The sequence below is a fragment of the uncultured Polaribacter sp. genome, assembly GCF_947497695.1.
Classification (GTDB): domain Bacteria; phylum Bacteroidota; class Bacteroidia; order Flavobacteriales; family Flavobacteriaceae; genus Polaribacter.
This window is the reverse complement of the sequence record NZ_CANMHM010000006.1, coordinates 1-115,343: the sequence shown is the minus strand read 5'-3', so window position 1 is coordinate 115,343 and position 115,343 is coordinate 1. Positions and strand designations below refer to the sequence as shown.

103 protein-coding genes and 1 tRNA gene (1 of these 104 running past the window's edge) are annotated in these 115,343 nt (G+C 29.2%); 51 read left to right on the top strand and 53 right to left on the bottom strand.

Features of this window, described 5'->3' with window-relative positions; genetic code table 11:
* The 4 genes from alaS to Q0731_RS08530 form a co-directional block, all read left to right on the top strand.
* On the top strand, positions 1-107 hold the 3' portion of the coding sequence (gene alaS / locus Q0731_RS08545) for an alanine--tRNA ligase (protein ID WP_299062672.1). 2,512 nt of this gene lie to the left of the window's left edge; the window shows 107 of its 2,619 coding nt (coding positions 2,513-2,619); its start codon lies beyond the left edge, outside the window; its stop codon occupies positions 105-107.
* 121 nt (positions 108-228) lie between these two features.
* Positions 229-1,857 carry a DUF1800 family protein gene (locus Q0731_RS08540; protein WP_299062669.1) on the top strand — a complete coding sequence of 543 codons (1,629 nt, stop codon included), beginning with the start codon at positions 229-231 and terminating at the stop codon, positions 1,855-1,857.
* Between the two features lie 2 nt (positions 1,858-1,859).
* Positions 1,860-3,446 (top strand): DUF1501 domain-containing protein, encoded by a 1,587-nt coding sequence (locus Q0731_RS08535; RefSeq protein WP_299062666.1) that lies wholly within the window; start codon positions 1,860-1,862, stop codon positions 3,444-3,446.
* Complete coding sequence (locus Q0731_RS08530; protein ID WP_299062663.1) at positions 3,446-4,396, top strand: GSCFA domain-containing protein; 951 nt, start codon at positions 3,446-3,448, stop codon at positions 4,394-4,396. Before Q0731_RS08535 ends, Q0731_RS08530 begins: the two co-directional genes overlap by 1 nt.
* On the opposite strand, the gene Q0731_RS08525 is transcribed toward Q0731_RS08530, so the two are convergent.
* A complete protein-coding gene (locus Q0731_RS08525; RefSeq protein WP_299062660.1) occupies positions 4,393-4,839 on the bottom strand; it encodes a hypothetical protein in 447 nt (148 codons plus the stop codon). The genes Q0731_RS08530 and Q0731_RS08525 overlap by 4 nt on opposite strands.
* 250 nt (positions 4,840-5,089) lie before the next feature.
* On the opposite strand from Q0731_RS08525, the gene Q0731_RS08520 reads away from it, so the two are divergent.
* Both Q0731_RS08520 and Q0731_RS08515 read left to right on the top strand, forming a co-directional pair.
* Positions 5,090-6,160 (top strand): hypothetical protein, encoded by a 1,071-nt coding sequence (locus Q0731_RS08520; RefSeq protein WP_299062657.1) that lies wholly within the window; start codon positions 5,090-5,092, stop codon positions 6,158-6,160.
* Between the two features lie 217 nt (positions 6,161-6,377).
* On the top strand, positions 6,378-6,773 hold the full coding sequence (locus Q0731_RS08515) for a hypothetical protein (protein WP_299062654.1): 396 nt from the start codon (positions 6,378-6,380) through the stop codon (positions 6,771-6,773).
* Here the strand turns inward: Q0731_RS08515 and Q0731_RS08510 are convergent.
* Entirely contained in the window at positions 6,770-7,048 is a 279-nt protein-coding gene (locus tag Q0731_RS08510) for a rhodanese-like domain-containing protein (RefSeq protein ID WP_299062651.1), read from the bottom strand. The two genes, Q0731_RS08515 and Q0731_RS08510, sit on opposite strands and share 4 nt — an antisense overlap.
* A 309-nt stretch (positions 7,049-7,357) precedes the next feature.
* On the opposite strand from Q0731_RS08510, the gene gpmI reads away from it, so the two are divergent.
* The 6 genes from gpmI to Q0731_RS08480 are packed head-to-tail and all read left to right on the top strand — an operon-like array spanning position 7,358 to position 11,903.
* Positions 7,358-8,875 (top strand): 2,3-bisphosphoglycerate-independent phosphoglycerate mutase, encoded by a 1,518-nt coding sequence (gene gpmI / locus Q0731_RS08505; RefSeq protein ID WP_299062648.1) that lies wholly within the window; start codon positions 7,358-7,360, stop codon positions 8,873-8,875.
* An 11-nt stretch (positions 8,876-8,886) separates the two neighbouring features.
* Positions 8,887-9,411 carry a thioredoxin family protein gene (locus tag Q0731_RS08500; RefSeq protein ID WP_299062645.1) on the top strand — a complete coding sequence of 175 codons (525 nt, stop codon included), beginning with the start codon at positions 8,887-8,889 and terminating at the stop codon, positions 9,409-9,411.
* Positions 9,411-9,812, top strand: coding sequence for a BT0820 family HAD-type phosphatase (locus Q0731_RS08495; protein ID WP_299062744.1), 402 nt, complete (start codon positions 9,411-9,413; stop codon positions 9,810-9,812). Before Q0731_RS08500 ends, Q0731_RS08495 begins: the two co-directional genes overlap by 1 nt.
* Before the next feature lie 57 nt (positions 9,813-9,869).
* On the top strand, positions 9,870-10,673 hold the full coding sequence (gene map, locus Q0731_RS08490) for a type I methionyl aminopeptidase (protein ID WP_299062641.1): 804 nt from the start codon (positions 9,870-9,872) through the stop codon (positions 10,671-10,673).
* A gap of 51 nt (positions 10,674-10,724) precedes the next feature.
* A complete protein-coding gene (locus Q0731_RS08485) occupies positions 10,725-11,099 on the top strand; it encodes a GxxExxY protein (protein ID WP_299062638.1) in 375 nt (124 codons plus the stop codon).
* Between the two features lie 27 nt (positions 11,100-11,126).
* The gene (locus Q0731_RS08480) at positions 11,127-11,903 is read left to right on the top strand and encodes a class I SAM-dependent methyltransferase (protein WP_299062636.1); all 777 of its coding nucleotides are present in this window, start codon (positions 11,127-11,129) and stop codon (positions 11,901-11,903) included.
* Positions 11,904-11,907: 4 nt separating this feature from the next.
* On the opposite strand, the gene Q0731_RS08475 is transcribed toward Q0731_RS08480, so the two are convergent.
* Positions 11,908-12,888, bottom strand: coding sequence for an FAD:protein FMN transferase (locus Q0731_RS08475; RefSeq protein ID WP_299062633.1), 981 nt, complete (start codon positions 12,886-12,888; stop codon positions 11,908-11,910).
* 125 nt (positions 12,889-13,013) lie between these two features.
* Between Q0731_RS08475 and Q0731_RS08470 the strand changes: the two genes are divergently transcribed.
* Positions 13,014-13,862 carry an OmpA family protein gene (locus Q0731_RS08470; protein WP_299062630.1) on the top strand — a complete coding sequence of 283 codons (849 nt, stop codon included), beginning with the start codon at positions 13,014-13,016 and terminating at the stop codon, positions 13,860-13,862.
* Between the two features lie 396 nt (positions 13,863-14,258).
* Positions 14,259-15,056, top strand: a complete 798-nt coding sequence (locus tag Q0731_RS08465; protein ID WP_299062627.1) for a hypothetical protein — start codon at positions 14,259-14,261, stop codon at positions 15,054-15,056.
* 273 nt (positions 15,057-15,329) lie between these two features.
* Here the strand turns inward: Q0731_RS08465 and Q0731_RS08460 are convergent, their stop codons facing one another.
* The 3 genes from Q0731_RS08460 to Q0731_RS08450 form a co-directional block, all read right to left on the bottom strand.
* Positions 15,330-15,785, bottom strand: a complete 456-nt coding sequence (locus Q0731_RS08460) for an SMI1/KNR4 family protein (protein WP_299062623.1) — start codon at positions 15,783-15,785, stop codon at positions 15,330-15,332.
* 198 nt (positions 15,786-15,983) lie between these two features.
* Positions 15,984-16,349: a Na(+)-translocating NADH-quinone reductase subunit F gene (locus tag Q0731_RS08455; protein ID WP_299062619.1), complete on the bottom strand. Its 366-nt coding sequence runs from the start codon at positions 16,347-16,349 to the stop codon at positions 15,984-15,986.
* Positions 16,350-16,433: 84 nt separating this feature from the next.
* Entirely contained in the window at positions 16,434-17,792 is a 1,359-nt protein-coding gene (locus tag Q0731_RS08450) for a DEAD/DEAH box helicase (protein WP_299062616.1), read from the bottom strand.
* A 325-nt stretch (positions 17,793-18,117) separates the two neighbouring features.
* On the opposite strand from Q0731_RS08450, the gene Q0731_RS08445 reads away from it, so the two are divergent.
* The 6 genes from Q0731_RS08445 (at position 18,118) to Q0731_RS08420 (ending at position 24,695) form a co-directional block, all read left to right on the top strand.
* The gene (locus Q0731_RS08445) at positions 18,118-18,882 is read left to right on the top strand and encodes a TatD family hydrolase (RefSeq protein ID WP_299062613.1); all 765 of its coding nucleotides are present in this window, start codon (positions 18,118-18,120) and stop codon (positions 18,880-18,882) included.
* On the top strand, positions 18,882-19,376 hold the full coding sequence (locus Q0731_RS08440; RefSeq protein WP_299062609.1) for a methylated-DNA--[protein]-cysteine S-methyltransferase: 495 nt from the start codon (positions 18,882-18,884) through the stop codon (positions 19,374-19,376). Before Q0731_RS08445 ends, Q0731_RS08440 begins: the two co-directional genes overlap by 1 nt.
* A gap of 138 nt (positions 19,377-19,514) precedes the next feature.
* Entirely contained in the window at positions 19,515-22,811 is a 3,297-nt protein-coding gene (locus Q0731_RS08435) for a hypothetical protein (protein WP_299062606.1), read from the top strand.
* 104 nt (positions 22,812-22,915) lie between these two features.
* A complete protein-coding gene (locus Q0731_RS08430; protein ID WP_299062603.1) occupies positions 22,916-23,473 on the top strand; it encodes a DUF3575 domain-containing protein in 558 nt (185 codons plus the stop codon).
* 66 nt (positions 23,474-23,539) lie between these two features.
* Positions 23,540-24,037 carry a hypothetical protein gene (locus Q0731_RS08425; protein ID WP_299062600.1) on the top strand — a complete coding sequence of 166 codons (498 nt, stop codon included), beginning with the start codon at positions 23,540-23,542 and terminating at the stop codon, positions 24,035-24,037.
* A 307-nt stretch (positions 24,038-24,344) separates the two neighbouring features.
* Positions 24,345-24,695 carry a nicotinic acid mononucleotide adenyltransferase gene (locus tag Q0731_RS08420; RefSeq protein ID WP_299062598.1) on the top strand — a complete coding sequence of 117 codons (351 nt, stop codon included), beginning with the start codon at positions 24,345-24,347 and terminating at the stop codon, positions 24,693-24,695.
* A gap of 79 nt (positions 24,696-24,774) precedes the next feature.
* Here the strand turns inward: Q0731_RS08420 and Q0731_RS08415 are convergent, their stop codons facing one another.
* Positions 24,775-26,721: a hypothetical protein gene (locus Q0731_RS08415; protein ID WP_299062593.1), complete on the bottom strand. Its 1,947-nt coding sequence runs from the start codon at positions 26,719-26,721 to the stop codon at positions 24,775-24,777.
* 257 nt (positions 26,722-26,978) lie between these two features.
* Positions 26,979-29,717, bottom strand: a complete 2,739-nt coding sequence (locus tag Q0731_RS08410; protein ID WP_299062590.1) for a TonB-dependent receptor — start codon at positions 29,715-29,717, stop codon at positions 26,979-26,981.
* A gap of 260 nt (positions 29,718-29,977) precedes the next feature.
* On the opposite strand from Q0731_RS08410, the gene Q0731_RS08405 reads away from it, so the two are divergent.
* Positions 29,978-32,233, top strand: coding sequence for an inorganic phosphate transporter (locus tag Q0731_RS08405; RefSeq protein WP_299062587.1), 2,256 nt, complete (start codon positions 29,978-29,980; stop codon positions 32,231-32,233).
* 181 nt (positions 32,234-32,414) lie between these two features.
* Here the strand turns inward: Q0731_RS08405 and Q0731_RS08400 are convergent, their stop codons facing one another.
* The 7 genes from Q0731_RS08400 to ileS form a co-directional block, all read right to left on the bottom strand.
* Positions 32,415-34,610: a patatin-like phospholipase family protein gene (locus Q0731_RS08400; RefSeq protein ID WP_299062584.1), complete on the bottom strand. Its 2,196-nt coding sequence runs from the start codon at positions 34,608-34,610 to the stop codon at positions 32,415-32,417.
* Entirely contained in the window at positions 34,607-36,403 is a 1,797-nt protein-coding gene (gene uvrC, locus Q0731_RS08395; RefSeq protein ID WP_299062581.1) for an excinuclease ABC subunit UvrC, read from the bottom strand. Before uvrC ends, Q0731_RS08400 begins: the two co-directional genes overlap by 4 nt.
* 40 nt (positions 36,404-36,443) lie before the next feature.
* Complete coding sequence (locus Q0731_RS08390) at positions 36,444-37,040, bottom strand: DUF4230 domain-containing protein (protein ID WP_299062578.1); 597 nt, start codon at positions 37,038-37,040, stop codon at positions 36,444-36,446.
* A gap of 73 nt (positions 37,041-37,113) precedes the next feature.
* Complete coding sequence (locus Q0731_RS08385; RefSeq protein WP_299062575.1) at positions 37,114-37,725, bottom strand: lipoprotein signal peptidase; 612 nt, start codon at positions 37,723-37,725, stop codon at positions 37,114-37,116.
* A 94-nt stretch (positions 37,726-37,819) separates the two neighbouring features.
* Positions 37,820-41,842, bottom strand: coding sequence for a T9SS type A sorting domain-containing protein (locus Q0731_RS08380; RefSeq protein WP_299062572.1), 4,023 nt, complete (start codon positions 41,840-41,842; stop codon positions 37,820-37,822).
* A gap of 121 nt (positions 41,843-41,963) precedes the next feature.
* A complete protein-coding gene (locus Q0731_RS08375) occupies positions 41,964-42,341 on the bottom strand; it encodes a TraR/DksA C4-type zinc finger protein (protein WP_299062569.1) in 378 nt (125 codons plus the stop codon).
* 4 nt (positions 42,342-42,345) lie between these two features.
* The gene (gene ileS, locus Q0731_RS08370) at positions 42,346-45,822 is read right to left on the bottom strand and encodes an isoleucine--tRNA ligase (protein WP_299062566.1); all 3,477 of its coding nucleotides are present in this window, start codon (positions 45,820-45,822) and stop codon (positions 42,346-42,348) included.
* Between the two features lie 348 nt (positions 45,823-46,170).
* On the opposite strand from ileS, the gene Q0731_RS08365 reads away from it, so the two are divergent.
* Positions 46,171-46,767, top strand: a complete 597-nt coding sequence (locus Q0731_RS08365) for a chemotaxis protein (protein ID WP_299062563.1) — start codon at positions 46,171-46,173, stop codon at positions 46,765-46,767.
* A 195-nt stretch (positions 46,768-46,962) separates the two neighbouring features.
* Here the strand turns inward: Q0731_RS08365 and Q0731_RS08360 are convergent, their stop codons facing one another.
* The gene (locus tag Q0731_RS08360) at positions 46,963-47,715 is read right to left on the bottom strand and encodes a TerB family tellurite resistance protein (protein WP_299062561.1); all 753 of its coding nucleotides are present in this window, start codon (positions 47,713-47,715) and stop codon (positions 46,963-46,965) included.
* 349 nt (positions 47,716-48,064) lie between these two features.
* Between Q0731_RS08360 and Q0731_RS08355 the strand changes: the two genes are divergently transcribed.
* The 3 genes from Q0731_RS08355 (at position 48,065) to Q0731_RS08345 (ending at position 49,477) form a co-directional block, all read left to right on the top strand.
* Positions 48,065-48,475, top strand: a complete 411-nt coding sequence (locus tag Q0731_RS08355; RefSeq protein ID WP_299062558.1) for a BrxA/BrxB family bacilliredoxin — start codon at positions 48,065-48,067, stop codon at positions 48,473-48,475.
* Between the two features lie 101 nt (positions 48,476-48,576).
* The gene (locus Q0731_RS08350; RefSeq protein WP_299062555.1) at positions 48,577-48,816 is read left to right on the top strand and encodes a hypothetical protein; all 240 of its coding nucleotides are present in this window, start codon (positions 48,577-48,579) and stop codon (positions 48,814-48,816) included.
* A gap of 1 nt (position 48,817) precedes the next feature.
* On the top strand, positions 48,818-49,477 hold the full coding sequence (locus Q0731_RS08345; RefSeq protein ID WP_299062552.1) for an HD domain-containing protein: 660 nt from the start codon (positions 48,818-48,820) through the stop codon (positions 49,475-49,477).
* Here the strand turns inward: Q0731_RS08345 and Q0731_RS08340 are convergent, their stop codons facing one another.
* Together Q0731_RS08340 and Q0731_RS08335 are read right to left on the bottom strand one after the other, a co-directional pair.
* Positions 49,478-49,651, bottom strand: coding sequence for a hypothetical protein (locus Q0731_RS08340; protein ID WP_299062550.1), 174 nt, complete (start codon positions 49,649-49,651; stop codon positions 49,478-49,480). It abuts the gene before it with no gap.
* Positions 49,652-49,659: 8 nt separating this feature from the next.
* Positions 49,660-50,532 (bottom strand): AraC family transcriptional regulator, encoded by an 873-nt coding sequence (locus Q0731_RS08335; protein WP_299062547.1) that lies wholly within the window; start codon positions 50,530-50,532, stop codon positions 49,660-49,662.
* A gap of 202 nt (positions 50,533-50,734) precedes the next feature.
* On the opposite strand from Q0731_RS08335, the gene Q0731_RS08330 reads away from it, so the two are divergent.
* Positions 50,735-51,313: a hypothetical protein gene (locus Q0731_RS08330; RefSeq protein WP_299062544.1), complete on the top strand. Its 579-nt coding sequence runs from the start codon at positions 50,735-50,737 to the stop codon at positions 51,311-51,313.
* 72 nt (positions 51,314-51,385) lie between these two features.
* Here the strand turns inward: Q0731_RS08330 and Q0731_RS08325 are convergent, their stop codons facing one another.
* The 12 genes from Q0731_RS08325 to Q0731_RS08270 all read right to left on the bottom strand — a co-directional run bounded on the left by Q0731_RS08325 (position 51,386) and on the right by Q0731_RS08270 (position 62,302).
* The gene (locus Q0731_RS08325; RefSeq protein ID WP_299062541.1) at positions 51,386-52,171 is read right to left on the bottom strand and encodes an enoyl-CoA hydratase-related protein; all 786 of its coding nucleotides are present in this window, start codon (positions 52,169-52,171) and stop codon (positions 51,386-51,388) included.
* Positions 52,172-52,220: 49 nt separating this feature from the next.
* Positions 52,221-53,630, bottom strand: a complete 1,410-nt coding sequence (locus Q0731_RS08320; protein WP_299062741.1) for an ATP-binding protein — start codon at positions 53,628-53,630, stop codon at positions 52,221-52,223.
* A gap of 152 nt (positions 53,631-53,782) precedes the next feature.
* Complete coding sequence (locus tag Q0731_RS08315; protein ID WP_299062538.1) at positions 53,783-54,892, bottom strand: NTP transferase domain-containing protein; 1,110 nt, start codon at positions 54,890-54,892, stop codon at positions 53,783-53,785.
* Positions 54,893-55,027: 135 nt separating this feature from the next.
* Positions 55,028-55,507 carry a cyclic pyranopterin monophosphate synthase MoaC gene (moaC, locus tag Q0731_RS08310; RefSeq protein ID WP_299062535.1) on the bottom strand — a complete coding sequence of 160 codons (480 nt, stop codon included), beginning with the start codon at positions 55,505-55,507 and terminating at the stop codon, positions 55,028-55,030.
* Positions 55,507-56,739 (bottom strand): molybdopterin molybdotransferase MoeA, encoded by a 1,233-nt coding sequence (locus Q0731_RS08305; RefSeq protein ID WP_299062532.1) that lies wholly within the window; start codon positions 56,737-56,739, stop codon positions 55,507-55,509. The genes moaC and Q0731_RS08305 overlap by 1 nt, the downstream gene beginning before the upstream one ends.
* A 75-nt stretch (positions 56,740-56,814) precedes the next feature.
* Positions 56,815-57,807 carry a GTP 3',8-cyclase MoaA gene (gene moaA, locus Q0731_RS08300; protein WP_299062529.1) on the bottom strand — a complete coding sequence of 331 codons (993 nt, stop codon included), beginning with the start codon at positions 57,805-57,807 and terminating at the stop codon, positions 56,815-56,817.
* Positions 57,808-58,221 carry a YeeE/YedE thiosulfate transporter family protein gene (locus Q0731_RS08295; protein ID WP_299062526.1) on the bottom strand — a complete coding sequence of 138 codons (414 nt, stop codon included), beginning with the start codon at positions 58,219-58,221 and terminating at the stop codon, positions 57,808-57,810.
* A gap of 157 nt (positions 58,222-58,378) precedes the next feature.
* The gene (locus Q0731_RS08290) at positions 58,379-58,939 is read right to left on the bottom strand and encodes a YeeE/YedE thiosulfate transporter family protein (RefSeq protein WP_299062524.1); all 561 of its coding nucleotides are present in this window, start codon (positions 58,937-58,939) and stop codon (positions 58,379-58,381) included.
* A gap of 53 nt (positions 58,940-58,992) precedes the next feature.
* A complete protein-coding gene (locus Q0731_RS08285; RefSeq protein WP_299062521.1) occupies positions 58,993-60,225 on the bottom strand; it encodes a glycosyltransferase N-terminal domain-containing protein in 1,233 nt (410 codons plus the stop codon).
* Positions 60,226-60,316: 91 nt separating this feature from the next.
* On the bottom strand, positions 60,317-60,577 hold the full coding sequence (rpmA, locus tag Q0731_RS08280; RefSeq protein WP_299062518.1) for a 50S ribosomal protein L27: 261 nt from the start codon (positions 60,575-60,577) through the stop codon (positions 60,317-60,319).
* A gap of 38 nt (positions 60,578-60,615) precedes the next feature.
* Positions 60,616-61,284, bottom strand: coding sequence for a 50S ribosomal protein L21 (rplU, locus tag Q0731_RS08275; RefSeq protein ID WP_299062515.1), 669 nt, complete (start codon positions 61,282-61,284; stop codon positions 60,616-60,618).
* Positions 61,285-61,429: 145 nt separating this feature from the next.
* Positions 61,430-62,302 (bottom strand): DMT family transporter, encoded by an 873-nt coding sequence (locus Q0731_RS08270; protein WP_299062512.1) that lies wholly within the window; start codon positions 62,300-62,302, stop codon positions 61,430-61,432.
* 93 nt (positions 62,303-62,395) lie between these two features.
* On the opposite strand from Q0731_RS08270, the gene Q0731_RS08265 reads away from it, so the two are divergent.
* Entirely contained in the window at positions 62,396-62,881 is a 486-nt protein-coding gene (locus tag Q0731_RS08265) for a cation transporter (protein WP_299062509.1), read from the top strand.
* A gap of 73 nt (positions 62,882-62,954) precedes the next feature.
* On the opposite strand, the gene Q0731_RS08260 is transcribed toward Q0731_RS08265, so the two are convergent.
* Positions 62,955-64,496 carry a glycine--tRNA ligase gene (locus Q0731_RS08260; protein WP_299062506.1) on the bottom strand — a complete coding sequence of 514 codons (1,542 nt, stop codon included), beginning with the start codon at positions 64,494-64,496 and terminating at the stop codon, positions 62,955-62,957.
* A gap of 128 nt (positions 64,497-64,624) precedes the next feature.
* On the opposite strand from Q0731_RS08260, the gene Q0731_RS08255 reads away from it, so the two are divergent.
* Genes Q0731_RS08255 through Q0731_RS08245 form a run of 3 tightly spaced genes read left to right on the top strand, consistent with a single transcriptional unit; the run spans position 64,625 to position 67,802 of the window.
* The gene (locus Q0731_RS08255; RefSeq protein WP_299062503.1) at positions 64,625-65,311 is read left to right on the top strand and encodes a phosphoribosyltransferase family protein; all 687 of its coding nucleotides are present in this window, start codon (positions 64,625-64,627) and stop codon (positions 65,309-65,311) included.
* 59 nt (positions 65,312-65,370) lie between these two features.
* Positions 65,371-66,975 carry an Ig-like domain-containing protein gene (locus Q0731_RS08250; RefSeq protein WP_299062500.1) on the top strand — a complete coding sequence of 535 codons (1,605 nt, stop codon included), beginning with the start codon at positions 65,371-65,373 and terminating at the stop codon, positions 66,973-66,975.
* Positions 66,976-67,022: 47 nt separating this feature from the next.
* Positions 67,023-67,802, top strand: coding sequence for a hypothetical protein (locus tag Q0731_RS08245; RefSeq protein WP_299062497.1), 780 nt, complete (start codon positions 67,023-67,025; stop codon positions 67,800-67,802).
* Positions 67,803-67,894: 92 nt separating this feature from the next.
* Here Q0731_RS08245 and Q0731_RS08240 read toward each other — a convergent pair whose 3' ends face one another.
* Positions 67,895-68,350, bottom strand: a complete 456-nt coding sequence (locus tag Q0731_RS08240) for a DinB family protein (protein ID WP_299062493.1) — start codon at positions 68,348-68,350, stop codon at positions 67,895-67,897.
* Positions 68,351-68,463: 113 nt separating this feature from the next.
* Here Q0731_RS08240 and Q0731_RS08235 point away from each other — a divergent pair, with 113 nt between their 5' ends.
* The 3 genes from Q0731_RS08235 (at position 68,464) to Q0731_RS08225 (ending at position 70,503) form a co-directional block, all read left to right on the top strand.
* Positions 68,464-68,811 carry an ArsC/Spx/MgsR family protein gene (locus Q0731_RS08235; protein WP_299062490.1) on the top strand — a complete coding sequence of 116 codons (348 nt, stop codon included), beginning with the start codon at positions 68,464-68,466 and terminating at the stop codon, positions 68,809-68,811.
* Positions 68,812-68,877: 66 nt separating this feature from the next.
* Positions 68,878-69,489, top strand: coding sequence for a DUF4254 domain-containing protein (locus tag Q0731_RS08230; RefSeq protein WP_299062487.1), 612 nt, complete (start codon positions 68,878-68,880; stop codon positions 69,487-69,489).
* Positions 69,490-69,492: 3 nt separating this feature from the next.
* Positions 69,493-70,503, top strand: a complete 1,011-nt coding sequence (locus Q0731_RS08225) for a glycosyltransferase family 9 protein (protein WP_366915405.1) — start codon at positions 69,493-69,495, stop codon at positions 70,501-70,503.
* Here the strand turns inward: Q0731_RS08225 and Q0731_RS08220 are convergent.
* Entirely contained in the window at positions 70,500-71,312 is an 813-nt protein-coding gene (locus tag Q0731_RS08220) for a hypothetical protein (RefSeq protein ID WP_299062484.1), read from the bottom strand. The two genes, Q0731_RS08225 and Q0731_RS08220, sit on opposite strands and share 4 nt — an antisense overlap.
* A gap of 121 nt (positions 71,313-71,433) precedes the next feature.
* Between Q0731_RS08220 and Q0731_RS08215 the strand changes: the two genes are divergently transcribed.
* Genes Q0731_RS08215 through mscL form a run of 3 tightly spaced genes read left to right on the top strand, consistent with a single transcriptional unit; the run spans position 71,434 to position 73,601 of the window.
* Positions 71,434-72,030 carry a thymidine kinase gene (locus tag Q0731_RS08215; protein WP_299062481.1) on the top strand — a complete coding sequence of 199 codons (597 nt, stop codon included), beginning with the start codon at positions 71,434-71,436 and terminating at the stop codon, positions 72,028-72,030.
* Between the two features lie 9 nt (positions 72,031-72,039).
* On the top strand, positions 72,040-73,140 hold the full coding sequence (gene alr, locus Q0731_RS08210) for an alanine racemase (protein ID WP_299062479.1): 1,101 nt from the start codon (positions 72,040-72,042) through the stop codon (positions 73,138-73,140).
* A 50-nt stretch (positions 73,141-73,190) separates the two neighbouring features.
* Positions 73,191-73,601: a large conductance mechanosensitive channel protein MscL gene (mscL, locus tag Q0731_RS08205; RefSeq protein WP_299062475.1), complete on the top strand. Its 411-nt coding sequence runs from the start codon at positions 73,191-73,193 to the stop codon at positions 73,599-73,601.
* Between the two features lie 114 nt (positions 73,602-73,715).
* Here the strand turns inward: mscL and Q0731_RS08200 are convergent, their stop codons facing one another.
* Genes Q0731_RS08200 through Q0731_RS08180 form a run of 5 tightly spaced genes read right to left on the bottom strand, consistent with a single transcriptional unit; the run spans position 73,716 to position 78,031 of the window.
* On the bottom strand, positions 73,716-74,570 hold the full coding sequence (locus tag Q0731_RS08200; protein ID WP_299062472.1) for a pseudouridine synthase: 855 nt from the start codon (positions 74,568-74,570) through the stop codon (positions 73,716-73,718).
* Between the two features lie 36 nt (positions 74,571-74,606).
* Positions 74,607-75,527, bottom strand: a complete 921-nt coding sequence (locus Q0731_RS08195) for a geranylgeranylglycerol-phosphate geranylgeranyltransferase (protein ID WP_299062470.1) — start codon at positions 75,525-75,527, stop codon at positions 74,607-74,609.
* A gap of 4 nt (positions 75,528-75,531) precedes the next feature.
* On the bottom strand, positions 75,532-76,458 hold the full coding sequence (locus Q0731_RS08190; RefSeq protein ID WP_299062467.1) for a mevalonate kinase: 927 nt from the start codon (positions 76,456-76,458) through the stop codon (positions 75,532-75,534).
* A 53-nt stretch (positions 76,459-76,511) separates the two neighbouring features.
* Positions 76,512-76,907 (bottom strand): hypothetical protein, encoded by a 396-nt coding sequence (locus Q0731_RS08185; RefSeq protein WP_299062464.1) that lies wholly within the window; start codon positions 76,905-76,907, stop codon positions 76,512-76,514.
* Between the two features lie 26 nt (positions 76,908-76,933).
* Positions 76,934-78,031, bottom strand: coding sequence for a diphosphomevalonate decarboxylase (locus Q0731_RS08180; RefSeq protein WP_299062462.1), 1,098 nt, complete (start codon positions 78,029-78,031; stop codon positions 76,934-76,936).
* A gap of 76 nt (positions 78,032-78,107) precedes the next feature.
* On the opposite strand from Q0731_RS08180, the gene Q0731_RS08175 reads away from it, so the two are divergent.
* Genes Q0731_RS08175 through Q0731_RS08165 form a run of 3 tightly spaced genes read left to right on the top strand, consistent with a single transcriptional unit; the run spans position 78,108 to position 79,379 of the window.
* Positions 78,108-78,713, top strand: a complete 606-nt coding sequence (locus tag Q0731_RS08175) for a thiamine diphosphokinase (RefSeq protein ID WP_299062459.1) — start codon at positions 78,108-78,110, stop codon at positions 78,711-78,713.
* Between the two features lie 12 nt (positions 78,714-78,725).
* Positions 78,726-78,959 carry a hypothetical protein gene (locus tag Q0731_RS08170; RefSeq protein WP_299062456.1) on the top strand — a complete coding sequence of 78 codons (234 nt, stop codon included), beginning with the start codon at positions 78,726-78,728 and terminating at the stop codon, positions 78,957-78,959.
* Positions 78,960-78,992: 33 nt separating this feature from the next.
* Positions 78,993-79,379, top strand: a complete 387-nt coding sequence (locus Q0731_RS08165) for a VOC family protein (RefSeq protein ID WP_299062452.1) — start codon at positions 78,993-78,995, stop codon at positions 79,377-79,379.
* A 3-nt stretch (positions 79,380-79,382) separates the two neighbouring features.
* On the opposite strand, the gene Q0731_RS08160 is transcribed toward Q0731_RS08165, so the two are convergent.
* The 4 genes from Q0731_RS08160 to Q0731_RS08145 form a co-directional block, all read right to left on the bottom strand.
* Positions 79,383-79,937 (bottom strand): thioredoxin family protein, encoded by a 555-nt coding sequence (locus tag Q0731_RS08160; protein ID WP_299062449.1) that lies wholly within the window; start codon positions 79,935-79,937, stop codon positions 79,383-79,385.
* A gap of 89 nt (positions 79,938-80,026) precedes the next feature.
* Positions 80,027-81,235 carry an NAD(P)/FAD-dependent oxidoreductase gene (locus Q0731_RS08155; RefSeq protein WP_299062447.1) on the bottom strand — a complete coding sequence of 403 codons (1,209 nt, stop codon included), beginning with the start codon at positions 81,233-81,235 and terminating at the stop codon, positions 80,027-80,029.
* Positions 81,232-82,161 (bottom strand): GYDIA family GHMP kinase, encoded by a 930-nt coding sequence (locus Q0731_RS08150; protein WP_299062444.1) that lies wholly within the window; start codon positions 82,159-82,161, stop codon positions 81,232-81,234. Before Q0731_RS08150 ends, Q0731_RS08155 begins: the two co-directional genes overlap by 4 nt.
* A gap of 133 nt (positions 82,162-82,294) precedes the next feature.
* Positions 82,295-84,022 carry a hydroxymethylglutaryl-CoA reductase, degradative gene (locus tag Q0731_RS08145; protein WP_299062441.1) on the bottom strand — a complete coding sequence of 576 codons (1,728 nt, stop codon included), beginning with the start codon at positions 84,020-84,022 and terminating at the stop codon, positions 82,295-82,297.
* Between the two features lie 288 nt (positions 84,023-84,310).
* Here Q0731_RS08145 and Q0731_RS08140 point away from each other — a divergent pair, with 288 nt between their 5' ends.
* The 6 genes from Q0731_RS08140 (at position 84,311) to Q0731_RS08115 (ending at position 91,814) form a co-directional block, all read left to right on the top strand.
* Positions 84,311-85,093 carry a prohibitin family protein gene (locus Q0731_RS08140; RefSeq protein WP_299062438.1) on the top strand — a complete coding sequence of 261 codons (783 nt, stop codon included), beginning with the start codon at positions 84,311-84,313 and terminating at the stop codon, positions 85,091-85,093.
* Between the two features lie 168 nt (positions 85,094-85,261).
* Positions 85,262-87,463, top strand: coding sequence for a S9 family peptidase (locus Q0731_RS08135; RefSeq protein ID WP_299062435.1), 2,202 nt, complete (start codon positions 85,262-85,264; stop codon positions 87,461-87,463).
* Positions 87,464-87,473: 10 nt separating this feature from the next.
* Positions 87,474-89,003 carry a peptide MFS transporter gene (locus Q0731_RS08130; protein WP_299062432.1) on the top strand — a complete coding sequence of 510 codons (1,530 nt, stop codon included), beginning with the start codon at positions 87,474-87,476 and terminating at the stop codon, positions 89,001-89,003.
* A gap of 50 nt (positions 89,004-89,053) precedes the next feature.
* Positions 89,054-90,625, top strand: a complete 1,572-nt coding sequence (locus tag Q0731_RS08125) for a peptide MFS transporter (RefSeq protein WP_299062429.1) — start codon at positions 89,054-89,056, stop codon at positions 90,623-90,625.
* 86 nt (positions 90,626-90,711) lie between these two features.
* A complete protein-coding gene (locus Q0731_RS08120; protein ID WP_299062424.1) occupies positions 90,712-91,230 on the top strand; it encodes a DUF255 domain-containing protein in 519 nt (172 codons plus the stop codon).
* Positions 91,231-91,259: 29 nt separating this feature from the next.
* Positions 91,260-91,814, top strand: coding sequence for a thioredoxin fold domain-containing protein (locus tag Q0731_RS08115; RefSeq protein ID WP_299062415.1), 555 nt, complete (start codon positions 91,260-91,262; stop codon positions 91,812-91,814).
* Here Q0731_RS08115 and Q0731_RS08110 read toward each other — a convergent pair.
* The 5 genes from Q0731_RS08110 to surE form a co-directional block, all read right to left on the bottom strand.
* Entirely contained in the window at positions 91,811-93,829 is a 2,019-nt protein-coding gene (locus Q0731_RS08110; protein WP_299062412.1) for a ComEC/Rec2 family competence protein, read from the bottom strand. The genes Q0731_RS08115 and Q0731_RS08110 overlap by 4 nt on opposite strands.
* A gap of 423 nt (positions 93,830-94,252) precedes the next feature.
* Positions 94,253-94,732, bottom strand: coding sequence for a C40 family peptidase (locus tag Q0731_RS08105; RefSeq protein WP_299062409.1), 480 nt, complete (start codon positions 94,730-94,732; stop codon positions 94,253-94,255).
* A 1-nt stretch (position 94,733) separates the two neighbouring features.
* Complete coding sequence (gene lpxB / locus Q0731_RS08100; protein ID WP_299062407.1) at positions 94,734-95,849, bottom strand: lipid-A-disaccharide synthase; 1,116 nt, start codon at positions 95,847-95,849, stop codon at positions 94,734-94,736.
* 9 nt (positions 95,850-95,858) lie between these two features.
* Positions 95,859-96,146, bottom strand: coding sequence for a hypothetical protein (locus tag Q0731_RS08095; protein WP_299062404.1), 288 nt, complete (start codon positions 96,144-96,146; stop codon positions 95,859-95,861).
* The gene (gene surE / locus Q0731_RS08090; RefSeq protein WP_299062401.1) at positions 96,134-96,904 is read right to left on the bottom strand and encodes a 5'/3'-nucleotidase SurE; all 771 of its coding nucleotides are present in this window, start codon (positions 96,902-96,904) and stop codon (positions 96,134-96,136) included. The genes Q0731_RS08095 and surE overlap by 13 nt, the downstream gene beginning before the upstream one ends.
* A gap of 301 nt (positions 96,905-97,205) precedes the next feature.
* On the opposite strand from surE, the gene Q0731_RS08085 reads away from it, so the two are divergent.
* The 4 genes from Q0731_RS08085 to Q0731_RS08070 all read left to right on the top strand — a co-directional run bounded on the left by Q0731_RS08085 (position 97,206) and on the right by Q0731_RS08070 (position 102,963).
* Positions 97,206-99,335, top strand: coding sequence for a carboxy terminal-processing peptidase (locus Q0731_RS08085; RefSeq protein WP_299062398.1), 2,130 nt, complete (start codon positions 97,206-97,208; stop codon positions 99,333-99,335).
* Positions 99,336-99,463: 128 nt separating this feature from the next.
* Complete coding sequence (locus Q0731_RS08080; RefSeq protein ID WP_299062395.1) at positions 99,464-101,575, top strand: cache domain-containing protein; 2,112 nt, start codon at positions 99,464-99,466, stop codon at positions 101,573-101,575.
* Between the two features lie 26 nt (positions 101,576-101,601).
* Positions 101,602-102,048 carry a thioesterase family protein gene (locus Q0731_RS08075; RefSeq protein ID WP_299062392.1) on the top strand — a complete coding sequence of 149 codons (447 nt, stop codon included), beginning with the start codon at positions 101,602-101,604 and terminating at the stop codon, positions 102,046-102,048.
* 24 nt (positions 102,049-102,072) lie between these two features.
* Entirely contained in the window at positions 102,073-102,963 is an 891-nt protein-coding gene (locus tag Q0731_RS08070; protein ID WP_299062389.1) for an aldose 1-epimerase, read from the top strand.
* 54 nt (positions 102,964-103,017) lie between these two features.
* Here the strand turns inward: Q0731_RS08070 and Q0731_RS08065 are convergent.
* Positions 103,018-103,099: transfer RNA gene (locus tag Q0731_RS08065), tRNA-Leu, on the bottom strand.
* A 104-nt stretch (positions 103,100-103,203) separates the two neighbouring features.
* Here Q0731_RS08065 and Q0731_RS08060 point away from each other — a divergent pair.
* Together Q0731_RS08060 and Q0731_RS08055 are read left to right on the top strand one after the other, a co-directional pair.
* Complete coding sequence (locus Q0731_RS08060) at positions 103,204-104,598, top strand: dipeptidase (protein WP_299062386.1); 1,395 nt, start codon at positions 103,204-103,206, stop codon at positions 104,596-104,598.
* Positions 104,598-106,244 (top strand): M1 family metallopeptidase, encoded by a 1,647-nt coding sequence (locus Q0731_RS08055; RefSeq protein WP_299062383.1) that lies wholly within the window; start codon positions 104,598-104,600, stop codon positions 106,242-106,244. The genes Q0731_RS08060 and Q0731_RS08055 overlap by 1 nt, the downstream gene beginning before the upstream one ends.
* A gap of 3 nt (positions 106,245-106,247) precedes the next feature.
* Here the strand turns inward: Q0731_RS08055 and Q0731_RS08050 are convergent, their stop codons facing one another.
* The 5 genes from Q0731_RS08050 to Q0731_RS08030 form a co-directional block, all read right to left on the bottom strand.
* On the bottom strand, positions 106,248-106,901 hold the full coding sequence (locus Q0731_RS08050; protein ID WP_299062380.1) for a DUF2490 domain-containing protein: 654 nt from the start codon (positions 106,899-106,901) through the stop codon (positions 106,248-106,250).
* Complete coding sequence (locus Q0731_RS08045) at positions 106,901-107,479, bottom strand: hypothetical protein (RefSeq protein ID WP_299062377.1); 579 nt, start codon at positions 107,477-107,479, stop codon at positions 106,901-106,903. Before Q0731_RS08045 ends, Q0731_RS08050 begins: the two co-directional genes overlap by 1 nt.
* Positions 107,480-107,578: 99 nt before the next feature.
* Positions 107,579-108,169 (bottom strand): alkylphosphonate utilization protein, encoded by a 591-nt coding sequence (locus Q0731_RS08040; protein WP_299062375.1) that lies wholly within the window; start codon positions 108,167-108,169, stop codon positions 107,579-107,581.
* A gap of 341 nt (positions 108,170-108,510) precedes the next feature.
* Complete coding sequence (gene ade, locus Q0731_RS08035; protein ID WP_299062374.1) at positions 108,511-110,133, bottom strand: adenine deaminase; 1,623 nt, start codon at positions 110,131-110,133, stop codon at positions 108,511-108,513.
* 213 nt (positions 110,134-110,346) lie between these two features.
* Positions 110,347-115,343: T9SS type A sorting domain-containing protein (locus Q0731_RS08030; RefSeq protein ID WP_299062372.1), on the bottom strand; the 4,997-nt coding region annotated here is incomplete at its 5' end.

The window sequence follows — 115,343 nt, the reverse complement described above, 5'->3', positions numbered from 1 at the left end:
TAATTCACGGTGGTGGAGGTGGACAAAATTTCTTTGCTACTGCTGGAGGTAAAAATCCTGCAGGAATTACAAAAGCTCTAGAAAGTGCTAAAGATTATTTGGTCTAAACTTTAAACCTTTTTAAATTATAAAGGTCTAACAACCACAAAATCAATATTTGTGGTTTCAAATAATTTAGATTAAATTTGAGACGATACAATATTGGTTTTCATCAATTTAAACTAAACTATGCCATATTTAGCACCTTATTCTGGTAATTTCTCTTCCAAAGAAGCAAGACACCTATTAAATAGAACTTCTTTCGGTGTAACACAAGATTTGGTTAAAACTTCTGTTTCATTAGGCTTAACAGCTACAATAAACAAACTTTTTGAAGAAAAACCTTTACCAAGTCCGCCTTTAAAATATCAATTTGATGGCACTAACAATAGAAATGATGAAATAAATGACCCTGGAGCAAATTACGGGGAGACTTGGGTAAATGCACCTGCATATCCAGAAATTTCTGCTGGTGAAAGTAGACCTAAAATTTATAGATCTAGAAATCGATCACTATATGCTTGGTCTTTTCTGCAAATGCAAGATGCAGAAATGTCTATTAGAGAAAAACTAACTCTTTTTTGGCACAATCATTTTGTGTCAGAAAACATAAACCCACACAGAGAATATTACTACATGAATGTTTTACGAGCCAACTCCTTAAAAAATTTTAAAGAGCTCGTAAAACAAATAACTGTAGACCCAAACATGCTCATTTATTTGAGTGGCAATCAAAATTCTGATGCTGCCCCAAATGAAAATTACTCTAGAGAATTATTAGAACTTTTTACGATTGGAAAAGGGATTGCTTTGGGTAATGGAGATTATACAAATTATACAGAAGATGATGTTCTAGCAATCTCTAAAGTACTAACTGGTTGGAGATCGAGAGGTTTAGCTCATACAGATACACTAAATGCCTATTTTACAAATAATAGACATACAAAAGGTGACAAAGTACTTTCTCATCGATTTAATAATGCTGTAATTTCTGAAAATGGCGAGAATGAGTACAAAGATTTAATTGATAAAATTTTTGAACAAGATGAATGCTCTAGATTTATAACTAGAAAACTTTATAAATGGTTTATCAGTGCAGAAATATCCACAGAAATTGAAACGAATGTTATTGAACCTTTGGCCGAAATAATTAGGAATAACAACTATGACATCGTTCCTGCTTTAAAAACATTACTTTCATCAGAACATTTCTTTGAAAACACGTTTTGTATGGTAAAAAGTCCTATTGATTTAATGTTTTCTGTTACAAAATCATTATTGGTTACAGCTCCAAAAATTTCAGTAAATTTAGAATATAGTTTTGCTTTGGTCTTGTATTTAGCGGCTACAGATTTAAACCAATCTATATTCCATCATCCAGATGTTGCTGGTTGGAAAGCCTATTACCAAGAACCTTTATTTTATAAAAGTTGGATAAATAGTTATTTATTACCTAAAAGATTAGACTATTGTAGAATAATTGTTACTGGAGGTGATTTAGTGATTGATGAAAAAAAATATACAGTACCTGCTTTAGTACCCGTTTTATTAATTGCTTCTAAAATTACAAATGCAGAAAATCCAAATGTTTTAATAACTGAGTTATCTAACCAATTATTTAATTACCCAATTGCACAACAACAGATAGACGCTCTAAAAGACATTTTAATTCCTGGTTTACCCGATTTTGAATGGACAGTAGAATACACAAATTTTTTAAGCAACCCAACTGATGAAGCGATGCGAATTTCTGTTGAAAATAAGTTAAGAAATTTAATTGCAGTTATGGTACAAATGTCTGAATTTCAAATAATGTAATCATGAAGAAGTCAACAAAATTAAATAGAAGAGATTTTATAAAATTAAGTACCCTTGCTACTGCTTCTTTGCCAATAACATTGAGTGGTTTCCCATTATTTGCTAGCGAAAAACCAGCTGAATATCAGTTATCTGAAGACAATGAAAACATATTAGTTTTAATACAATTACAAGGTGGTAATGATGGTTTGAATACCGTTTTTAACCTAAACCAATATGATAATTTACAAAGTGTTCGCTCTAACATTATTATACCAGAAGCCAATTTATTATCGTTAAATAATGACACAGCATTACACCCCTCCTTATCAGGAATAAAAGGTATTTGGGATCGAGAAAAATTATCTATCATACAAAATGTTGGATATCCAGATCAAAACAGATCCCATTTTAGATCTACAGATATCTGGAATTCTGCTTCTAGTTCAGATGAATATATTTCTTCTGGTTGGATTGGTCGATTTTTTAACGAAAACCATGCAGAATATCCAGAAAATTATCCAAATACAGAAAATTCAGATCCTTTTGCCATTACTTTAGGTAAAGTTGTTTCAGAAACTTGCCAAGGTCCTAATACTAATTTTTCAATGGCAGTATCAGATCCAGACAACCCAGGAACTGCATTGGTTTCTAATACAGGAGCTATACCTAATAATTGTTATGGAGATACATTAACTTTTATAAATGATACTATTGCACAAACAAATGCATATTCAGAGGTTATTGCAAATGCATCTAACAAAGGCAATAATTTATCTACTAAATATGAAAACAGTAATGACAATAAATTAGCCGGAAAGTTAAAAAATGTTGCAAAATTAATTTCTGGCGGATTAAAAACCAAAGTATATATTGTTCAATTAGGTGGTTTTGATACGCATGACAATCAAACAGAAGAAGGCAAACCAACAGAAGGAAGACATAGTGATTTATTAAACGAATTATCTGAAGCAATTGCAGCTTTTCAAGAAGATTTAGAATTGTTAAACATCGATGACAAAGTTATTGGAATGACGTATTCTGAATTTGGAAGAAGAATTCGTTCTAACGCTGGTTTAGGTACAGATCATGGTACAGCAGCTCCTTTATTTTTATTTGGTAATTGTGCTAAAACCCAAATTTTGGGCGATGCACCAGAAATTGATACTGAAGTAGATATAAAAGAAGGCGTGCAAATGCAATATGATTTTAGAAACATTTACAGTACTGTTTTAACAGATTGGTTGGGTGCAACAAAACAAGAATCTAATTCGGTTTTATTTGATGAATTTGATGCTTTACCTATTTTTAAAGAAAGCTGTACTGCTGCACTCTCTACAGATGATTTTCTTTTAGAAGAATTGAAAATTAATGTCTATCCAAATCCTGCAATAGATAGTATTAATATTGGGTTCTTAGGTAACAATAAAAATGTAAAAATTACATTGTATAATAGCATTGGTGCTACTGTAAAACAGATTACAAATAAAAAATACAGTGCTATACCACATACTCTAAAGGTTGATATACAGCAGTTACCACAAGGAAATTATTTTATACATTATCAATCTAAAGGTGTTTCTAAAACTAAAAAAGTATTGAAGTATTAATGAATCTTCAAACCAAAATAAAACTAAAAAAAGTATCTCAAAACCAAATAAGCTATAGTTCTAAAGTTTTGCTTTTAGGGTCTTGTTTTTCAGAAAATATTGGTAATAAATTCAATTATTTTAAATTTCGAGCGAACCAAAATCCCTTTGGTATTCTTTTTCATACAAAAGCAATTGAAAACCTAATTACAAATGCAATCCATAAAAAAGAATACAAAGAGGAAGATTTAGTTTTTCAAAATGAACGTTGGCATTGTTTTGATGCTCATTCTAGTTTTAGTTCTGTTGATAAAAATGCAATATTAGAGCGTCTAAATTCGAGAATTTTATCAACAAAAAAACAATTAGAAGAAGCGAATCATATCATCATAACATTAGGAACTTCTTGGGTATATCGTTTTGAAGAAACAGCTACAATCGTTGCAAATTGCCATAAAATTCCTCAAAAAAAATTCCTTAAAAAGTTGTTATCTGTTGATGAAATTGGCCATAGTTTAGAAATGATAACATCAGGTATCAGATCAATCAATAAAAATGTAACTATTATTTTTACAGTTTCTCCTGTTCGTCATTTAAAAGACGGTTTTGTAGAAAATAAGCTAAGTAAATCGCACTTAATTACTGCCATTCATCAACTTCTTAAGAATCAAAATGTATCCTATTTTCCATCTTATGAAATTATGATGGATGAATTAAGGGATTATCGCTTTTATGCAGAAGATATGATTCATCCAAACAATATTGCAATCAATTATATTTGGGAACAATTTATCATGACTTGGTTTTCAGAAAAAACAATATCAATAATGAAAGAAATTGAGATCATTCAAAAAGGAATTTCTCATAAACCATTTCATGAAAATTCTGAGCAACATCAATTTTTTTTAAAAAATTTAGAAGAAAAAATTATCAAAATAAAACAAGAAATTCCTTTTCTAAATTTTAATTAATAAGCTACATCTGTAAATTTCGCACTTACCACATAATTAAAAGCTTGACTATTGTTGTTACTTTCTGCATTAAAATCAAAATGACCAGACATTAATCTGTTCTGCTCATCTAGCTTTGTAATCAAAAAAAGACCAGAATTGACTTTATTTAGATTGTTAAACCAAATACTAACTTCTCCTTTAGCATATTGATAAGTAGTGTTCACTTTAATATCTTTTTCATTAATTAAAAGATCTAAACTTCCTGTTGAATAACCAAAACCAATTTCTAATCTACCTGCTTTTACCTTAGACTTTGCAAAAGAGCAATGTTCTTTATTATTTATTTTAATAGTTGAGTTTTTATCACATGAAAATGATGGCTCTTCTTCATCTAAAATATTGCAAGAACTAATTAGGAATAGTAAACTGAAAAGTAATAAAATGTTTTTTCTCTTTTTCATAACAATTGTTTTTATTTATATTTTACAAAGTTCAAAAAAAATATTTTTTTAAAAAATACGTCGTTTCCCGTATTTTAATTTTACAATCATTAAAATCATAATAGATCTTATTTATAGAAAATTAAAAAATAAGAAAGCCAAAAGTCTAAAACAATTCTTTATTTTATTTGATAAAAATATACGTGAATTACCCTATTGTTTTCAATTTATGTTTTTAGTAAATTTGAAACATAACCTTAAAACAAAAATTATGAAAAACTTACTTACTTTTTTAATTGCAATTGCAATAACAATTACAGGGAATGCGCAAGATTTGGGAGATGTAAAAATTACCAGTAAAAAATACGGATTAAGCAAAATGAAAAAAGCTTCTAAAAAAATCTACATCAATTCTTTTCACATAGATTTTGAAGTTTATAAAGAGGCCGTTGATTTTAAAGCTGGTGGAGATGGAGGAAGAATATCTGGTAATAAAAGCAGTGCAACTGCAAGAGCTGCTGTGGGCTTAGGTGGAGTTGATGCCAATAAAATACAAGAAAAAACAAACTTACTTTTTAACAATTATGTAAGTAGACTAAAAAAAGAAGGCTATGAAATTATATCTGGAGAAGAAGCTGGAAAAACTAAAACTTTAAGTGGTTGGGAAAAAGCAAGTGGTCCTTATTTAAAAGAAAGTAGAACAGGTATTATTACTTGTGCTCCAGAAAATTACACTTTTTATTATAAAAAAGCAGGTATTTTAGGTTTAGGCGGTTTAGGTGTTCAAGCTAAATTATCTAAAGAATTAGGCGATGTAATAATTGCTGATGTAAATATGCATGTTATGTTTTCTGAAAATGGTAGCGACTTTTTTAGTGCTGGGGGGGCAAAAGTAAAAATCTTAACCAATCTACGTTTAATAGATCAGTACACAGTTACCATACCAAAAAAGTTAAAAAAGAAAAATTCTACTATGGGCAAGTTATTTGGTTCTGTGCAACTAAAAGGTGCAGTAGAAAATTACCCAATAAACTCAATGGTTTCATTTGCTTATGGTAAAACAGGCTTAGGATCTACTGCTCAATTTACAGGAACTCTAAAAGATAATATAGAAATTGAAGGAGTTATGAAAAAAGAAAAAATTGTTGCTTACCAAAAACAGGGTTCTTTTGTACCAACTTCTTTAACAACTTTTTCTGATTATTCAAATGCTTTAGCAGATCGTTTTTCTAAAACTGCAAAATGGATAGAAGTTGATGCTGATAAATATGCTCAAGGGTTTTACAATGCCTGCAATACTTTTTTAAACAAACAATTAGACGAGTTTTTTAGCAAATTATAATTATTTAAAAAAACTTTAGGAAGTAGATACTGTTGGTTAATTTAACCTTAACAGTTATCTACTTTTATATTTTAATAAATAGGAAAAATAACAACAAGTAAATTTATCTAAAAGATAAATTATTAATAAAATTAAAGAAATAAAGAAACAGAAAAAAAGAAATTTAATCTATTTGAAAAAAAACATGTATTTTTATAGGATAAATCCCCCAAAATACATGTTACAAAAAATTGCAATTGGTATCCTTTTTGGAGTTTTAATAGGTATGTTTATAACATCTCTATTTGTTTCTAATGATACAATTCTTATTGAATTGTTTTTAACTAAAATTACTGCAACAAGTATTATTACAGGAGTTTTCTGTGGTGTTTATGCTTATATATCAAAATCTAAATTACAGATATTTTTGGTATCTATAATAATAGGAATCTTCGTTTTTTATGTAAAATACCTTGTTACAGGCCATCATTATGACCCTGTAACTATGGGTGCTTTTGTGGGTGCAATGCTTGGAGGAATCTTTGCAGTTCTCAAAAAAATAATACGTTCAATAAAAATTTATATCAAACTGCAAAGACACCGAAAAAAAGGTTTTAACAACTACGAGATTTAACCTACGTGTTCATCTACATTTTGCCAAGGACCACCATTTATAACATCTACACCATTTTTAGTTAAAAACTGAGTAGCTTGTCCGCTTCTTGCACCACTTCTACAAACAGCAATTACTGGTTTGTTCCAAGATTTTATTTTTTCTATCTCTAAAGGAATTGTTGTTAAAACAATATGTTCTGCTCCTTCAGTGTGCCCTTCATTCCACTCCTCTAGTGTTCTTACATCTAAAACCACTGCTCCTTTAGCTAAATATTCTTTAATTTCTACGCTCATATTTTTTCTTTTAAATATATCAAAAAAACCCATATTATATCTTTAATTTTCTACAAAACTAAACCTTCTTTAACTGGTATTGTGTAGCATTTGTTACACTGTAGTGCTTTTAAAGATGATAAACTTACAGGTTTAATACTATAATTGTCTGCAAATCTAATTGATAAATTATTAATAACAAAAATCAATCTTAAAGAAATACAGTTTTTATAGCAACTTTTAAAATACGTTATCGGTTTCGTGAAAAACTTATAAAATCAATAAAAAACGATAAAATATTGCTTAATTTTACTGCTCAATTTTAAGAAAATGGACAAGAAAGTTATACTGATGATTTTAGACGGATGGGGAATTACACAAGACCCAAAAGTATCCGCTATTTACAATGCAAAAACACCTTTTATTAATGGTTTATATGATAAATACCCTAATGCTCAACTAAGAACAGATGGAGAACATGTAGGTTTGCCAGAAGGACAAATGGGGAATTCTGAAGTTGGTCACATGAATTTGGGTGCTGGTAGAATTGTGTATCAAAATTTAGCAAGAATAAACAAAGCAGTTAAAGAAAATACCTTAGGTAAAGAAAAAGTGTTGTTAGATACTTTTAAATACGCTAAAGAAAATAACAAAGATGTTCATTTATTAGGCTTGGTTTCTAATGGAGGTATTCATGCACACATCAATCACTTAAAAGGCTTGTTAGATGTTGCTACAGAAAATAAAGTAGACAATGTGTATTTACACGCTTTTACAGATGGTAGAGATTGTGACCCTAAATCTGCTCCTTATTTTTTAAATGAGGTTCAAGAACACATGGACAAAAGTACGGGAGAAATTGCAACTGTAACAGGTCGTTATTATGCCATGGATAGAGATAACAGATGGGAACGTGTAAAAGAAGCTTATGATGGTCTTGTTAATGGAATTGGTACAAAAACTACAAATGTTATTGATGCTGTAAAAACGAATTACGAAGCAGGCATTACAGATGAATTTCACAAACCAATTATTGTTACTAATGATGATGGTTCTCCTAAAACCCAAATTAAAGAAGGAGATGTTGTGTTGTTTTTTAACTACAGAACAGATAGAGGAAGAGAATTGACAAGTGCCTTATCTCAAAATGATTTCCCAGAATTTGGGATGAAAAAATTAGACTTGTATTACACTACCATCACTTTATATGATGAAAGTTTTGAAGGAATAAACGTTATTTATAATACAGATAATATTAAAAATACGTTAGGTGAGGTTTTAGCTAACGCAGGTAAAAAACAAATAAGAATTGCCGAAACTGAAAAATATCCACACGTTACATTTTTCTTTTCTGGCGGACAAGAAGCTCCTTTTAAAGGCGAATCTCGTATTTTAAGAAACTCGCCTAAAGTAGCTACTTATGATTTAAAGCCAGAAATGTCTGCTTATGAATTAAAAGATGCTTTGTGTGAAGATTTAGAAAAAGGAGAGGCAGATTTTGTGTGTTTAAACTTTGCAAACGGAGACATGGTTGGCCATACAGGAATAATGGATGCTGCTATAAAAGCTTGTGAAGCTGTAGATATTTGTGCTAAAGAAGTGATAGAAACTGGTATAAAAAATGGGTACTCTATTCTTTTAATTGCAGATCATGGTAATTGTGAAACTATGATGAATCCTGATGGTTCTCCTCACACAGCACATACTACAAACCCTGTTCCTTTTGTTTTAATTGATAAAGAAATCAAAAAAATAAACAGTGGTGTTTTAGGTGATATTGCTCCTACCATTTTAGATTTAATGGGTGTAGCACAACCTAAAGAAATGACGCAACATTCTTTATTGTAACTGTTATAAAAATGAAGTCACTTTTTCTATTTTTACTTATAATTGGGGTATCATCTTGTAATGCCCCAAAAAAAGTGATTTCAGGAAAAAATAAAAAAGGACATTTAATAGGGCTTGCTGATAAACAATCCTTTCAGCAAGCTCCATTTAGGAGTTGGTTTGACACAAATTTTGAAACTTACCAACCTGATAGCTTAACAATCAATACTCTTAAAAAGGAATTAACAGAAATTAAAATTAAAGGTTTTATAGGAACTTGGTGTGGAGACAGCCAAAGAGAAACTCCGCATTTTTACAAAATTTTAGAACAAGCTGATTTTAACTTCAATAATTTAGAGTTGATAGCCGTTAATAAATCAAAAAAAACTCCTAATAACTTACAAAAAGGTTTCCGTATAAAAAGAGTACCTACTTTTATCTTTTTTAAGAATGATAAAGAAATTGGCAGATATGTAGAATTTGCTCGTGAGTCTTTAGAAAAAGATATGCTTAAAATTGTTTCAGGAAAAGTTTATAAACACTCATACCAAAAATGATGATCCCTAAAAACCCATTAATTATTGCTGTAGATTTTGATGGCACTATTGTAGAAGATGCCTATCCAAAAATAGGGAAACCCATGATTTTTGCTTTTGATACGCTAAAAAAACTACAATCTCAAGGACATCGTTTAATATTATGGACCTATAGATGTGGAAATAAATTAGACGAAGCAGTAGCTTTTTGCAAAGAAAACAATTTAGAGTTTTATGCGGTTAATAAAAACTTCCCAGAAGAAGAATATGATGAAAAATACAGCCGTAAAATTCATGCAGATTTATTTATAGACGATAGAAATGTTGGTGGCTTTTTAGGATGGACAGCCATCTATAAAATCCTATTTAATTATGAACCTCCTAAAAAAGAAAAGAAAGGCTTCTTCTCTTTTTTCAAGTAGTAAACTTCTTATTTAATCATCTAAAATGTAGTAACTTTGTTGCTCAATTTTTTTAAGATGATTAAAATAAAAACAAAAGAAGAAATAGAAATTATGCGCGAAAGTGCACTAATTGTTTCTAAAACGTTAGGCATGCTTGCAAAAGAGGTAAAACCTGGTGTTTCTACTTTATATTTAGATAAACTTGCAGAAGACTTTATACGATCTGAAGGTGCAATTCCTGGTTTTTTAGGTTTATATGACTTTCCCAACACACTTTGTATGAGTCCTAATACAGAAGTTGTACATGGTATTCCTAATAAAAAACCTTTAGTAGAAGGAGATATTATTTCTATAGATTGTGGTGCCTTAAAAAATGGTTTTTATGGCGATCATGCCTACACATTTGCTGTGGGAGAAATTGCTGCAGAAACTAAAAAACTTTTAGATGTAACTAGAGCCAGTCTTTATGTTGGTATTCGTGAATTTAAGGCAGGCAATAGAGTTGGTGATGTTGGGTATGCCATTCAGAAATTTACAGAAGATCATGGTTATGGAGTGGTTAGAGAACTGGTTGGTCATGGTTTAGGAAGAAAGATGCATGAAGACCCAGAAATGCCTAATTATGGAAAACGTGGAAGAGGAAAAAAGTTTGCAGAAGGAATGGTGGTTGCCATAGAACCAATGACCAATTTAGGAACACATAAAATTAGACAACATAGCGATGGTTGGACGATTACAACTTTAGACAACAAACCTTCTGCTCATTTTGAACATGATGTTGCAATTGTTAATGGAAAACCAGAGTTACTCTCCACTTTTAAATATGTGCATGATGCTTTGGGGATTGTTACTGATGAAGAGGATGAGTTTCGACAATAAAACATATAAAGACACAGATTTCACTGATTTTCACTGATAAAAACTTTAAAAATGACAGAATTTCTTTACAAAGAAGATACTTTCAAAATAATTGGAATATGTATGGAAGTTCATAATCAATTAGGAAAAGGATTTAGTGAAATTGTTTATGGTGATGCATTAGAAATTGAATTTATTAATAGTAATATTAAATATTCTAGAGAAAAAATGTTTAATATTAGTTACAAAGGAAATATACTTCCTCACAAGTATAAGGCAGACTTTATTATAAATGAAAAGATAATTTTAGAAATAAAAGCAATTCAATCTTTAACATCCTCTCATATAAAACAAACTTTAAATTATTTAGCTGTTTCAAAACTAAAAATAGGTCTACTAATTAATTTTGGCGAAGATAGCTTAAAATACAAACGAGTAATCTTATAGTCTTATCCGTGAAAATCTGTGAAATCTGTGTCCAATAAACTTTTTAAATCCATATTAAACACCATCCCAAGACCTTTATTAATTAAAGCCAGTTACTGGGTTCGTCCAATAATTGCTTGGTATTTAAAAGGCGATAGATTTACAGATCCAATAGATGGCAAAAGTTTTCGTAAATTTTTACCTTATGGTTATGGTAAACAAAGAGAAAATGCACTCTCTCCTTCTACCCTATCTTTAGAGAGACATCGATTAATGTGGCTCTTTTTAAAAGACGAAACTGATTTTTTTACAGCAACCAAAAAACTAAAAACATTACATATTGCACCAGAACAATGTTTTTTAGACCTTTTTAAAAAGCAAAAAAACTTAGATTATATTACATCAGATTTAGAGTCTCCTATTGCTGATGTAAAAGCAGATATTTGTGATTTACCTTTTGATGATAACTCCTTTGACGTTGTGTTTTGCAATCATGTTTTAGAGCATATTACAAATGATACAAAAGCAATGCAAGAGTTGTTTAGAATACTAAAAAAAGGCGGATTTGGTGTTTTTCAAATTCCACAAGACCTATCCAAAGAAAAAACTTTTGAAGATAATTCTATAACAGATCCTAAAGAACGTGCAAAGATATTCGGGCAATATGACCACGTTAGAGTTTATGGACGTGATTATTTTGACAAACTAAGATCTGTTGGCTTTAAAGTTGATGAAATTGATTATACAAAAAAAATATCAGCAGAAAAATTAGAAAGATATTGTTTGATGCCAGGTGAAATATTGCCTGTTTGCTATAAGGAGTAATTTATTATTTATAAGTAGTAAACTCTTCTAAATTCCCAGCATCATTTGTAAAAAGCAAAATTACTTGTAAATCTTTATGTTTTTCTAAAAAAGCTTTGGTTTTTTCTAAACCCATTGCCATAAAAGCTGTTGCAAAAGCATCTACATCTGCACAATCTTTCGCTGCAATTACTGAAGCACTTAACAAATTACTTTCTTTAGCCAAACCTGTTTTAGGGTTTATGGTATGTACAAATTTTTGTCCGTTTTCAGAAACTCTAAACTTTCTGTAATTGCCTGATGTTGCCATCGATTTATTAGATAAATTTATTTTTTTATAGCCATCAGAACCCTCTTTATCAATTGGATCTACTAATAGAATCGTCCAAGGAATATTGTTCTCTTTTACGCCTTTTGTTCTAATTTCTCCACCAATTTCAACCAAATAATTATGAATGTTTTTTTGTTCTAAAAAACGAGCAATCATATCAATTCCAAAACCTTTGGCAGTTGCATTAAAATCTAAATATATTTCAGGGTACTTCTTATCAACTTTATTATTTACAAGCGTTACCTTATCAAAACCAACGTATTGCATTTGATTCTGCACTTCAGAATTCGTTAAATTTTTCTTTTCTCTTTTAGGCCCAAAACCCCAAGCATTTACTAAATTGCCCACAGTTGGATCAAAATATCCATTGGTTTTTTTGTGTATTTTTTTTGATTTTTTAAAAACCTCTAAAAATAAATCATCCACTACTATTGTTGTATCTCCGTTGTTAATTTTTGAAATATCTGAGGTAGTTATATAGGTTGATAATGATTTGTTCATCAAATAAAACAAACTATCTACTGATTTTTGATAATTTTTAGACGTATTTAAATAAGTTATTTTGTAGGTAGTCCCAAATACAAATCCTTTTAAAGTATAATCTTCAACTTTATTGTTCTTTGAACAAGAAACAAAAGCAAACACAATTATGATTAAAAAACTGCTTTTTCTCAAAAAATTAAAATTACGACTCATTTCGCAAAAATAACCTATAAAGTTTTCATAAAATACCATTATACATACTTTTTATTGATACAATTCGTTAAATTTGTAATTGAACTAAATTTAATATTAAAACAATGAAAAAAATATCATTATTATTCTTAGCAACCATTTTAGTAAGTTCTTGTGTTTCTAAAAAAGAGATGATTGCTTTACAAGCAAAACATGACAAAACGAAATCTGAATTAGTAGATGCAAAAGCTAATTTACAAAAATGTTTGATTGAAAAAGAAAAAGATGGATATCAAGCAACTTCTTTAACCGAACAAATTAATGCTTTAAAAGAAGATAAAAAATCTGCGTTAAAACAAGTTGAAAACTTAACCGTTTTAACTCAATCTTCATCAGATAATATTAAAAATGTTATTTCTCAATTAAGTGAAAAAGACAAATATATTAATGGTATTAGAAAAGCAATGACTCAAAAAGACTCATTAAACTTAGCTATTAAATATCACTTAACTAAAAATTTAACAGACGGAATACAAGACAAAGATATTCAAGTAAATGTTGAAAAAACGGTTGTATTTATATCTATTTCTGATAAATTATTATTTAAAAGTGGAAGCTACAATGTAACTGAAAAGGCATACCCAGTTTTAGAAAAAATTGCAAAAGTAATTAACGGACAACCACAAATGGAAGTTATGGTGGAAGGACATACAGATATTAACCCTATTAAAACTGAATTTATACAAGACAACTGGGATTTATCTGCGATGAGAGCAACTTCAATTACAAGGATTTTACAATATAAATATACTGTAGAACCATCTAGATTAATTGCTGCTGGTAGAAGTCAATACGTACCTTTAGTTGCCAATGATTCTCCTGCAAATATGGCAGTAAACAGAAGAACTAAAATTATTATTATGCCTAAATTAAATCAGTTTTTTGATTTATTAGAGCAAGATGCTGCTAAATAATTTTTAAATACATATTTTTTAAAACCATCTCTTTTGAGATGGTTTTTTTGTTTTGTAGAAAGTTATGAAATTTTAATTTTAACGTAACTCTGCAAAATAGATTGCAAAAAATGCTTTAACAAAATTCAATAAAGATGGTTTAAGAATGTTTAATTATCCAAGAAAAAAAATATAGGAAAGTTGTTACTTAGAAAGAGCATCCTTTTTGAATTTGATACACAGTGTTTTATACCACTACAACAATTTACTTTCTCAAAAAAAACGTTAACTTCGTTTAACTTCTGATATAAAACACTTGTGCTGAACTTGATTCAGTATTTAAACTTCTATATCAATATAGTTACTTGAAAGCTGAAAAAACATTAATTAATTAAATTTAAAACTCAAAATTTCAATATGCCAAATTTTAAATTAAATGCAATCTTCTTAATTATAATATTATTCATTTCTTGTTCAAATAAAAATGAACCATCCAGTAATAATACTGAAATAGACGATACAATCAATCAAACAATAAATCCCCTTTTTCCAAATTCGATTGTTTCTACTGAAATAGATTTTATTAGAAAAATGGATGAGGATCTTTTCGAATCTCTTTCATTTATAGGTAGAGAAGACAAGGAAATGCCAGATAGCAGAACAGATATATTGTTTGATACAGACACGTTTATCTTTCAAGTTAATTTTACTGAGGGAAATCCAATTGAAATATGGGCTCATAGTAGTTTTATAACTCAAGAAGCTGCGAAAGAATTTGTTCAGAAAATAGTAAATCGTTTAGGTAAATTACCAGATTTAATAAGGAACAACATATCTCATATTGTATTGCATAAGGGTGATGCAACAGCTTTTGCAGAAGCTGAAGCTAATTTCTTTGTTGTCTATTCAGATAACATAGATGTAAGAATAAGTAATAATGATTTTGAAGAAACTGTTTTTCACGAAAGTGTTCACGCGACCTTAGATGCTATTTTTCTTCAGAATAGTGAATGGATTTTAGCACAACAAAATGATAATTCTTTTATTACTGAATACGCAAAAAATAATTCAACCAAAGAAGATTTAGCAGAAACAGCATTATTTGTATATACACTCAATAAATTTCCAGAGAGGCTTCCTGACAATGTTAGAGCTTGGATGAACTTAAATATATCTAACAGAATCGACTTTATATCAGCAAGTATTTTTAATTGAGCTATAGAAATATAATAAGAATACCATTACACTCAGAAAAGAGTTCAAATATTATATATACTAATTAAAAGCAATCAGAAATCGAATTTATAGTTATATGCTAATCGAAATAAATAAGGGACGATTTTAAAACAATAACGTTTTTATATGTGATTTGTTGCGTGAATTTAGCAACTAATTTACTAAATAATTACTGACCTAGAAAGTTCATGAGAACTTTTGCAAGTAAGCTAAAAAAAGCAATAAATTATATATGTTGTTGTACACAGGTTTTTAATATTCATCTTCCATAGTTTTGTCAATCCAATCTATGAAATTCTTCCATTTGTAATTTGGGTCAGATTCAATTCCGTTTGAGTTATGGTCGAAAATTACAACAGGAAATTCAGATTCAGAACTTCGATTGTCAAAACACCAAAAATCTCCATTATCTTGTCTAAAAGGTGTTAGATATTCAGGGAATTCTAATTCCTTATAATCTTTTAAAACTTCTTCCAAATTCATATAAGGTTCAAGTTCTTTATTGGCAAAACCAAATCCGTCAAAAGCGAAATCTCCAAGTGGAATTTCTCTACAATATTTAAGTTGAAATTCAATAAATGATTCAGGAAATTTACAATTATATTTTGCAATTAATTCATTCAAATCCTTTTCATTCGGTTCAGGACAATTCGTTGGAAATGCTTGTTCTCGTTCAGAATATTTTTCTTTTATATCTTCAAATGTCATTTTTTGGTAATTGTGTAAACTATCATATAATAGTAAAGTTCTTTTAAAAAACAGCCAGCAGGTAACAAAGTATATAAAAAGATCCGCCCATTTTTGGCTATATTTAGAAACTCATTAACCTTCATAAGACATTATCTTGGCTGAAAGGTTACCCCTATAAACACAAACGTACTTTTCATATAGAAGAATGTTAAAAACCTACTCCAAAACCTTCACAAAATCATCAAAAGCAACATAGTAAGGTTGGTCTTTAAAAACAGGGTTTTCTATACTTTGTGCATTAGCCAAACCAACACCAGCAAACCATACTTTGGCATTTTGTTTTTTAGCGTGGTTTTTAAAAGTTTCCATCCAAATAGCATCATATTCAGTTGGTGTTTGAATATTATTACTTGCCTTTACCAAAACAAAAATAGTAGGTTCTCCTTTTTTAAACAATACAAACTGAGGATGTCTTTTTAACTGGCTGTTGATTGCCTGAAACTCATAGCCCATTTTAGTTAGCTTTTTACCAACAATATTCATGGCTAAATTGTGTAATTCTTGTGGGGTTAAAATATGCATTCCTTCTTACTTTTAATATGTAATTGTCAAAGTTATCATTTTTGATTGTAACCTAAAAAATTAAAACTATCAGCTAAAAAAACTTTATTTTTTCTTTTTCTTATTGTGTTTATTGTAATTTTTATCGCCTCTAGTTTTGGGTTTCTTATACTTTGCAGCAATTTCTCTTCTATAAGAACCTCCTTGGTTGGTTTTACTGTTTTTTTCACTCTTTTCATGAAAAGCAGGTCCAGGTACATATTCTAAAGAAGTTCTATTTTTAGAAATCCCTTGATCTTCTCTTGGGCGTTCATCTTCCGTTAACAACTTCGATATTTCAACATCTTCTGGCAACTCTAAAACAGGCACTTTAAAATCCATTAAAGTTTCTATTTGTTCTTTTGCTTCTTGCTCTTTAGGCGTTGAAAAAAGAATTGTTTTTCCTGCTTTCTCTGCACGACCTGTTCTACCAATTCTGTGCATGTAATTTTCAGGAAATTCTGGGGTATCAAAATTAATAACATGACTCACATTATTAAAATCTAAACCACGAGCCATGACATCTGTCGCTAATAAAATTCGGTTTTTACCCTCATCAAATTGTTTGATAGAACGTATTCTATAATTCTGCGTTTTATTAGAGTGTATTACACACATTTCATCATTAAACACCTCTTGTAGATGTTTAAATAACAAATCTGCAGTTCTTTTAAAACCAACAAAAATTAATACTTTATGATAGGTTACTTTATCAGCTAAAAGCTGATGTAACAAATTCACTTTGGTAAAAAAGTTAGGTATGTTGTAAGAAACTTGCTCAATATTATCTAAAGGCGTTCCACTAACTGCAACAGAAATTTTAGTAGGATTTTTAAAAAAATCATATATTAATGCATTTACATCTTCTGTCATCGTAGCAGAAAAAAGTACGTTTTGTCTTCTTTCTGGTATTACATCAAAAATGTTCATCAACTGAAAACGAAACCCTAAATCTAACATCACATCTACTTCATCAATTACTAATTTCTGAATCGATTTTAGCTTTAAAGCATTGCTCAAAGCCAAATCGTATAAACGACCAGGAGTTGCAACAATAATATCTTGCCCTTGTAAAATGGCTTGTTTTTGTGTGTTGATATTTGTACCGCCATAAACACCTAAAACACGTGTATTTATGTATTTAGATAGTTTCTCAATCTCATCAACCACTTGTAAAACCAACTCACGAGTAGGCACTAAAACCAAAACTCTTGGGTGTTTTTGCTTCGAAAACTTTAATTCTTGCAAAATAGGCAACATATAGGCAAAGGTTTTTCCTGTTCCTGTTTGTGCAATACCAACAACATCTTTTCCAGATCTAACTACTGGAAATGCTTGTTCTTGAATTGGTGTTGCATTTACAAAACCCAAATCATCAATTGCATATTGCAATTGCTTAGAAATACCTAAATCTAAAAAAGTCATTCTTAATAATTTTCTGCAAAGATACCATTAATGTTTAGAGTATTGAGTTACTATATTAAGAGTTCAAAAAATGTGTATTTAAATCGAAACATCATCTAATTAACAGATCACAATTACACAAACCTTTTGTCAGTCTGAGCTTGTCGAAGACTTTTTTGTAAATCTTTAAACATCCTTCGACAAGCTCAGGAAAACATTTGTAATTTCCATTGTTATTCTACTTTATAAAATAACATTATTTGGAAAAATTTATATATTGATCGCCCTTCAATTTCTCCAAAAACAAACATATATTCCTTAGTTTTGCACTAGAAATTTAAGCTAAATGATTACAGATACCCATACACATTTATATTCTAGTCAATTTAATGAAGACCAAGCTGCAATGATACAGCGTGCAAAAGACGCTGGCGTTTCACGGTTTTTTATTCCTGCAATAGATGCTTCTTACACAAAAAAAATGATGCAACTTGAAAAAGACTACCCTAAAAATGTTTTTTTAATGATGGGCTTACACCCTACTTCTGTAAAAGAAAATTATTTAGAAGAATTAGCACATGTAAAAGAATGGATTGACAAAAAAGACTTTTATGCCATTGGAGAAATTGGCATGGATTTGTATTGGGACACAACTTTTTTATTTGAGCAGCAAAATGCTTTTAGAACTCAAATACAATGGGCAAAAGAAAAAAAACTACCTATTAATATTCATTGTAGAGATGCTTTTGATGAAATTTTTGAAGTTTTAGAATCTGAAAAAGGAACAGATTTAAGAGGCATTTTTCATTGTTTTACAGGAACTTTGGAGCAGGCTAAAAAAGCAATTTCTTACAATATGAAATTAGGAATTGGTGGTGTTGCTACTTTTAAAAATGGTAAAATTGATAAATTTCTAAATGAAATAGACATCAAACACATTGTTTTAGAAACAGATGCACCTTATTTAGCACCAACTCCTTATAGAGGAAAAAGAAATGAATCTTCTTATATTACTAATGTTATTGACAAATTGGTTGATATTTATGGGGTTTCTTTTAATGAAATTGCCAAAATTACAACTCAGAATTCTAAAGATGTTTTTGGTATTTAATGCAAGAATTACAAACAACATACCACAAAACTCCCATAGGAATTGCAAAAATTACAGGAGATAAAAACGGAATTCAGTCTCTTACTGTTTTAAAGGATGATGCTATTTCTGATGAATTATTAAAAGCATCTACGCCAATTTGCTTGCAAGAATGTGTTGTGCAATTAGAAGAATATTTTAACGGAAAAAGAGCCAGTTTTAATTTAACTGTCAACCCAAAAGGAACAGATTTTCAAATAAAAGTTTGGAAATCACTCTTAAAAATAAAATACGGCAAAACCACTACTTACTTAGCACAAAGTAAAACTTTGGGCGATGTAAAAGCCATTAGAGCAGTTGCTTCTGCCAATGGTAAAAACCCACTTTGGATTATTATTCCTTGCCATAGAGTAATTGGTTCTGATGGTTCTTTAACAGGTTATGCTGGTGGAATTTGGCGTAAAAAATGGTTATTAGTACATGAAAATCCTATGAAACAACAAACGTTGTTTTAATTTTTATGCTTCAAACATTAAAAAACATTTTTTTACGTTAAGATTGTATAGTTTTTTATGATTCAAAGAATTCTCTTTTTCTTTTTGCTTTTTATTGGATTGTCAGTCCAATCTCAAACAATATCTAAAGATTTTCGGGTGCAAAAAATACTGGTTAAAAAAGACACCATTCAATTAGATTCTGTGGCTTTAAATCCGCAGAAATTTAAAGTTTTAGATGCTTTATCTAAGAAAATTCCTAAAGAGGCATATACAATAGACTTTAACAAGGCAAAACTAATTATCAACTCAAAAAAACATACAGAAATTACTGTTACATATTTTAGACTTCCAGATTTTATTACAAAAATATACACCCCTTTTGATGAAAAATTTATACAACCCAACAATGTAAATACTGGTAAATTATACAGTTTAACGACTAATAAAAAAGCATCAGAAATAAAACTATTTGATGGCTTACAAACCAAAGGTTTTATTAGTAGAGGCATTACTTCTGGTAACAATCAAAATGCGGTAACAAACTCGGCTTTAGACTTAGAAATATCTGGTAAACTATCAAAAGACATTACCTTAAGAGCCAATATTTGGGACACCAATGTACCGATTCAACAAAATGGATATTCGCAAAATATTACAGATTTTGATCGGATTTTTATTGAAATGTTTACAGACAATTGGGGAGTTAGAGCTGGTGATATTTCTTTACAAAATAACCAAAGTTACTTTTTACCATTTACAAAGCAAGTATCTGGCTTGCAAGTAAAAGCAACCATTAATGATAACATAAAAGTTGCTGCTTCTGGGGCTGTTGTTAGAGGTAGATTTAGCACCTTTAATATTACAGGTGTTGAAGGAAACCAAGGACCTTATAAAATTTTAGGACCCAACAATGAAACTGCCATTTTAATTATAGAAGGTAGTGACCAAGTGTACATAAATGGTGTTCAAATTAAACGTGGAGAAAATAAAGATTATACTATTGATTATAATTTAGGCGAAATAAAATTCAATACCACATATCCTATTACAAATGATATGAGAATTTGGATTAATTTTCAGTATTCCGAAAGAAATTTTACCCGTTTTATTACCTATAATGAAGCTTCTTATAAGAGTGATAAATTTAGTGTTGCTGGGTATTTTTATTCTGAGAATGATGCAAAAAACCAACCCATACAACAAAACTTAACAACCGAACAAAAAATATTATTAGAAAACGCTGGTAACAATACCAACTTAATGGTGGCAGAAAGTGCTTTTATAGACACCTTTAATGAAAATAAAATTCTGTATAAAAAAGTAAATAATGGCAATGAAGAAATTTTTGAATTCTCTAACAACCCAACTGATGAATTATACACCGTAACTTTTACAAACGTTGGCTCTAATTTAGGCGATTATAATTTGTCTGAATCTACTGCAATAGGTAACATTTTTCAGTATGTAGGCAAAAATCAAGGAAATTATCAACCGATAATTCGTTTAAATCCTGCAACAAAATCGCAATTGTTTGTGGTACAATCTACATATAATCCCTCTAAAAAAACAGTTATTAATACTGAGGTTGCACTGAGTAATAACGATGCAAATTTATTTTCTACTATAGATGACAATCAAAACCAAGCTTTGGCAACAAAAATAGATTGGCAACAAACTTTAATTGATAAAAAATGGCAATTGAAAAGTACTGTTAGTCACGAATTTGTACAAGAGAATTTTAAAACAGTAGAACGTTGGGAATCTATAGAGTTTAATAGAGATTGGAATATATTGACAAACAATGCTACTAAAAGTTTACTGCAATCAGAATTTACACTACAAAACAAACAAAATGATTTTATTTTATATCGATTTAATAACTTAACCTACAAAGATGTTTTTTCTGGAAACAAACATGAGCTGCAATCTAAAATGAACTTTAAAAACACCTCGTTTTTTGTAGATGGTAGTTTTTTAGAAAACACCTCAACTACAGAAGACAACTCGTTTTTTGTTGCAAAAGCAAGAGCAGAACAAGACTTTAACAAAAAATGGTTGGGTGCATTTATCAATTTTGAAACCAATAGTCGAAAAAATAATACCAATCAAGAATTCATCAACACAAGTCATCGATTTAAAGAATATGAAACCTATTTTGGCATTGGAGATTCTACAAAGGTTTTTGCAAAATTCGGACTAAATTATAGAGATAACGATAGTATAAAATCGAATGCATTTACACAAATCAACAATAGAAAAACGTTTTACATTAACAGTAAAATTATACAAAACGAAAAAACGAATTTAAGTGTTTTTGCCAATTACAGACTTACAGAAAATAATTTTATAGATGATGAAAAGTCGTTAAACTCGCAAGTTGTTTTCAATCAAAAATTATTTAAAGATTTTGTTAATTTAGGCACTGTTTATGAAACATCTTCAGGAAATGTAGCCAGACAAGAGTATATTTATGTAAAAACAGAACCTGGTTTGGGTTTTTATACTTGGATAGATTATAACAATGATGGGGTTAAAGATTTTGATGAATTTGAAATTGCTGAATTTCAAGACCAAGCAGCATATTTACGTTTGCCAAAACCTAATATACAGTTTATAGCTACTCAAAGAGCTAAATTTACACAATCTATATCTTTAAACCCTAAAAGTTGGTCTGATCAAAAAGGCCTCAAAAAAATACTCTCTCATTTTTACAATCAAAGTTTTTTAAGTGTAGCAAATGAGCAGCAAAGAATAGGGAACTCGTTTAATTTTAATCCTTTTAATTTTGATGAAAATAAATTACTTGGGCTAAGTTTTAACCTTAGAAATAGTATTTATTACAACAAAAATCTTCAAAAAAACAGTATTACTTACACTTATGGAGAAAATAGGAATAAGCAACAATTTTTTATTGGTAGTCAAAAAAACAACATCAACTTACACCAAGTAGATTATGCTCATAAATTTAAAACGTTTTGGTTGTTTGAATTGATGGGAAAAATGGCTAAAAACGATTTGGATACAGAAAATTTTAACAGTAGAAACTATACTATCAATGCAAATGAAGTACAGCCCAAAATTAGCTTTTTGTATAATGAAAACAATCGCTTTACTGCTTTTTATCACTTTAAAAACAAAGAAAACACCTTGCAGGATTTTGAATTACTGAAACAGCAAAAATTTGGTTTTGAGTATTTTTACGTAAACAGTGAGAAAAATCAAATTTCTGCAAATGTAAATATGTTTTTAAATGATTTTACTGGTAATACAAATACACCTGTTGCTTACCAAATGTTAGAAGGTTTACAAGCAGGAAAAAATTATACTTGGACTCTTTTATTCAACAGAAAATTAAATGCCTTTTTAAATTTGAATTTAAATTATTTAGGCAGAAAAGCAGAGGGTTCTAGAGCAATTCATACAGGAAGTGTGCAATTAAGAGCTATTTTTTAATTGATACTTTTACTATCTAAAATAAATAATAATCATATAATATCATTTTTAATATTTATCACTATAATTGTTAACGCTAATAATACATTAAAAAAACAAATGCCATGAAAAAATGTACAATTCTATTTTTAGTCTTCTTTTCAACTTTGATGATTGCTCAAGAAAATCAAAAAGAAGAATACCCACAAGATTTTAATAAAAAACATGAAATTAAGTTAAATGCCTTTAGTTTAATTGTGTTTTCTTCTTTAGATGTTTCTTATGAAAAACTAATAAATAAAGATACTTCTTATGGTGTTTCTGTATTTTACAATTTTAATGATATTGACAATGATTTTTATTTCCCTAAAAAAATATCTATCACTCCATTTTACAGATGGTTTTTTTCTGAAACAAGGTTTGCAAGAGGTTTTTTTGTAGAAGGATTTGGAATGTTAAACCATTATGAAGAAAGAAATTATTCTTTTAGCTCTTCTAAAATAGAAAGTGAAACCGATTTTGCTTTGGGTGTTTCTGTTGGAGGTAAATTTATTATTAAATCTGGCTTTACAGCAGAAGTTTTGCTAGGTATTGGTAGAAACATGTTTAACAATGACGCGAATAGCTTTTTTGATAACAGCATCATATCTAGAGGAGGAATCTCTTTAGGGTATCGATTCTAAATACAATCTTATTTTTGTATGTTTGCAAGGTAAGTAACACAAATAACTAATCAAAAAAACAAAAAAATGAAAAAATTAATTTTAGCATTCGTACTGATGCTTGGCTCTATAAGCTATGCACAACATGAGATTAAGGTAGATATTGCAGATGCAATTATTATAAAAAATTTAGATTTTTCTTATGAAAGATATTTATCTGAAAGTTCTTCTTTTGGTATTTCTCTAGCTTTTAATATTGCAGATCAAGAGGATAGTTTTAGATATAATGAAAACATGATGATTACTCCTTATTTTAGAAATTATTTTTCTACAGGTGAAAAATGGAACTTTTTTGGAGAAGCTTTTATAGGAGTAAACTCTGGTAAAAAAGAAACAATAGAAGATTCTAACGATTTTAATATTAGTTACACAGATGCAGCTTTAGGTGTTGTTGTTGGAACAAAATTTGTATCTTCTGGTGGTTTTACTATAGATCTTTTTGGAGGTATTGGAAGAAATATGTTTAGCTCAGATTCTCCTACATTAGTACCTAGATTGGGATTAAATATAGGATGGAGATTATAGAAATTCTGTTTCTTAGTAAAAAGAAAACCCCTTAAAGTTAGATAGCTTTAAGGGGTTTTCTGTTTTAGAGGCCTAAAAATTATTTCTTAATTTTAATCAATTCTATTCTTTTGGAAATTCCATTTATTGTAATTATGTTAATATTGATATAAAATAAAAATAACAAAAAAACATAAACACCTAATTATCAGTATATTGTGTTTTTATCGGGTTTCCAATGTTAATTTAATGTTACCAAAATGTATTTTTATTGTAATTTTTTACTATATTTGTGTAAGTTTAGTGTTAACCATAAAAAATACATATTATGAAAAAAGCAATATTTATAGCAGTTTTACTTATATCAGCAATAGGATTCTCTCAAGAAATAGCACCTAAATACGAAAAATCAGGAGATTTAGTGAAAGCTACTTATTACTTTGATAATGGACAGGTAAAGGCAGAAGGTTTTTTTAAAGACAAAAAATTAACAGGTATCTGGAAAAGTTTTGACAAGCAAGGAAACAAAACTCAAATGGCTCAATATAAAGATGGTAAAAAAGTAGGTAAATGGTTTATTTGGGGAAAAGATTCTTTAAAGGAAATTACTTATAATGAGAACTCTATTGTTCGTGTTAATGATTGGAAGTCTGAATCTAGTCTTGCATTTAATGACTAATTATCATCAGAAATTTAAATAAAAAAAGCAGGCTAATAGCCTGCTTTTTTTTGTAGTATTAATTAAATTTAATCTGAAACTATAACTCAGCATTAGTCCAAGACCATCCTGAAACATTTACTTGTGTACCAGAATTATAAGTACCTGTTAGTATTGCTGCAACACCATCAATAATAACATTTGATAAAGGCCCATCATTAGCCATATCTATGTTAGTATCGTAACCACTTAAATAAAGATTCGTAATTGTTGCACCAGAATTCTTTTTAAATTGTAATGCAGTTCCACCAGTTGTTGAAATAGCTGTTACATTAGTAAACTTAGGGTTACCGTTTTCTTTATCTGCTTCAAAAGCTGTTGAAAAATTATCTATAGTATGAGAAATGTAAGTATTGGTTACTGTACCATTCCAGCCTTCTGTCCAATCTACAGCATCATCTTCATTGTTTTCTAAATAAATATTAGTTACAGATACAGTACCTCCAAAAAATTCAATACCATCATCTGCACCATTAATAATAGCTACATTTTCTATTGTAGTACCAGATCCAACTGCATATAATGAAATTCCATTGTATTCAGAATCTGCATTAATAGCTGCACCTGTACCTCTAATTACTAAGTTTTTAATAGAACCTGAACTATCATTATCTGTAGTACCACCATAAACAAAACCACCAACTTCTGCAGTTGAGTTTGCACCTGATGTAGTAGATGCTTTTCCACAAATAGTTAAACCTCCCCAATCACCAGGAGCACCAGCTGTAGAAGACATTACAACAGGGTTAGCTTCAGTACCTTTTACATCTATTTCACCACCAACTAAAACGGCTAAATAAACATCTACACCACCAGATCTAGCACTAATTTTTGTCCCTGCAGGAATAATTAATTTTCCTTCAGATTCTACAATATAAGATGAGCTTAATCTATATCTTTTAGAACTATCTAAAGTTAAAGTAGTGTTTAATCTACCACTTAAATCTACAACTTCTGTAAGTTCTGCATTAGCCCAATCAAAAATTGATACATCTACAGATTTAGCTGCATTATAACTTAATGAAGGATTTGCTGTTGCACCATTTAAAATAACATTAGCTAAAGGACCATCATTTGCCATATCTACAGTAACATCATACCCAACTAAAGACAACCCTGAAATTGTAGCACCAGATTGTTTTTTAAACTGTAAAGCAGTACCACCAACAGAAGAAACAGCAGTTAAATTGATTAATTTAGGGTTTCCATTTTCTTTATCAGCTTCTACAACTGTAGAAAAATCTGCTTTTGTATTAACGATGTAAGAGTTTGTAATTGTACCATTCCAACCCTCTGTCCAGTCAATAGCATCATCCTCATTGTTTTCTAAATAAAGATTTGTAACAGATACTGTTCCTCCAAAAAATTCAACACCATCATCAGCACCATCAATTACAGCTAAATTTTCTACAACTGTTCCAGAACCAACAGCGTAAAAAGAAACACCATTATATTCTGAGTCTGCATTAATAGCAGCACCAGTACCTTTAATTATTAGATTTCTAATAATACCTGAGCTATCACCATCTGTAGAACCTCCATAAACAAAACCACCAACTTCTGCTGTTGCATCTACTCCAGCAGTTGTAGTTGCTTTACCACATAAGGTTAAACCACCCCAATCTCCTGGGTTTCCATTTGTTGATGCCATAATTACTGGATTGTTAGCAGTACCATTAACATTAATTTTACCACCTTGTAAAACAGCTATATAAACATCTACTCCTTGAGCAACGGCGTTTATTTGAGTACCTGCAGGAACATTAAGAGTAACACCATCATCTACAAGAAAAGAGTTTGTTAACGTATAAGAAACAGACGCGTCTAAAGTGTAATTTTCTTCTAGTTTACCATCTAATATACCATTTTTAAGATTTTCTATCACAGGTGAATTTGCTGTAATAATTGGTTCTGGATCATCTCCACAACTTGTAAAAGCTAAACTTAAAATTGTAGCAAATAAAAATAAGAACTTAAAATTTTTCATTTTGTTAATTTGTTAATTTGTTAATTTGTTAATTTGTTAATTTGTTAATTTATTAAAACTGTTAATTTATTTTTGTTATACAAAAGTCACATTAATTGTTGTCTTTTTCTTTAACTAAATATTAAGTGATTGTTAATGTTAAAAGAAAAAAAAAGACATTTGTTAACTTATTGTTAGCAGAAAAAAAACCGATTGTTTACCATTAAAGTAAACAACCGGTTTATAACTATATTTAAAACAAATATTACTCTAATGTTTTAAAAAGTATATTTTAAATTTAATGATAATTGACTACCCTTTGTATATTGTTGAACAGTTTCTGCGGTTGTTATAGCAGTATTTAAATTTCTAATATTTTGTGTTTGCTTGATTGATGGGTTCAGTAAATTTCTACCAACAATACGTGCAGATAATTTTTCTGTAATTTCTTTACTTATCACTAAATCTAGGGTTACAAAACCTTTTTCAATAATTTCATCATTAAAAATTGTATCACTACTAGTAAAGCTCTCTGGATTACCTAATGCGAATATTTTATCTGATGAATAATTTCCTGTTAAAGTTGCTGTAAACTCTCTTTCCTTTTTGTTACTGTAAGATAAAGAAGTGTTAATAATAAAATCTGAAGCTCCTTGTAAAGAAGATGCTGTTTTATTGTTGTATTGAAAATTTTCTAATAAATCTTGTGTAAGCCACATTTGTGTAACATTACCTGTTAAGTTTAATAAATTCTCATCATCATCATTTTCTAAAAATCCTACTTTACCTTCTAATTCGATTCCATAAATATTAGCCTCTTCTCCTGTATTAAAAAATTGAAAAATACCAGCAGAACCTCTAGCTTGTGCTAAGTTAATTGGGTCTTCTATTTTTTTATAAAATGCAGTTACAGATATTAACTCTTCTCTAGATGGATAAAACTCCCACTTTAAATCTACATTATAAACATTAGATCTTTCTATATCTGGATTTCCTTTAGTTACCCTACCTGTTGGAGACACATATTCAAAAGGAGCAAATTCTTTAAATTCTGGTAATGTCTGAGAAATACTTGTTGCAAAACGAACAAAATTTCTATCATCCAATTCATATTTTAAATTAATACTAGGGTTTAAATTATTATAATCTTTATTTAAAGAGCCTGTTCTTCCTTGAAAGTTAGCTACATCCCACTCTACAAAAATCTCATCTCTCTCATACCTTACTCCAAAATTTCCACTAAATCTATTAAAGCTAAAATCTAAATCTAGAAAACCTGCAATAGCATCAAAAGTACCGTTATATCTATCTAATGGTCTTTCAACTAGTCTTAAACCATTATTAAATGCATTAGGTATAAAGGTTAATGAAAAATCGTCAACAGTTGGTACTTGAAAACCATCTGCATCTACCCCAATAAAAAGAGAGCTGAAACTTCTTTCTTTATTTCTATAATTTAATCCAAAATTAAATTTGTAAGGTAAATTATCATCTTTATCAACTTCACCAAAAGACCAGCTATCTTTTAAGTAAGCGTTGATCTCATTATCTTCTATTTTCTGACTTGATTTTCTTTGTTGAAAAGCACTATTATTAGAATATTGAACTGTAGTTGGATTTAATATATTTGCTTCATTCCTTATTCTATTTGGTTCTTCTGCCAAAATAAAATTTAGACCTAAGCCCCATTTCAAAGTATTATTTTCCGATAAATTATGACTTCCCAATACTTGATTTACAAGCATAATGGTTTGTTTAAAGTTTTGGTCTCTTATAAAAGCCCCTTCTTCTTGTGGTTCTTGCTCAAATACAAACCCATTTGCATTTCTTCCAGCTTCAAATAAATTATCAACACTTTGGACTACAAATAAAGAATTAAACTTTAATTTATTATTTTCATTCAATTTTAATCCAAGATTAGCATATCCAGTAGTATTTGTATTTGAACTAAATGTTTCTACATCTGAAAAAATAATATCAATATTATTTGCTCTAGCTAATTGAAATAAACCACTTTGATAATTGAAAGATTTAGAGTGAGAAGCTGATGCAAAAACAGCTAAATCTTTACCAAATATATCAAATTTTTTACCTCCAGATAATGACACACTAAAGTTCATTGGTGCAGTTTGACTTCTAGTATCCCAACCTTGTCTAGTAATTAAATCTTGAACTGCAAATTGTTTTTGATGAAAACCCGATGTTACATCATCTGTAATAATTGTTCTTCTAAAATCACTAAATTGATTCATTACATTTGTGTTAGAACCTCCAGAAACACTAATCGAAAACTCTTTTCTTTGATACCCTTTAGTTTCTACATTTACGTTACCTGAAGCTTGATCAAGATAATTTGATGTTGCGTAGGTTTTACTAATACCAACATTCTCTATAATACTTGTTGGAAATAAGCTTAAATTGATGTTTTTATTATCAACATTATCAGATGGTATTGGTAATCCATTCATTGTAGTTGACAAATATCTATCTCCTAAACCTCTAACATATATATCACCAGTACCTTCACTTTTTGTAACTCCAGAAATTTTTGTTGTTGCATTTGCTGCGTTTGAAACACCTGTTTTTGTTAAAGTTTGTGCCCCTATACTTTCTATAATAACTGTTGCTTTTTTTTGATCTAATAACAATGCAGATACAGACTCCTTACTATTAGATGATTTAATCACAATTTCATCTAAAGCAACTCCTTCTTCTGCAGACATTAGTTGGTTTACTGTAGTAGTTTGCCCTGCTTTAACTGTAACTGATTTTTCTATAGATTTGTATCCTAGAAAACTAAAAACTAAAATATGATTTCCTTCAGTTACCTGTAATACGTAATTTCCATCAAAATCTGTTGTAGTTCCAATAGTTGATCCTTTAATTTGAACATTTGCAAATGGCAATGGCTCGTTATTTGTTTCTTTATCGGTTAACAAACCTTTTACAGTTCCTTTACTTTGAGCCAATACTAACTGACTGATTGCTAAAAATGTAATTAATAAAAATTTCTTCATTATTATGTTTAATTTATTTTGCAAAAGTGAACTAGTTTTGTAAACTCTATGTTATCCTAAAATTAACCTTACATTATTGTAATATTAATTAAATGTTAAATCCTAAGTTAGGGTTGCTTTTTTTAAACATTAAATTGTATAATATATCGTTTTAAATATTACATAAAATAAGATTTAGTTGATAAAAAAAAATAACATAAACATAACATAAACTATGATTTATGTACATAGATTAGCAAAAAATAAACAAACAAGTAAAAATGGGAGACCCATATATTTTAATGTTAGTTGCATTGGCTATTTTAGCCATTGTAGACTTAGTTGTAGGAGTTAGTAATGATGCTGTTAACTTTTTAAATTCGGCCATCGGCTCAAAAGCAATATCTGTTAAAAATATTATGATTATTGCTAGTTTGGGTGTGTTCTTTGGGGCTGTAACTTCTAGTGGAATGATGGAAGTTGCACGTAAAGGTATTTTTAATCCTAATATGTTTATGTTTCAAGACATCATGATTATTTTTATGGCAGTAATGATTACCGATATCTTATTATTAGATATCTTTAATTCTTTAGGAATGCCAACTTCTACAACAGTTTCTATTGTTTTTGAATTATTAGGTGCTGCAGTTTGTATCTCTTTATTAAAAATCTCTGCAAATGACGCACAAAGCTTTAATGATCTTTGGAGTTATATCAACCACGAAACTGCTACCAAAATTATTTTTGGTATACTACTCTCTGTAGTCGTAGCATTTTCTGTTGGTGCTGTTGTGCAATTTGCCTCTAGAATGATTTATTCTTTTAATTTTGAAAAAAGAGCTATTTATATTAGTGCATTATTTGGTGGTTTTGCAATTACAGCAATTACTTACTTTATCATTATAAAAGGTATGAAAGGAACCCCTTTTTATAAAGATGTAAAACATTTAATAGAAGGGAATACTTTGTTAATTATAGCAGGTAGTTTTGTTGCTTGGTCTATTATTGCTCAACTTTTAATAGCAACTTTTAAAATAAATATTCTAAAACTAATTATTGGAATTGGTACCTTTTCTTTAGCCATGGCTTTTTCTGGTAATGATTTGGTAAACTTTATTGGTGTACCTATTGCTGCTTGGAATTCTTACCAAGCCTGGGAAACTTCTGGTATTGCTGCAGATTCCTTTTCTATGGGTATTTTAGCAGAAAAAGTTCCCTCTAATATTTGGTTGTTATTATTTGCAGGTGCTATTATGGTAATTACTTTATGGACTTCTAGCAAAGCACAAAATGTAATTAAAACAGGAATCGATTTATCGAGACAAGGTGATGGACATGAAAAATTTCAACCAAATCCATTATCTAGAGTTATTGTTAGAGCTGCAATGGGTCTTAATTTTGGGATTAGCAAAATATTCCCTGTAAAAGTATTAAATTTTGTTGATTCTAAATTTCAAAAACCTGTAATTGAATTACCAAAAGATAAAACATACGAATTACCTGCGTTTGACTTAATCAGAGCTTCTGTAAACTTAATTGTTGCTGGTATTTTAATTTCTATTGCAACTTCAATGAGGTTACCTTTATCTACTACCTATGTAACTTTTATGGTAGCAATGGGTACTTCATTAGCAGATAGAGCTTGGGGACGTGAAAGTGCTGTATATAGAGTTGCTGGTGTTTTAAATGTAATTGGTGGTTGGTTTTTAACAGCAATTACAGCATTTTTAGCAGCCGCTATTGTTGCTTATTTAATCAGTTGGGACATGATTATGATACCCCTTTTACTTATATTAGTTGCATTTTTAATTGGTAGAAACACTATAAGGCATAGAAAAAAATCTAAAGAAGTTAAAAAACAAGTGTATATTGAAAGAGCAGAATTAATTACTATTAATGGGGTAATTGAAGAAAGTGCAGATCATGTTTCTGAAGTAATAAACCGTGTAAACAAGTTATACACAAATGTGGTTAATGATTTAGCTAACCACGATTTAAATAAACTAAGAAAAACAGAAAAACATGTTGTAAAATTAAACGATGAAATAGATGGCTTAAAAGATGGCGTATTTTATTTTATCAAATCTTTAGATGAAACCTCTGTAGAAGCAAGTAGATTTTACATTATGGTTTTAGGTTATTTACAAGATGTAGCACAATCTATTAGTTACATTTCTAGAGCAAGTTACAAACACGTAAATAACAACCATAAAAATCTTAAAAAAGGACAAATAAAAGATTTAAAAACGATAGATGTTGCCTTATCTGCTTTATTAACCAAAGAAGCTCAAATTTTTGATAATAGAGATTTGGACAATTTAAATGGTCTTTTAATTGAAAAAAATGAGTTGTTAAAAGACGTTAGAGCATCTATTGAAAATCAAGTAGCTAGAATTAGAACTGATGAAACAAGTCCTAAAAACACAACATTATATTTTAGTGTTCTTTTAGAAACTCAAGATTTAATTAAAGCTTTAATGAGTTTATTAGAAACTTACGAAGAATTTCATTTAAGCACTAAATATGTGAAAAAATAAAAAATTGTAATTCAATAAAAAAGCCTGTAATATTTTAAAATATTACAGGCTTTTTTATTGAACCAAACCTTATAAGAAACATAAGGCCTTATGTAGCAAACTAAAAATATACTTTGTAAGGATACCCATTGTTTTGCTTTAAAATTTGTGTAAAACTGAATTTAAAAGCTATAAACTAAAACTAGAAACCTAAATTAAACAGCAAATAATGTTCTTTAGTATCTGGTGACCAACTGTGTTTTAATTCTACAGGTCCTATAAAAGTATCATAGCTATAGCCTATTGCATAGCCAGATTTAATATCTCTAAACAAATCAATGCTTTTTAAAACATTATTGTCTAATCGTCCATAATTTGCTATAAAAGATACATAATGCTTATCCTTTAAAAGGTATCTAAAATTAAATTCTGATTTTAAAAAAGTATTGTTAGATAACTCAGCGAAATCATATCCATAGAAAGAAACAAAAGTATTGATATAATTTTGATTGTAACCTCCTAGATAAAAATCAAAAACATCAGAATTTGAATCTGTTAGCGTAAAACCTGCTTCATTTGTCATTTGAAAAGTTATCTTATCCCAAAAAGTTTTTGCAAATCCTAAAGTTCCTTTTGTTTGTATAAAAGAGGTAAAATTATCATTGTAATCAGATGAATTCATATACCATTTAATATTTAAATCTGCAAAATACCCTTTAGTTACAAAATATTTTTTGTCATAAGTGTCTAACTTTAAATAACCAAAACTGTTTAAATAATGACTATTGTCAAAAGTTGTTGCTTGGTTCGTTAAAGAAGCTACTGTTTCTGTAGTAGCACTAATATATTTATGCTCAACACCTACACCTAATGCAAATTTTCTATGAAAAGTTGTTTGTAAAAAAAATTGATTGGTAATATCTGTGTATTCTAAATTGATACGACTAATAGTAGGATATTGAGAAATAATAGGGTTAAACTTAGAGTTTGATCTAAAATGATTGTATCGAGATCTAAAACCATAACTAATATAAAACCCATTATCTACAAAATAGTCTAAATTATATCTAATATTATCGCCTAAAATAAGGTCTAACGAAAACAAATCGTTTTGTACCAATAAGTGTTTCTGATTGTAATTTGCCAATACTGCAGATTTGTATAAATAATCATAATGAACCCCCAATTTTAAACTTGCGTTATCATTAGCTTCCTTTAAAGTGAATTTTAATTGATAAGTTTCATCTTCCTTTTTAGTTAAATTATACTCAATTTTTTCGTAGTTTTTTGTGGCTGATAAAAGGTAAATTCTTTTAGTAATCTCTTTTCTAGATAAAGAGTCTCCTTTTCTAATATTAAGTTTTCCTAAAACATAGGCTCTTGTATAATTTTTATCTCCTTTTAAGTCTATGCTTGATATTTGAAAGATGTTATCATCAATTGTAATTTTTTCTCGTACTTTTTTTTCAATTTGCTTTAGAGCAAGTTCTTTAAATACTGATGTAAACTTCTTTGCCTCTTCAATACCTTTTTTTAAAATTTCCTCTTTTTTATCAAAATCTACAACATTAAAATCAAAAATTTGTGGATGAATGTACACCTCTAAGTTTTCTTTTTCGTTATCACTTTTACGATACATCTGATAGCTAATAATCTGATTCATAATAGCCACTACAGAATTTAATTTTTCTTTTTGATACAATCTGCCTTCAACATCTACACCAATAACAATATCCATTCCTTTAGATTTCATAACACCAATAGGAAAATTATTAGCAACCCCTCCATCAATCAACAACTTATTATCTAAAACAACGGGGTTTAATAAGGTAGGAAAAGAACTACTAGCTCTTAAAGCCAAAGGCAAAGAACCATTTTCTAACAAAACCTCTCCTCCATTTTCTACATCTGTAGCAATACAAAAAAAAGGAATTGGTAATTTTTTAAAATCACTAATACCTTCTACTTTTGCTAACAACTCCATTAAAAAATTTAAAACGTTTTGTCCTTTAGAAACTCCTTTAGGCAAACCTATAGCTCCTTTCTTTACAGGTAAAGTAAGCACTGTATCTTCTCCATATTCTTTTTCAAAAAAGGTTTCAGAGCTTCTTGGCAATACATCTCTTAACATCGCAATAAAATTGGTTTCTAAAGCTATTTGTTCTATTTGTTCTCCAGAGTAACCAATTGCATACAAGCCACCAATAATTGCTCCCATGCTTGTACCACCAATATAATCTATCTGTAAACCAGCTTTGTCAATTTCTTTTAAAGTACCAATATGAGCAAAACCTTTTGCACCTCCACCACTTAAAACCAACCCAATTTTTGGTTGTTTTTCTTGACTAGTAATAACAATTGTTATTGCTAAAAAAAAAGTGGTTAGTAACTTTTTCATTTTTTTGGTGGATGAAAGTATTGGTGTACTTTGGTTGCTCTAGCATGACCTATTGCTACTTTTAAATCTTCTAAAGTAGCTTCTTTTACTCGTTTTGCTGATTTAAATTTACGCAATAAATTGGTAATGGTTTGTTTGCCAACATCTGGTATTAGCTCTAACTCACTTTTTATAGCACTTTTACTACGTTTATTTCTGTGAAATGTAATTCCAAATCTATGTGCCTCGTTTCTTAAATACTGGGTAATCTTTAACGTTTCAGACTTTTTATCTAAATACAAAGGAATAGGATCTCCAGGATAATAAATCTCTTCCAAACGTTTTGCAATACCAATAATAGCTATTTTACCTCTTAAACCTAAAGCTTCTAAAGCTTGCAAACCAGATGATAATTGTCCTTTTCCTCCATCAACAATAATTAATTGAGGTAAGGGTTGTTCTTCTGCCAGCAAGCGTTTGTATCTTCTATAAACAACCTCTTCCATAGAAGCAAAATCATCTGGACCTTCTACTGTTTTTATATTGTAATGCCTGTAATCTTTTTTACTTGGCTTGCCATCTTTAAAAACAACACAAGCAGCTACAGGGTTTGTTCCTTGAATGTTAGAATTATCAAAACATTCTATATGTCTTGGCTCAACATGCAAACGCAAATCTTTTTTCATTTGTGCCATAATACGTTTTACATGCCTATCTGGATCTACAATTTGTACTTGCTTAAATTGTTCTTGCCTGTAATATTTTGCATTTCTTTCAGACAATTCTACAATCCGTTTTTTATCGCCTAATTTTGGGATAGTTACTTTTACAATTTCGCCTAAATTTACTTTAAAAGGCACGTAAATTTCTGGAGATTGAGAATCGAAACGTTGTCTTATTTCAACAATAAACAATTCTAATAATTCTTTATCTGTTTCATCTAACTTTTTCTTTATTTCTGTGGTATGAGATTGAATAATAGAACCATTAGAAATCTTTAAAAAGTTTGCATATCCATGAGTTTCATCAGAAATAATAGAAAACACATCTACATTATTTATAGACGGATTTATAATGGTAGATTTTGCTTGATAATTGCCTAATAAATACAATTTATCTTTTATTTTCTGAGCCTCTTCAAACTCCATTTTTTCTGCATACACCAACATCATTTCTTGAAAACGCTCTAAACTTTCTTTAAAATTTCCTTTGATAATATTTCTAATTTCTACAATAGAATTGTTATAGTGGCTTTCTGTTTCTAATCCTTCACAAGCTCCTTTACAGTTTTTTAAATGATATTCTAAACATACTTTGTACTTACCTTCATTTACATTTTGATGACTTAAATCGTACTTGCAAGTTCTAAGTGGGTACAATTCTTTGATTAAATCTAATAAAATTCTGACTGTTTTTACAGAGGTATAAGGACCAAAATATTCTGAACCATCTTTTATAACTCTACGTGTCATAAAAACTCTAGGAAAACGTTCTTTTTTAATACAAATCCAAGGATAACTTTTATCATCTTTTAATAAAACGTTGTATCTTGGTTTGTGTTTTTTTATTAAATTATTTTCTAACAATAAAGCATCTGTTTCTGTATTTACAACAATGTGCTTTATACTCACAATGTTTTTTACTAAAACTCTTGTTTTACCATTTTCATGGGTTTTATTAAAATAGGATGCAACTCTTTTTTTTAAGTTTTTAGCTTTACCAACATAAATAATAACTTCGTTTTTATCAAAGTATTGATAAACTCCAGGTTCATTTGGTAAGGTTTTTACTTGAAGTTCTAAAGTTGTAGACATGCTACGAAAATACAAATTTTTGCATCAGAAAAAGAGAAATCTAATCTTTAAAATCTGCTAAAAAACTAGAATTGGTATTGTCTACAACTTGCCAGTTATAAATTACAGAAAGTTGGTATATTTTAGACAATTCTTCAAACAAGCTTTTTTTAGCTTTTGTTTGTAAGTGAGTAACTGCTATGGTTTCTTTAATTTTATCGATACTTTTTTTGTTGATTTTATTTAAATCTTCTTTAGAAAAAGTATTAAACTGACTTTGTTGTAAATCGAAATATTTTACATCTGGAAAGATAGAAAGCTCTTGATTTGGTATTTTATTGATGATGATTTTTTTATCAATAGAATCTATCTGAATTTCTAATTGAGACAAATCATAACCCACCTCTACAGTTGCATTTACTGTTACAATGGCTTTTTTATCAAAAGAAAGGTAATCGTAAAAATATTTTTTAGAATCGGTATAATTATAAACTTCAGAGAAAGTCCCTTTAGAAACTACTAGTTTACTTAAACTTTTAATGGATTTTACAACTACTTGTATTTCTTCTTGTTGCTGATTTTCAACCGTTTTTTCATACCAAAACTTAGCAATTAAAAATCCTAATAAAAAAACAGCAATGTATTTTAGAAAACGCATATTTTTTAGATTTTTAGATTTTTAGATTTTTAGATTAATTTAAAAAAACATCATATTACTCACAAATAAAAAACTATGCTGCTACTTCTTCTTGAGGAAAAGCTTGTCTACTAAAAATAAACAACAAAGCAACACCAATACTTATAAAAGCATCTGCAGGATTAAATATATATTGAAAAAAAGTGAACATTTCTCCACCAACAAACGGAATCCATTCTGGCAAAACACCTTGCCATAGAGGAAAATAAAACATATCTACTACTTTACCATGAAAAAAAGTACCCTCAGTAACTTCAGGAAAAAGAGTTGCTACTTTATGACTAGGATGATCAAATATAACTCCGTAAAAAACAGAATCTATAATATTACCAACTGCTCCAGAAAAAATAAGTGCAATTGCCACAATAACTGCATTGTGAACCTTGTTTTTTATATTTTGAATTAACCAATAGATAATTCCTACAACAGCAACCAACCTAAAGGAGGTTAAAAACAGTTTCCCTGCTTTACCACCAAACTCAAAACCCATTGCCATTCCGTTATTTTCTACAAAATGAATTCTAAACCAATCAAAAACAACCACCTCTTCTCCCAGAATAAAGTGTGTTTTTATATATATTTTGATAATTTGATCTAAAATAATTGCGAATAAAATAGTAGCAATTGCAAGATTCTTTTTTGACATTTTTTATGATTTGAAGTCACAAAAATAAGAATAATATTGTGTTTATTGGTTTGTTAAGAAAATATTAGCTTTTAAAGAATTTATAGTATCTTTTTTATTCAATAAGTATCTTTTTGCTGATGTTTCCTTTGTCTGATTTAACATCAATTATATAAATTCCATTTTGTAAGTTTTTTGCAGAAATTGATGTTGTATTTTCATCAATAGTTTCCTTTAAAACCTTTTTACCCAAAACATTATAAAGTGTCACTAAAGTTTTTCCTTTTGGTAATCTCGAAAATTTTATTTCTTTATTAGAACTGTACAATAAAATGTTTGATAGTGTTTCATTCTTTACATTTAAAATATTTTGGGAAGTTGTGTGTAAGAAAAATCTACCAATTTCATTTTCACCATTTAAAGCACTCGTTAAAACAACTCTATATTCGCTATCAACTTCATCTAATCGTGTAAAAACACCTGTAATTTTATCTTCTAAAAAAACTTTATAATTAGCTGGTAAATTATTTGCATCTATATTAAAAGTAACCTCTCCTTTTGCAGATTTTACCCCTAAAGGGATAATCATTTCTTCTAAATTTTCATCTGGCAAAGACTGAATTTGATACTTTTTGCCAACATTGTCTGAGAATAAATGAGAGTAAATAGTAAAATTATTAGAAACACCGCCAAACAATTCACTATCATAACCATTATCAAAACCTGCTGATGTTCCGTTTATATAAAATATTTTAGCAAACTTTGTATTGATTCCATTAGATAAATGCAACTTTATTTCTGGATTCGCCGTTTTTTGAAAAGTATCTGTAGTTTCATGAGTCTGACTCCCTTCTTCAAAAAGAATACTACTTCCTGCTGCTTTTTTCACAAAAAATCCTTGTGTAGGAGCTATTTTAATGGAACCCGTTAAATTTTCTGCATCATAACTATTGGTTACTTTGTTCCAAAGCCAAATAGTACCATCTATATTTGTGTTTGTAATACTGTTGGTTGTTAAAAAAGTATTGGCATCTACAAAAGATGTATAAGGATTCCCAACCAAATTAAAAGCATTCCCTGCTCCACTAGAAATAGTTCTAGTAACATTTTCTGTATTCATATTGCCTGTAAAAGAAATAGATCCAGTTGAGGCTAATTTTGTAGAAAAACCTTGTCCAGAAAGCATTTCATCAGTAGTATCATTTGCATTTAAATCGTCAAAATCTCCTACTGTGTAATAGTTCCATCTGGCATTTGCGTTTACTTTTGTGTTATCATAAGGTGCTAAACCTATATTTTGATTAACACCAGTAGTAGCAGTACTTCTTACCAAATCATGAGATTGTAAATAATCTATAACAGAAACTACATTACCAGTACCACTTACTGGTGATGCAATTAAATACCAATTATCTGTTGGTAAATTTCTAAGATAAGTTACTTTTCCTGTTACAGTTCCTGATGCTTTAAAAGAAGCACCAGATTGAATTGTAATAGAACTTACAGTGATATCATTTGCTGCTGTTGGAAAGTGAGGAACACCAGTAGGAATAACCACATTGTCTGTAGTTGAAGGAACTGAATTTGTTTCCCAATTAGAAGCTGTATCCCAATCTGAACTTGTGGCTCCAGTCCATTCAATTTTAAAATTACCTGTGTACATTCCTCTTCCATAGGTTGAGGCAAGTATTGTATGATCTATTGTTCTTAAATTTAAAGAAGTTACTGCTACATTAGACATTCCGTTATAAGATTGGTTCCAAACAGGAGATGTATCTTTAAAATTTGCTGTATTCCAAACACCCAATTCTGTACCAATAATAACTTCATCATTATTTAGTGGATTCATTAAAATACATCTTACATTAATGTCTGGAAAGTTACCTTCTTTGTTTGACCAATTTACTCCTCCATCATTGGTATACCAAATACTTTCTACACCAAAATTATAAAAAGTAACCATAATTTCATTTTCTGATGCACCAAATTCTACTGAAGAAATACTTCCTAAAAAAGAGGGGGAAGAAATATCTGTAATTGTTGGTATTGCTGTATCTGCATTTTCAACTTTTATTAACTTACCAGTTTTTGTACCTGCAAAAACTTTAGAAGAAGCCAATGTAAATGGCGATACTTTAATGGCTGTAATATCACTTAAAAGAGCGTCAGTAATATTTGTTCTTATAGGAGTACCTGTAGTTATATCAGTAAAACGAGCTAAATGATCTGACCCATTGGTATACAAAATATCTAAATGATCATCTAAAGCCATTGCATTTACAAAACTTCCTGTACTTCTGTCTGATGCTATAGTTACAGAACTTCCTGTGTATGGTAAATCAAAACGTAAAATTCTGTTATATAAATGCGTAACAATCATATAACCTCCATCTTTGTCTATAAAACATTGAGTTCCATCACCACCAAAAACTCCAGTTGTACTATTTATACCTTCAGTAGCATTATTAAAAAATTGAGTACCATTGTCTTGTGATCCTCCAATAAAATAATCTGGAGCTACACTTTGCCCAATTGCTCCGTTGTAAAACTGAGTAACATTATAATTTTTATTTCTTTCGCTAATTGCAGTTGTACTTGCAGCAGCAGTAGACAATGAAGTTGCATAATAAACACCTCCATCGTTTCCTAAAATAGCTTTATTTGCATCTGTTGGATGAAAAACCAATACATGTTGGTCTGCATGAACAACTGGAACAGGTAAATTTACATCTAAAAAATACGGTTGTGCTAAGCTCCCAGGATGCCATTTAGATATTTGATTCCAATTTGTACCACTATCAATACTTCTAAATAAATCGATTCCTCCAGCATAAGCAATTGCATCATTTGTAGGGTCTACTTCTATGACTAAATTATAAAAAGCTTGTCCACGAGCAAAATCATCTGCTGGAATATTAGTGTCTGCATCATTAGGTAAAGTTAAATCTGTAGGTAAGGTTGCAAACCCATCTGTAGTTTTTAAAAGTGATACATAAGGGGTAATAAAAGCAGTTTCAGCAACATTTAAAGTCCCTATTCTTGCTAAAACATACACTGTATTTGCATTTTGTTTAGAAACTGCTATTTCTGTTCTTCTACCATTTGCAATTGTGTGTTTTAAGGTAAAAGAATTACCATCTGTACTACTATAAATTTGCCCTCCTCCTTCTCCATAAATATTTCTAACTGTACTTAACCACAAAGTATTGTCAATACCTATCTCAAAATCATTTGCAGCAACATTTGTTCCCTCTATAGTAAGTGTAATTCTGTTAAAATTAGCACCTTCATCTGTAGATTTAAAAATACCATACTCATTTGTACTCACAAAAGTATTTATTGGATTGCTACTATAAAAAGCAGCACCAATACTTACAAAAACCTCAGAGTCGTTTGTGGTTAAAACACTTCCATCTGAATCTCTAACAACAATATCAGTTATATAATAGGTTCCTGGAACGCTGCCAGAAGTTGTTGTTCCTCTTAGTTTGTAAATATTATTCCAAGTTTTACCTCCATCTATAGATTTCCAAACACCATCACCTAAAGCTTGCTGTGGTGCATTTAACTCTCCAGTACCTATGTACATAATTTGCGAATCATTTGGATCTACTGCCATACAAGTAACTGCAAGGTTTTCATCAATACCCACTCTAATCCATGATGAATTTTCATTAGTAATATCATCATTAACCCAAAGCCCTCCACTTACTCCACCAGCAAAAACACGTTTGTGAGTAGCATCATTTGGGTCAAATAGCACCATCCTTGTTCTACCCCCAACATTATTAGGCCCTCTTTCTTCCCATTTGTTATCTATTGCATCACCAGGTGTTCTTCTTTTAAAGGCTCTTTTCTTAGCTAGTTCTTGTTGGGTATTGTAAATATTTTCTGGATGAGTTCTACCAGTATAGGGATTCATTTCTAATAAATACTTTTCTGCTAAATACGTATTAGGAGGCAAACCAAAAGCGAATCTTTCTGCTTTAGAAAGGCTTGGTTTTGTATTAAATAAGTGTTTTTTGATAGTTTTAGCATGAAGCTCTTGTACTTTTTCTACAGTACTTTTGTTTGCTAAATAATTAAAAATAAATAGCCCTATAATTAAAACTAGGGTTATGTAAAATATCTTTTTCATAAAACAAAAATAAGGTAATTATCTTATTTAAAAGCACATAAGATAATTTACAAAAATAAAATTCCGATTTCTAATACTAATTGTATTAAAAATCGGAATTTTACCTTAACTCTATAAATGGTTATTGCTTGCGTTTCGCTTCTATACTTAAAGTTGCATGAGGCACTAATCTTAAACGCTCTTTCTGAATTAATTTTCCTGTAACTCTACAAACACCATAGGTTCCGTTTTCTATTCTTAAAAGAGCATTTTTTAAGTCTCTAAGAAATTTTTCTTGTCTTATTGCTAACTGAACATTTGCTTCTTTGTTCATCACTTCAGAACCTTCATCAAAAGATTTAAAAGAAGCTGATGTGTCATTTGTTCCATTATCAGCATCATTTTTATAGGCAGCTTTTAACATTGCCAAATCTGATTCTGATCTTGTTATTTTTTTTTCTATAATTGCTTTAAACTCCTCTAAATCTTCCTTATTATATTTTGATTTTAAATCTGACATAGTCTTACATTTTTTCGATTAATATTTTACTTTTAATGGTATCAAATTCTATTTCTATACCATCGCTTAATGCATCTACAAAAACCAATTCTTCAGTTAATGTTTCACTCATAATGTAGTTTTTATTATCAGTAATTGATTTTTGTAGGTTTTCGAAATTTAAAACCGTTAATTTAATTTTATCAGTTACCTCTAAACCAGTGTCTTTACGTGCATTCTGAATTCTATTAACCAATTCTCTGGCAACACCTTCTTTTTGTAATTCTTCTGTTATTGTAACATCTAAAGCAACTGTTAACGCTCCTTCATTTGCAACCAACCAACCTTCAATATCTTTTGATGATATTTCTACATCGCTAATATTCAAATTTATATTTTTTCCATTAATTTCTAAAGAAATGTTTTTATCTTTTTCAATTTTGTTAATATCTTCTTGATTGAACTTTTGAACAGCAGCAGCAATAAAACGCATGTCTTTTCCAAACTTTGGCCCTAAGGTTTTAAAGTTAGGTTTTATTTGTTTGATTAAAATGTCTGATGCATCCTCTAAAATCTGAATTTCTTTGATATTTACTTCATTCTGAATTAAGTTGGCAACTGCTAAAATCTCTTCCTTTTGTTGCTCATTATCAACAGGAATCATAATTTTTTGTAGGGGTTGACGCACTTTTATTTTTTCTTTTGCTCTTAATGACAATACTAAAGAAGAAATTGTTTGAGCATTTTCCATTTTACGTTCTAAACTTTTATTTACAAAGCTTTCATCATATTGAGGGAAATCTGATAAATGAATACTTTCTGAAGATTCTTTGCCAGTTACAGCATTTAAATCTTGATACAATTTATCTGTAAAAAACGGAGCAATTGGTGCTGCTAATTTTGCAATCGTATTCATACACGTGTATAAAGTTTGATATGCAGAAATTTTGTCTGTTTGATAATCTCCTTTCCAAAAACGTCTTCTGCTTAAACGAACATACCAATTACTCAAATAATCTTGTGTAAAATCTGATATTGCTCTTGCAGCTCTTGTTGGTTCGTATTCAGCGTAGAACTTATCTACTTTATGAATTAATGTGTGTAATTCTGATAAAATCCAACGATCTATTTCTGGTCTTTCATTTAAAGGAACATCTGCTTCTTCATAAGAAAATCCATCAATATTTGTATATAAAGTAAAGAATGAATAAGTGTTGTAAAGTGTTCCAAAAAACTTACGTTTTACTTCTTCAATTCCTTCTAAATCGAACTTTAAATTGTCCCAAGGATTTGCGTTCGATATCATATACCAACGTGTTGCATCTGCTCCATAAGTTGATAATGTTGTAAAAGGATCTGTTGCATTGCCCAAACGTTTAGACATTTTATGTCCGTTTTTATCTAAAACCAATCCGTTAGAAACTACATTTTTATAGGCAACTGAATCAAAAACCATGGTTGCAATGGCATGTAATGTATAAAACCAACCTCTTGTTTGGTCTACTCCTTCTGCAATAAAATCTGCAGGAAAAGATTCGTTGCCATCAATTTTTTGTTTGTTTTCAAACGGATAATGCCATTGAGCATAAGGCATAGAACCAGAATCGAACCAAACATCAATTAAATCACTTTCACGATACATTTTTTGTCCTGTTGATGATACTAAGATAATTTCATCAACAATATTTTTATGTAAATCTATTTTTGCATAGTTTTCTTCGGAATTATTACCCACTTCAAAATCTTCAAAAATATCTTTTGCTAAAACGCCAGCTTTTACAGCTTTTGCCATTTCTTGTTTCAATTCTTTAACAGAGCCAATACAAATTTCTTCTTTACCATCTTCTGTTCTCCAGATTGGTAGTGGAATTCCCCAATAACGAGAACGTGATAAATTCCAATCATTTGCATTTGCCAACCAATTACCAAAACGTCCAGTTCCTGTAGATTCTGGTTTCCAGTTAATGGTTTTATTTAAGCTATGCATTCTCTCTTTTACATCAGTCACTTTAATAAACCAAGAATCTAATGGATAGTATAAAATTGGTTTATCAGTTCGCCAACAATTTGGGTAACTGTGCTTGTATTTTTCGACTTTAAAAGCCTTGTTTTCATTTTTTAATTTTAATCCTAAACGTTCATCAACAGACAAGTATTTATCTTGATTTTTAAGAACGTTAACCATTTTTTCTTGTTGATTTTTCAATTCAACTTCAAAATCAGCTTCGTTTAAATATTCAGATTTTACATATTCACTTGCAAAACCATAAATATCATCTTTAATCTCTTTTATAAACTTACCTTGTAAATCTACCAAAGGAACTAAATTATCATTCTCATCTTTTACCAATAATGGTGGGATTTCTGGGCTTGCTTGTTTTGCAACCAAAGCATCATCTGCTCCAAAAGTAGGTGCAGTGTGTACAATTCCTGTTCCATCTTCTGTAGTTACAAAATCTCCAGCAATTACTCTAAAAGCATTCTGTTTGTTTTCGAAATCTAAATTGAAATCTAAAATTTGCTCGTATTTTATGCCTACTAAATCTTTACCCATAAATTCTTTTACAACATAAAAAGGAATCTTTTTCTCTCCAGATTTATATGTTTTCAATTCTTCTGATGTTTCAACTTGAAACGCATTTTTCCCTCCAAATTGTTTTCCAACTAAATTTTTAGCCAAAATAACTTTTACAGGTTCATAAGTATATTGATTAAAGGTATCCACTAAAACATAGTCAATTTTTGGCCCAACAGTTAATGCTGTATTAGATGGTAAAGTCCAAGGAGTTGTTGTCCAAGCTATAAAATGAATGTCGCTTAAATTTTGTAAAAAATCTGGTAAAGTTTCATTTACAGCTTTAAACTGAGCAACAACAGTAGTATCTGTAACATCTTGATACGTTCCTGGTTGATTCAATTCGTGAGAACTTAAACCTGTACCTGCTTTTGGAGAATATGGCTGAATTGTATATCCTTTGTAAATCAGTTTTTTGTTGTAAATTTCTTTTAACAACCACCAAACAGATTCCATATATTTTGGTTCATAAGTAATATATGGATCTTCCATATCTACCCAATACCCCATTTTCTGAGTTAGATCATTCCAAACATCTGTATATTTCATCACTGCTTTTCTACAAGCAGCATTATAATCTTCTACAGATATTTTTTTACCAATATCTTCTTTGGTTATTCCTAATTCTTTTTCTACCCCTAATTCTATTGGCAAACCATGAGTATCCCAACCAGCTTTTCTTTTTACCTGAAAGCCTTTCATAGTTTTGTAACGTGGAAAAATATCTTTAATAGCACGTGCTAAAACATGGTGAACTCCAGGCAATCCGTTAGCAGAAGGTGGTCCTTCAAAAAACACAAAAGGAGTTGCATTTTCTCTTGAAGTTACACTTTTCTCAAAAATATTATTTTCTTCCCAATAGCTTAGAATTTCTTCTGCTACTTTTGGTAAGTCAAGACCTTTATACTCAGGAAATTTCGCTTTCATTTTGTGTATTTTCAAATAAGATTGCGAAAATAATGATTTTATTGCAATTCCTTTAGAATGATTGCTAAATCTATTAAAAAAAAGATTTTTTATTTTAAATAAAGCTAAATTTTTGACAAAGAGTAATAAATGCAGATATATTAGCATCTTAAATTATTAATTTTAATAGATGATTAACTATAAAATGATGCTCTAAATATTGCAGTAAATTAGATATTCTTATAAAATAATTAGTACAAATTATTGTTTTTAGCCAAAATATTTTACATTTTAAGTATATTTACTAACTTATCATATGAATTACAATTCATCGTTAAAAAAGCGATGTAAAAACAAAACAAATAAATTATGACATTTTCTAGTAAACTTAAATGGAGTCTTGGAATTTTAATGGTTTTTATTTTGATAATTGCAACTAATTTAATTGATAAAAATAATTTTACAAGAGTAAAAGATTCTGTTGTTTCTATTTATCAAGATAGACTTGTTGCAAAAGACTTGATTTTTAAGATTTCTAATTCTATTCGTGAAAAAGAAGTTGCACTTGCTGTTTCTGATTCTATTTTCTTTTTAGAGAGAAATAAAGTAATTATGAACGATATTCATGATTATATTTTGCAATTTGAACAAACAAAATTAACCGTTAAAGAAGGAAATATATTAGAAGATTTTAAAAAGAATTTAGCATCGCTATCTAATTCTGAAGATAACTTTAGCAATTCTCAAACTGAGGACAAAGCTACTTTATTTAAAAACATCTCTGAAGTTCAAAAAAATCTTTATGATTTAGCAAAAATACAGCTAAGTGAAGGAAAAAGGCAAGTATCTATCAGTGAAAAGGCAATTAGTTCTGTTGAACTTTTTACTCAGATAGAAATTTACATTTTAATATTACTTGCAATTATTATTCTTTTTATAATCATTTATAATCCTAAAAAAGAGTAATCATTTATCTTTTAAAGATTTAAAAAAATACCTTTAATCTTATTTTTCTTTAGAACTTAAAGCTAAAAATCAATAGAAAAGACTTTAAACAAATCGCTTTAGTTTTTCAAAATTTATTTTTTGTAAAATTAAAGCCGTAAATTTTGTTTCTTTAAACTTATTATTTGTGAATTTTAAAAAAAATAATAAGATGAACTATAAACCACGCTCATTTTTTATTTTTTCATACGCAGCTTGTATACTTTGAAATTTTTCATTTGCTCCTTTTAAATGCTCTTCTCCTAAACCTTGTACTTTATCTGGATGGTACTTTTTAACCATTTTTCTATACCCACTTTTTACTTCTGCATCTGTAGCTGTTTTTTCTATCTCTAAAATTTTATAAGCATTTTCTGAAGCATCATAAAACATGGATTTTATAGATTCAAAATCGTTTTGATTGATGTATAAATAGCCAGCAATTTTGCGTATTTCTTCAACTTCTGCTTCTACCACAAACGCATCTGCTTTTGCAATACCAAACAAAAAGTGCAACAATTGTAAACGTGATGCATGAGGCATATTTTGCCTGATTTGTATACAAACCTGACGAGCAGAAACTTGTTTTTTTATAATTCCGCTAAACAATTTAAAAGCATTATTGGCTCTTTCTTTGCCATACATTCCTACAAATTGTGTGCGTACAAAATTGAGCTCTCTTTGATCTACTTTTCCGTCAGATTTTATAACGATGGAAGCTAAAACAAGTAAACTCATTTCAAAATCGCCAGATTGTGTATTGTTGGCACTTTGCCTTCCATTATTTTCGTAATCTATTTGTTCTTGCTTTAGATCTTTTTCTGAAAAACCATCTACAAAACTACCTACTGCAAAACCTATGGCTGCACCTATTGGACCCCCTAAAGTAAATCCTAAACCTGCTCCTAACCATTTTGTAAAACTGCCCATATCTATTATTTTAAAAGTGGCAAAGATATAAAATAGATTCTTAGATTGTTGGATTCTTAGATTGCTAGACTATTAAAAAAACTAATCCACTTTTGCGTGAAGGATTGAAGCATTTGTTTGAGCTCTCACGCTTTTTTGCGTGAAGCGAGTGCTGAAAGCCTGACGATTTTTAAAATTATTATTGAGTGACAACGAAAAAATAATTTTAAAAATGGGCACGCCCAAAAAAGCATGATTTTTAAAAATATAATTCACATCAATTTTATTGATATTTCTATTAGTACAACTGTTTTTTTAGGTTGATTTTTGCAGAAGTTATTTGTATATTTGTAACTTAAAATTAGAAATTATGTATCCAGAAGAATTAGTAAAACCAATGCGTGATGAATTAATTAACGCAGGTTTTGAGGCATTATATACAAGTGCAGATGTTGAAAACGCACTATCTAAAAAAGGAACAACTTTAGTAGTGGTAAATTCTGTTTGTGGTTGTGCAGCTGGTACTGCAAGACCTGGAGCAATTGCTTCTTTAGGTGCAGAAAAAACACCAGATAATTTAACAACTGTTTTTGCAGGTGTAGAAAAAGAATCTGTACAAAAAGCACGCGAATTTATGATTCCTTTTCCTCCATCTTCTCCAGCAATGGCTTTATTTAAAGATGGTAATTTGGTACACATGCTAGAGCGTCATCATATTGAAGGGAGATCTGCTCAAATGATTGCTCAAAATTTAGCACAAGCTTATGATGAGTTTTGTTAATCTTTTTTATGAAAGACAATACTTTTTTGAGACAAAAATCAAGACAAGAATCCACGTTATATAACTAACGTGGATTTTTTATTTTACTTAAACATAAAATTATGCCATCTGAATTTTCTACATACACAAAAACTGAACTTTTAACAAAACTGAAAAAGCAAAAAATGTTTTTACTCATTAAAATTATTTTAATTGTATTAATGATTGTTTTTGCAATTTTTTCTACCATAGAAAATGGTACATCTTTTCATACGTTTTTACCTTTATTTTTTATTCCGATGGCAATTTTTATCTATTTTGATGTGAAAAATATTAAAAAAGAACTTGCTTTAAGAAAATAACATGGATCAAAAAAAAGTAATCGAAAACACCATTAATTTTGTGCAAAAGGAATTGAAAAATGCAGAAGGAGGACATGATTGGTTTCATATAGAACGTGTCTACAAAAATGCTCTTTTAATATCTAAAGATGAAAAAGTAGATTTCTTTATAGTTTCTTTGGCTGCTTTGTTACATGATATTGCAGATGCTAAGTTTTACAATGGAAATGAAGCTATTGGACCAACAATTGCTGCTAATTTTTTAGTTAAACAAAAGATTGATAAGAATGCCATTGAACATGTTGTGAATATTATAAAACACATTTCGTTTAAAAATTCTTTAGAAAAAAGTAGTGAAAAATTTACATCAAAAGAATTGGAAGTTGTACAAGATGCAGATAGATTAGATGCTATTGGTGCTATTGGTATTGCTCGTTGTTTTAATTATGGTGGCTATAAAAACAGGGCTCTTTACAATCCTGAAATTGAACCAAATTTAAACATGACTAAAGAGGAATACAAAAATTCTGATGCACCAACTATCAATCATTTTTACGAAAAATTATTATTGTTAAAAGATAAAATGAATACGATTTCTGGAAAACGAATTGCTGAAAATAGACATACTTTTATGGTTGATTTTCTAAATCAATTTGATGATGAATGGAATGGTTTAAAATAACTAGTTTTCTTTTGCGACTTCTAACGCTGTAATTTTATGTTCTAAAACAGCTAATTCTTCTCCACATTCTATGATTTTATCGACAGATAAATCATTATTAACATTTACAAAGGCTAACAATTCGTTACTTTTAAAAGTATAATATTCTATTGCTTTTCCTACTTTACCTTTCATTTTAATTATTATTGAACTAAACTTAACATTTCACTTCTATATTTTGAAGCAGATTTACCTGTAAATTCTTTAAATAGTTTATTGAAATGAGAAAAATTATTAAAACCACACTCAAAACAAATATCTGTAATACTTGTTTTACTTTCAGATAATAATTTTGTAGCATGTACAACTCTGTATTCATTTACTAATTTGGTAAACGTTTTTCCGGTTGTTTTTTTAAAAAATCTACAAAATGCAGGAACTGTCATACTTACCAAGCCTGCAATTTCATCTAAACTAATGTGTTGATTAAAATTATCATTAATATGTTTAAAAATAATATCTATTTTGCTGCTATCTTGTGGCTGTGTTTCAAAAGCAAAACCATCAGCATTTAACAAGGTATAATCTTCTGATTTAGATAAGGTGTGTAATATTTCTAGTAAAATTAAAATTTGCTTAAAGCCTTTTTTTTCTGATATTTTTTCAATTTTAGGCCCTAATTTTTGTTTTGTTTTAACACCAAACAAAATCCCTTTCTTCGCTTTTTCAAACAAAATACTAATAGGTTTCATTTCTGGAGTTTCAAAAAACTCTTTCCCTAAAAAATCTGGTTTAAATTGTATGGAAGACTCAGAACCATTTGTAGTAAGCCTATCTGTAAAACCATTATGTGGTAAATTAGAACCTATTAATAATAACTGACTATTATTAAAATAAGACAAATGATTGCCAATATGTCTTTTACCTTTACCTTTATTTACATAAACCAATTCAATTTCTGGATGAAAATGCCAAAACGCTTTTATTTGTTTTAAAAATTCGGTGTGTTTTTTTACGAGTATAGAGCTTCCAAAATCTGGACTAATTTTCTCTAAAGTAGGCTTTACATTCTTCATAATACAGTTTGCTACAAATTTACAATACTTAATACTAATAAAATGTATAAAATTACCAAAATAATACACTATATTAACTTAACATTGATTTAACATAAAAATAGTAGGTAATTTAGCACATATATACACCAATTTTGATGTTTTTAAAACTAAAGTTGTGCCATAAATTTGCAGTATTATTAATCATTAAAATGAAAAAAAGATGAGAGCAATAATTAAAAAAACAGTACTAGTAGTATTAATGTTTGCAACGTTATTTGTAAGCGCTAATGAAAACGAAAAACCTTCTAAAGCAAAAAAAACTGTAAAGGTTGAGTTTAAGAACGTAAAAGTAGGACATACCTTAAAAATAAAAGATAAACAAGGTATAGTAGTCTATAAGGACAAAATTAAAACAGAAGGAAACTTTACTAAAAATTTCGATTTTACTGCTTTAGAAAATGGCGTGTTTTCTATGGAGTTAGAAAAAGACTTTGAAATTGTAATTAAAGAGTTTAGTATAAAAGATGGTTTTGTTACTTTTTTAGAAACAGATAATACCTCTATTTTTAAACCTGTTATAAGAACTAAAAACGATTTATTATTAATTACAAAGTTATGTTTTAACAACGAGCCCTTAAACATTACTATTTATTATGACAATGAGGTTATTTTAGAAGATAATGCAGCAGGTGCTCAAATTTTAAATAAAGCTTATAAATTATCTTTAAATAAAACAGGTAATTATAAAGTTGTTATTTATAGTGATGACAGAAAATACTCAAAAGATTTTACAATATAAAAAATTAGTTAGTTGTTTATCAAGTTACTGCTATAATTTGATATTAAAAGCGAGTCTTAATTGACTCGCTTTTTAATTTTTATTTAAAAAATTAGGTTTCTTTTTATTTAAAAATGCTGTTGTACCTTCCGTAAAATCCTCAGTCCCAAAAGAGCCTCCAAACTCTTCTATTTCAACATTAAAACCATTAACACCATCTTCAAAACCAGCATTAATTGCTCTAATTGCAGCACTAATAGCTACTGAAGAATTTCTGATAATTTTACTCACTATTTTTTCTGCCAAAGGCAATAATTCTTCTTGTGTTGTTACATGATTTACCAAGCCAAACTGCAAAGCATCTTCTGCAGAAATCATACCAGCTGTCATAATCATTTCCATCGCTTTTCCTTTACCAACTAACTGAGGTAAACGTTGAGTACCTCCATAACCAGGAATAACACCTAGTGAAACTTCTGGCAAACCCATTTTTGCAGTATCAGCAGCAACTCTAAAATGACAAGACATTGCCAACTCTAAACCACCACCTAAAGCAAAACCATTAATAGCAGCAATTACAGGTTTAGATAAATTTTCTACATAATTAAATAACAACTCTTGCCCTTCTCTTGCTAAATTAACACCTTCTTGCTCTGCAAAATGGGCAAATTCAGCAATATCTGCACCAGCAACAAATGCTTTTTCTCCACTACCTGTTACAATAATTGCTCTCATATTTTCATCATCTTCTAACAATTCAAAAGCTTCATGCAACTCTTTAATTGTAGTGCTATTAAGTGCGTTTAATTTTTTAGGCCTGTTAATAGTTATTTGGGCTAAACTATTATTTTTTTCTACTAAAATATTTTCGAACTTCATAAGTTATTTATTTAAGGTCTTTAGACTAAATTAATAATACCAATTGGTTTTACTTTTTTGGTAAAATAATCGTAAAAATGGTTCCAATTCCAACTTCAGATGTAAAAGAAATTACTCCATCATAAGCTTCAATTATATTTTTTATCATCCCTAAACCTAATCCCATTCCACTTGATTTAGTTGTAAATTTAGGTTCAAAAATAAAATCTTTTACATCATCAGAAATTCCTTTTCCGTTATCAGAAACAGTTAATTTTACATGATTGTCTTGTGACAAAACTTTTACTTCTATTGAAGGATTCTCTTCTTTATCAGTTGCCTGAATTGCATTTTTAACCAAATTCGTTACAATTCTTATCAATTGAGTTTTATCTAAATTGGCATACAATACTTCTTCTTCAGGAAGATATTTAATATAACTTTCATTAAAAATATCTAAAGCAAACTTAACCACACTAATCATTTCTATTTGCTCTTTCTTTTGTGTAGGCATTTTTGCAAAATCAGAAAAAGCAGAGGCAATAGAACTCATTACATCTATTTGCTGAATTAAAGTTTGACTAAATTCTTTTAATTTTTCTTTCGCATTTAAATCTTTCGCATCAAACTTTCTCTCAAAACTTTGCACAGTTAATCGCATTGGAGTTAGTGGGTTTTTAATTTCATGAGCCACTTGTTTTGCCATTTCTCTCCAAGCTTGCTCCCTTTCACTCTTTGCTAGTTTAGCAGCACTTTCTCCCAATTCATCAATCATATGATTATAAGCTTCAACCAAAATTTCTATTTCAGAACTTGCCTTATTTAAAATAATTTTTTCATTTCTTTTATTCAAACGCGTTTGCTCCATCTTGTCTGAAATGGTTTTGATAGATCTTGTAATATAGCTTGATAAAAAATAAGCAATGGCAATAGCTATTAAAAACATTAAAATATACACCAAGCCCAATCTTAACATAAACTCTTTTAATTCATGTTCTATTTCAGAATTATCTTGGGTAAATTGTAGTTCTAAAATACCGATTCTTTTAAACCTAGGATCATGAATAAATGAATAAGAAGTTTGATACCCTATTCCGTTTTCTTCGCGAGTTTTTAATATTTTGTGGTTAGAGTTTTGTCCCAATTCTTTCATTAAGTTGTCTGGAATGGGGCTAGTATCAATCTTTTCAAAAGCACTTGCAGTGGATGATTTTAAAAGCTTCCCTTTTAAATCATATATTGAGATGTTTAACTTATTAATAGAAGATATTTCATAAATCCGTTCTTGAAATATTTTAGATAAATTTTCTGTATTTACAGGATATGTTGTTTTGTTTTTTAACTCTAATTCAATCGTTTGTTTGGTGGTTGCTTCTTTACGTTCAAAACGTTGAATGTTATAATCTTTTGTTTGTTCATCATACTGATAAACTGTAACCACCAAAATTAATACTGATGCCAAGAGCACCAATAAAATCATGGATAAAAAAATACGAATCCTTAAAGATATTTTTTTCAAAGTGTTTTTAATTTATTTTATCGGTATTAAAAATACTTTAGTACCAATAAACTTCATTATCAGTAAACAAAAAATGTTCCAAATAAAAGATTATCAAATATACTTTTGTAAAATTACAAATTATTTATTTCTTTTTTAGCCATTTCAAACTCCTCAGGAGTATTGATATTTCTGATAATAGCATCATCAACTTCAACAATTTCAACATCAGAATTAATTAATACTTTTCTAGGACAAGAATATCCTTGTGCCAAATATTGCAGTAAAATAGGGTATGCTTTTGGCTCATAAATTGTAATTAAGGGTTCTGGAAATTCTTTGTTTTTTCCTTTAATTGCTGTTGCTATTTTACTTGGGTTTCTGTGTTTTAAAACTAATTTAATAATTTCATTATTCACAAAAGGAAGGTCAGTTGCCAAAACAAACCAAGCTGAATTTGGGTCTTTTTGAAATGCAGAACACAAACCCCCAAAAGGCCCTAAATTATAAAATTTATCCGAAATTTCAACTTCACTATCTAACTGATTAACAACCGAATAAAACGTTTTTACATTTTGGTTTTCAAGTAAATTTTTTACGTATTCTTTTTGAGGAAAACCAAAATAATTTAACATTGATTTATCCTGCCCCATTCTTGTGCTTTTTCCACCAACCAAAACCAAACCTTTTACTGGTGCAATTTTTTGTTGAATGAGATTATTAATGTGATTTGCAATCTTATCAACCTCATCAATTGTATAACAAGTGATGTTTTTAATCTGTGGATATTTTTCCTCTAAAAAATCAAAATACTTTGTTTCTGACGTCAACTTAACAACAAACTGAATGCTATCTAATTGATCTATTCGTTTTAAAACCGATGCTTCTTTTGCTTCGTCTAAAATTAAAATTTGTTTTGCTCCCTTATAATGATTTCCGTTGATAAAAACATAATCAAACTGAGCAAAATCTAATCGTTGTTGAAACTTATTGATTTTTCCAGAAGTTGTTATTTGTAAGTTTCCTTTATGATGAAATACGTATTCTGATAATTTATTCTCTTCTACATCTTTTGCATGAGATGCATCAAAATAAGCCAATTTATACTTTGACAACCTTTGTGAAACCTTAGAAACTAACTCTGAAATACTGTTACAATTTGTACCTAAAATAGAAATTTCATTCGGTGCAAAATTATCGTTATTTCGTCTTTCTAAATTTGTATGTTTGCTGTGTTTTTTCATTTAATGTCACTCTTATTTCATTATCTTTTTACAATCTACATTTAACAATAAAGTCTATCTTTCTGAAAGGGTCTTACAATTTGGTGAGCAACAAAACGTTGAGATTCTTTTCAGAATCACAAACTGTTGTAGAAATTAAGGGAATATTTTAATATCAGATTTTCCTCCTGTTTTTTCTAACAACTTCACTTCTTTAATTACCATTTTCTGGCTGATACTTTTGCACATATCATAAATTGTTAAACAAGTAATATTTACACCTGTTAAAGCCTCCATTTCTACACCAGTTTTCCCTGTAATTGTTACTTCACAAAGAACCTCTATATTTTCTGAATCTAAAATATTAATATCTATATCTACGCCATTTATTAATAATGGATGACACATTGGTATTAATTCTGATGTTTTTTTTACACCTTGAATCCCTGAAATAATTGCTGTCTGAAAAACAGGTCCTTTTTTAGTTATTAACTCATCATTTGTAAAATGAGCAATTACATCTTTCCCTAAAAACATCGTTGCTTTAGCAATGGCAGTTCTTTTGGTAATTTTCTTATCAGAAACATTAACCATTTTAGGGTTTCCTTTTTTGTTTATATGACTAAACTCACTCATTATCTATATCTTATTATCGGAAAAACCTCTCCTTTTTTAAAACCAACTTTATCACTTGGCAACTGAATAAAAGCATCTGCATTTACCAAACTTGCTAAATCTCCAGAACCATTTCCTGTAATTGGAGCTGCTATTAAATGCCCAAATCTATAACTTAATTTTACTTGTAAAAAATAATCTAAATTAGGCTTAAAGGTTACGTCATCTGCTAAAATTGCAGTTTCTTCTTCAACTTTTAAGTCTAATGATTTATAATACCAAGGATAAAAATACGCCAAACAATTTACAAAAGTAGAAATAGGGTTCCCAGGAAAGCCAAATACAATTGTTTGTCTTTTTTCATTCTGAAAAGCATCTTGTTCACTCATACTAAAAGACGCCTTACGTCCAAACCAAAATGGTTTCCCTGGTCTTTGAGCTACTTTATGAAACAATTTTTCTACGCCTAATTCATCAAAAACTTCGGGTAAAAAATCGTATTTCCCTTTGCTGACTGCACCACTAAAAAGCAACACATCATATTGTTCTAAATAACTTTCTATTTTAGATTTTAAAACTGGCTTATCATCTGTAATATGAGCAGTTTCTGAAGATATTTTTAATCTTTCTAACAAAGAGACTAAAGTAAATACATTACTTCTTCTAATTTGATGTTCTAAAGGCACTTCTTCAACTCCAACCAACTCATCTCCTGTAGAAACAATCATTACTTTTGGTTGTTTTGCAACTTTTACTATTGATTTACCAACGGTTGCTAAAACCCCAATTTCTGCTCCTGAAATAATCGTATTTTCTGCAATTAATAAATCTCCAACTTTACCATCCTTTCCTTTATCATGAACATTTTGACCATCATTTAATTCATCAACATTAATTGTTGCAAATCCATTTTCAATAGTTACATCTTCATACCTAATTACTGTATTTGCATTGTTTGGTAAAACAGCACCTGTCATTACTTCAATGCAATTTTCAATATTTTTTAATGATATTTGCTCACTTCCAGCAGCCTGAATTCCTGCTACTTTAAAACTTCTTTGTCCATTTTTAAATTGATTGTAATCAATTACAATTCCATCCATAGAAACTCTATTAAAAGGAGGGAAATCTCTATCTGCCCTAATTTCCTCTTTTAAAATTCTACCTACAGATTTTAGAAACGGAATTTCTTCAACTCCAAATTTTTGGCTTGAATTTAAAACAGTTTCTAAAGCTTTTTCTACTGAAATCATTTTTTAAAAATGTGTAATTGTTTATTTGTTGAATCGTGTAATTGCTATAACGACATTTTCACGATTAAACACCTTTTATCCACCAATTGTGCTCATACTTTCAGAAACACCACCATCTTTTCTATTGGCTTCTGCTATAAAACCGTTTTCTGGCTTTTGTTTTACCAAACCTAAAAACAGTTCTTTTAAATCATCATTACTTGCTCCTTTTCTAATAAAATCTCGTAAATTAAAAACACCATCATCAAACAAACAGTTTTTAAAAGTTCCGGTACTTGTAATTCTAATTCTATTACAATCGTTACAAATAGTTCTTGTAAATGCAGGTATAATTCCAAAAGTTCCTTTATGATTTTCTATGGCATAATTTCTAGAAGTTGATGATTTTTCAGACTGAATTTCTGTAACATCAAACGCTGTTTTTACTTCGTTTAAAATCTTGTGAAACGTCCAATTTTCTTGCATAGCTCTTTGTCCTTTACCATTAAAAGGCATTTCTTCAATAAACCTAACAGCAACATTTTTATCTTTAGTCAATCTTACAAAATCGATAATTTCATCAGTATTAAAACCAGATTGTACAACTACATTTAGTTTTAAATTTAAGTTACTTTTTTCTAACAATTCAAAGGTTTTATAAACTTCTGGAAAAACGTCTCTTCTTGTAATTTTTGCAAACTTTTCTCTATGTAAACTATCAATACTTAAATTGATGTTTTTTACTTTTTGTAATTGCTCTATTTTATCAATATGATGAGAAATCAAAGCTCCATTTGTAGTAATATTAATAGCATCTAACAAATCATTATAAGACAACATTTCTAAAAAACCAACAAAATCTTTACGCACAAAAGGTTCTCCACCAGTTAAACGCACTTTGTTTACACCTAACTCTGTTAACACACGAATTAAACGATACATTTCTTTAAAAGACAATAATTCTTGTCTTGGTACAATATCAATTCCATGAGTAGGCATACAATATTGGCAACGCAAATTACAACGATCAGTAACTGCCAATCGAACATATTCCATTTGGCGCCCAAAATTGTCTATTAATTTACTCATTTAATTTGGTAATTTTTTACTTAACAATCCATATATAAAAGCTCCTAAAAGTGATCCTACTAATAAAACCAAAGCAGGTATTAATTTAAATCCAAGAATTACAAAAATAGGAGCTGCACAAGCACCAGAAATTCCCCAACCTAAACCAAAAAATGTTCCGCCTAAAATTGTTCTTATAAATCCTTTTTGTTTTGGTTTTGGTATAATTTTATTGCCATTGATATCTTTTATTTTTCCACTTTTAAAAAGTTGCATAAATATTGCTGAAATTACAACTGCTCCTCCAATAATTCCATACATGTGAAACGATTGAAATTTAAACATCTCATAAAATCTATACCAAGAAATGGCTTGTGATTTACTCAAAACAATTCCAAAAAAGATACCTAATACTAAAAATTTAATGTTTTTCATTTGAATATATTTATTTTAAATAGATAAACTCACTTCGATAAGCTTAGTGTGACATTGTTATTTTTAAACTTCGACAAGCTCAGTTTGACATGCAGAATTTCAATTGATAGTACGTTTGTCAGTCTGAGCTTGTCGAAGACTTTTTACTGTTTATTTTTTAACCAAACAAAACCGGAATTATAAACCAAGTTGCAATAATACCACCAATAAAAAAGCCAATTACAGCCAATAATGAAGGTAATTCTAAATTACTTAAACCTGTAATTGCATGCCCAGAAGTACAACCTCCTGCATAACGAGTGCCAAAACCTACAAAGACCCCAGAAACCAAAAGAATTAAAAAACCTTTGATTGACATGAATGATTTTTTACCAAAAATTTCATCAGGAAAATATTGGTTACCAACATTGGTAAAACCTAAATCTGTTAGTTCTTGAATAGTTGTAGGATTTAAATTAACACCTTGATTTGGAATTAAATACATTGCTGAAATAACTCCACCAATAATTAACCCAATAACAAATAACAATGCAAAATCTCTTTGTTTCCAATCTTTCTTAAAATAATCAGATATTTTTCCTGCTCCAGCCATTGTACAAAGTGTTTCAAAATTTTTTGATGCTCCAAAATTTTGCCCGAAGTAAAAATATAATAATAACGAAATTGCTATTAATGGCCCTCCAATAAACCAAGGCCAAGGTTGTAATATAAAATCCATATAATTTATAATTTTAATTTGTTCTCGATATAATCATGCAAACTGACAACCGTTTAAACTTTCTCTTTTAAATAATTCATAATTAATTTTGTTGCTCCAAAATTGTCTTTAATATATCTTTTATTGATCACGCCTGTTAATTTTCTAAAATTTTCATCCTCTTTTAAGTTGATCAAATTCTCTGTAAATTCTTGTTGATTTTTGATGCAAATACAACCACCTATTTTTACCAAATCTACAGCTTCTTTGAATTTGTCGTATTTATTTCCAATCACTACAGGAATTCCAAAAGTTGCAGGTTCTAAAATATTGTGCAAGCCCGTTTTTAAACCTCCACCAACATAAGCAACATCTGCAGCTGCATAAATTTTGGTTAAAATACCAATAGTATCAATAATAAAAACACTATATTCTGATAAATTTTTATCCGCTTTAGCGGAAAACAAAACTGTTTTTTTGATGATAGATTTCTGTAATTCTAAAATTGCAGTCGCTTTAATATTATGTGGTGCAATGATAAATTTTTCATCATCAGTAGCATTATTATTGATGTAATTTACCAATAATGTTTCATCTTCCTGCCAAGTACTTCCTGCTACAACCGTATATTTATTATCTTTAAATTGATTGATAAAATCTAACGAATTATCTTGCTCTAATATTTTAGAAACTCTATCAAAACGAGTATCTCCAGAAACTGTTACATTTTTAAAGTTGATGGAATTTAGTAATTTTTTAGAATTTAAATCTTGAACAAAAAAGTGATGAAAAGCCTTTAATGATTGCCTCATAAAACCTCCATAACCTTTAAAAAACAATTGCTTATCCCTTAAAATACCAGATACTAAAATTGTTGGCACTTCTTTTGATTTTAAAGTATTTAAAATATTTGGCCAAAACTCGTACTTAATAAAAACTGCTAAAGCAGGATGTACGATTTCAACAAATTTCTTAGCATTCTTTTTAGAATCTAAAGGCAAATAACAAACAACATCAGCTAAATGGTATTTTTTTCTGATATCATATCCTGAAGGAGAAAAAAAAGTGACTAGAATTTTATAGGTTGGATGTTTTACTTTTACCTCTTCAATAATTGGTCTTGCTTGTTCAAACTCACCTAAAGAAGCTGCATGAAACCAGATTGTTTTAGCATTCTTTAATTTAGCAACCTTAGAAAATGTTTCTTTTCTACCAGTAACAAATAATTTTATTTTTTTATTAAACAACCCAATAATAGGTAATAAAATACTTGCTTTAAAAATAAGAAGGTCATATAAAAATTTCATTGATGTAAAAGTACAAATTCAACCTAAATAAAGTGCATAAAAAAACGCTCAAACAATGTTTGAGCGTTTTAAATTTAATCGTCTTAATTTCTTAAACTTCAAAAGGAGTTACAGAAACATAAGATCTGTTGTTTCTTTTCTTTTGGAATTCTACAACACCATCAACTTTTGCATGTAAAGTATGATCTTTTCCCATGTAAACGTTTTCTCCTGGATTGTGAGTTGTTCCTCTTTGACGAACAATAATGTTTCCTGCAATTGCAGCTTGTCCTCCAAATATTTTTACTCCTAGTCGTTTCGATTCTGATTCTCTACCGTTCTTCGAACTACCTACACCTTTTTTATGTGCCATGTTATTGAGTTTTTATAGGTTAAAGTTAAATTTAGGAATTATCTTTCGATACCTCCGTCTAATCTATCTTGTAATTCTTTTAATTCATCCCACTTACCTTCTGCAGCTAAACCAGCTTGCTTTGGCCAAGTAGTTGTTACAATATGAGATAATCTAGAACTTGCTTCAGTTAAGATTTCACTCAATTTTACTGGGTCTGCTTTTGCTACTTTTGCAAAAGTATCAACACCTGCATTTACTAAAGCCTCTGCAGCTTTAGGTCCTGCACCTTCAATTTTCTTTAAGTCATCTCCTTTTGCAGATTTCTTTGCAGCGACTTTTGCTTTTGGAGCAGCAGCTACTTTAGCTTCTTCTTTTTTAGGAGCAGCTTTCTTAGAAGCAGTCTTCTTAGAACCAGAAGCAGCAATAGATTCAATTTGAATCTCGCTTAAAAATTGTCTATGTCCATTTTTCTTAATGTAACCTTTTCTTCTTTTCTTTTTGAAAACGATTACTTTATCACCTTTTAAGTGACTTAGAATTTGAGCCGTTACTGAAGCTCCTTCTATAGCTGGGGCGCCAATAGTTACATTCCCTTTTTCATCAAGTAAAAGTACATTATCAAAAGTAACTTTTGATCCTACTTCTCCTTGTAAACGATGAACGTATACTTTTTGGTCTTTTGCAACTTTAAACTGCTGCCCTGCCATCTCTACGATTGCGTACATACTATTTGTTTTGCGTTTATTACTAATTATTTTGCAGTTTCTTAATGAAAATGCGGGTGCAAATATACATCTTTTTTAAGACTCTACAAGATTGTTTGGAAAAATAATAGCATCAAAATCAACTAAATACCTTTTCAATGTAATTTTACTTTTTCTTATTCACCATATAAACACCAAAAAGAATAATAACACCACCAAAAAGTTGAATAAAACTTAACTGCTCACCATCTAAAATACCCCAAAAAATTGCCACAATAGGAATTAAATAGGTTACTGAAGTTGAAAATATTGGTGATGATATTTGAACCAGTTTATTGTATATAGTTTTAGCAATACTAGTACCAACAATAGATAATATTGCAAGATAACCAAGAGATTGTATTCCTACTTCATCGTATACAAAATCAGTAAAAAAACCTGTAAAATACAAAACAATTATAGCAGGCAACAACAATACTAAAAAATTACCTGTAGTAATTGCCAAAGCATCTAAATTATACAAATGCTTTTTAATCATATTGGCATTGATTGCATACCCAATAGAACCCAATAAAACGAAAGGTGTAAACCAATAATTTTGATCGGGATTTAAATCGACTCCTTTTAAAACCAAAATTAAAGTCCCCAGTAAACCTATTAAAATTCCATACAATTGTTGTTTTTTGAAAGCAAAACCAAAAAAGACGGCTCCTAACACCAACGTATTAAAAGGCGTGAAACAATTTAATATGGAAACTACTGAGCTATCAATACTTGTTATTGCATAAGCAAAAAGAAAACCAGGAATAAAAGTACCCACCAAAGCTGTGTAAAAAATATGTTTCCAATGTTTCTTTTTGATTTTTTTAATCGAAGGAAAAGCGACAGAAAGTAAAATAATAGCGGTAAAAATCATTCTTAACGCTCCTAATTGAATAGGTGTTACTCCTAAAAGTGCTTTTTTAATTAATATAAAAGAGCTTCCCCAAACTAAAGAAAGTACAATAAGATAAAACCACTTTTGCTGTTGATTGTTCATTTATATTTTAAATATTGTGCGAAAGTCCGATAAAAGTTTACAAGTCAGCAGTTTTATTAATAAATTTGTCATATAATTTAATCATTAAATATTATGAAACTTAAAAAAATATTATTTTCTATAGCCATCTCTCTTTTTATTTTCGTTGGATGCAAAAATGAAACAAAAAAAGAAACACTAGCTGTAAACAAGCAAAATGTGACTTTGGCTATTTCTGGTATGACTTGCGAAATTGGTTGTGCAAAAACCATTCAATCTAAATTATCTAAAAAAGAAGGCGTTTTAGACGCAAAAGTTGTTTTTACTGATAGCATTGCAAACATTGCCTTTGATGCAAACACTACCTCTAAAGAAGATTTAATGGCTTTTGTAAGCGGAATTGCTGGAGGAGATTTGTACAAAGCCTCTATTGCTGACAATGAAAAAGTAGCACATACATGCAAAGTAAATTGTAAAGATACTTGTAAGAAAAACGGAATTATTAAAGAAAAAGCGTGTTGCTCTAAAAATGAACATGGAACAACATTTTGTAAAAAAGATTGTAAAATGGCTTGTTGTGCAGATAAAGAATCTGCATAAAAACCTACCACTCTTAAAATAAAAATTAGCATCTAAAATTTTAGATGCTACTTTTTTATTAGTAAACTTTAAATTACATTTTCTGCAACCACGTTTTAACAGCAACCTCAGCTTTAATAATTTCTTTTAAATCTGCTATTGCAACACGTTTTTGATCCATAGTATCTCTATATCTTATGGTAACTGTTTTATCTTCTAAAGTTTGATGATCTACAGTAATACAAAAAGGTGTACCTGCAGCATCTTGCCTTCTGTAACGCTTACCAACTGCATCTTTTTCATCGTAAAAAACATTAAAATCCCATTTTAAATCGTCTAAAATTTCTCTAGCAACTTCTGGCAATCCATCTTTTTTAACTAATGGTAAAACTGCTGCTTTAAAAGGTGATAAAACTGCTGGTAATTTTAAAACAGTTCTAGTAGTTCCGTTTTCTAGAGCTTCTTCTTGCAACGAATTAGAGAAAACCGCTAAAAACATTCTATCTAAACCAATAGAGGTCTCAACAACATAAGGCACGTAATTTTTATTTTCTTCGTGATCAAAATACTGTAATTTCTTACCAGAAAATTCTTCATGAGCTTTTAAATCAAAATCTGTACGAGAATGAATCCCTTCTAATTCTTTAAAGCCGAAAGGAAAATTAAATTCAATATCTGCTGCTGCATCTGCATAATGTGCTAATTTATCATGGTCATGAAATCGATAGTTCTCTGCTCCCATACCTAAAGATAAATGCCATTTTAATCGTGTTTCTTTCCAAGCTTCATACCATTCTTTTTGAGTACCAGGTTTTACAAAAAATTGCATTTCCATTTGTTCAAATTCACGCATTCTAAAAATAAATTGTCTTGCAACAATTTCATTTCTAAAGGCTTTACCTGTTTGAGCAATCCCAAAAGGAATTTTCATTCTACCCGTTTTTTGAACATTTAAAAAATTCACAAAAATACCTTGAGCAGTTTCTGGTCTTAAATATAAATCCATTGCAGTATCTGCAGAAGCACCTAATTTAGTCCCAAACATTAGGTTAAATTGTTTAACTTCTGTCCAATTTCTAGAACCTGTTAAAGGATCAGCAATTTCTAATTCCTCAATTAACAATTTTACATCAGCCAAATCTTCATTTTCTAAAGACTTGCCCATTCTTGCTAAAATGCTGTTTATTTTTTCTTGATAACCAACAACTCTTCCATTAGTTGCTAAGAATTCCTCTTTATTAAAAGCATCACCAAAACGTTTTGCTGCTTTGGCTACTTCTTTGTTTATTTTGCCTTCTATTTTAGCACAATAGTCTTCAATTAAAACATCTGCTCTGTATCGTTTTTTAGAATCTTTATTATCAATTAAAGGATCATTAAAAGCATCAACGTGTCCAGAAGCTTTCCAAGTTGTAGGATGCATTAAAATTGCAGCATCAATACCTACAATATTTTCGTGCATTTGCACCATTGCTTTCCACCAATAATCTCTAATGTTTTTCTTTAGCTCTACTCCATTTTGAGCATAATCGTAAACCGCACTTAAACCGTCATATATTTCAGAAGACTGAAAAACATAACCATATTCTTTTGCGTGCGATAAAACTTTTTTAAATTGATCTTCTTGTTTTGCCATAATGGAGGCAAATATACGTGTTTACATAAATTTTTCAAGAAAAAAGATTCAAGTTTTTTAAGTATACTCTGCTATTGTTTAATATTGATATTTTTATGTATCTTTAAAATGAATTGCTAAGTTAAATTATGAGGTTTTTAAACGATTTTTTAAATTTATTTTTTCCAAAATTATGTGCTAATTGTAATAACCAACTCACACAAAATGAAAATGTAATTTGTACGTTTTGCAGGCATGATTTGCCATTAACCAACTTTACAAATTACCGGGACAATAAAATAATCAGTACTTTTTATGGAAAAGTAGCCATAGAAAAAGCAAACGCTCTCCTTTTTTACAGAAAAGAAGGAATTACAAAAAAATTAATTCATGAACTAAAATACAAAGGAAATGAAGAAATAGGATCTTTTTTTGGAAATTGGCTGGGATCGTTATTAAAGCAAAACAAAGAATTTAACGACATCGACTACATAATACCTGTTCCTCTACACTCTAAAAAACGAAAGCAAAGAGGCTATAATCAGGTTTCTAAATTCGGAAAAAACGTAAGTAAACATCTAGAAAAACCTTTTATTGAGAATTTCTTAATAAGACGTTCAACATCAAAAACACAAACTTTTAAAGCTCGTTTTGAGCGTTTTAACAATATTGATACTCAGTTTCTTTTAAAAAATTTATCTATATTTAAAAACAAACATCTTTTATTAATTGATGATGTAATTACCACAGGAGCAACGTTAGAGTCTTGTGTAAAAGAATTACAAAAAACTGAAAACGTAAAAATTAGTATTTTAACAATTGCCTATACAGAGTAAATAAACTATAGCTTTAATTAATGAGAAAAATTGTGTAAATTTGCAAAAATAATTTTTGTGTGAAACCCTATCTTAGCTATGTTTTTTTTAGCATTTCAATTCTTATTTTAACTAACTGTGCAAAAACAGGAAGACCTGAAGGTGGACCAAAAGATGAAGAAGCTCCTCTATTTGTTATTGCAAACCCTCCTTATGAAACTACTAATTTTAATAAAAAAGAAATAGAATTAGACTTTAATGAATTTATTAAACTTAAAGACTTAAATAAACAACTTTTTGTTTCTCCCCCACTAAAAACTCCTTTATTAGTTTCTCCACAAGCAACAGCCACAAAAACATTAAGTTTGAAGATTGTTGACACATTAATTAAAAACACTACTTACATTATTAATTTTGGTAATGCTGTTGAAGACAATAATGAGGGAAATCAATTAGAAAATTTCAAGTACGTTTTCTCAACAGGAACTTATATAGATTCACTGACAACTTCTGGAGAAATAAAAAATGCTTTTGTTAATGAAAGTCCAAAAAACATTAATGTTTTGCTTTATAAAATAGACAGTTCTTTTAATGACTCTATTGTTTATAAGAAAAAACCCAACTACATTACCAATACTTTAGATACTTCTTTTTTTAATTTTTCTAATTTAAAAGAAGGAAAATATTTAATGTTGGCTTTAAAAGAAAAGTCAAATGATTATATTTTTAATTCTAAAGAAGATAAAATAGGTTTCTATTTAGATACGATTACTCTACCAAAAGACAGTATTACAAAAAAACCAATAATATTATTTAAAGAAATACAACCCTTTAAATTTAAACGTGCTAAAGAAATTGCTAAAGGTAAAATTCAGTTTGGATATGAAGGTGAAGCAGTAGATTTAAAAATTAAACTGATATCTAAAAAACCTGACAATTTTAAAAGTATCTCTAAATTTGAAATTGATAAAGACACCTTAAACTATTGGTTTACTCCAATTGAAACGGATTCTTTGAATTTTATTGTTACTAATAAAAATAATATTGACACAGTAACAGTAAAGTTGCGAAAGAAAAAAACAGACTCTTTAATGTTAAAATCTTCTGCTGGAAGTATATTGAATTTAAGAGACACATTGTTCATTATAGGCAACAACCCACCTGTAAAAATTGATGAAAGCAAAATTATGCTTTTAGATAAAGATACATTAAAAGTGTCTTACAGCAGCTATATATCTAAAAAGGAAAACAAAATCGGAATCCTATTTGATAAAAAACAAAAACAAAAATATGCATTAAAAATACTTCCTTCTGCAATTTTTGATATCTTTGGCCAAAAAAATGATTCCTTAAACTTCAATTTTACAACAAAAGAGATAGAAGATTATGGAAAAATAACTATAAATATTGTAAATAGTCAAAATAAAAACTTAATTGTAGAGTTATTAAATGATAAAAGTGAATTTATTGAAAGAAAATTTACAAATACATCTAAGGGAATTGTTTTTAATCTTTTAGAACCTAAGTCATACAAAATAAGGGTTATTGTTGATAAAAATAAAAACAACAAGTGGGATACTGGGAATTACTTGCAAAAAAAAACACCAGAAAAAATAAAGTATCTTAGTGAGACTTTAAATTTAAAAGCTAATTGGGATTTAATAGAACAATTAGTTATTGAATAATTTTATAAATTAAAATGAAATTAATAAAACTAAAAAAGGCTCTCTTTTTGAGCATTTTTTTTATTTATATAAACACTTCAAGTGCTCAATCATTTGTTCATGATTTTGGGGTTTATGCTGGCTACACTAGTATTCAAACAGATTATGGAGAAAGGTTTTACACCCCAAGTAGTATTAGTTTAGCATCTTTATCTTTTACAGTAGCACACTCCTTACACTTCTATAATTTACGTAAATTTATATTTAAAAAAAGTAATTTAAAAAATCATTTACTGTTAAGAACTTTAGCCAGTTATGAAAGTAAACGAGATTTAAGACACAAAGGAGAATGGGTAAGTCGAAATAGTATTGCAGCTGAACAATTACGAGCAATGAAAGGTTCTATTAGAGGAGCTACTTTAGGAATGGACTTAGAAATTCACTTTAGAGATTTAGCTGAATTTAACAGTTATTCTAGAGCAAGACACAGAATTAGCCCCTATATAAGTACTGGTATTAGACTACTTTTATATGAAAACGACCTAAGTTCTGACTTAGGTGATTGGAGAACTGACAACTCATTATTATTTCCAAAATACAGAATAGATACTAATAGAGCCATAGGTAAAGGGCATGCTATTGGTGTTGCTTTTACTACTGGTTTTAGATATAATATTGCTCGAAATTTAGATCTTGACTCTAAAATAAATTGGATACTATATAACTCTGATGAAATTGATGGCCTTATAGTAGATGAAGAAATCAATAAATTTAATGAAACAACTACTTCAATACAAATAGGTATTGTTTTTAGACTTGGTAGAAATAAAAGATTTAAGTGTTTTTAATTCTAAATTAATTTTAACTTCATATAGGTTTACAAAACTTATAGTTATTTTAAGAGTTACAAAAAGATAAGTTAAATCATCTTTTAAAAAAACTACAAAAACTTCTTAATAGACCTTATAATTCCATAGTGAATTCCTTCATGAAAATTATTGAATTCAATAGCGGTTTCTATAGAAGTTAAAACAAAACCTGTACTTGTTGGGTATTCAGTATAATTTTCAAAAATACCAGCTTCAAAATCTTCTTGTAAAGTATCTGGTAAACCTATTAACAACTCTTTTACTTCTTCAAACTCTTCTGCTGTAAAAGTTTTAGTAGGACTCGTTCCTTTTTTATGAGCATCAATTAAATCATCAGGACATAAACAATTTAAACCAGAAAATTTATATTGTAAAACTTGCTGTGTAACAACTACATGTGCAACATTCCAAGCAATATTGTTTTTAAAACCTTTTGGAGTTGTATGAATTTGCTCTAAACTCAATCCTTCTAATTCCTTTAAAATAAGTTCTCTTGATTTTCTTAAAACGTCAAATTGTATTTTCATATCTCTATATTTATCAATATAAAACCTTAAAAACTTTTTTTTCTCTTAGAATTGTGTGTTAAGGTTGTAATTTATTATGTGTAATTTTGCAGGCGTAAATATAATCCATAAATATGAAAAAAGTATATTTTTTACAAACTTGTGATACTTGTCGTAGAATTTTAAAAGAAATAAATACAGATGGGTTTGAACAACAAGAAATTAAAGCAAACAACATTACTACTTCTCAATTAGCTGAAATGCATGCACTTTCTGGAAGTTATGAAGCACTCTTTAACAAACGTGCCAAATTATATAAAAGTAAAGATTTAAAAAACCAAGTTTTAACAGAAACAGATTATAAACAATTTCTGCTCGATGAATACACCTTTTTAAAGCGACCTGTTTTTATTTTTGATGATGAAATATTCATAGGAAATAGTAAAAAAGTAATTGCTCAATTAAAAGAAAAAATTGGCTAAACCAATACACAATTATTGTCTTGATCAAATTTTATTTTGTAATTTTACCTCACAAATTTAAAGTATATGTTTTCTAAAAAAGCCAACCAAATTTTTGACGATGTTATAAAAACATACAAAAAAAAATCTGCAGTTGAACAAAAATGTATCAATCCTTATAAAAAAGAAGATAGTTTAATTGATTTTTTACTTTTCGAAAAATGCTGGATTGACGCTACACAATGGGCTTATGAAGATATTATTAGAGATCCAAATATTAATGCAGAAGAAGCCTTAGTATTAAAAAGAAAAATAGACGCATCTAACCAAGTAAGAACTGACACTGTAGAGTATATTGATAGTTATTTTTTAGAAAAATATAAAAACGTTATTGTTTCTAAAAATGCAAAAATAAATTCTGAAAGTCCTGCTTGGGTAATTGATAGAATGTCAATTTTAGCTCTAAAAATTTATCACATGCATTTAGAGACAGTTAGAGAAGATGCTACTGACTCTCATAAAGAAAGTTGTACAAAAAAACTAAATATTTTATTAGAACAAAGAACAGATTTATCTACTGCTATTGATGATTTGTTGTTAGACATTGAACAAGGTACTAAATACATGAAAGTATACAAACAAATGAAAATGTATAATGATGAAGATTTAAACCCTGTTTTAAGAGCTTTAAAAAAGTAGATTTTGTCTAATACCAAAAAGCATCTATTAATCATTCGTCTTTCTGCAATGGGAGATGTTGCCATTTTAGTGCCTGTTCTTAGAGTATTTTTCAAACAAAATAAAGAGGTTAAAGTAACTATATTAACACAGCAATTTTTTGCTCCAATTTTTAAAGACTTCAAAAACGTTACTGTTTACAGTGCAGAAACAAAAGGAAAGCATAAAGGCTTTTTAGGTTTATTTAAACTTTATAAAGAACTAAAAAAACAAAATTTCACTGCAATTGCAGATATTCACAACGTTTTAAGAAGTAATGTATTAAAACTATTTTTCTTCAATAAAAAATGCATTCAAATTGATAAAGGCAGAAAACAAAAAAAAGATTTAATTTCAAAAAAAAACTTTGTACAACTAAAACCATCTTATGAACGCTATGCAGATGTTTTTAGAAAATTGGGTTTTACATTAGATCTTTCTAACCCTGATTTTCCTGATAAAAAACAAATTCCAAATTCTCTTAAAAACATCTTTAAAGGTGACAGTAAAGTAGTAGGAATTGCACCTTTTGCTGCTCATCAAAGTAAAATGTATCCTTTAAATAAAATGAAAATTGTGATTGAAAAACTCTCTAAAGAGTTTACAATTTTATTATTTGGAGGTAAAGGTGATGTTGAACACCTAGAAACATTAAAAATTAATAATGCTATTTATATCGTTGCAGGAAAACTTTCTTTTTCTGAAGAATTAAACACAATTTCTAACTTAGATTGTATGATTTCTATGGATTCTGGTAATGCCCATTTAGCAGCAATGTATGGTATCAAAGTAATCACTATTTGGGGAGTTACACATCCTTTTGCTGGCTTTGCTCCTTTTCATCAACCAAAAGATTATGCTTTGTTAGCTGATAGCACTACTTACCCAAAAATACCTACTTCTGTTTATGGTAACAAATACCCTGAAGAATATTTAACTTGTGCTGGCAGTATTGAACCAGAAAAAATAATTACCAAAGTAAAAAGTATTCTTTAAGCAAATTTACGTGCTAATATTTCTATAAAACGTGCTTCTAATTCTTCCTTATCAGACCAATCATAATCTGGTTTTACAATTTTAGTAATAAATTTCTTGGCCTCTTTTTCTGATGAATAGGTATTTAATTGAGATACTACTCTGTTAAAATCTTCTTGACTTCCATCAAACAAATTCTTTACAAAAGCAATTCTGTCATTTAGGTCTATTTTAAGATTCGTGGTTAATCTATCATTTAAAGATTTAGGTGCTGGTATATCAAACAAAGTAGTCATTTCATCTACAGAAATAGTATCTTTTAACTCTTCATCTAAAGTAATTGCTTTTGCAACAGAAATTTCTTTCTTTTTCTTGTTACTTGTCGTTGCTGGTTTAATTTCTTTTTTAGCTCCTAACAATTCTTCTAACTCATCAAAAGGCTGCTCTATAATTTCTTCAACTTTTACCTCAGCAACCTCCTTTTTATCAATTTTATCAACAACAACCTCTTTTACCTCTTCTAACGGATCAGCCATTTTATCAACAACTTTTTCCTCAACAACTGCTTGCTCTTTAATTACTTTATCTACTTTAACCTTTTTCTTGGTTGATGCAACTACTTTTGCTTTTTCTATTTTAGAAAGTAACTCTTCTTTAGTCTGTTCAGTATTAGGTGTTGTATTTATATATTCTTCAACAAAAGCTAATAAAGATAATTTTTCATAAATCTCTTGCGATTTTTCTTTTAAAGCAAACACATCTTCTTTATTTTTCATTTTTAGAATACTGTGTGCCAAACTCATCAAATCGGTTTCTAATCTTTTTTGCATATGTTGTATTTTGATGCTGAAACGAATTCAGCTTAAATTATTTTTAATTCGTAAATATTCCTAAATTTGTTTAAATCCAAAGAAACTTCAAATTTAATAATCTAAAGCCTAAAATTACAAAATGTTTCTCGAAAATACAGTAAATCATACAGAACAATTTGGTTGGATCGAGGTAATTTGTGGATCTATGTTTTCTGGCAAAACAGAAGAATTAATTAGAAGGTTAAAACGTGCCCAGTTTGCAAAACAACGTGTAGAGATTTTTAAACCTAAAATTGATGTACGTTATGATGAAAACGAAGTAGTTTCTCATAATAAAAATAGCATTCGATCTACCCCTGTTCCTATTGCTTCCAATATTCTTTTATTGGTAAATGATGTTGATGTAGTTGGCATAGATGAAGCCCAATTTTTTGATGATGAGATTGTGAGTGTTTGTAATAATCTTGCAAACAGTGGTGTTAGAGTTATTGTTGCTGGTTTAGATATGGATTTTAATGGAAAACCTTTTGGGCCTATGCCTGCCTTAATGGCAACTGCAGAATACGTTACAAAAGTACATGCTGTTTGCACAAAAACAGGAAACTTAGCACATTATAGTTTTAGAAAAACACAAAATGAAGATTTAGTATTATTGGGCGAAACACTAGAATACGAACCTTTAAGCAGAGCTGCTTACTTTAAAGCAATGCAAGAACAAAAAAATACAAAAAAATAAATTTCACAAATGAATAACCACGTTACTGTCTTAGAGATTGATGGAAATGCATTGTTGCACAATCTTGCTTATTTTAAGCAAAAATTAGAGCCTAAAACTAAAGTTTTAGCAGTAGTAAAAGCTTTTGGTTATGGAAGTGATGGTATACAAATTGCTCAGTTTTTAGAAGATAAAGTAGATTATTTTGCTGTTGCTTATTCTCACGAAGGAGTTGCTTTACGTGAAGCAGGTATAAAAAAACCAATTCTTGTTTTACACCCTCAAACACCTAACTTACAACAAATTATAAATTACAGGTTAGAACCTAACTTATATAATTTTAAAATATTTAATGCCTTTTTAGAATTAGCAGATGAAATTCCGTTAATGAATTACCCAATTCATATAAAATTTAATACAGGTTTAAATAGATTGGGTTTTTGGCATACAGATATTCCGAATATAATTAGCAGGTTAAAAGAAACAAATCATATAAAAGTACAATCGTTATTTTCTCATTTAGCAGCTAGTGAAGATTTAGAGGAAAAGGATTTTACCATCAACCAAATTAATAATTTTGCCTATATAGCTCAACAGTTTTACAAACATTTAGGCTATGAACCAATGCTTCATATTTTAAATACTTCTGGTGTTGTAAATTTTTCAAAAGCACAGTTTGATATGGTTAGAATTGGTATTGGGTTGTATGGTTTTGGTAATGATAAAGAAGAAACTGCACAACTTAAAAACACCCATAATTTAAAATCAATTATTTCTCAAATTCATTTAATTGATCCTGGAGAAACTGTAGGTTATAACAGAGCTTTTATAGCAAAAAGCCCTACAAAATCAGCCACAATTCCTGTAGGTCATGCAGATGGTTTGTCAAGAAAATTGGGGAATAAAAAGGGATATGTGTTTATTAATAATAAAAAGGCAAAAATTATTGGAAACGTTTGTATGGACATGATTATGGTTGATGTTACTAAAATTGATTGTAAAGAAGGAGATGAAGTAATTATTTTTAACAGCCAAGAAATGTTACACCATATATCCAACACTTCAGAAACAATTATTTACGAGACTTTAACTTCAATTTCTCCTCGAATTCAGAAAAAAATAGTTAGTTAATATTTTTTGACTACTTTAGCGGTCTAACAATTAATTAAAAACAAAGTAAAATGTTAAAAGAATTTAAAGAGTTTATTACTGGTGGTAATGTAATTGAATTTGCTGTTGCAGTAATTATGGCAGGTGCAATTGGTGCCGTTGTAAAAGGATTTGTAAGTAATATTGTAATGCCAATTGTAGGTTTATTTACAGGAGGTGTAAGTTTGGCAGATCAAAAACATGTTTTATCAGAAGCTGTCTTAGATGCAGCAGGTAAAGTAGTTACTCCAGAAAACGCAATTACTTATGGAGCTTGGATTGATACAATTATCAATTTAATTATTGTAGGTTTTGTAATGTTTATGATTGTAAAAGCTTATAACAAAACTAAAAAGAAGGAAGAAGAAGCTCCAGCAGCTCCTGCAGGACCAAGTCAAGAAGACTTATTAGGAGAAATTAGAGATTTATTAGCTAAGAAATAAGTTTTTATCTTCTATTTAAAATTATTAAGACTGCCTCTTTTTAAGGGCAGTCTTTTTTTGTACTTTAAAATATTGTTATAAAAAAATCCAGCTAAAAGCTGGATTAAATTTTGTCTATTGCATTTTCTGAAGATTTGCAACCTCTAAATTGGTTAACTCTCTCCATCTTCCTCTTGGTAAATTTTTCTTCGTTAATTCAGCAAAAATAACTCGGTCTAATTTGTTTACTTTGTAACCAACGTGTTCAAATATTTTACGAACAATTCTGTTTCTACCAGAGTGAATTTCAATACCTATTTCTGTTTTTGGCTCCCCATTTACATAAGAAACTGCATCAATAAACACTTTTCTACCTTCAATAATTACCTCACCTCTTAATTTTTCTAAATCTCTTAATTCTAATTTTCTATCTAAAGATGCATGGTATAATTTACGAACGTTATGTTTTGGATGTGTCAACTTTTTAGCTAAATCTCCATCATTAGTAAACAACAACAAACCTGTAGTATTTCTATCTAAACGACCAACAGGATATATTCTTTCTTTAGATGCATTTGCAACCAATTCCATCACTGTTTTTCTACCTCTTTCATCATCCATTGTAGTGATGTAATTCTTTGGCTTGTTCAGTAAAATATAGCGTTTTTGCTCTGGTGTAATTGAAGTTCCATCAAAACGCACAATATCATCTGGCTGTACTTTGTAGCCCATTTCAGTAACTAACTTTCCATTTACTTCTACACTACCATGTTCTATATAGGTATCTGCTTCTCTACGAGAACAAACGCCAGAATTTGCAATGTACTTGTTTAAACGGATTCCTGAAGAGGGATCTGACTTTTTAGTATCTTTTATTTTTGTAAACGTTTTTTTTGCAGATTTTCTAGCCAAAGGTTTACTTTTTCTACTTAGAGGAGTGTTTTTTTTACCTTCTTGTCGTCCTCTCGACGAGTTTTTATTTGAATTCATTACTTAAAAATTTTTGCAAAAGTAGGTAAAAAAACCTTAATTTAATCGGTCTATCACTTTTTCTACAATCAAAGAAATATCAATAAAAACCAAAGAAAAAACGCCTATTAAAAGTAAAATTTTCAAAACGTTATGTAACATTCTATATTGATTTGTATCTGTAGATTTCCATAAGTAAAATCCTAAAAAAACAAGAACAATTAAAGCTAAGTAAAAATAATACCTCATATAACTTAATGCAGGATAACTAAACAAAATAACGATTGGAAAAAGCGTTAATATCAATAAGAATATTGATAATTGTTTGGTTTTTTTTTCTCCATAAGCAATAGGAAAAGTTTCGTAATCATTAACAATTGCACCTTTCATGCTTTGTAAATCTTTTAGCAGCTCTCTAACCATAATCACTAAAAAAAGAAAAACGGCATGAACAAATATTATTTTCGAAAAGTTTTTAAAATAAACAAATATTGCAAAAAAAGGAAGAATTGTTAATACAGTTGCAGAAATTAAACCTGTAAAAGGGTACTTTTTTAACTTGTGAGAATAAAACCAAATACCAAAAATATAAACTGCAAAAAATAGTGCAGCTTTCCACGAAATAAGTAAACCAAAAAAGAAACCTAAAAAATTTAATGTAAAATATAATTTTAACTTGGTAGACTGCCTTACATAATTATCAACCTTCGTTTTTAACGGACGATTGATTCTATCTACTTGAACATCATAAAAGTTATTAATAATATAACCAGATGCAACTACACAAATACTTGCTAAAACAATGTAGAGTAGGTCTATATCAAAAACAATACTTCTTAACGATTTGTTTTTTGGAGAAAGAATAAAAATAGCAGCAAGATACTGTGCAACAACTAAAACTAAGATATTATAACCTCTAATAACTGAAAGTAAGCTAAATAATTTAAAAACAATTCTTTTTACTTTAAAGCTACTCATAAAATTAGAATCTGTAAACGAGTTCTAATTTGTAATTCTCAAGGCTTTTTTGGGCTTTTTCATAATCTTCAGTAAAACCAAGAATGTAACCTCCACCTCCAGAACCACACAATTTTAAATAATAATCGTTAGAGGTTATACCTTTTTCCCAAACTTTATGAAAAGCAGTAGGAATCATTGGTTTAAAGTTTTTTAGAACAATTTTAGACAACGATTTTACATTACCAAATAAAGATTTTACGTCTCCTACTAAAAAATCTTCAATACAAGCATCTGTAGTTGTTGAAAACTCTTCACTAATCATTTTTCTAAAACCTTTGTTTTTCATCTTGTTCATAAAGATATTTACCATCGGTTCAGTTTCACCTATTTGCTCAGAATCTAGTAAAAAAACAGCTCCTTTTCCTTGCTTTTGCGAAGGAATTCCTGCAGGTTCTACATTATCTTTAGAATTGATTAAAATTGGTAAACTTAAGTAACTGTTTAAAGGATCTAAACCAGAACTTTTTCCATGAAAAAAAGACTCCATTAAAGAGAAAACTTGTTTTAAACTTAGTAGTTTATCTCTTGTTAAATTTTCTAAAACGGTTATTTTATTATACGCATATTTATCATAAATAGAGGCAACTAAAGCACCAGAACTACCAACCCCATAACCTTGGGGAATGGAAGAATCAAAATACATTCCGTTTTCTATATCTTTTTCTAATTCTACTAAATTAAAAGTAACCAAATCTGTTTTTAAGGATGCTAAATATTGATAAAGCTTTTTTAAATTCTGATTCGATATTTTAGGGTTTCCAGATAAATCTGATGAAGTTTTTAAAGCACCTCTGTAAGCATTAAACGGAATTGCCAAACCTTTAGAATCTTTTATAATTCCATATTCTCCAAAAAGTAGAATTTTAGCATAAAATAAGGGTCCTTTCATTTTTCTTTTTTATAGTATTACAAAAATACGAATTTTTCTTTTAAGAAAAGCGATTAAAAATTCTTGTAAAAAGTTTTCCAAACACCCACTTTTTCTCCGTTTTTATACCTGCCTTTTTCCTTGTTTTTCCCATTCTTGTAATAGGTTTTCCAAACACCTTCTTCTAGTCCGTTTTTATATTGCCCTAAAGTTTTAACTTCTCCAGATTCATAAAACTCAGAAAAAAAACCATTCAACTCTCCATTTATAAAAGCTATATTTTTTAAAACCTTTCCACTTTTATAAAAGAAAGTAATCTCTTTTTTATCATTAGAAGTAACCTTGTAATAAATAGATTTTTCTTTATTTGTCTCTTTAAAATCAGCATCTAACCAAGTTTTGTTTTGTGCTGAAAAAGATAACGTAAAAAGAAAAATTAAAGCGATTGTAAATTTGATTAAGATTTTCATTTTAAAATTGTTTTAAGCTGATAAACTTACATTTTTTTTGCTCCAAAACCTACACTATCAAAAATATACTGATTATTTTGACAGTATTTAGACAACTTATTTTCAATAAATTGATTCACTTTTTCTTTTTCATTTTTTGGGTATAGTATATGTACATTTGCACCAGCGTCTAAAGTAAAACAAATATTACTTTCGTTTTCATTTCTATATTCCCAAATTTTATTGATAATTTCTAGCGTATTTGGTTTCATCAAAATAAAATACGGATTACTGGTTAACATCATTGCATGTAACGTTAAAGCCTCACTTTCTACTAAATTTACAAAAGCTTTTACATCTCCATTTTGAAGAATTTCTGATATTTTACCCAAATTATCATTGGCTTGTTTAAAACGATTTTCGGCATAAGGATGCTCATGCATTAAATTATGACCAATGGTACTAGAAACTTGTTTTTCTCCTTTATCAACCAACAAAATAGCATCTTGATAATTTTCAAAAACGGCATGTACTTTATAAGGAAATTGCACACCAAACAAATCTGAACTTCCTTCAATTTCTGGATGATTTCCCCAAACAACCAAAGGACCCTCTACACTTCTACTGGCGCTTCCAGAACCTAAACGTGCTAAAAAAGAGGCTTTTTTATTGCTGTTTTCTACTGATAAATCAGGATTTAACTCAGCTTCTAAACTCATTAAACACATAGCAATAGCACTTAATCCACTTGCAGAAGATGCAATTCCACTTGAATGTGGAAAAGAATTTTCTGAGTTGATTATCATTTTATAATCAAAAATATACGGACAATATTCTTGGATTCTTTTAAAAAATTCTGCAATTTTTGGCTTGAATTCTTCTTTCTTTTCTCCTTCAAAAAATAAATCGAAATCTACTGTTTTAGATTCTGAATTGAATGCAGAATTATGCTTATACACAAAATCGATTGTAGTAATTGTATGGCAATTGTTTAGTGTAAAACTAATTGAAGCGTTTTTAGGCATTTGAGGATTGCTTTTCCCCCAATATTTTACCAATGCAATATTGCTTGGTGTTTGCCATGTAAAACTTACTTTTTCTACTATTCTTTTGGTTTCTTTTGATATAAATTGTGCTGTATTCAATCGTCTAAATTTTACATCAAAGATAAAACTATTTCAAGGAATTTTTAGTAGCCTTTTTTTAGGTATTTTTGTATTTATGAATACAGGAACTGTCTTTTTACTTTTAAACGGAGAACCACCAAAAAAACTACCCAATTTTTCTGATTATAAAATTATTTGTGCAACTGATGGAGCTTACAGTTATTTAAAAGAAAACAATATTATTCCTACTTTTATTTCTGGAGATTTTGATTCTTTAATTGATTTACCAAAAGATGTAGAAATCATTGAAACACCTGATCAAGATTTTACAGATTTTGATAAAATACTGAAAATTCTATTTGATAAAGGCTTTAAAAATATTGATGTTTTTGGAGCAAGTGGACAAGAACAAGATCATTTTTTAGGGAATTTACATACTGCAATTCAGTGGAAAAATAAATTAAAATTGACTTTCTATGATAATTATAGTCGTTATTTTTTAGCTGATAAAAGCACCAAAGTTATAGATTGTAAAAACAAAAATATTTCTTTAGTTCCTTTGCCAATCGCAACAAATATAACAACAGAAGGGCTACAATATCCTTTGAAAAAGGAAAACTTAACTTTTGGAGAAAGAATTAGCACAAGAAATAAAGCAATAGAAAATACTATTAAAATAACCTTTGAAACGGGTGAATTATTTATTTTTATCAACAATTAAAAAACAATTAAATTGAGCAGAAAAATAAAATTATTGTGGGATTTTAGAGGCCCTGATGCAAAAGAAACTGCAAAACATCATACCATACATTTAAAGGAATTTGCAACTTTAGAAAAATTAGCTTTCTTTGAAATTGATATCGAAGAAAAGAATCCAATGTTATTTTCTGCCTTTATTACTGTTGATGAAAAAGACATGAAAATTTACAGAGATGCTTTAAAACCTCATCGAGGAGAAATTGGATAATAACCATTAAAAAATTACAAATACATCACTTTTATGAGTTCCTTTTTATTTAATCACTTAGCACTTTCTGTAAAAAATGCAGATAAATCTGTAGCTTTTTATCAAAAAGTATTTCAATTGAAAGAAATTAAAAATACGGCTTCTAATTCTAAAACAAGATGGTTATCTCTTGGAGAAAAAAAGCAATTGCATCTAATTCCTCGTCCAAACGCAGAGATTAAAACAAACAAAGCAGTTCATTTTGCACTAAAAACCAAAGACATTGATTTATTTATCAATCATTTAAATGATTTAGAAATAGAATATTCTGATTGGAAAGATACACCAAACAAAGATTACATTAGAAATGATGGAATTCTACAAATTTACTTTCAAGACTTAGATGGCTATTGGATTGAAGTAAATAATGACATTTCATAAAACTTATTTCCACTTTATACCACAACCAATACTTGGTTTTTGGTTTTCTAATGGAGGTTTATTTTCTAATAAATTATCAAGTGAAGTACTTAAATCAATACCTGTAACAGGTTTTCCATTTCCTGGTCTTGATGCGTCAAATTGCCCATGATAAATCGCTTTTAAATCAGCATCAAAAACATAAAAATCTGGTGTACAAGCAGCATTATATGCTTTTGCGACTTCCTGAGTTTCATCATACAAATAAGGAAAAGGAAATTGCTCTTCTTTTGCCAGTTGTTTCATTAATTCTGGGGAATCTTGTGGATAATTAGCTACATCATTAGCACTAATAGCAATAAAATTGATGCCTTTTTGCTGATATAAATTTGCCATTTTTACCAAGGCTGCATTTACATGAATTACAAACGGACAATGATTGCAAATAAATAGTATTACTGTTCCTTTAATACCTTTAGCTTTTTCTAAAGAAAGAAAATTGCCATCAATTGTATTTAATAAATTAAAATTAGGTGCTTTTGTTCCGTTTTTAAATTCGTTTGACTCTGTTCTTGCCATTTTATTTTTTTTAATTTCTAATTTTTGTCATTTCAAAATGAGCATCTTTATGTGATTTCTCCTGCGTCTAAATGACAAAACTGTACCTATTATTCTGCCAAAGCATTTGCACAGATAAAACCACCTGTCCAAGCATTTTGAAAGTTAAATCCACCTGTTACTGCATCAATATTTAAAACTTCGCCTACAAAAAAGAGGTTTTTATGTTTTTTACTTTCAAAACGTTTAAAATTTATATCTTTTAAATCAATACCTCCTGCAGTAACAAATTCGTCTTTAAAAGTAGTTCTACCATTGGCATTAAAAACTCCTTTTGTTAGTTGATTTGCTAAATTTTCTAATTTCATATTATTTAAATCTGCCCAATTTTGTTGTTTACTAATTCCTGCTGCAAGAACAAAACGCTCCCACAATCTTTTAGAAACTTCTGTAAAAGGCGATTTTAAAATAGCGGTTTTACGGGGTTCTTTCTTCTTTAAATTTAACAACACATTCAACACTTTATCTGTGGGTCTAGAAAGCCAATTAACAACTACATTGTATTGGTAATTTTTATCTGCCAAAATTATTGCACCAAAAGCAGATAACTTTAAAACTGCTGGCCCACTCATTCCCCAATGTGTAATTAACAAAGGGCCAGATGCTTCTAATTTTGTTCCAGAAATGGTTACTGTTGCATTAGGAACAGAAATTCCTAATAAATCTACCAATCTTTTATCATTGATATTAAAGGTAAATAAAGATGGAACAGGTGCAACAACTTTGTGATCTAAAGTTTCACACAGTTCCCACATTTTTTTAGAACTTCCTGCTGCAATCACTAATTTATCTGCTTCAAAATTTTCTTGTTTTGTACTTACAATCCATTTATTGTCTTGTTGGCTAACTGAATGTACACCACAATTTGTAAACACTTTAATTCCTAAATCATTCACAGCATTTTGAAAACAATCTATAATTGCCTGACTCGTATTTGCCTCAGGAAAAACACGGTTATCCTCTTCTATTTTTAATGGAACTCCTCTATTTTCAAACCACTCAAAAGTATCTCCTGTCATAAATTGATGAAAAGGACCAAGTAATTCTTTTTTTCCTCTTGGATAAAACTCAGTTAAATCCTTTGGAATAAAACAAGCGTGTGTAACATTACATCTTCCGCCTCCAGAAATTTTCACTTTTTGTAAAACGTCTTTTCCTTTTTCTAAAATGGAAATGTCTAAATCTGGGTTATTTTCTTTGGCATTGATTGCTGTAAAATATCCTGCTGCTCCTCCTCCAATAATTATTACTTTACTCATAATACCATTTCTTGATATGTAAGAATTGTTTCAAACCCTTTATTTTTAAAATATGCTGGTGTTTCTGGGTTTCCTGTTACTAAAACAAAATCTCCTCCCCAAGCTCCTAAACTTTTTATGGCTCCAAAATAATCTGGAAACAATCTTTCTTTTACTGGTTTAAGTTTGATAATGGAACTGATAATTTGTTCGTGTTCAAAGATTAAACCTTCAAATTCTTCTAATATTTCAACTTTTAAAAAAGCCTCAGAAATTTCTGAAATTCTCTTTATTTCTTTATCAAAATTAAGATTACTTTCTCTAAACTTTGAAATACCTTCTTTAGAATCTTGCTTTTGATTTAAGTGTACAAAAAATAAGTTTTCTTTAAAAGATGGATTAAATTCAACTTGAGTTACAACAGGTTTTTGATCTTTAATTTGATAAAAAATTGGTGTATTATTTTGGGCACAAGCAATATCATAGCCACTACCTTTAAAAGAATTCCAAAGCAATTGAAAAGCATCAACTTTTGCCCAAGATGCAATAGAATTTATTAAGGTTGATGAAGTGCCTAAACCCCAGTTTCTTGGAAAAGTAAGGTTGGTTTTCACAACAAATCCGTTTTCTGATGTTAAAAAGTCTGGATTTAATTTTTTTGCTTCTTGCAAAATACTCAACAACGTTTCTGCAATTATTTCTCCACTTCCTTCTTTATCAGAATTGAAGGTACAGTTTATCAAACGTAGTTTTTTTAAATCGAAAATAGCTTCAAACCAACATGCTTCTGTATGTGTAAAACTGCCCCAAATAATTTGAGGTTCTTTTATTTTTTCGATCACTAAATCTTGTCCAAATTTTGTGGGAATCGCCAAAGATTTTGCACCATCTAATACAAGATATTCTCCTGTTAATAATAGTTTTCCGTTTGAGTAATAGTTTTTCATTATATTAATTTGGCTAAAGCCAATTCTTTTTACATTTTTCCCAATAGGTTAAAACCCATTGCTATTCATAAACACATTGAATTCAAACTTGTTGAATAGCATCCAGCTTTAGCTGGATGAATAAATAAAATCATTAAATTAATCCAAATTGTTTAAAATGATGTGTAAAATGTTTTACATGAAATTTTTGCCAATATTGATAATCTAATTCTCCAAAAAAGGGATGATTTTCAGCTTTAGCTGTCTTAAAATGAAGTTTAAAACTATCAATCTGAATAAATAAATCATTAATGGCTTCACCAATAGAATTAAATTTCATTTCATTGGGTTCTTCAGATAATAAGGGTGCTTTAAAACCAACTTGCAATTCTCCTTGGGTATTTAAAAAAGGTTTTCTTCTTGCAGATTTTTCATCAGACACATAATAATCTGCATCCACTTTACCATTAGAAATTTGTAATAAAAAGCTTAAATGTTCAATCATTTGTTGCCCATTCATCTTTCCAAAAACGGGTTTTGTGTTTTTATTTATTTTTGATAATTGGTTTCTAATCAAATTCTTATCATAAAAATCCACCCAATTAATGGTAGGTTCTCTCAATTTATCAATTTGCTCTACAACAGCAGAATGTGTAACTGTTCTTTTATCAAAATAAGCAGTAATAATTGTTTTTTCTTCTTCGGTTGTGTTAAACTGATTCAGAATATTTTGCAAATGCATTTTCATGTGCCCATGCTGAATTCCTTTTGTTGTTAATGCTCTTAAAGCCGCAAAATTTTGTGCCAAACCTGCTGCTGCCATAATTTGCATTAAGGTTCTTGCAGATGGTTTTTGCAACATTTCTAAAGATAATTTTGCCATAGGATGTAAGGCTGTTAAACCTCCAACTGTTCCTAAAGCTAAAGGAATGTCAATCCAAAATTTAAAAATTCCATCATCAATAGAACAATGAGACAGACTTGAATATTCGCCAGAACGAGCAGCATAAGCATGTGCACCAGCTTCTACAGCTCTAAAATCGTTACCAGTTGCTAAAACAACTGCATCAATTCCATTCATAATTCCTTTGTTATGCGTTACTGCTCTGTAAGGTTCTATTTCTGCAATTTTTACGGCTTGGAAAAATTTTTCTGCAAATTTTTGAGGATTTTCGCCACCTAAATCTTCAATCTTACAACTTACTTCTGCACGAACTAAACATTCAGGAACGTAATTGGATAAAATGCTCATCACAATTTCTATATCCTCTTTTTCAAACTTTTTAGCAATCGCTTCTAAGCAAGAATTGATAAAATTTGCTCCCATTGAATCTTTCGTATCAAAAGTAACATGCAACTGATAATAATTAGCTAGTTTATCTGTTTTATCAACTAATTTAATCTCTAAAATTCCACCTCCACGTTTTTCCATATTTTTAGTAATGGAAGCCGTTGCAGCAAATAATTCTGTTTTATTTTTATTGAAATAGTCTTGTAAATCGTTTTTATCTCCTGCAAAAATAAAATGGACCTGCCCTATTTTTGTGGTTCCTAAAACTGTGGTTTTAAAACCACCTCTTGTACTCCAAAATTTACCCACCAAAGAAGCTGCAGCAACTACAGAGCTTTCTTCTACAACCATTGGTATTACATACGTTCTATTATTAATTAGAAAATTGGGTGCTATACCCATTGGCATGTAAAAATTAGAAATGGTATTTTCTATAAAATCATCATGCAATTGTTGTAAATCACTATTACTATTCCAATATTGTTTAATGACTTTTTTAGCTTCTAATTGATTCTGAAAATAATTTTCTACTAACCATGTAATCTTTTCTTCTTTTGTAAACTTAGAAAAACCAGCTATTTTTTTGCTCATGAAATGTATTGTAAATGAAAAGAACAAATATAAATCTTTCTATTTTAACTCATAAACTTATTAATCAAAGTCTTTTTTTTAAAATATTCAAAAATCATTATTATAAAAAATTAACAGGTAATTAGTAAATTAACAGTAGTAATTTCAATTTGTTAACAAACATTAACTAATTATATTCAAACCATAATCTTTAGTAATTATTTGATAAGAAATATTGATTGATAAAATCGCACAAATAAAAGTATTACTATTAAATTTGAATGGACAAACAATTTAAAATATATAATTATGAAAAATTTTGCAATATTAATTTTAGGAGTGGTTTTCTTATCTAGTTGTGCTGTTGTAAGACCAGGAGAAATCGGTATCAAACAAACTTTAGGTAAATTATCTAAAGATGTTAAAACTCAAGGAACTGTATTATATAACCCATTAACTAGCAAAGTGTTAATTGAATCTACAAAAACCAAAAATATTAAGTTGTTTTTAAGTTTACCTAGTAAAGAAGGTTTGAGTGTAAATTCTGAAATATCTATTTTATATAGACTTGAAGGAAATAAAGTTGCTTCTGTATTAGAAAATTTAGGACAAGACTATGAATCTGTAATTACAAGTGTTTTTAGATCGGCAGCTTCTGATGTTTGTGCACAGTTTTTTGCAAAAGACATGCACTCTGGTAAGAGATCTAATATTGAAAGTGAGGTTTTAAAAAAGATGAAAATTAATTTAGAAAAACAAGCAGATGGTATTGAACTAATCGCTGTTTTAATGAAACAAATTCAATTACCAGCTGGATTAGCAAATTCTATTGAAAGAAAGTTACAAGCTGAGCAAGATGCAATGCGTTTAAAGTTTGTTATTGATCAGGAAACATTAGAAGCAGAACGTAAAATTATTAACGCCAAAGGTGAAAGAGATGCTCAATTAATTATTGCAGAAGGGTTAACCTCTGGAATTATTAAATTAAAAGCAATTGAAGCTTTTAAAGAGTTAGCAAAATCTACAAACTCTAAAACAATTATTACAGATGGCAAAACACCATTAATTATTGGACAAGAAGAAGATAAATAATATCAAACAATAAAATTAAAAACTCGATAAATTAAATATTTATCGAGTTTTTTTTGTCTATTTATTTTAATAGATAGCTAAAAATTAAAATTGAGCCCCTTTCTTAGAGCACTTTGTATCTATTTTTTTCGTAAACTTGACAAACTTTTATCATATACTAAAATCTGAATGAAACCATTTTACATTTTTATATCAATTATTTTTTTTTCAAGTTTCAAAATAATTGCACAAACAAATGCTAAAAACACAAAAGAGCTCAAAAATATTACTTTAGATGAAATTTGGAACGGAACATTTTCTCCAGAAAGAATGAATTCTTTAAATTCCTTGAATGATGATTTTTATTCGCTGATAAATTACGACCGAAAAACAAGAGCAATCACAATAGATAAATACAGTTACAAAACCCTAAAAAAGGTTGAAACAATTGTAAATACTAAAGATTTAGAAGGTTTAGAGTACTTTTCTACCTATAGTTTTAACAACGATGAAAGCAAGTTGATATTAGGCACTGACTTTCAAAAAATATATCGCCGTTCTAAAAAAGGAACTTATTATAGCTATGATATTGCTTCTAAAAAGCTATCAAAAATTGGAGAAGAAATTCAAGAACCTATATTTTCTCCAGATAACAAAAATGTTGCGTACGCAAAAAACAACAATATTTTTATAAAAAATGTAGCTTCTAACCAAATTACCCAAGTTACTAATGATGGAAAAATAAACGAAGTAATTAACGGAATTACAGATTGGGTGTATGAAGAGGAATTTGCTTTTGTAAGAGCTTTTGAATGGAATAAAACCGGTACACATTTAGCTTTTTTACGTTTTAATGAAACTAATGTACCTACTTTTTCTATGGATATTATTGGTGCTGAAAACTACCCAAAACAGCAAGTTTTTAAATACCCAAAAGCTGGCGAAAAAAATGCGGATGTTACTTTACATATTTTCAACCTTTCATCAGAAAAATCAACTAAAATTTCTTTAGTTGATTATGAATACATTCCAAGAATAAAATGGTCTAATGATGCTTCAACTTTAGTTGCAACGACTTTAAATCGTCATCAAAATAATTTAAACTTATATAAAATAAATGCTACCAATTTTAAGGTTGATGTATTACTCAACGAAACTGATAAAGCCTATATTGACATTACAGACAATCTTACTTTTTTAGAAGACAACAGTTTTATTTGGACGAGCGAAAAAGAGGGTTTTAATCATATATACCATTATAATTTTAAGGGAAATCTTATCAACCAAATCACAAAAGGAAATTGGGAGGTAACTAATTTTTATGGATTTAGTAAGTCTAAAAAAACCATTTATTATCAATCTGTAGAAAATGGCTCTATGAACAGAGGTATTTATTCCATCAACTTAAAAGGAAAAAATAAAAAATTACTGAGTACTAAAACGGGTACAAACATTGCTGCTTTTAGTAAAAACTTCAACTACTTTATTAATACATATTCATCTGCAAAAACACCTCCAATATTTTCGTTGTTTTCTGGTGATGGAAAATTGATAAAAGAAATAAAAAACAATCATCAATTAAAAGAAAAATTATCTACCTACAAAATGAGTCAAAAAGAGTTTTCTACTATCAATATTAATGGAAACAACTTAAATATGTGGATGCTAAAACCTTTAAATTTTGATGAAACAAAAAAATACCCACTTTTAATGTTTCAATATTCTGGTCCAGGTTCTCAACAAGTTGCAAATAAATGGAATGGAAGTAACGATTATTGGCACAACATGTTGGCTCAAAAGGGAATCGTTATAGCTTGTGTAGATGGAAGAGGAACTGGTTTTAAAGGTGCAGAGTTTAAAAAATCTACATATTTAAATTTGGTAAAATATGAAACTGAAGATCAAATTGAGGCTGCAAAACAACTTGCAAAACTACCTTATATTGATAACCATAATATTGGTATTTGGGGATGGTCTTTTGGTGGACATATGAGTACAAACTGTATTTTAAAGGGAAATGATATTTTTACCACTGCAATTGCAGTTGCACCAGTTACTTCTTGGCGTTTTTATGATACTATTTATACAGAACGTTTTATGAGAACACCTCAAGAAAATACAAATGGTTATGATGATAATTCTCCTATAAATTATGCCGATAAATTAAAAGGAAACTATTTACTTATTCATGGAACTGGAGATGACAATGTACATGTACAAAACACATACAGAATGATCAATGCTTTAATTGAAGCCAACAAACAATTTGATATGTTTATAGTACCAGATAGAACACATAGTATTTACAAAGGAAAAAATACACGATTAAATTTGTTTACTAAAATGACTCATTTTATTGAAGAAAATTTAATTAAAGAACCAGCTAAATAAAAATAAATTTATGAGTATTAGTAATAAACTACCACATCAAAAAGAATTATTTGGACATCCTGTAGGTTTGTATGTATTGTTTTTTACTGAAATGTGGGAACGCTTTTCTTACTATGGAATGAGAGCTTTGTTAACATTATATTTAGTAGAAAAAACTACAGCAGATAACCCTGGTTTGGGTTGGTTAGATTCAGAATCTATAATGCTTTATGGTTGGTACACAATGTTGGTGTATGTAATGTCTATTCCTGGAGGAATGATTGCCGATAAAATTCTAGGACAAAAAAAAGCAGTTCTATATGGTGCTTTAACGCTAGTTGCTGGTCATGGTATTTTAGCTTTCGATCAAATATGGGCTTTTTACACAGGGTTAATTTTAATTATTTTAGGTGTTGGTTTGCTAAAACCAAACATTTCTACAATGGTTGGAGGTCTATACAAACAAGGAGATATTAGAAGAGATAAAGGATTTAGTATTTTTTATATAGGTATAAATTTAGGGGCACTTTTAGCAACATTTATTGTGGGTTATGTAGGCGAAAAAATTGGTTGGCATTATGGTTTTGGTTTGGCAGGTATTGCAATGTTATTAGGTTTAGTTGTTTATATGTATGGACAAAAATTTTTAATTAATGTAGGGAATAAACCTACAGAGGAAGAAAAATCTAACGATGTTTCTATTGTAAAATTATTTTCAGACTTATTAAAATCACCCTTAAACCTAACTATTGTTGGCTTGGTAATTGGTTATGGAATTTACGCAGGTTTAACCTATTCTAGTGTAGATAGTTGGGGTTATACTGTTCTATTTACTTTTATAGCATTAGTTGCAGGTATTATGATGATGATCTATAAAAACCTTGAAAATCAAATAGCTAAAGATCGTTATTTAGTTTTACTACTTTCCTTTTTAATCGTTATTGTATTTTGGGGTGCTTTTGAACAAGCAGGAGGTTTAATGAGTATTTATACAAAATCGAATACCGATAGAATTTTATTTGGCTGGGAGGTTCCTGCAACTTGGTTTCAAGGTTTAAATGCAGGATTTATTATTATACTGGCAACAACAATTGCAGGATATTGGGCCAAACGAAAGTTAAAAGGAAAAGAAGCATCGTCATTATTTAAAATGGCAATAGGAACTATAATAATGGGGCTTGGTTTTGTTTTTATGATTTTTGCAGCTGCAGAATATTCAGAAAAAGGAAGCTCTGCAATGCATTGGTTGGTTTTAGCGTACTTATTTCATACAATTGGCGAGTTGTGTTCATCACCAGTTGCATTGTCTTTTATCACAAAATTAGCACCTGTAAAATATGCTTCTTTAATGATGGGGGTATATTTTGCAGCTACAGGCTTAGGCAATAAAGTTGCAGGAGTATTAGGCGAAAAAGCTTCTGACTTTGGTGAATATGCCATTTTTTCTGGAATTACTCTTTTTACAGTTATATTTGGAATTTTGGTTATTTTATTATTGAAACCTCTAAAAAGATTAACTCACGGAACAGAAGATAACGAAAGAATAATACAAAATGATTAATTATTTTTTAATCAAAGAACAATTTTAACAAAAATTAAATTTATAGGATTATGAGTGCCTTAACAAAATATAAGTTTGAAGGAACAGCTATGAATAATCAATTATTGATGGGTCATCCATCAGGATTATTTATTTTATTTTTCACAGAAATGTGGGAGCGTTTTTCTTATTACGGAATGCGTGCCTTATTGGTTATCTTTTTAATTTCGTCTTTAACAGATGGTGGTTGGGCTTGGAGTAGAGAAGAAGCTTTGGGTTTATATGGAACCTATACAATGCTCGTTTATTTTACACCAATTATTGGAGGCATATTAGCAGATAAATTTTTAGGCTATAGAAATGCTGTAACAATTGGTGCTTTGCTAATGACACTTGGGCATGCAGCAATGGCATTTAATACTCCTTGGGGGTTGTATTTAGGTATTGGGTTATTAATTGCAGGAAATGGTTTTTTTAAACCAAACATTACTTCTATTATTAATGGTGTTTACAAAAATGCTCAGGAAAAAAAAGACGGTGCTTTTACTATTTTTTATATGGGTGTGAATGCAGGTGCCTTCTTGGGTATTATGTTATGTGGTTATGTTGGCGAAACTTATGGTTGGCATTATGGATTTGGTTTGGCTGGTATTTTTATGTTTTTAGGAATGTTACAGTTTTGGTTTGCACAGGGTATTTTTGGAAACGTAGGTCTAAAACCAAGTAAAGTACATGATTTATCTGACGCAATTGCTAATAAGGATAAAAAAAGCTATGATGATGTACCAGATAATGTGCAAAGAGATCGATATATTGTTGTTGGTATTTTAGCCTTTTTTACCGTTTTCTTTTGGGCAGCTTTTGAACAAGCTGGTGGTTCTATGACAATTTTTGCAAAAGATTACACAAACAGAATCTTAGAAGGAAGTGCTGCAAATATTTTTAGAATATCTAACACAATACTAACCATTGTTCCTTTAGTTATTATAACTTATGTTTTATTTAAATTATTTAAAATCACTTTTAAAGAATATGCTTTATCAAATGTTTTTTTAGGAATAAGCTTTATTATAATTTGGTTTGTAGTAATTGTGATGCTTAAAAATCAATTTAGTGAGGCTTCTACAGAAATACCAGCGTCTTGGTTTGGAATTTTAAACTCATTTTTCATCATTACATTTGCACCTTTATTCTCTAAAATATGGGAAAGTAAATACAATCCTCCTGCAACAGTAAAATTTGGTATTGGCTTAATATTACTAGGTTTAGGTTTTTTAGTTTTAGCTTACGGTTCTGCAAGTATTCCTCAAGGAGCAAAAACAGCATCTGTAAGTGTTATTTGGCTTATATTAGCTTATTTTTTGCATACTTTAGGCGAATTAAGTTTATCTCCTGTAGGCTTGTCTTACGTATCTAAACTTGTTCCTGGTAAAATGATAGCAATGATGTTTGGCCTTTGGTATATAGCTGTTGGTATGGGTAACAAACTAGCGGCTTCAATGGGTGGTATGATAGATAATATTACAACAGAATATGATATGAGTACCTTCTTTTTAATTTTTACAATTACACCAATTATTGCAGGCTTATTAATTATGGCATTAACACCTATTATAAACAAATTAATGCATGGTGTAAAATAATATATGCTAATAATTTAGAAAAAAAGGGCTAGCTTACTATTTTTCTTTTTTTGTAAATTCGGCATATATTTTGCGACTGTTAAAATATGAAACAACTTCTACTACTTGTAACAATTTCAGTATACTGCCAAATTACCAACGCACAAAAAAGTATTCAATGGATTTCTTTTGAAGAAGCAATTATTTTGAATAAACAAAAACCAAAACCAATTTTAATTGATATTTATACAGATTGGTGTGGTTATTGTAAAAAGATGGATCTAAACAGCTATACTAATAAAACAATTGCAAATTATATTAACCAAAATTATTACGCTGTAAAATTAAATGGCGAACAAAAAAAGGATATTATTTACAATAACAAAACCTATACATTTAAAAAAGATGGAAGACGTGGTTACCATGAGTTAGCTGCCACTTTAATGGAAGGGAAATTAGCATACCCAACAACTATTTTTTTATCTAAAGAAGAAAAAGTAATTGATATAATTCCTGGCTATATAGAAAAAAAAGCTGTAGAAAAAATGCTGACTTACTATGCTAATGAAACCTACAAAACAACAAGTTGGAGAAAATTTGGAAAAAACTTTAAAAGTAACTTATAAACTTAGTAGATAATTTAAGAAATAAAAAGATGAAAAAATCAATACTCCTTTTAGCAATTTTAACTTTTAGTATCCATACAAAAGCACAAAAAGTAAATTGGCTTACTTTAGAAAAAGCGTTAGAAATGCAAAAAGAAAATCCTAAAAAAATTATTATGGATGTGTACACAAATTGGTGTGGTCCTTGTAAAATGTTAGATAAAAACACCTTTCAAAACAAAGATGTTGCCACTTTTATCAATGAAAATTATTACGCAGTAAAATTTAATGGAGAAGGCAATGAAACTCTAAATTATAAAGGAAAATCTTACAACAATCCTAATTATGATGCATCAAAAGCAAATAGCAGAAACAGTTCTCACGGATTTGCAAGGTTTATGGGCATTAATGCATATCCAACCATTGTATTTATGAACGAAAAAGGAGATTTAGTAATGCCTTTAAGAGGTTATTTTGGCCCTAATCAGTTAGAAATGTATTTAAAATTGTTCAAAGGCGAAGCATATAAAAACATTACTACTAAAGAAAAATTTGAAGCTTACAGTAATGCATTTAAGCCAGAATTTAAAGTACCTGCAAATTAGTATTTTAGAATAAACGCTCCTTTTATACCAGTATAATAAAAAGGGATTTTGTTTTGAAAACAGATACTTTCCCAACGAATTATATCACTTTTATAATTAGAACCATCTGCAATAATTTGCGATGGTTTTATTTTTTGTATCAATCTTGATACATTTATTTTTGGTGAATATTGCAATACTACAATTGGATTTACCAAGCCAGAAACAGCATAAACACCTAAACTATCTACTAACAAAATTTCTTTTTTTGAGCACTTTATTAAGTTTTTAAACTTCGTTTGATGAACCTCATTCACACCTTCTATTATCTTGTAAGATTTGATACTATTTTCATTTTTAAATTGCAAACTATCTAAACTATGTTGTAAAAAAAGTTGTTTTCCAATTCTGTTTCCAATTAAAGTATGACTGCTTTTATGAAAAATAATAATTTCTTTTTTTGATTGTTTTTCATTCGATTCTAACAGAAAAACACCTTGAATTAAAACTATAGAAATTAAAAAATAGATCATTTTTTTGGCTGATACATTCATTAAAAAAAGAATCCCTAAAAAAGTAAAAACATAGCAACAAATCATAAAATTGAATGAGATTGAAATCTCTTTAAACAAGAATTTTTCTTGATGAGAAACCCAACTTACAAAACCATTCATCCAAGAAATAATTGTTCCGTAAAAATTGGCTAAAAATTGAGGCAAAATATTTAAAAGTGAAGTAATAATTACAAAAACTCCACCAATTAAAATAGCACCTAAGAAAGGAATAATAACCAAGTTTGAAGCTAAAAACAAACCAGGGAATTGATGAAAATAATAAATACTTAATGGAAATATGCCTATTTGTGCAGCTATTGAAACTGAAAATAATTCCCAAATTTTCTTATCAATTAAAAACCTTGGAGTGTAAAGTTTGTACAATTTTGGTTGTATCCAAAGTATGCCAAAAACAGCTAAATAACTCAATTGAAAACCTACATCAAACAGAAACATTGGCTGTATCAATAATAAAAAAAACATTGAAGAAATAAATGAAAATTCAACTACGTTTTTTCTTTTAAAAGACAATCCAAAGGCTAAAAAAGTAAACATGGTCACTGCTCTCACTACTGATGCAGACAAACCTGCAATAAATGCAAACATCCATAATAAAAAAACAATGAGTAGCATTTTTAAAAATCGACCATATTTTATGCTTTCTATCGGTTTCAAAAGAAATGATAAAATCAACATTAATACACCAATGTGCAAACCTGAAACTGCTAAAATATGAATTGCTCCTGCTCTTTGGTAATCTGTAATTAATTCTTTAGAAATATCTTGTCTTTGTCCTAACAATAAAGCGTTGATTACTGCTAATTCATCAGCTTTAAAATTGTGTTTTTTGAGTGATTTTTGAACTTGATTTCTAAATTTGGCAGACCAACCAAACAGTGTTCTTTCTTTAGAGTTTAGTGTTAAAAACTGACTATTTTCTATAAATATCTGATGATGAATTCCTTGTTTTGCTAAATATGATTTGTAGTTAAATTGATGTGGATTTAAAGGTAGCGTCAACTCACTTAAAACAGGTTTTAAAAGTAGTTTAGCATCTACATTTAGAACTTTAAAAACAGTGTCTTTTTTAATATTCAAAAGAATTGTTCCTGTTGTTTTTTCATCATCAACATTAAGAACTTTGGCTTCATATTTTTGATGATAATTCCCCGATTTTAAAACTTTATGAATCTGTAAAACTACTAGTGAATTTTCTTTTAAATGATGCTTATAAAAAGATTCGTAATTACGGTCATCATTAATGTAAACTGATGAAACTCCAATAAAAAAGAATAATATTAAAGAAGTGAATGTTCTAAAAATGTTGTTTTTAACAAACAAAATCAACAACGTTAAAAAACCTAACAATAAGATTGTTTCACCAAAGTTAAAATACCAAAAACACGTAAAAAACTGGAGGCATATTCCAAAAACACCAAGCACAACAAAGTGCAAGGGCAAGTAATTCAGTAACCTTTTCATAGCATGATAAAGTTAATGAAAATAAGTTTAATATTGTAACAAGATGAAATTATCAATAAAAAGTCATCAATTACCTGTATAAAGTTTTAAAAAAATTACCTAAAATGGGTGTTAGAATTTGGCTAAAGCCAATTTGAAATTTAACATTTCTTTTCTTTGGATAAACCCAAAGGCTTTTCTAGGCAAACTCATACTTTTACATTGCCACGAATTCACAAATTTTTAATCCTCAATTATTTTGAATAACTATTTTCAACTTTAATTTCACAAATAAAAACCTTTGGTTTTCTAAATTTGTGAAATTAATTTAGACTAAATCATAGAATAATTCGTGAATTCGTGGCAAAATTTTAAAGCCTTTAAATAAATCCACAGACTATTTAAAGATTCATAAAAAAAAATGAATGAAAATTAATGATATAGTTATAAAATACTAGTCGCTTTTACAAACGCATTTTTCCAGTACTTTTCTGATAAAGTAGATACAATAACACCTCTTGAAGTGGATGCATGTACAAAACGTATTTGTCCGTTTTTATGAGAAACCACCAAGCCAACATGGTTTATAGTATTACTATTTTTGTTCGTTTTAAAAAAAAGTAAATCGCCTTTTTTAACATTACTTACAGCAACTTTTCTTCCTGCTTTTGCCATGTTTCTAGAAACTCTTGGCAACTGAACATTTTGACTTCCATAAGCAACATAAATTAGCCCAGAACAATCCATTCCTTGCCTTGTTGTTCCTCCATATTTATATGAAACACCTTTATATTGAAGAGCATTCGTAACTATTTTATCAACTTTAGTTGTGTTATTTTTATTGGCTTTTACAACACTTTTAGAGGATGAACAAGCACTCATTACAAATGAAAAAACAATAAATAAAAACGCTACATTTTTCAATTTATATTTTTTTTAAATCGTTAACAATTTGTTGAGCTACATTTTGAGAAGCTCCTTTTCCTCCTAGAATTATTTCTAATTCAAAATACTCTAAAAACAACTTTTCTCTATAAGAATCATCTAAAATATTGGTCAATGCTGTTTTTAAGTTTTTCTTGTTAAAATCATTCTGAATCAATTCTTTAACCACTTCTTTATCCATAATTAAGTTTACCAAAGAAATAAACTTTAGCGTAATAATTCTCTTTGCAATTTGATAAGAAATAAAGCCTCCTTTATAACAAACAACTTGTGGTACTTTAAACAATGCCGTTTCTAAGGTTGCAGTACCAGAACCAACTAAGGCTGCATAAGAAATACTTAACAAATCGTAAGTTTTATTGTTGATAAAAGCAACGTTTCTGTTGCCAATAATATTTTTATAAAAATTAAAATCTTGACTTGGAGCACCTGCAATTACAAATTGATATTCAGAAAAATCATCCATTAAAGATAACATTACAGATAACATTTTTGTAATTTCTTGCTTTCTACTTCCTGGTAAAAGTGCAATTATTTTTTTATCGTCTAAACAATGTTCTTTTCTAAAAGCAATTTCACTTACTTGTTTTCTATCTGCAATGGCATCAATTAAAGGATGCCCAACAAACGCTACATTATAATTGTATTTTTTGTAAAATTCTTTTTCAAAAGGTAGTATTACAAACATTTTATCAATGTCTCTTTTTATTGCTTTTACTCTGGTTGCTCTACTTGCCCAAACTTGAGGAGAAATGTAATAATTGGTTTTAAAACCTGCTTTTTTAGCCCATTTTGCAATCCGTAAATTAAAACCAGAATTGTCTATAAAAACTACTACATCAGGTTTAAAATTTTCAATATCTTTTTTACAAAACTTTATAAAAACCAATAGTTTGTTTAGGTTCATTAAAACTTCAAAAAAGCCCATAAAAGCTCTTTCTTTATAATGACTTACTAAAGTACCACCAACATTTTTCATTAAATCTCCACCCCAAAATTTAATCTCAGCATTTGCATCTTTTGTATACAATGCTTTCATTAAATTTGATCCATGTAAATCTCCTGAAGCCTCACCTGCAATAATATAATATTTCATATTTTTAAGTTAGAAAAACTTTAAAACTAAGGTTGTTAACGCAATTAAAATAGTAACCAATAAAACTCCTTTTGCACAATTGTCTTGTTTCTTTTTGATAAAAATAAAGAAGACAAATAAATTAGGAATTGCCGCTAAAGAAATTACTTTTCCATATAATTTTCCTTCGATAATTAAATCAATCGTTTCATAAAATCCATATCTAGAGATATATTCTAAATACACAAAAATGCCTCCAAAAGTTGCAAATAGAGAGACAAAAACTCCAATTAAAACATTCTTAACTACAGTTCCCAAGCGTTTAATTTTTGAATCATGTGATGTGCAGTCATATCAAACTGAACAGGTACTACAGAAACATATCCACTTTCTAAAGCAAATACATCTGTATCTTGCCCTTTGTCTTTGTTTACAAACTCGCCAGAAAGCCAATAGTATTCTTTACCCATTGGGTTTTTACGTTTGTCAAAAATTTCTTTCCAATACCCATTTGCTTGTCTACAAATTTTAACGCCTTTAATTTCTTCTTTATTTAATTTAGGGATATTTACATTTAAAACAATACCTTCAGGAATTCCGTTTAACAAAGCATTTAAAGTAATATTTTTAATATATTCTTCTGCTGGTTTAAAATCTGCGTGCCATTTGTAGTCTAATAAAGAAAAACCAATGGCAGGCACACCTTCAATTCCTGCTTCAATAGCTGCACTCATTGTACCAGAATAAATAACACTTATAGAAGAGTTTGCCCCGTGATTTATACCAGAAACACACAAATCTGGTTTTCTATTTAAAATTTCATTAACTGCCATTTTTACACAATCTGCTGGTGTACCAGAACAGGTATATTCTAACTGAGGTCCCTCATCAATAGTTATAGGATTGCAAGTTAAAACATTGTCAACAGTAATTGCATGTCCCATTCCACTTTGTGGGCTATCAGGTGCAACAACAACTACCTCTCCTATTTTATTCATGATCCTAATTAAAGCTCTTAAACCAGGAGCAGTAATTCCATCATCATTTGTAATTAATATTAAGGGTTTATCTTGCATACTTGTCTGTTTAAAATTCAAAAAAAAAGATAGATTTCAGTTTAAATACTAAAGTCGATATTTTGAATTATTTTAAGCAAATATAATTGATTTTATACGATTCGTTTTTAACATTTTGTAAAGAATGAGTTTTTACTTTTTTACGTAACATTGTATAAAAACAGTCTTTTTACAGATAATGCAAAGAGTACTATCAGAAATAAAAACAAAAAAAAGAGATACTTTAAAATTTTGGCACTATTTTAGTAAACTTATTAAAGTAGAAAAGTAATTATAGAATAAGAAAAACGACTAAAAGTTTATGAAAATTAAATATAAAATTACCCTATTACTATTAACTATTCTTGTATTTGTAAACAGTATAGAAACCAAAGCAGCTGATTCTGTTATCAATACAGATCCTGAAAAAGATAAAATATTAGTTTATATTCTTAGAAATATTCTTACTCGTAGCCATTTTGTTGTAAAAGATATGAATGATAATTTTTCTGAACATGTTTACAAAGAGTTTATAAATGGTTTAGACCCTAGTAAAAGATACTTTACTCAAAAAGATCTTAAAGATTTTTCTGTTTACAAATATAAAATTGATAACCAATTGTTAAATGAAGACCTTTCTTTTTATAATTTAGTTTATGGTAGGTTTATTGATAAAATTAAAATAGCAAAATCTCTTTACGAAACAATATTAAAAAAACCATTCAACTTTAAAGACAAAGAAACGATTGATGTTGACTATGAGGAAGTACCATTTGCTAAAAATGAAAAAGAATTGGTAAATTATTGGCGTAAACAATTAAAATTAAGCACCTTAATAAGGATTCAAGATAAAATTGAAAAGCAAAAAAGTAAAGTAGAAAAAGATAAAAATTACAAAACAAAAAACTTTGCAGAATTAGAAAAAGATGCACGTGCAGAAGTTCTTAAAAACATGGACGAGCTGTATGTTAGAATTGAAGAGCTTGAGCATGACGATTGGTTTTCTACCTTTTTAAACAGTGTTGTAAGTGCTTTTGATCCACATACAACTTATATGGCACCAAGTATAAAAGAACGTTTTGACCAAGATATGTCTGGTAAATTAGAAGGAATTGGAGCCAGATTACAAAAAAAAGGAATTTATACAGAAATTTTTGAACTGGTTTCTGGTGGGCCTGCTTGGAAAGAGGGTAGCTTAGAACCTGGTGATGTTATTTTAGAAGTTGCACAAGGAGATAAAGAACCTTTAGATATTGTTGGTATGCGTTTATCTGATGCTATAAAATTTATCAAAGGAAAGAAAGGAACTGAGGTTAGACTAACCGTTAAGAAAAAGTTAGATGGTTCTCAAAAAATTATCTCTATCATTAGAGATGTTGTAGAATTAGAAGAAACGTTTGTAAAATCTAGTATTGTAGAAAAAGATGGTAAAAAATACGGAATTATAGATTTACCAAAATTCTACATTAGTTTTGATGAGAAAGACTATAGAGATTCTGCAAAAGATATGGAAAAAGAAATTGAACGTTTAAAAAAACAAAACGTTACTGGCTTATTAATAGATTTAAGAAATAATGGTGGTGGCTCTTTAAAAACAGCCATAGAAATTTCTGGTTTATTTATTGACAAAGGTCCTATTGTACAAGTTAAATATAGAGGCGAAAAGCCAATTATAAAAAAAGATACAGATCCTAAAACACAGTGGAAAGGAGCTGTAGTTATTTTAGTAAACGAATTTTCTGCATCTGCATCAGAAATTTTTGCTGCTGCAATGCAAGATTATAAAAGAGCTGTAATTATTGGAGGAAACCAAACTTATGGAAAAGGTACTGTGCAAAGCATAATGCCAATTAATAGGTTTACTAAGTATGATAAAGACCTTGGTTATATTAAAATGACCATTCAAAAATTTTACAGAATTAATGGAGGTTCTACACAGATAGAAGGTGTATATTCAGACATTGCATTGCCAAATAGATTTAGTTATATGAAATTTGGAGAAAGAGATTTAAATGGTGCCCTGGTTTGGGACAAAGTAAAACAGGCTGATTATGTACAAACCAATTCTTACCAAAATTTTTCTGAAGTAATTAACAACAGTAAACAAAGAATTGCTAACGACTCAAAATTTAAATTGATAAATGAATATGCAAAATGGTTAAAAAAGAAACAAGACAAAACTTCTTATTCTTTAAACTATAAAATTTTCTCTGAAGAAAATAAATTAGAAGAAAAAGGTGCTGAAAAATTCAAATCGGTTTTTGATTATAAATCAGATTTAACTTTTAATTCTCCTGATTATGAAATACCACTTATTAAAAAAGATTCTGTTTTAGGCGATAAAAGGATTGCATGGCATAAAAACTTATCTAAAGATGTGTATGTTTATGAAGCTTTAAATGTTTTGAGTGAATTAAAAATCAACCCTAAAAACCAATTTGCAAAAGATTAGTTTTTTTATACATAATTAAAACAGCCTGATACTATGTTTTCATATGATCAGGCTTTTATATTTAAAAAAATCTTTTTTAAGTATCTTAGCTCAAAATCCTCTGCTTTAGAAAATCTAAAAACACAATTATGCTTAAAAGAATCTTTTACTTTATTGCAATTGCTCTTTTTTTTGGATTGATATACAACACCTATGAGTTATACACCTTTAAAAAAGCACGTAATAAATTTGTAGCAGAAAAAGGGTTAACAACCATGAATTCTCTTAAAAATCAAGTAGATACAATTTTAATACAAATTGTAAATGAAGGTACTAAATTGGCAAAAGATTTTGGTTCTAATACCTATACAGAAAATCAAATCCTAAGCATTCTTAAAACCTCTTCTAAAAAAATTACTGCTTTACAGGGCATTACTGCTTGTTATGAACCTTATGCTTTTTCTAAAGATAAAAAATTATACTGCCCATATTACAACAAAGGAACTAACAGCACAATACAAGTTGGTAAAAGTTACGATTATACAGATAAAACTTTAGAGGGCACAGCTTGGTATACAGATATTAGAGACCAAGGTGCAAAATGGGTAGAACCTTATTATGCCAAAGCTGCAAAAGATTGGTATATTGACTATGGAATTCCTTTTTACCATCAAACAGGACCAAACAAAGGTAAAGTTAAAGGAACAATTACCATGAGTTTTGTAACTAGCGGATTTAAAAACCTGATCCTTTCTCTTAGTTTAGGTAAAACTGGTTATGGAATTATTACCTCTAAAGAAGGCACTTATTTATCACATCCTGTAAACGATTACATAGGTAAAATCGATATAAAAACCATTAGTAATTCTCTTGAAAATGAAACCTTAAAATTTGCGTATCAAAATTTACAAGCAGGAAAAGCTGGAAACGTAGAATTTCAATCTGCTAATGGCCAAGATACCGAACTTTTTTTTTATGATAAAATTCCATCTAATAATTGGGGAATTGGATTGTCATTTTCTAAAAATGAACTTTTAGGAAACAATTCTAACCTAAACAAACGTTATATTAAATTAGCATTACTTTTATCTGCTTTTTTTCTGATGATGATTGCCATCTATTTCAATAAAGATTATTTAGATAGACAAGAAATATGGCAACTTAGCATACTTGCAACCATTTTACTAATTTTTAATATTTGTTTAATTGGCTATTTACAGCATACAGGAAGTAGAAAAATTAATACAACAGAAAGCCCTGTAATATCAGACCTAGCTAGTTTAAGTAGTTTTGTAAATCAACAAGAAACACGACTTGAAAATTTAAAACAACCTAAAAAAACAAGCGTTCCCACAGGTATTTTTATTGAACGGATGGCTTTTGAAAATAGTTATAATGTAAACATTTCTGGTACAATTTGGCAAAAATATCCTTTAGAACTAGTAGACAAAGTTAAAATTGGTTTTCGATTACCACAAACTTCGCCTTTTGCAGAAGCCTCATTTATTGAAGAAACTTATAGAAAAGAAATCAAAGGAATTTCTGGCACTGATGATTATTTATTAGTTGGATGGGATTTTAGAGTAACCCTACAACAATACTTAAACTACACCAATTTTCCGTTTGATAAAAGGCATATAAATCTTGAAATTAGTCCTATTGATTATGAAGATCATTTAATTTTTACTCCAGATTTAGCAAGTTATGAGTTTACCAATCCTACCAAAAAACCAGGTTTAAACCCAAAAATAAAAGTATCTGGAAACAACATTATGAAAAGTTATTTTAACTATTCTATAGCCTCTTATGATACCGATTTTGGTTTTAGTGATAAAACATTGTTTGAAGAGGTACCAACTTTGCATTTTAATATTGAATTAAGACGTATTCTATTCAACACTTTTGTAACGTATTTAATTCCCATTTTTGTGGTTTTAATTATGATGTTTATTCTATTAATTGCTAGTGGAAAAACAAACGAAAGACAAGGTATTATTGAAGCTATGGCTGCATTTTTCTTTGTACTAATTTTTTCACATATTGATATGAGAAGAGAAATTATTACAGCAGATTTAATTTATATGGAATATTTTTATTTTGTAACCTATTGTATGATTATTCTTGCTACCTGGAATCTTATTACTTATGCCAAAAGTAAAGTTGTTGTTTTTGATTATAATGAGAATCAACTTTTTAAAGCAGCTTATTTTCCGGTATTTTTCCTTTGTATTTTAATTATTACTTTGGCTAAATTTTACTAAAACAGTACTTAAAAAAAATCTAAAAAATGAGTTTTAAAGTTACCTTCGCAACAAAATGGGCAGATTTTGATCCTAACAGACACATGCGTCACACAGCTTATAATGATTATGCTGCAGAAGTAAGAGTGCGTTATTTTAAAGATCAAAATTTTTCTATAGAAGAATTTACAAAACACAATATTGGTCCTATTTTATTTACAGAAGAAACTTCTTTTAGAAAAGAAATTCATTTAGGAGAAAATATTACTGTAGATTTTAAATTGGCAGGCTTGTCAAAAAACGGAGAACGTTGGAAAATTATACATCAAATTTTTAATGAAGCTGGTCAATTATCGGCAATTGTAAAAGTATATGGAGCTTGGATTGATTTATCAAAAAGAAAACTAACAACTCCACCAAAAACTGCACAGCATTTATTTGACGCCGCAGAAAAAAGTGAAAATTTTGAAGAAATAATATTGACAAAAAAATAGAAACTACAAGAAACCTAATAAAAAATGTATACCATCAATCACAATCATAAAACAAATATTTTAGAAGTTAAAAATAGTAACGCTGGTGTTTTAGGTAAAATTTACCTAAACTTAGGTGCTAGTTTACAAGAACTAACTTTAAATAAAGAGCAAATTATTCAAGATTTACACCCTTTAGAATACAATTCTACCTATGCTTCTTCAATTTTATTTCCTTTTGCAAACAGAATAAAAGATGGTAAATATTCTTTTAATAATCAAGATTTTCAACTTGTAACCAATCAACAAGAAGAAAACAATGCATTACATGGTTTTGTGTATGATAAAACATTTAAAGTAATAAAACAGCAAACTTTACAAAATTCTGCAACCATTACTTTAGAATATATAGAAGAAAATAAAAATAGTGGTTTTCCTTATACCTATGCAATTCAAGTTACTTATATTTTTAATAATGATAGCTTAAGCTTACAGTTAAATGTAAAAAACACAGACACTAAAACCTTTCCTTTTACCTTGGGTTGGCATCCTTATTTTAAAAGTAATAATTTAGCAAAATCTACCTTGCATTTTGATTGCCATAAAAAACTAATTATTGGCAATAGAAATATTACAACAGGTACTGAAACCATAAATGCTAACATAAATTTAGAGATAGAAAACAAACAGTTAGATGATTGTTGGCAATTAAATTCAGATAAAGTTCAATTCAACACTCCAAAATACCAGTTAAATTTTACATCATCTGTAAAAGAAAATTTTTTACAAGCCTACACACCTCCTAAAAAAAACACCATTGCTATAGAACCAACAACTGGCGTTTCTGATAGTTTTAATAATAAAATAGGCTTACAAAGTTTAAAACCCAATGAAAACTATACTATTATATGGAAAATAGGGGTTACTAAAGTTTAAGAAAAAACAACAATAAAGTAAAAAAGCTTCTCATAATGAGAAGCTTTTAATTTGTACAGGCGGAGAGACTCGAACTCTCACACCTTGCGGCACTAGATCCTAAGTCTAGCGTGTCTACCAATTCCACCACGCCTGCAACTTTTCCAATTATATTGGGCTGCAAATATAAACAATACTTGCAAACTACAAACTTGTTCATTATAATTTTTCTATTTTTGAGTAGAAATTAAAAAAAAAGCAATGAACACAATTAAAACCTATATAAAAAAGCACAAACAACGTTTCATAGACGAATTGATAGAAATTCTTAAATTCCCTTCTATTAGTGCAAATTCTGATTATAAAAAAGACGTTTTAATAACTGCCGATTTTGTTTTAGAAAGCCTTAAAAAAGCAGGTTGTGACATCGTAGAAATGTGCGAAACTCCAGGTTATCCAATTATTTATGGAGAAAAAATTATCGATAAAAACTTACCTACAGTTTTAGTGTATGGACATTATGATGTGCAGCCTGCAGATCCTATAGAATTATGGACTTCACCTCCTTTTGAGCCTGTTATCAAAAAAACAGCAATTCATCCTGAAGGTGCAATTTTTGCAAGAGGTGCTTGTGATGACAAAGGACAAATGTATATGCATATTAAAGCATTAGAATACATGACATCCACAAATAATTTACCTTGTAACGTTAAATTTATGATTGAAGGTGAAGAAGAAATTGGCTCAGAAAGTTTGGCGTGGTTTGTACCTAGAAATATAGAAAAATTAGTCAATGATGTAATTCTTATTTCTGATACAGGCATGATTGCCAACGATATTCCTTCAATTACCACAGGTTTGCGTGGGTTGAGTTACGTAGAAGTTGAAGTTACTGGACCAAATAGAGATTTACACTCTGGCTTGTATGGTGGTGCAGTTGCAAACCCAATTAATATTTTAACTAAAATGATTGCTTCTTTACACGATGAAAATAACCACATTACCATTCCTGGTTTTTATGACAATGTAGAAGAACTTTCTACTGAAGAAAGAGCAGAAATGGCAAAAGCACCTTTTTCTTTAGAAAATTATAAAGATGCTTTAAAAATTGAGGATGTTTATGGAGAAAAAGGATATGCTACCAATGAAAGAAATGCAATTAGACCTACTTTAGACGTCAATGGAATTTGGGGTGGTTACACTGGTGAGGGTGCAAAAACTGTAATTGCAAGCAAAGCTTATGCAAAAATATCAATGAGATTAGTCCCCAACCAAGATTGGAAACAAATAACCCAACTATTTAAAAAACACTTTGAAAGTATTGCCCCAAAAGCGGTTTCTGTAAAAGTAATACCTCATCATGGAGGGCAAGGTTACGTTACTCCTATTGATACAATTGCCTACAAAGCTGCCAGTAAGGCTTATGAAACTAGCTTTGGTAAAACGCCAATTCCACAAAGAAGTGGTGGTAGCATACCTATTGTTGCCTTGTTTGAAGAACATTTAAAAAGCAAAACAATTTTAATGGGCTTTGGTTTAGATTCTGATGCCATTCACTCGCCAAACGAACATTTTGGAATATGGAATTACCTAAAAGGAATAGAAACAATTCCTTATTTTTATAAGTATTTTACAGAACTTAACGCAACGAAATAATGAAAAAATACGTTTTCTTACTTTTATTGTTCTGTTTTAGCTTTAACAACACAACTTCTCAAGGGCTCTTTAAAAATAAAAACAATTTTACAGCACAAGATACTTTAAGAGGTAGTATTACTCCAGAAAGAATTTGGTGGAATTTAACCTATTACCACTTAGACATTAAAGTAATGCCTGATAAAAAATTTATAACAGGTAAAAACACTATTAAATATAAAGTTTTAAAAGAACATCAATCTTTACAAATTGATTTACAAGCTCCTTTAAAAATAAAAAAAGTTACGCAATATGGAAAAGAATTAAAAGTAATTGATAATGGAAATGCCCATTTTGTTCAGCTTATTAAAAAACAACATATTGGAAAAACAGAAACGATCGTTGTTTATTATGAAGGCTATCCAAAAGAAGCCATTAATGCTCCTTGGGATGGAGGTTTTTCTTGGAAAAAAGACAAAAACAACAATCATTTTATAGCAACTTCTTGCCAAGGTTTAGGAGCAAGTGTTTGGTGGCCTTGCAAAGATCACATGTATGATGAAGTTGAAAACATGCGAATTAGTGTCACTGTTCCCTCTAATTTAATAAATGTTTCTAATGGTAAACTAGAAAGTATTGAAAATCATGGAACAACAAAAACTTACAATTGGTATATAAACAACCCAATTAACAATTATGGTGTAAATCTTAATATTGGAGATTATATACATTTTTCTGAAGTTTTTTATGGCGAAAAAGGGGCGTTAGATATGGATTATTTTGTACTAAAATACAATTTAGAAAAAGCACAAGAACATTTTAAAGACGCACCAAAAATGATGAAAGCTTTTGAACATTGGTTTGGTGCATATCCTTTTTACGAAGATGGTTTTAAATTAGTAGAAGTGCCCTATTTAGGTATGGAACACCAAAGCTCTGTTACCTATGGAAATCAATATAAAAAAGGCTATTTAGGTAGCGATTTATCTAAAACTGGTTGGGGTTTAAAATTCGATTTTATCATTATTCATGAATCTGGACATGAATGGTTTGCCAACAATATTACCTACAAAGATGTTGCAGATATGTGGATTCATGAAAGCTTTACTAATTATTCTGAAAGTTTGTTTTTAGACTATTACTATGGCAAAAAAGCAGCATCAGAATATGTAATTGGAACTAGAAAAGGCATCAAAAACAAACAACCAATTATTGGTCAGTACAATGTAAATAATGAGGGTTCTTCTGATATGTATGCAAAAGGAGGAAACCTTTTACACACGCTTAGGCAACTGGTAAATAATGATGAAAAATGGCGGATGATTTTAAGAAAAATGAACACCCAATTTTATCATCAAACAGTAACAACAGTGCAAATAGAAAATTTTTTAATTACAGAAACTGGGTTTGATTTAAATCCCTTTTTTAATCAATATTTAAGAGATATTCAAATACCAACCTTAGAATATTCTATAAAGAATGATGTATTAAGTTATCGATGGACAAACATTGTCGCTAATTTTAAAATACCTTTAAAAACAAAGATTAACAGTGAAAATACTTGGATTTACCCCACAAATGAATGGCAGAATTTAAACCTAGATAGTATAATTTCTAATTTTACTATCGATGAAAATTTTTATATTTATTCAAATAAAATTAACTAATTGCTACAAAGAAATATACCAAGTAGTTCTAAACCACAGGTTATTTTGGGCTGTACTTGTAATAAAATCGTTAACCCTATAATCTAATCCAAATTCAAGTTTATCTATTTTAGATATTTGATATCCTAAATAAGGCGTAAATCTAATTTCTAAATCATTAAAATCTGTAAGATATTCGTTACCTAATTTCAGGTAAAATTCTTTAACATCAACTTTTTCACCATTTAAAGGTTTTTGAACACTTGCTTGATATCTTGTTCTAAATGTAACATTGTCATCAACTTGATAAAATTGTTCGAAAGCAATTCTATTACCTATTTTTAAAGAAAGAAAATCACTTACAAAATTGTAGTGCTGAAAAGTTCTATGAATAGTTTCTTTTCCTCGAAATCGCAAAATATAACCCAAATTAAAAGAATGATTTAAACCTGATTTTAAAGAATAAATTGAAGAAAGATCTACCAAATTATGAGAAAATTGATAGGTCTCATCAAAAACAATTGTTCTAGACTCTATACTATTTACCCACTTTGTTTTAGCATCAATTTTTGTAGAAAAGATAATTTTGGGTAAAAAACCAGCCTCAAAATTAGATTGAGCAGATATTTTTACAACTATTATAAAAATCATTACAAAAAATAAATTTTCTTTTTTCATCAAAACTCTAAATTTAAAAAATCGGTAGGTTTAAATTTTAATTCTTTTAAAACTTGTCCACGCTCATCAAATAAAAACTCATACAATGCCAACTCTTTCTGCTGCTTACCTAATACTACAAGTTCATATTTTTTTATGAATCTATTGGATTTTGCATCAATATTAAAAATGGTATTGTATAGACTATCTTCATCACCAGAATATTGAATTTGAATCTTTTTTTTACTAAATTTCAAAAAACGACCATATAAATAAGTATCAATTTTTTCTTCTATTTCTTTTGTTAAAGAGTTAGGGTTTACATTTTTCTCAACATCAATAAGTTCTCCTTTTTCAGAAAACTCTATACTATAATTATGTTTTTTAAAACACGCTTTAGCTTCAAAAGTTTTTCCATCATTACTCTCTTCTGCAAACCACTTTACTTTGTTAGGGAAATTCCATTTTAAAATTATTCTTAAAGCATTCTCAGGTACTTTAGCAGACTTAACTCTATATTCTTTTTCAAATTTTTCTTGTGCAGAAAAAGGTATAAAAGAAAAAATAAAAAAAACTAACACAAAAAATATAATTTTCATATGATGCTATTTAACTCTAAAAAATTATGAATAAGTAAAAATTTTATAAATTTAAAAACAGTACTATTTTATCTAAAAAAAAGAAAAACAAAAAAAGTACTACTCCTTTTCTGCCATTTTTTTCACATAATCAGTAATAATTACAATTTGTGTAGGGCCAACTTTGCCTTCAATATATTTTGCGTTTTCGTGATCTAAAGATATTCTACGAACAGCAGTTCCTTGTTTTGCAACCATGCTAGAACCTTTTACTTTTAAATCTTTAATTAAAACTACAGAATCTCCTGCTTGTAAAATTGCTCCATTTGCATCTCTATGAATAATCTTATCACTTTCATCTAAATGATCGCCAGATTCTTTTGCAAAACGCAAATCATCATCTTCTAAATAAAGCATATCTAACAAATCTTTTGGCCAACCTTCATTTCTTAAACGAGAAAGCATTCTCCAAGCCACTACTTTTACTGCTCTAAACTCACTCCACATTGCATCATTTAAACAACGCCAATGATTTACATCTGTATCTTCTGGATTTTCTATTTGGGTTACACACCTTTCACAAGCTAATAAGCTTCCATCTACTCCACCAGTAGAAGTTGGTTTTACCTCATAAATTACTAAATTATGGGTTGCAGTACATAATTCGCATTTGTTGCCGCTTCTGTTTTCTAAATCTTGCTGTAAGCTCATTGTAAATATATTTTAGGTAAAAGTACTATTTTTTTGAAGCTATTTCCTGCTTTCACTACTCGCTTTTTTTATTCCTAAAAAGGAAATAAAAAAGAGCTCAAACAAGCCGTTCAATCAGGGCTAGACTTATTTGCTAGCTTATTGTTAATACATAAATCTAAAGTAATTTTAGAAGAATATATATTTAAAATAATAATATTTGTTATTTCGACTTTTTAGGAAAAATCTCATAAAGTTGCTCAGCATTATGTTAGCTATTTTATGAGATTTGTCCAATTGGTTGAAATGAAACTCAACCTTAAAACTCTTCACCTCAAAAACTTTGAAACACTGAAACTAATTTAAATAACCTCCAAAGAGGTAAATTTAAAACTATTTCCATCAAACAAACCTTTGTCAGACAATTTTAAAGACGGTATTACCAACAACGCCATAAAAGACAAACTCATATAAGGTGCATTTAATTTGCTACCCATTTGTTTTACCATTTTATCTAATGCTGCATATTGTTTGCCAATTTCTTCAGCAGATAAATCAGACATGATTCCTGCAACTGGTAAAGCCACAATTTTTTCTTGAGAATTGTTTATGGCACAAATTCCACCTTTATTTTTGATAATTAAATTTACAGCTTTGCAGATAGCTTCATCAGAAACTCCAAGAGCAATAATATTATGAGAATCATGCCCAACAGAACTTGCAATTGCACCTTCTTTAATTCCGAAATTTTTAATAAATGCAATGGCAGGTTTTTCATTTTTATATCGATTTACAACTGTCATTTTTAAAATATCTGTTGTTGTATTAGAAACTAAATTTCCATCAACAATTAAAGAACTTACTTCAATTTGGTTGGTTACTAATTCGCCTTCTAAAGCCTCTATAACTTTAATTTTTTCTGATGATGATTCAAATCTAAAATCTGCTACTTCTTTTTTATCAGTATTAAAATTGTTTAAAACCTCAAAATCAACAAATTTTACAAAACTTTCTCCGTTTTTAGCAACTAATTCTCCATTAATATACGTTTCTAAAACATTGAATTCTTTTAAATCATCAACAATAATAAAATCTGCAAAGTCGTTTTTTTGCAACAAACCAACCTCTAAATTATAATGTTTAACAGGGTTTATACAAGCAACTTGTAATACTTTAAAAACATCGATTCCTTTTGCAACCGCTCTTTTACAAAGTTGATTGATATGCCCTAACAACAAATCATCTGGATGTTTATCATCTGAACAAAACATCATATTTTTAAAATGTTCTGGTAATAAATCAATTAAAGCGTTGAAGTTTTTTGCAGCAGAACCTTCTCTAATTAATATTTTCATTCCTTTTTGCAACTTTTCTAAAGCTTCATCATGGGTAAAACACTCATGATCTGTAGAAATTCCTGCTGCAATATATTTTGTAATATCATTACCTCTTAAACCTGGAGCATGACCATCAATGGGTTTGTTGTTGTTTTTTGCATGTTTAATTTTGGCTAATACTTCTTTATCATCAAACAAAACACCAGGATAATTCATCATTTCAGAAAGGTATTTTATGTCTAGGTTTTCCATCATTATTTTAACATCTTCAGAATTAATGATTGCTCCTGCACTTTCAAAAGAAGTTGCAGGCACACAACTTGGTGCTCCAAAATTGAATTTTAACGGAACTTTCTTTCCGTTTTCAATCATAAATTCTACTCCTTTTACCCCTAAAACATTCGCAATTTCATGCGGATCAGAAACGGTTGCAACTGTACCGTGTTTTACTGCTATTTTTGCAAATTCTGATGGCACCAACATAGAACTTTCTATGTGGATATGTGCATCTACAAAACCCGGTAAAATGTAGTTTTCTTGGTTGTGATTTGCTTCACGAATTTCTAAAATCTTATCGCTTTTTACTTCGATTTCTCCTTTAAAAATTCGCTTGTTTTGGATGTCTACAATATTTCCTTGTACAATCATTTTATGAATGTTTTATTGCTACTAAAATAGCTATAAACTGTAAAATAGCATCTATTTATGGTGAATTAAAAACAGATAAATTTAGATGTTTTTTTATTAACAAACATTAAAATTGATTGTATCAAAAAAACTGCTAACACAACAAAACATATAACAAAAAAATGAGGCTTTAAAAAAGCCTCATTTTCTATTCTAATAAAAGATTTAATAGGGTTATTCTACAACCAACTTCTTAGAAAAAACTCCCTTATTTGTGGTTACTTTCGTAAGATATACTGCACTTGCTAAAGAAGTTGTAGAAAGTTTAATTTGATCATTAAAAGTATCAGTAAAATTCCAAGTGTTTACTTTTTGGCCTAAAATTGAATACAAATCTACTTTTAGAACACGAACATCATTGTTTGGATTGATATTAATTTCTTTAGTTGCACTATTATAATAAATAGTAACATTATCGCCAGAAAGTTCATCTTGCTCTACACTTAAAACAGCTTTTTGTTTTGTTGTAAATGTTAAGAAAAAACGATCACTATGCACTCCTGTATTTAAGTTTAAAACTGCTTCTTGCTCATGTAATGGGTAAGAGGTATTAGTTAATTTATCAAATAAATAAACTAACTGATCTTCTAAATTCCACTCATCAATTTCTATAGATATTTCTCCATCTTTTTCAGTTACTAACTCTAAAGGAACTTGTAAATCGTTAGAAATTTCTTGAACTCCTGCAATAATATACTTTGCATCATTATTTGGAAACTTCCAGTACATATCAGAACTAGAAAGGTCAAATAATTCACTATCATAACCATTATCATAATCAAAACTATTGTTAGGATTAAAAGAAACACCAATTTGACGGTGCATTTCTTTATTTCCTATAGTAGTATAGTTCATTCCTAACTTTATAATTGGCAAACTATTACTAAAACTATTTGTACTACTTATGTTTTCAGTTTTAAAGAATATAGACTCTTCTCCTTCTCTTTTATACTCTCTTTGACTGTTATTAAAAACAATTGGACCTCCATCTGAACCTCCTTCTACAAAGAAACCTTGGCCAATTGGAATGTATGCTCTTGGTGCAATATAAGTTCCAGCTCCTATTGTTGCTGTAACTGCCCTAATGTTACTCTTAACTTGACTTGCAGCTAATCCCATAGAGATATTTCTAGTTGCATACCCACCAATATAACCACTATAATTATGGCCAGCTATATTAGAACTTATTATATCCTTTTCTCCTGCATGTTGCCAAAAATATAAACTACCGGTAATTGAGTTTATATTATCTTCTATAAACTTCTTTGTGTTTATTGCAGAAGGATATGGGTTTCCTAATAAATAGGCTTGTTTAGCACCTATTTCTGTTCTTAAATCACCATCATTTGGAGTTCCTACAAAAGTATAATTCTGTTCAGTTCCTGGACCTTTCATAATAAAACCATCTGTAGACTTTATCTCGCCCTTCTCTTTTGTTTGCACCCAGTTAGAATAAGCTCCATCTGCACTTGCAAAAGTATACAACCAATGACTTGCAATTTGTATTGTTTTTCCACTAGATCCATTTACTCCAGATATAAAATCAATATCTAAAGCTAATGAAGTTGCAGAAGTTGGAGAACGCCCATCTTTTAAAACACTACCAATTGTGTAAGAACCTCCACCTACTGGAGAGCTCATATAGTTATACCTATAAATACTTGCTATTGTAGAGTTTTGATCTACATGTAAAACACCAGTTCCTGATACTTTACTTTTAGCATCATGTATTTGAACTAACTGAGATGAACCTTCTAAACGAATTTGAGAAGTTTTTTCATCTAATGTTAAATCATCTAGAATACGCAACAAACTATTACGAACAGTCAATCTAAAACCTTTAACTATAGAAATTTGCCTAGCATTAAATTGTTCAGATGCACTATAATTTTCATGAATTTGAACATGTCTTGTTATATCTGGCTGTCCATTAAGCCATTGACCATCCTTACTATAAGTTGGGTTGATTCTATGTGTACCTAATGCAACATTAGATTCTCTATTTGCCTCATTTATTTCAATTAATAACGGAGCATGAGGATGTCTTTCTGGCCCTCCAGAGGCTAAATCTCTGTAAGGATCTAAACTATCATCTACAAACTTTATCCATTCTGTAGATTCAAAATTCTTATTTGGCTCTAGTATTTCATCAATTCTAACGTAAGAGCTATTATTAGATATATCTGTAACTAAATCTAATCTATCATTCCATAAATTAGCAGTTGAACTGTTGGTTCCTGCTATTATAATAGTATCATCTGCTCCTTCTATATCTAAAGGCACTAAATATGATGCTCCAGGCAGTATTTCTGAAGAATTAACAGCAGTAAAACTTGGTGTAACACCACTTTGGTTTCCTTTTGTATCCTTATATAAATAAACCCCTATTTTACCTTGTCCAATGCTATTTGTAGGGTGTATGTTAGTTATTTCTACTACTTTACTAGAAATTGTTTGGTGTACTTGAGTTATCATTGCAATACCAGATGCCTGAGTATCTCTATAATCTACATCACCAAAAGTTAAAACATCATTATCTGCATCTGGAAGAGTTTTTGGGGTGTTAATGTGAGCATTGACATCTGTATAATTGTCTGAAGTTAATGTATTATCTATTCCATTTTCACCAACAGTACCATTTGTTTGTCCATTATTGTTAGTATCAATAGTAAGACCAACTTCTAAGGTATCGAAAACACCATCATCATCTGCATCTAAATTAATATAATCCTCGTTTCCTGTTCCATCTGTATTAACAGGTGTTAAACCACCAATATAAGCAGAATTAATACCATCATTAACTAAATAAGTTGCATCTGTATCTGCAGCAGATATAATATAATCTAGTGTAGATTGTGCTTCTACATTATCTGGTATACCATCATTATCAGAATCTAAATCGAAATGATTAGGTACACCATCTCCATCTGTATCTAACTGTAAAAAGGAATCTATTTGAATATTTTGTATCATAGGTCCGTTTGCTCTATAAACAGAAGTATCTACAAAATAATCTGCTGCATTTGCAGGGACTAAACTTGTATAAAAAACAACATCGTTTTTTAAATAGTTTACTACATTTCCTTCTTTTTTTATACTAAATACATCCGTAGATACAAAAGAACCAAATAAACCTCTATTAGTACCTTTTTCACGAATATAAAAATTAGTCCTATTGATGTAGATTGCATATTCTATATCAGTATAAGAAGAATTACTATTAGTCAAAGCATTCAATCCAACCATAAAAATATTATAAGATGTACGAGGAGACTGAAAATTTACTTGAAAATCATTTATATTTAAACCATAACTAAGCACTCTTGGTGAAGCATAAGATTCATTCCAACCCAAGCTACTTGTGTTTGCATTTAAAGTATTACCTACTATTGGTGTAACAACTTTATTTACAGTTGCTCCAGGCCCTCTTGTCCAATCTGTAAGATCTAAAACAGACTCTCTAGTATCTAAAATACCATCGTTGTCATCATCTATATCTATATAATCTGCAACACTATCATTGTCTGTATCTTTTGGTAATTTTCTATAGTTTAGTTCTACACCTGGATATTCATCAGCTTTGAAAAATGAAATCGGACTTGTAATATTGTTATTAGGGTTCGTACTTGATGTCCCTGTAGTTAAAATTACGGTATCAAAATTATTTTGTAAACCATCTGTATCTGCATCTGCTAATGCTAATGAAATTGAAGGATTTCTACTTTCTTCAATATCTAAAAACACATCGTTATCAGAATTGGTATCTAAATAATCTGGAATTAAATCTGATGTATCAAAAGCAGCATCTGTGTTTACTGGTGTTAATCCATTAGAGGCAGCTGAAATGTTTGTATCATTTGCATCATATCTAGCATCTAAACCATCACTATCTGCATCTATTCCTAAAGGAGCTACAAAACCTAAGGTAGTTTGTGCCTCTATGTTATCTGGAATACCATCATTATCAGAATCAATGTCTAAACGATTTACAATCCCATCGTTGTCTATATCATCATTTAATAATGATGCAGGACTTATTTGAATATTCTCTATTATATTTCCTGACCCTCTATAAACAGAAGTATCTACAAAATAATCTGTTTCATTTGCAGCTACTAAACTTGTATAGAAAACAACATCGTTTTTCAAATAAGTTACTGTATTTCCTACTTTTTTAACACTTAATACATCTGTAGATTGGATAGAACCAAAAATACCTCTGTAAGCACCACTTTCATAAATTCTGATATTGCTAGTATGGACATAGATTGCATAATTAATATCACTGTATGAAGAATTGCTATTAGGAAAAGCATTTAAACCAACCATAAAAATATTGTAAGATATACGAGGTGCCTGAAAAGTTACCTTAACGTCATTTACGTCTAAACCATAGCTAAGTACACCAGGTGTTGCATATGATTCATTCCATCCTACGTTACCTGAGCTTGCTGATAAAGTGTTGCCAACTATTGGCGTAATTACTTTACTTCTTGATGCTCCTGGACCTCTTGTCCAATCTGTAAGATCTGTAAAAGATTCTCTAGTATCTAAAATACCATCGTTATCATCATCAATGTCACAGATATCATTGATACCATCTTTATCTGAATCAATAATAATTACTGTAACAGTAGATGTATCTGTTGTTCCAGAACAACCTCCCAAACCATTTACTGTGTATGTGTATATATTTCCTGTCTGAGTAAATGTACCTCCATTATCTTCGCCTGTTAAAGCATCTCTTAATTGAGCAGTTGTTGGAGTAGTTCCAATACATAATTCTAATGTTCCATCAGTTCCTGCATTTGGTGCAGTTGTATAGTTTACAGTTACTGTTGATGTATCTGATTGTGTAGAACAAACACCAGCACCTATTACAGTATACGTATATACATTTCCTGATTGTGTGAACGAACCTCCTGAATCTTCTCCTGATAATGCACCTAATAATTGTGCATTTGTAGGAGTATCTCCTGTACATAATGTTAATGTTCCATTGTTTCCTGCTTCAGGAACATCAGCTGAGTTTATCGTTACAATTCCTGAACCTGACATCACTCGTGTACATGAAGTACTTGTTCTTGTCGCTAGTACTGTATATGTTCCTGCTGCTGTTTGATTTCCAAAACTAATAGCATTTCCTGTTCCTGTAATTGGAGAACCAACAT

What these genes read in the sequence shown, in the direction of transcription:
- Q0731_RS08540 (WP_299062669.1), top strand. Translation starts at nt 229, where the DNA reads ATGCCATATTTAGCACCTTATTCTGGTAATTTCTCTTCCAAAGAAGCA.
- Q0731_RS08535 (WP_299062666.1), top strand. Translation starts at nt 1,860, where the DNA reads ATGAAGAAGTCAACAAAATTAAATAGAAGAGATTTTATAAAATTAAGT.
- Q0731_RS08530 (WP_299062663.1), top strand. Translation starts at nt 3,446, where the DNA reads ATGAATCTTCAAACCAAAATAAAACTAAAAAAAGTATCTCAAAACCAA.
- Q0731_RS08525 (WP_299062660.1), bottom strand. Translation starts at nt 4,839, where the DNA reads ATGAAAAAGAGAAAAAACATTTTATTACTTTTCAGTTTACTATTCCTA.
- Q0731_RS08520 (WP_299062657.1), top strand. Translation starts at nt 5,090, where the DNA reads ATGAAAAACTTACTTACTTTTTTAATTGCAATTGCAATAACAATTACA.
- Q0731_RS08515 (WP_299062654.1), top strand. Translation starts at nt 6,378, where the DNA reads ATGTTACAAAAAATTGCAATTGGTATCCTTTTTGGAGTTTTAATAGGT.
- Q0731_RS08510 (WP_299062651.1), bottom strand. Translation starts at nt 7,048, where the DNA reads ATGAGCGTAGAAATTAAAGAATATTTAGCTAAAGGAGCAGTGGTTTTA.
- gpmI (WP_299062648.1), top strand. Translation starts at nt 7,358, where the DNA reads ATGGACAAGAAAGTTATACTGATGATTTTAGACGGATGGGGAATTACA.
- Q0731_RS08500 (WP_299062645.1), top strand. Translation starts at nt 8,887, where the DNA reads ATGAAGTCACTTTTTCTATTTTTACTTATAATTGGGGTATCATCTTGT.
- Q0731_RS08495 (WP_299062744.1), top strand. Translation starts at nt 9,411, where the DNA reads ATGATCCCTAAAAACCCATTAATTATTGCTGTAGATTTTGATGGCACT.
- map (WP_299062641.1), top strand. Translation starts at nt 9,870, where the DNA reads ATGATTAAAATAAAAACAAAAGAAGAAATAGAAATTATGCGCGAAAGT.
- Q0731_RS08485 (WP_299062638.1), top strand. Translation starts at nt 10,725, where the DNA reads ATGACAGAATTTCTTTACAAAGAAGATACTTTCAAAATAATTGGAATA.
- Q0731_RS08470 (WP_299062630.1), top strand. Translation starts at nt 13,014, where the DNA reads ATGAAAAAAATATCATTATTATTCTTAGCAACCATTTTAGTAAGTTCT.
- Q0731_RS08465 (WP_299062627.1), top strand. Translation starts at nt 14,259, where the DNA reads ATGCCAAATTTTAAATTAAATGCAATCTTCTTAATTATAATATTATTC.
- Q0731_RS08460 (WP_299062623.1), bottom strand. Translation starts at nt 15,785, where the DNA reads ATGACATTTGAAGATATAAAAGAAAAATATTCTGAACGAGAACAAGCA.
- Q0731_RS08455 (WP_299062619.1), bottom strand. Translation starts at nt 16,349, where the DNA reads ATGCATATTTTAACCCCACAAGAATTACACAATTTAGCCATGAATATT.
- Q0731_RS08450 (WP_299062616.1), bottom strand. Translation starts at nt 17,792, where the DNA reads ATGACTTTTTTAGATTTAGGTATTTCTAAGCAATTGCAATATGCAATT.
- Q0731_RS08445 (WP_299062613.1), top strand. Translation starts at nt 18,118, where the DNA reads ATGATTACAGATACCCATACACATTTATATTCTAGTCAATTTAATGAA.
- Q0731_RS08440 (WP_299062609.1), top strand. Translation starts at nt 18,882, where the DNA reads ATGCAAGAATTACAAACAACATACCACAAAACTCCCATAGGAATTGCA.
- Q0731_RS08430 (WP_299062603.1), top strand. Translation starts at nt 22,916, where the DNA reads ATGAAAAAATGTACAATTCTATTTTTAGTCTTCTTTTCAACTTTGATG.
- Q0731_RS08425 (WP_299062600.1), top strand. Translation starts at nt 23,540, where the DNA reads ATGAAAAAATTAATTTTAGCATTCGTACTGATGCTTGGCTCTATAAGC.
- Q0731_RS08420 (WP_299062598.1), top strand. Translation starts at nt 24,345, where the DNA reads ATGAAAAAAGCAATATTTATAGCAGTTTTACTTATATCAGCAATAGGA.
- Q0731_RS08415 (WP_299062593.1), bottom strand. Translation starts at nt 26,721, where the DNA reads ATGAAAAATTTTAAGTTCTTATTTTTATTTGCTACAATTTTAAGTTTA.
- Q0731_RS08410 (WP_299062590.1), bottom strand. Translation starts at nt 29,717, where the DNA reads ATGAAGAAATTTTTATTAATTACATTTTTAGCAATCAGTCAGTTAGTA.
- Q0731_RS08405 (WP_299062587.1), top strand. Translation starts at nt 29,978, where the DNA reads ATGGGAGACCCATATATTTTAATGTTAGTTGCATTGGCTATTTTAGCC.
- Q0731_RS08400 (WP_299062584.1), bottom strand. Translation starts at nt 34,610, where the DNA reads ATGAAAAAGTTACTAACCACTTTTTTTTTAGCAATAACAATTGTTATT.
- uvrC (WP_299062581.1), bottom strand. Translation starts at nt 36,403, where the DNA reads ATGTCTACAACTTTAGAACTTCAAGTAAAAACCTTACCAAATGAACCT.
- Q0731_RS08390 (WP_299062578.1), bottom strand. Translation starts at nt 37,040, where the DNA reads ATGCGTTTTCTAAAATACATTGCTGTTTTTTTATTAGGATTTTTAATT.
- Q0731_RS08385 (WP_299062575.1), bottom strand. Translation starts at nt 37,725, where the DNA reads ATGTCAAAAAAGAATCTTGCAATTGCTACTATTTTATTCGCAATTATT.
- Q0731_RS08380 (WP_299062572.1), bottom strand. Translation starts at nt 41,842, where the DNA reads ATGAAAAAGATATTTTACATAACCCTAGTTTTAATTATAGGGCTATTT.
- Q0731_RS08375 (WP_299062569.1), bottom strand. Translation starts at nt 42,341, where the DNA reads ATGTCAGATTTAAAATCAAAATATAATAAGGAAGATTTAGAGGAGTTT.
- ileS (WP_299062566.1), bottom strand. Translation starts at nt 45,822, where the DNA reads ATGAAAGCGAAATTTCCTGAGTATAAAGGTCTTGACTTACCAAAAGTA.
- Q0731_RS08365 (WP_299062563.1), top strand. Translation starts at nt 46,171, where the DNA reads ATGACATTTTCTAGTAAACTTAAATGGAGTCTTGGAATTTTAATGGTT.
- Q0731_RS08360 (WP_299062561.1), bottom strand. Translation starts at nt 47,715, where the DNA reads ATGGGCAGTTTTACAAAATGGTTAGGAGCAGGTTTAGGATTTACTTTA.
- Q0731_RS08355 (WP_299062558.1), top strand. Translation starts at nt 48,065, where the DNA reads ATGTATCCAGAAGAATTAGTAAAACCAATGCGTGATGAATTAATTAAC.
- Q0731_RS08350 (WP_299062555.1), top strand. Translation starts at nt 48,577, where the DNA reads ATGCCATCTGAATTTTCTACATACACAAAAACTGAACTTTTAACAAAA.
- Q0731_RS08345 (WP_299062552.1), top strand. Translation starts at nt 48,818, where the DNA reads ATGGATCAAAAAAAAGTAATCGAAAACACCATTAATTTTGTGCAAAAG.
- Q0731_RS08340 (WP_299062550.1), bottom strand. Translation starts at nt 49,651, where the DNA reads ATGAAAGGTAAAGTAGGAAAAGCAATAGAATATTATACTTTTAAAAGT.
- Q0731_RS08335 (WP_299062547.1), bottom strand. Translation starts at nt 50,532, where the DNA reads ATGAAGAATGTAAAGCCTACTTTAGAGAAAATTAGTCCAGATTTTGGA.
- Q0731_RS08330 (WP_299062544.1), top strand. Translation starts at nt 50,735, where the DNA reads ATGAGAGCAATAATTAAAAAAACAGTACTAGTAGTATTAATGTTTGCA.
- Q0731_RS08325 (WP_299062541.1), bottom strand. Translation starts at nt 52,171, where the DNA reads ATGAAGTTCGAAAATATTTTAGTAGAAAAAAATAATAGTTTAGCCCAA.
- Q0731_RS08320 (WP_299062741.1), bottom strand. Translation starts at nt 53,630, where the DNA reads ATGATTTTATTGGTGCTCTTGGCATCAGTATTAATTTTGGTGGTTACA.
- Q0731_RS08315 (WP_299062538.1), bottom strand. Translation starts at nt 54,892, where the DNA reads ATGAAAAAACACAGCAAACATACAAATTTAGAAAGACGAAATAACGAT.
- moaC (WP_299062535.1), bottom strand. Translation starts at nt 55,507, where the DNA reads ATGAGTGAGTTTAGTCATATAAACAAAAAAGGAAACCCTAAAATGGTT.
- Q0731_RS08305 (WP_299062532.1), bottom strand. Translation starts at nt 56,739, where the DNA reads ATGATTTCAGTAGAAAAAGCTTTAGAAACTGTTTTAAATTCAAGCCAA.
- moaA (WP_299062529.1), bottom strand. Translation starts at nt 57,807, where the DNA reads ATGAGTAAATTAATAGACAATTTTGGGCGCCAAATGGAATATGTTCGA.
- Q0731_RS08295 (WP_299062526.1), bottom strand. Translation starts at nt 58,221, where the DNA reads ATGAAAAACATTAAATTTTTAGTATTAGGTATCTTTTTTGGAATTGTT.
- Q0731_RS08290 (WP_299062524.1), bottom strand. Translation starts at nt 58,939, where the DNA reads ATGGATTTTATATTACAACCTTGGCCTTGGTTTATTGGAGGGCCATTA.
- Q0731_RS08285 (WP_299062521.1), bottom strand. Translation starts at nt 60,225, where the DNA reads ATGAAATTTTTATATGACCTTCTTATTTTTAAAGCAAGTATTTTATTA.
- rpmA (WP_299062518.1), bottom strand. Translation starts at nt 60,577, where the DNA reads ATGGCACATAAAAAAGGTGTAGGTAGTTCGAAGAACGGTAGAGAATCA.
- rplU (WP_299062515.1), bottom strand. Translation starts at nt 61,284, where the DNA reads ATGTACGCAATCGTAGAGATGGCAGGGCAGCAGTTTAAAGTTGCAAAA.
- Q0731_RS08270 (WP_299062512.1), bottom strand. Translation starts at nt 62,302, where the DNA reads ATGAACAATCAACAGCAAAAGTGGTTTTATCTTATTGTACTTTCTTTA.
- Q0731_RS08265 (WP_299062509.1), top strand. Translation starts at nt 62,396, where the DNA reads ATGAAACTTAAAAAAATATTATTTTCTATAGCCATCTCTCTTTTTATT.
- Q0731_RS08260 (WP_299062506.1), bottom strand. Translation starts at nt 64,496, where the DNA reads ATGGCAAAACAAGAAGATCAATTTAAAAAAGTTTTATCGCACGCAAAA.
- Q0731_RS08255 (WP_299062503.1), top strand. Translation starts at nt 64,625, where the DNA reads ATGAGGTTTTTAAACGATTTTTTAAATTTATTTTTTCCAAAATTATGT.
- Q0731_RS08240 (WP_299062493.1), bottom strand. Translation starts at nt 68,350, where the DNA reads ATGAAAATACAATTTGACGTTTTAAGAAAATCAAGAGAACTTATTTTA.
- Q0731_RS08235 (WP_299062490.1), top strand. Translation starts at nt 68,464, where the DNA reads ATGAAAAAAGTATATTTTTTACAAACTTGTGATACTTGTCGTAGAATT.
- Q0731_RS08230 (WP_299062487.1), top strand. Translation starts at nt 68,878, where the DNA reads ATGTTTTCTAAAAAAGCCAACCAAATTTTTGACGATGTTATAAAAACA.
- Q0731_RS08220 (WP_299062484.1), bottom strand. Translation starts at nt 71,312, where the DNA reads ATGCAAAAAAGATTAGAAACCGATTTGATGAGTTTGGCACACAGTATT.
- Q0731_RS08215 (WP_299062481.1), top strand. Translation starts at nt 71,434, where the DNA reads ATGTTTCTCGAAAATACAGTAAATCATACAGAACAATTTGGTTGGATC.
- alr (WP_299062479.1), top strand. Translation starts at nt 72,040, where the DNA reads ATGAATAACCACGTTACTGTCTTAGAGATTGATGGAAATGCATTGTTG.
- mscL (WP_299062475.1), top strand. Translation starts at nt 73,191, where the DNA reads ATGTTAAAAGAATTTAAAGAGTTTATTACTGGTGGTAATGTAATTGAA.
- Q0731_RS08200 (WP_299062472.1), bottom strand. Translation starts at nt 74,570, where the DNA reads ATGAATTCAAATAAAAACTCGTCGAGAGGACGACAAGAAGGTAAAAAA.
- Q0731_RS08195 (WP_299062470.1), bottom strand. Translation starts at nt 75,527, where the DNA reads ATGAGTAGCTTTAAAGTAAAAAGAATTGTTTTTAAATTATTTAGCTTA.
- Q0731_RS08190 (WP_299062467.1), bottom strand. Translation starts at nt 76,458, where the DNA reads ATGAAAGGACCCTTATTTTATGCTAAAATTCTACTTTTTGGAGAATAT.
- Q0731_RS08185 (WP_299062464.1), bottom strand. Translation starts at nt 76,907, where the DNA reads ATGAAAATCTTAATCAAATTTACAATCGCTTTAATTTTTCTTTTTACG.
- Q0731_RS08175 (WP_299062459.1), top strand. Translation starts at nt 78,108, where the DNA reads ATGAATACAGGAACTGTCTTTTTACTTTTAAACGGAGAACCACCAAAA.
- Q0731_RS08165 (WP_299062452.1), top strand. Translation starts at nt 78,993, where the DNA reads ATGAGTTCCTTTTTATTTAATCACTTAGCACTTTCTGTAAAAAATGCA.
- Q0731_RS08160 (WP_299062449.1), bottom strand. Translation starts at nt 79,937, where the DNA reads ATGGCAAGAACAGAGTCAAACGAATTTAAAAACGGAACAAAAGCACCT.
- Q0731_RS08155 (WP_299062447.1), bottom strand. Translation starts at nt 81,235, where the DNA reads ATGAGTAAAGTAATAATTATTGGAGGAGGAGCAGCAGGATATTTTACA.
- Q0731_RS08150 (WP_299062444.1), bottom strand. Translation starts at nt 82,161, where the DNA reads ATGAAAAACTATTACTCAAACGGAAAACTATTATTAACAGGAGAATAT.
- Q0731_RS08145 (WP_299062441.1), bottom strand. Translation starts at nt 84,022, where the DNA reads ATGAGCAAAAAAATAGCTGGTTTTTCTAAGTTTACAAAAGAAGAAAAG.
- Q0731_RS08140 (WP_299062438.1), top strand. Translation starts at nt 84,311, where the DNA reads ATGAAAAATTTTGCAATATTAATTTTAGGAGTGGTTTTCTTATCTAGT.
- Q0731_RS08135 (WP_299062435.1), top strand. Translation starts at nt 85,262, where the DNA reads ATGAAACCATTTTACATTTTTATATCAATTATTTTTTTTTCAAGTTTC.
- Q0731_RS08130 (WP_299062432.1), top strand. Translation starts at nt 87,474, where the DNA reads ATGAGTATTAGTAATAAACTACCACATCAAAAAGAATTATTTGGACAT.
- Q0731_RS08125 (WP_299062429.1), top strand. Translation starts at nt 89,054, where the DNA reads ATGAGTGCCTTAACAAAATATAAGTTTGAAGGAACAGCTATGAATAAT.
- Q0731_RS08120 (WP_299062424.1), top strand. Translation starts at nt 90,712, where the DNA reads ATGAAACAACTTCTACTACTTGTAACAATTTCAGTATACTGCCAAATT.
- Q0731_RS08115 (WP_299062415.1), top strand. Translation starts at nt 91,260, where the DNA reads ATGAAAAAATCAATACTCCTTTTAGCAATTTTAACTTTTAGTATCCAT.
- Q0731_RS08110 (WP_299062412.1), bottom strand. Translation starts at nt 93,829, where the DNA reads ATGAAAAGGTTACTGAATTACTTGCCCTTGCACTTTGTTGTGCTTGGT.
- lpxB (WP_299062407.1), bottom strand. Translation starts at nt 95,849, where the DNA reads ATGAAATATTATATTATTGCAGGTGAGGCTTCAGGAGATTTACATGGA.
- surE (WP_299062401.1), bottom strand. Translation starts at nt 96,904, where the DNA reads ATGCAAGATAAACCCTTAATATTAATTACAAATGATGATGGAATTACT.
- Q0731_RS08085 (WP_299062398.1), top strand. Translation starts at nt 97,206, where the DNA reads ATGAAAATTAAATATAAAATTACCCTATTACTATTAACTATTCTTGTA.
- Q0731_RS08080 (WP_299062395.1), top strand. Translation starts at nt 99,464, where the DNA reads ATGCTTAAAAGAATCTTTTACTTTATTGCAATTGCTCTTTTTTTTGGA.
- Q0731_RS08075 (WP_299062392.1), top strand. Translation starts at nt 101,602, where the DNA reads ATGAGTTTTAAAGTTACCTTCGCAACAAAATGGGCAGATTTTGATCCT.
- Q0731_RS08070 (WP_299062389.1), top strand. Translation starts at nt 102,073, where the DNA reads ATGTATACCATCAATCACAATCATAAAACAAATATTTTAGAAGTTAAA.
- Q0731_RS08060 (WP_299062386.1), top strand. Translation starts at nt 103,204, where the DNA reads ATGAACACAATTAAAACCTATATAAAAAAGCACAAACAACGTTTCATA.
- Q0731_RS08055 (WP_299062383.1), top strand. Translation starts at nt 104,598, where the DNA reads ATGAAAAAATACGTTTTCTTACTTTTATTGTTCTGTTTTAGCTTTAAC.
- Q0731_RS08050 (WP_299062380.1), bottom strand. Translation starts at nt 106,901, where the DNA reads ATGAAAAAAGAAAATTTATTTTTTGTAATGATTTTTATAATAGTTGTA.
- Q0731_RS08045 (WP_299062377.1), bottom strand. Translation starts at nt 107,479, where the DNA reads ATGAAAATTATATTTTTTGTGTTAGTTTTTTTTATTTTTTCTTTTATA.
- Q0731_RS08040 (WP_299062375.1), bottom strand. Translation starts at nt 108,169, where the DNA reads ATGAGCTTACAGCAAGATTTAGAAAACAGAAGCGGCAACAAATGCGAA.
- ade (WP_299062374.1), bottom strand. Translation starts at nt 110,133, where the DNA reads ATGATTGTACAAGGAAATATTGTAGACATCCAAAACAAGCGAATTTTT.